The organism is Actinomyces sp. HPA0247 (assembly GCA_000411415.1).
Taxonomy (GTDB): Bacteria; Actinomycetota; Actinomycetes; order Actinomycetales; family Actinomycetaceae; genus Pauljensenia.
In genome coordinates, this window is the sequence record KE150451.1 from 57,672 (window position 1) to 138,667 (window position 80,996).

An 80,996-nucleotide genomic window follows, 5' to 3' on the forward strand; every position below is an offset into this window, starting at 1 on the left:
CTACGCTGCGATGCTTGCCGGTCGCCCAGTCGCGAAGGTCGTGCGCGTGAAGGTCCACAAGGCCCGTCTCCTCCGCCTTGCCCATCAGGGACAGACGCAGGGACGCGAAGTAGTCGGGGAAGATAGAGATCAGATCGAAACGCACGAGCTTAGTGACCCTCGCGCTCCGAGACCGCATCGTCGTCAAACAAGCCCGGAGGCGCATCGATGACGACAACGCCTCCCTCGACGTCGACGGTCGGGACCAGCGCCGTCACGAAAGGCACCATAACCGTGCCACGATCGGTGGCCACGAGGAGCAGATCCTGAGCGGCACCGGGCCTCAACCCACTGACGGTACCGAGGAGATCACCTGACGGAGTGCGCGCCTGGAGCCCCTTGAGTTCGTGCGGATACCAGGCATCCTCCTCCGGATGTGCATCGACGAGCAGGCGCGCGCCACGCAGGGCCTCGGCCTCCTCACGGGAATTGCATTCCTCAAACGAGGTAAGCACGCGTTCCTTATGGACACGAACGCTCCTTACCGTGAGGTGGCGCTTCTGCCCCGCAACATCCAACCGGGCACCGGGTGCCAGGACCTCGGGGTCATCACTGCGCACGTCCACGATAACCTCTCCGCGCAGGCCGTGGGCGGGGCCGACAATAGCGGCTGTGAGCTGCATGTGTTCTCCTCACGATGTACGGGGGGCTCCCCCGAAGGATACAACGAAGGGGCCCGGCAGTGCCGGACCCCTTCGCGACGTGTGCGAGTCTTACTCGCGATCCGTGTCGACGACGTCAACGCGGACAGTGCCACGCGTGGACAGCGCACCCATGACGGTGCGCAGCGCGCGAGCCGTCCGACCGCCGCGTCCGATGACGCGACCCAGATCCTCAGGGTTCACGCGAACCTCGAGAAGCTGGCCACGTCGCATGGAACGAGGCGTCACCTCGACATCTTCGGGGTGGTCAACGATGCCGCTGACCAGGTGCTCCAACGCGTCGGCGAGCATGCTCAGGCATCCTCTCCGGCGGCCTCTTCGGAAGCCTGCTCGCCAGCCTCAGCCTCAGCAGCGGCTGCGGCAGCGGCGGCCTCTTCCTCGGCCTTCTTGGCGGAAGCAGCGGCCTTGGACTTCTCGGCAGCAGCCTCGGCGTCCTTGATGGCCTGCTCGGCCTGGGCGGCCTTGTCGTTCTCGGAAACCTGCACGCGGGAAACCGCGTCGGCCTTGCCGTTGAACTTGGCGATGTCACCAGTCAGGACCAGCAGGTTGCGGACCTGGTCGGAGGGCTGAGCGCCAACACCGAGCCAGTACTGGGCGCGCTCAGAGTCGATGCGGATGATCGACGGGTTGGGCTGAGGATCGTAGTAGCCGACCTCTTCGATGACGCGGCCGTCACGCTTCTTGCGCGAATCGACAACGACAACACGGTACTGGGCAGCGTGGATCTTACCCACGCGCTTCAGGCGAATTCGAACTGCCACTTGAGTGGTCTCTCCATTTCAGATTGGTGTGGACCTTTGCGTCCCAAGGTGGGAAACACAGGGGTCGCATTGGACCGGGACACGACGGCACGCAGTGAGAGGGTCTACGAACCGCCGGGTACAGCTAGCGATTATGCCATATTTCGCACCGATATCCCAAGCCGGAGACGTGCGCCGCGTCGCACGAGTCGGTTAATTCCATCACGCCGGGCGCTCAGGCGGAGGTTCGCTCCCACACAGTGCTTCCTCCCAGCGTGACGCGAGAGGGCCTCGACAATGCAAGGGGATCGATTCTCGGGTCCTCATTCAGGAGGAGAAAATCGGCCGGGCCGCCTTCGACGAGGCCGGGGTATCCCAGATAGCGCTGGCTCACCCATGTGGCTGCATCGATGGTGAACTGAGCGGGCGCTCCCCACTGAAGCCACAGTGCAAGTTCGCCAGCGATAGTTCCGTGATCCTGGTAGCCGCCCGAATCCGTTCCCATCAGCACCAGAACTCCCGCGTCCACGAGCATCTCAAAGTGCTCACGGCGCGTCTCGTACATGCCCCGCATCGTCGCGGCGTAGACGGGATACTTCTGCCCCGCCTGCGCGGCAAAGTCTTGGAAAAGCTCTACCTGTCGGAGGGTGGGCGTCACCGCGATGCCACATGCGGCAATCTCGGCTGCCTGATCCGCATCGATTCCGCTTCCGTGCTCGATGTCGTCGACCCCGGCCTCGATGAGCGAATCGATGACGCGATGAGAAAACGCGTGCACTGCGATCCGAGCCCTGGCCTCGTGCACGGCGCAGACCGCGTCGCTCAGGACCGCGGGATCCCACAGGGGCATGAGGTCCGAATCTGCCCCGGCGCTGCGATCGATCCAGTCACCGACGATCTTCACCCAGCCATCCGATACGGATGCCATCGACGCGAGAACGTCGGGAAGCTCGCGCTGGTCGGTGACGTCGAGCGGCAGATCGCGCATGTAGCGCTTGGGGCGCGCAACGTGGCGACCACAGCGGATCAGGTGGAGGCCGGTGGCACGAGCCGCGGGCGAGTTATCGAGCGGTACGCCGCAATCACGCACGAGCGTGACGCCGCTCGCAAGCGTTGCTCGGGCTTGCTCCACCATCTCGGATTCGGACACCGAACCCGTTGCCGAGTATCCGATATGACAGTGGGTATCTACCATGCCGGGGACGATAAAACCGACCGAGGGCGCGGTTTCCTCGTCGCTCACACGGCGGATCACTCCGCCATCCACGCGCCACGTTCCGCTCACCCACTGCGGGCGCTCGGACTCAGTCTCCGCCCACAGGGCGAGCCCGGAGAACTCCATGGCTCAGAGCTGGCCGAGCATCCGCTTGACGTCGTCCGGCAGGTCGTCGATCGTCGGACGCGGAGCGGGAGCCTCCTGCGCAACGCCGAAGGACGAGCCCTTGGGAGCGCTACGCTCCGACGGCGGCAGCATGGCCTCAAGCTCCTGCTGGCGACGCTTCGCGGGATTACCAGAACGCGCGCTCTTCTTCATGCGTGCACGCTGAGCCTGCGCCTTACGAGCGTTAGCCTTCTGCTTGGCCTTGCCGCCGCGTCCGGGAAGCGCGCCCATGCCGGGCACGCCGCCGCCCATCTGCCCCATCTGCGCCATCATCTCGCGCGCCGCCTCGAAGCGCTGCACAAGCTGATTGACCTCGGTGACGGTCGTGCCAGAACCGCGGGCGATACGCGCGCGACGCGACCCGTTGAGGATCGAGACATCCTCACGCTCGGCGGGGGTCATCGAGCGGACGATGGCCTCAACGCGGTCCACCTCGCGCTCGTCAAAGTTTTCGATCTGTTCGCGCATCTGCGCGGCACCAGGGATCATGCCGAGCATCTTCTTCATCGAGCCCAGCTTCTTAATCTGCTGCAGCTGGCTCAGGAAGTCTGCGAGGGTCAGCTGGCCGGCCATCGCCTTGGCCGCGACCTTCTCCGCCTCCTCGGCGTCCATCTTCTTTTCGGCCTGCTCGATGAGGGTGAGAATGTCACCCATGTCGAGGATGCGTCCCGCCATACGATCGGCGTGGAAGCGCTCGAAGTCGTCGAGCCCCTCACCCGTGGACGCAAAGAGGATCGGCGCGCCCGTCACGCCACGCACGGACAGCGCGGCGCCACCGCGCGCGTCGCCATCCAGCTTCGACAGGACAACGCCCGTAAAGCCGACGCCGTCACGGAAAGCCGTGGAGGTGGAGACCGCGTCCTGACCGACCATGGCGTCGAGGACGAACATGATCTCGTGCGGGTTGACAGCATCGCGGATAGCGATCGCCTGGTCCATCATCTCCTGGTCAACACCGAGGCGACCGGCCGTATCGACGATGACCACGTTAATGCCGCTCTGGCGCGCGAACTCGACACCGCTTCGCGCGACCTCAACCGGGTCACCGACACCGTTGCCGGGTTCGGGCGCCCACACCTTGACGCCTGCGCGCTCACCAACGACCTGCAGCTGCTGGACGGCGTTGGGACGCTGGAGGTCCGAGGCAACGAGGAGGACGGTCTTACCTTCCTCGCGCAGCCACTTGCCCAGCTTTCCCGCCAGCGTGGTCTTACCGGCACCCTGAAGACCCGCGAGCATGAAGACCGTGGGACCAGACTCGGCGAAGGTCAGCTCACGCGTCGCGCCACCAAGGATCTCGACGAGTTCCTCGTGAACGATGGAGACGACCTGCTGGCCGGGGTTGAGAGCCTTGGAGCGGGCCGCGCCGTAGGCCTTTTCACGGACCTGTGTGGTGAACTGACGAACGACGGGGAGCGCGACGTCGGCGTCGATCAGGGCGCGCCGAATGTCGGAAACCGCGTGATCAACGTCCGACTCGGTCAGGACGCCGCGGCTGCGCAGGCTGCGGAAGGACTGGGTCAGGCGATCTGACAGGTTTCCAAACACGTGTTTACTCCCAAGATGGCGGCTGTACTAGGCACAGGTTAGCGCACCTCGGCCCCGGGAGTCTCCTCACCGGGGCCGAGGCGCGTCATGAGTGAAGGGTTCAGCCCTGCGCGGAACCCACGATCGCGTCAACGAAGCCCTGCGGATCGAAGGGCGCAAGATCATCGGCGCCCTCGCCGAGGCCGACAAACTTGACGGGTACACCCAGCGCACGCTGCACGGACACGACGATGCCACCCTTCGCAGAGCCATCAAGCTTCGTCAGAACGATACCCGTCACGCCGGTAGCCTCAGCAAACACTTCGGCCTGCTTCATGCCGTTCTGGCCGGTGGTGGCGTCCAGGACGAGGAGGACCTCGGAAACCGGAGCCTGCTTCGTCATCACGCGCTTGATCTTGCCGAGCTCGTCCATCAGCGTGGACTTGTTCTGCAGGCGTCCCGCCGTATCGACGAGGACCACATCGACGTCACGCTCCACGCCCTCGCGCACGGCCTCGAAGGCGACGGAAGCCGGGTCGGCACCCTCGCGATCGCTACGGACGACATCCACGCCCACGCGCTCGCCCCACGTAGCGAGCTGGTCGGCGGCGGCCGCGCGGAAGGTATCGGCGGCACCGAGGATCACAGACTTATCTTCTGCCACGAGGATACGCGCCAGCTTGCCGACGGTCGTGGTCTTACCGGTACCGTTGACGCCCACCATGAGGACAACGGCAGGCTTCGTGACGCCGTCGACCTCCGGGCGCTCAAGGTTGAGGGAGCGATCCATGTCGGGGCCGACGAGCGCGAGCAACTCCTCGCGCAGGATCTCGCGGATGCGCGCCTCATCCGTGACGGACTCGACGGCGACGCGGCGCTTGAGCGCCTCCATCAGCGTGTCGGTAGCCTCAAGGCCGAGGTCGGCGATAAGGAGCGATTCCTCGATCTCCTCCCAGTCAGCAGCGCTGAGCTGGCCTCGGCTCAGAACACCGAGAATGGCGCGCCCCAGTGAACCGGAGGATGCGAGGCGTTCGCGCAGACGCTCCATGCGACCGCGCACAGGTTCTGGGCGCTCGATGGACGAGGCCGGGGTGGCGGGTACCTCAGAAGGCTCCTCGGAGGCCGACACAGGTGTATCAGACGGGCCAGCGCGAGGCTCATCACCACCTTCTTGCGGGGCAGAAGCGGGCACGTCACCGGGTGCTTCGGCAGACACCTGCGGCTGAACGGGGATACTGACGTCGTCCGTGGAGCGGCGCTTGGAACTGACGGCGATGCGGATGAGCACACCGATCAGCACAGCAACCACCAGGCCGATAACGACCGCCCACGGCGACTGGAGAGTGGAGATAAAAGCGTCCATAGGGTCATTATCCCCTATGGACGCTCTTCACAGAAAACCTGAGCGCAGCATCACTGCCTGAGGCCTGCGTCTACTCCTGGGCTGACGTGTTCGCCCCGTCGGAGCCCCGACGACCGCGATCAAAGCGTTCACTCACGCGGCCGGTGACCGTCTCCAGCCGATCAATGCCCGGCAAGCGGTCAGCGTCGAAGTATGCGCTCCGCGACTCAGCATTTTGAAGGAGAGACTGCAGGGAAGCTGTCCGCGGCACCACGGGACCATCGGGGGACGTCGAGGCGCGCTTGGGAAGCGAATGATGAGTCTTCACCTCGTCCGCGATTTCTTCGCTCTCTCGCTTGATGACACCCTTCCACTCGTCCGCGCTACGACGAGACAGAGCCAGCACCGCCACGACACCACCGGCGACGACGAGGACAAGAACGACAGTCACAACAAGAATCAACGCACCCTCAAGCATGTCATCATCCTGCCCTATCGGACCCCGCTGTGCGATGGAGGCACCCGAACAAACGAGCTTTGTGACGATATTGTCATGGGGGCCAGGAACGTTCGTTCCCAGCCCCCCATGAATGACGGTTGCGCGTCAGTCGAGGTAGTCGCGCAGCACCTGCGAACGCGACGGGTGGCGCAGCTTCGACATCGTCTTGGACTCGATCTGGCGGATACGCTCACGCGTCACGCCGTAAACCTTGCCGATCTCGTCGAGGGTCTTCGGCTGCCCATCGCCCAGACCAAAGCGCATCGACACGACGCCCGCCTCACGCTCGGAGAGCGTATCCAGCACGTGGTGGAGCTGCTCCTGCAGCAGGGTGAAGGACACCGCATCCGCCGGGACGATAGCCTCGGAGTCTTCAATGAGATCACCAAACTCAGAATCGCCGTCCTCGCCCAGAGGCGTGTGCAGCGAAATCGGCTCGCGGCCGTACTTCTGAACCTCAACGACCTTCTCGGCGGTCATGTCGAGTTCCTTCGCCAGTTCCTCCGGCGTGGGTTCACGACCCAGGTCCTGCAGCATCTGACGCTGCACGCGAGCCAGCTTGTTGATGACCTCCACCATGTGGACGGGAATACGAATCGTGCGGGCCTGGTCCGCCATCGCACGGGTGATCGCCTGACGGATCCACCAGGTGGCGTAGGTCGAGAACTTGTAGCCCTTGGTGTAGTCAAACTTTTCCACGGCGCGAATGAGGCCGAGATTGCCCTCCTGAATGAGATCCAGGAACTGCATGCCGCGACCGGTGTATCGCTTGGCCAGCGACACAACCAGACGAAGGTTCGCCTCGAGCAGGTGGTTCTTTGCCTGCTGACCATCCTGCGCGAGGAAGTGCAGCTCACGACGCTCGCGACTGGTCATCTCATCGGCCTGGTTCTTCAGCTTGTACTCGGCGTACAGGCCAGCCTCGATACGGCGAGCAAGGTCAACTTCCTGCTCCGCGTTCAGCAGGGAAACCTTACCGATCTGCTTGAGGTAGTCCTTCACCGGGTCGGCGGTCGCACCGGCGACAGTCACCTGCTGAACAGGCTCGTCGGTCTCGTCGGAATCCGAGACAACGAATCCACCCTTGACATGAATGCCGGCGTTGGTGCGTTCACGCAGCGCAGCACCCTCAGCGACCTTCGGATCCTCTTCCTCGGACTCTTCCTCGGCGTCGGTCACTTCCTCATCGTCGGCGTCTGCCTCGAGATCGGGATCCTCAAGATCTGCGCCCGTGGGCTCGAAGTCTTCCTCGACGGTGTCATCGAGTTCCTCGACGGCAACCTCTTCGACGATTTCCTCGTCCTTCTTCTTGCGACCGCGCGGCTTCTTGGCCGCAGGCTTCTTCGCGGCCTTCTCCACGTCAGCGTCGGCTTTCTTCGCGGTCTTCTTGGCAGGGGCCTTCTTCGCCACGGGCTTATCAGCCTCGGCGGCGTCGGCCTTCTTCGTCGTCTTCTTCGCGGGAGCCTTCTTCGCCGGCGCCTTCTTCGCGGCCGACTTCTTTTCCTCGGCTGGTGCGCTAGCCGCGGGGGCCGTGGCCTTCTTGGCGCGCGTCGTCTTCTTCGCGGGGGTCGTCACCTCCGTGGTTTCCTCAGTCGTCGCGGAGTCCTTTGCCGAAGCGCGAGATGCACTCACACGGGTCCCTTTCATTGATGGGCATGCACAACAGAGCCGATTGCAAATCGGCATACCGTTGCCAGTCTAGTGCTTTGCTTCGTAGTTTTCCTGACGGTAGGTGTGAGGATGCCCCGCATTGGCCTCCGCTTCGAGCGCAACCTCAGTTAGAGTTACCTCATGACTCTGAGCGACAGTTTCGCGACGCTGCGTCCGCACATTGACGAGGCAACGGCCTCGAGCCTCGCCCACCTTCTGACACGCGCCGGCACATCGTGCCGATCCGAGGAGTTTTCCGAGGCCGTGCTCGCGTCCGTTGCCGGAGGGAAGCGGTTCCGGGCTCTCATGGCGCATATCGGCTACTCGCTCGGAGCAGCAATTCCAGTCGAAGACGTTGCCCTGCCCCACCTCAGCGCAGCGCTCGAGCTCTACCAGGCCAGCGCCCTCGTTCACGATGACATCATCGACAAGGCAGATGAGCGTCGCGGCATGCCGACCCCTCATCGCAGCCTCGCCACCCATCACGCATCGCACTCGTGGATCGGCTCGTCCTCAGATTTCGGAACACACGCCGCGATCCTCGTTGGAGACTTTTTGTTTTCCGCAGCGACCGCCGCCGCAGACGAGCAGGCGCTCACACTCGACGACAAACGCGCACAGACGTTCGCGCGCCGCTTTGCCGACATGCACGCAGAGGTCGCACTCGGCCAATACCTCGATATCGCCGCCGAGCAGAGCCCGCTGGACCCCGAACGCACGGACGCACTGAACGTCAGTGACGCGCTGGAGGTCGCACTCCATAAGTCGGCTCACTACTCGGTCGTTCACCCCGCTGTCCTGGGAGCCATCTGCGGCGCCCCCACGCTCGACGACGGGGACGCGCTCAGCCGCAGCCTCGAAGAGATCCTGACGCCCTGGGGACTGGCGTTCCAGCTACGCGACGACGACCTCGGCGTTTTCGGAGACCCCGCGGTGACCGGAAAACCCGCGGGCGATGATCTGCGCGAAGGAAAGCGCACCGTCCTCCTGGCTCTCACCTGGGAGGTCTCCTCCCCCGCCGAGCGGTCCGCCCTCACCGACGTCCTCGGGGTGGCCGAAGCCTCGGCGACGCAGATCAGCGCGGCGACCCGCATCGTTGCATCCAACGGTCGCGGCCCCCACGAGGCTGAGATCGCGCGCCTGGTCGCCGACGGTCACGCGGCGCTCGAGGCCTCGACCTTCGACGACGATTCCCGCGCGATGCTGCGCGAGCTGTGCTCGATACTCACCGCTCGGCGAGCCTGAGCCCGAGGCGGTGGGTTAGAAGGCCAGCGTCGAGGCGATACGATTGACCCGGTGATGGCGACCCGACGTCAGTGCATCGATCGGGCGCTCGCCGAGCTCGTCCTGAACGGCGTACAGCCACGCCAACGATTCCTCGGCCGTGAAGCCATCATCCGCCAGGAGCGTGAGCGTTCCCTGCAGGAATGGGAGCGGCTCCCAGCCGTTGTCGCCCTTGACGATCACGTCCTGAGGGATGCCACGCGCCCCGTTACCGTCGCGCGCCTCGATGAGGACACGATCGCGGATCAGCTGCTTGAGGCGACGTTCTTCGATGCCGAGGAGACGACACACCTCGTCGGTGGAGAGCACGGTGATATCAACACTGGTCATGAGCGCAAGACTACCCCATTCATGCGCCGCACCGAGGTGGGCACTTCCGATAATTTCGCGAAAACTCCCATAGAATCGAGCAAGTGAGCGATGAACAGACATTCGACCAGACGGACCCGTTGATCGGCCTCCTCGTCGACGAACGGTACCGAGTGACGCGCAGGCTCGCGCGTGGCGGCATGGCCACCGTGTACATCGCACAGGACGAACGCCTTGATCGACCCGTCGCCCTCAAGGTCATGCATCCTCACCTGGCGGACTCCCAGGACTTCGTCGCACGCTTCCGCCGCGAGGCACGATCCGCAGCACGCATCGTTCACCCCGGTGTCGTCTCCGTCTTCGACCAGGGTGTCATCACCGGTCAGGGCTTCCTCGTCATGGAGCTCATCGACGGAACGAACCTGCGCCAGCTGCTGCGCGCGCAGGGCGCCTTTACTATTCCCCAGGCCCTGCGCTACACGACCGATACCCTTGAGGCTCTGCGTGCCGCTCACCGCGTCGGCGTGATCCATCGCGACATTAAGCCAGAGAACATCCTCGTTCCAACCGACGGCCCCGCGAAGGTCACTGACTTCGGTTTGGCACGCGCGGCCTCCGAGGTCTCCATGTCCTCGACGGGCAACATGCTCGGAACCGTGGCGTACATCGCGCCGGAAATAGCCACCACAGCGCAAGCCGACGCACGCTCGGATATCTACTCCGTGGGCATCATGCTGTACGAGATGCTGACTGGCACTGTGCCGTGGGCAGGCGAATCACCGCTGCAGATCGCCACCCATCACGTCGCCGATGACGTCCCTAAGCCTTCGGCTTCCCAGCCCTGGATCCCCCGCGAAATCGACGATCTCGTCGCGGCGTTGACCGCCCGCGACCCCGCCTCTCGCCCGGCCGACGCCTCCGAAGCCATCGACCTGGTGACGCGAGCAGCCGCCGCCATTCCGGCCGAGCTGGCGAGTCGGCGCGCAGATGTCGCCCCCGCCGACCGCAGCGGCGCCTCTGAAACTACAGCGCTGAACACGGAGGTGATGTCCGCACAGTTCACGAGGCCGCTTCCTGCCCCTTCAACCGTCACAACGGTCCACACCTCTGCGCCGATCCCAACGCCCGAGGAGGCGGGCACGACGACAACATACAAGCGTGCAGCCCTGTGGGTGAGCCTGGTCGTCCTCCTGCTCGCGGTAGCGGGAATTGGAGGCACCTGGTGGTGGACCGAATACGGCCCCGGCTCCTACCTGACGATGCCCGCCACCGATGGGCGCCCCCTCGCAGACGTTGAGACCGATCTGGGCGCGATGGGGCTGGCCTTCTCCGTCGAGGAGGAGTTTTCGGACGACGTCGCAACCGGTTCCGTCACTCGCTCCGACCCTGAGGGTGGAACCCCGGTCCATAAGCGAGCCGACGTGCAGCTCTACGTGTCGAAGGGTGTCGACATGAAAACCGTACCCGACGTGGGCGGCAAGACCCAGGATGATGCGAAGAAGACGCTCTCCGACGCAGGCCTGGCCCTCGGCGCGATAACAGATGCCTACTCCGAGGATGTCCCGCAGGGACAGGTCATCTCCCAGTCCGCGCCGTCGGGCACCTCGGTGCCACACGACACGGCCATCGACGTCGTCTTGTCCAAGGGACGCGAACCTCTCACTGTGCCCTCCCTTAACGGGATGAGTGCGGACGCCGCGAAGAAGGCCATTGAAGGGCTCGGCCTTGTCGCCGCACCCACCGAGGCGTTCTCCGACACGGTCGCACAAGGCCAGGTCATCTCTCAGCAGACCGCAGAGGGCTCCATCTTGCACCGGGGCGACACCGTCGCCTACACGGTATCGAAGGGCCCCGAAAAGGTCGCGGTGCCCGACGTCGTTGGCCGCCAGCGCGACGATGCCAGGAGCGTGCTCGAAGCAGCCGGCTTTACCGTCCAAGAGGAAGCGATTCTCGGCGGCTTCTTCGGCACCGTCCGCCAGAGTGATCCCGCCGCTGGCACAATGCTCAAGAAGGGTAGCGTCGTCACGATCACCATCGTCTGACGCGACGCCGCGTCCGACGCCCACGCATCCAACGAAAGATCCCCGGCCTCGTCCAATTCGACGAGGCCGGGGATCTACTCGTTCGAGGGATCACTCCTCGTGTGAGGAACCCTGCGCCAGGTACTGAGCAACCTGGAAGGCCATCTCCAGGCTCTGCTGATGGTTCAGACGCGGGTCTACGAGCGTCTCGTAACGGTCCCGCAAGGCCTCGTCATCGATATGCTCACTGCCGCCGATCACCTCGGTGACATCATCACCCGTGAGTTCGACGTGCAGGCCACCAGGCACAGTGCCCGCAGCCTCGTGAGCCTCAAAGAAGCCACGGACCTCATCCATGACCGTCTCAAAACGACGCGTCTTGTATCCGGTCGACGACGTGATCGTATTGCCGTGCATCGGATCGGTCATCCACGTGACGGGGCGACCATCCTTACGGGCGGCTTCCAGCAGCAGCGGAAGAGCCTCGCGGATACGGCCGGCGCCCATACGTGTAATGAACGACAGACGCCCCTCCTCACCATCCGGATTCAAACGATCGATCAGCGACAGCATCTGGTCCGGCGTGGTCGACGGACCAAGCTTGACCCCAATCGGGTTACGAACGCGCGATAGCAGCTCAATGTGAGCGCCCTCCTCGTCACGGGTCCGCTCCCCCGCCCACAGGAAGTGGGCAGACGTGTTGTACGGTTCGCCGGTGCGCGAATCGATCCGGGTCATCGCCGACTCGTACTCGAGCAGCAACGCCTCGTGCGACGAGTACAGGTCAACATCGCGCAGTGTCTCAAAATCGACGCCGGCGGCACCCATAAACTTGATCGCGCGGTGGATGTCCTCCGCGAGCGACTCATAGCGCGCATAGGCCGGATTCGACATGAAGCCCTGATTCCAGCGATGCACCTGACGCAGGTCCGCGTAGCCGCCCTTCGTGAACGCACGAATCAGGTTCAGCGTCGACGCGGCGTGGTTGTACAGCGACAGAAGGCGCTGCGGATCGGGCTCGCGCGCCTCGGGGGTGAACTCGAAGGAGTTCACCGCATCGCCGCGGTAGCTCGGCAGCGTCACACCGTCACGCGTCTCCATGTCGGACGAGCGCGGCTTGGCGTACTGACCCGCAATACGGCCGACCTTAATGACCGGCAAAGACGCGCCGTAGGTCAGCACGACCGCCATCTGCAGCAGGGTCTGAATCTTCAAGCGCACATGATCCGCCGTCGCCTCAGCGAAGGTCTCAGCGCAGTCCCCGCCCATCAGGACGAAGGCCTCGCCGCGGGCAGCCGCACCCATCCACGTGCGCAGATCGTCAACCTCCCCGGCGAACACGAGCGGCGGCTGGCGGCGCAGCTGCGCCGTCACATCACTGAGATGTTCCGCGTCCGCGTAGGTAGGCTGCTGGGCTGCGTCCAGGCCACGCCACGTGTCCCAGGGAGCACGCTCCCCGGACTCGGGTGACCACAGACGCTCGGGGACGCGGCGGGAGCGAGGCTTACGCACAGGCTCACCGCCGCGTCCGGGAGTGATCGAAGGAATCACGCGCAGCGACTCACTCGCCAGCGGGCTCGACGGTCTGGCCGATCTCAGCCATCATCTCGACGAACCAGGGCGCGGTAATGTCGAAGGGCTTGCCGCCCGCGATGCGCGGGAACGGAATGGCCTTCAGGCGGTCACCGTCCTCCTCGTCGTGGCCGATAACGCCGGACTCGCCCTTGAAGGCGCACTCGACTGCGAGGTCGGTCATCGACTTGATGAGGCGCAGGTCATCGGCGTTGGCACGCGAAGAACGCGAGAAGTAGCCGGACTTCTGGACCATGACCTTCTCAGCGTCGATCTTCTCGGCGAACTGCTTGGCGAACCACTGGCCGGGGTTAATCGTGTCGAGCTTGACGTGGCCGAAGGGATCACGCTGGACCTCGCCGCCGGCAGCCTCGATCTCCGCGATGATCTCGGGGACGCCAGCGCCCTCGGACAGGAAGATGTTGACGTTGCCCTGCTCGTCCATGATGGCCTTGAGGCGCTTGGCCTCGGCATCCAGGTCGATCTTCATCTCGGGCAGGAAGATGGCGTGGATGTCCCAACGCTCCTTCGACAGACCGATCGAGGGCACCCACTCCTGGGTCTTGAGCCACTCGTGGTAGCGCTGCGAACCGGCGGCCGTCAGCCAACCGCAGTGGCGGCCCATGATCTCGTGGATGATGAGCATGCGGGGGTTGGAGCGGTGCTCGCCGATGATGTTCTGGGAGTACTCGGAGACCTCTTCAGCCGCGGTCCAGGCGCCCAGGGACTGGCGGATCGGCACAACGTCGTTGTCGATCGTCTTCGGCAGGCCCACGACGGTCAGGTGGTAGTCGTGCTCCTCCAGGTAGGCGGCCAGGTCGGCGGCCGTCGTGTTGGTGTCGTCGCCACCGATGGTGTGCAGGACGTCAACGCCGTCAGCGCGCAGCTGCTCGGCAGCCTTCTGCAGCGGGTCCTCATCCTCGGAGACGAGGCCGCGCTCGACCAGGTTCTTCTTGTTGGTCAGCTTGACACGGGAGTTACCGATCGGGGAGCCGCCGAAACGGTGCAGGACGGCAGCGTGCTTGCGAGCTTCCTCGTCGACCAGCACGTAGTTGCCGGTGAGCAGGCCGTGGTAGCCGTTCTGGTAAGCGATGATCTCAACCGTGGGATCAATTTCGTTGTAGCGCTCGATGAGTCCACCGACGGCGGAGGACAGGCACGGGGCGAAGCCACCTGCGGTCAGCAGGGCAACACGACGGACCGACATGAATGTCACCTTTCTCAGGTTGGTTAGGTACGGCCCCGCGCGTGCATGCACGCTCCGCGTCACCCCGGCTGCCCGATGGGGCTGCCTAGTGCGCGAAGGCGCGCGTGTGCAGGGCACAGTTCATTCTACCCGGCCCACATCGCCTTTCGCCAAGGACACCCGTCCCACGAAACGCGAATGCGTGCCCCAATCGTGAGATGACGGCGAACAGCCATTACTCCTTGTCCGAGGCCTCCTGCTCCTCGCCGCTCTCTTCCTCGGGGGCGGTGGGCACGGGGACGTCGGGGGCGGTGCGCCCACCGGGTGCGGGGCGACCGTTGGAGGGAACGGGCCCCTCGAAAGCGCCCTCTGCTGCCAGCTGCGCCTTGACGTCAGCGGCATACAGGTCCACGTACTCCTGCCCAGACAGGAGCATGAGGTTGTACATGATTTCGTCGGTGATGGCCCGCAGCACGTAGCGGTCCTTGTCGAGGCCGCGGTAACGCGAGAAGTCCAGGGGCTCGCCGATCACCATGCCGATATTCGTACGGGACGGGATCTTTTGGCCGATCGGCTGCGCGGCATGGGTGCCGATCATCGCCACGGGGATAACGGGTGCGCCGGAGAGGAGGGCAAGGCGCGCGACGCCGGTCTTGCCGCGGTAGAGGCGCCCATCGGGGCTGCGTGTTCCTTCGGGGTAGATGCCGAAGAGTTCACCGTCGCGCAGGCGCTTGAGTCCGGCGTTCAGCGCCGCCTCGGACGCGCGGCCACCGGTACGGTCGACGGGGATGGTGCCCACGGCACGCATAAACTCCTTCGTCATCCACCCTTTGAGACCGGTGCCCGTGAAGTAGTCGGCCTTTCCCATGAAGACGACCTCACGGTCGAGCATCATCGGCAGGAAGACGGAGTCCCACACAGCGTTGTGGTTGGACGCGAGAATGGCGGGTCCTTCGGCGGGAATGTTCTCCTTGCCGCGGATCCACGGGTGATAGGCCGCCTTCAGAACGGGGCTGCCGGTCGCCTTGAGAGCCTGATAGAACGCCACTGTCACTCCTGAAGTCTCGACGGGCGCGCGAGCGCGCGAACGAATTAGTATCAACTGTATGACGAAACAGACTCCCGTGCGCGATTGTGGGGAAACCATAGCGCCCGGCGAGTCGGCCCGTCCTTTCGCCCGATCGGTGGTGTCGCAAGCCCTGTCCCGGGCCTCATCCGTCGAGCTACAGCCCAGCCTGGATGCCGTTGGGACCCCGGCCTCGGGCGGACGCTGGGTGATTGTCGACCTGGAAACGACGGGACTCGGAGCTGGCGCGGAAATCACTGAGATCGGCGCAGTGAGCGTGCAAGACGGTGCCATCATGGACGAGTTTTCTTCGCTCGTGAAGCCCTCGCGCCCCATTCCGCCATTCATCACGTCGCTCACGGGGATTACGCCGGCGATGGTCGCGAACGCCGAGCCGATCGCCTCGGTGCTGGAGCGGTTCATGGACTGGTCTGGCCTCGGGACGAAGGGAGGCCCGGTCCTCGTCGCTCACAATGCCTCCTTCGACGTGGGGTTCTTGCGCCGAGCAGCCCGCGCATCCTCCCTCCCGTGGCCTCGCATCCGCGTTGTTGACACGCTGGCTCTCGCGCGCCTCGCGTTGCCCCGCCCGCTCGTGCGTAATCACAAGCTCGGCACGATCGCGTCGTACTTCGGTACCGCCACCGTCCCCGAGCACCGCGCGCTCGGAGATGCACGCGCAACCGCTGAAATCCTCCTGGGGTTCATCGACTTGCTCGCAGGGGCAGGCGCCACCGACGTCGAGGACCTCGTTGCTCTCACCGAACAAGCACCCGCGCGTCGCCCCTCCGCTCCGTCCTTCGTCGCGGACTTACCCACCTCCCCGGGGGTGTATCACTTCATCGATACGGCTGGGGACACGCTCTACGTCGGGTCGGCCTCGTCCCTGCGCTCGCGCGTGAGCAGCTACTACACGAAGGCGGAGAAGCGCTCGAAAGTCCAGCGCATGGTCTCCATCGCCGCGGGCGTGCGCCCCTATCCCACCGCTTCCATTCTCGAGGCGAGAATCCGGGAACTGCGCGATATCAGAGAACTGGCACCGCCCTACAATTCAGCATCGACGCGTCAGGGATCCCAGCACTGGGTCATCGCCGAGGCGGGCCAACCTCGCGTGGTACAGTCCGTCACGCTCGATGAGCTACCGCGCGCGCTCGGCCCCTTCGGCACGCGCGCGCACGCCCTGCGGGCAGCGGGAGCGATCGAGCGCGTCTTAGCCCAGGCCGATCCCGCCCACAGGCCGGAGCTCCTTCACGAGGCCGTGGCCGCATCGACGCTGGCCGTTCCACACACGCTCACCGCACTCATGGAGAGGCTATCCGCCCAGGGACTCTTTGAGCCCGCTGCGGCCGCTCGCGATGACCTGAGCGCCTACATGACGGGCGTCGAACGCGCGACAATGCGACCGATCCTGGCAGCACCGCGCATCGTGTGGGGATCACGCAGAGACGGGGGCGAGAAAGGTTGGATCATGCACGTCGCCTCCCACGGCCGCTATCTCAGTTCCGTCGTCATTCCGCCGCACACCGACCCATCCCCATGGATCGACGTTCTGACGTCCACGACACCCATCGAGACCGACGGCGTCGCAGCAAGCTGCGCGTCGTGGGCAGAAACAGCGCTTCTGTGCGCCGAGCTGGCCCGCGAGGGAACGCGCCTCGTCGAATGGAACGGACCTCTCCCCTGGGCCCAGCCGACGGCCAGCCCGCTATGCGACGGGCGGCTGCGCGAGCTCCTGGCCCACGCAACCGCCCATCGACGTACAGACCCGCGCACCTGATGCAGGTTTTTCCTTATGCGTTCGACGCTTCTACCCAACGCTCGATGAGTCGCGCACCCGAGCCATCGGCCAGCGCACCCAGGGCGCGCTCGACGGCACCGCGCATGCGCTCGGCAAAGTCGGCCTGGGTCACCGGGTTCTCCAGGCCCTCCCAGGCCAGGATGCCGGCACCGACATTGAGCGCGACGGCGTCACGAACGGCATCCGCGCCGCCGCCCGACAGCACATCGCGGGCAACGGCCGCGTTCTCGGCTGCCTCACCGCCGGCGAGATCCTCAATGGAGGACGAGGCCATACCCAGGGACTCACGGGCGTCGAACTCGGTCGGAGTCACCGATCCGCCCGAGACGATCCACACCTGATTCTTGTCGGTGGTGGTCAGCTCATCGAGGCCCGTGTTCGCGCCCCGGAAGACGAGCGCGCTCAGGCCGCGCGAGGCGTAGACGCCCGCCATGAGTCGCGCGTTCTCTTCACGCGACGCGCCGATCGCGCACGCCTGCACGCGCGCCGGATTCGTCAGCGGCCCCAGGACGTTGAAGGCCGTGGGGAAACCGAGCGCGCGGCGCACGGGGGCGGCAAAACGCATCGAGGGGTGCATCTTATTGGCGAACAGGAACGCGATGCCCACCTCATCGAAGACGCGGCGCAGGGCGTCGGCGTCAAGGTCGAGGTTGACACCGAGCGCTTCAATAACGTCCGCGGATCCCGACTTCGAGGTCGACGCACGGTTGCCGTGCTTGACGAGCGGGATGCCCATCGCTGCGAGCACGATGGCGGACATTGTCGAAATGTTCACGGTCTTGTACCCGTCGCCGCCTGTCCCCACGATATCGAGGGCGCGGCTGGGCAGATCGACGTGTGCGGCGTGATCCTGCATGCCATCGGCGAGGCCGTGGATCTCGTCAACCGTGGCGCCCTTCATGGCCATGGCGGTCAGGAAGGAGGCAAGACGCGCCTCACCCAGTTCACCGCTCATCACCTGATCCATCAGCCAGTACGACTGACCGTAATCGAGGCTCTCCCCCGCGGTCAGCGCCTGAATGATCGGCGCCCACTCCTGAGCAGCCATCACTTGGCTCCACGCAGCACGTCGGCGACGGTCTCCTGCAGGATGATCGGGTCGATCGGATCGGCCACAACCGCCGCTGCACCGGCCCACGTGGCCAGCCACTCGTCCTGCGGGCGCGCGGTCAGGAACACGATCGGGGGAACGCCGTCACGGGTCTCACGCAGATCCTGGGCGACAGACATGCCGCCCTCTTTCTTCGTCTCAGCATCGAGGATCAGCATCGCGAAATCCTGCTGATCGAAGGCGTCACGAACGCCGAAAGCCGTGGCGGCCTCCACCCATTCGATGCGGGGCGTGTCCTTGGAAGCACGCAGTCCGACGCCGTTGATGACAGCTTGACGCCTGTCCTTATCGTCGCTGAAAACCAGGATTTGAACGGTTTCTTCACTCATGGAAGCTCTCCTTGCGTATGTCGGCCAATTCGACGCGATGGCCCCATTCTAACGGGTAGCGGGCGGCTCCCACACTGGGAGCCGCCCGCTCATGGTCACCTGAGTCGGCGTATCGTCACTGCATCGAGGACGTGCCAACGATGTCGACGACAAAGACAGTCGCTCGGTTGGGCGTCGCCGCCTGGCCGGACTGCGCTTCCTGGCCCTGGATCGGGGCGACGATCAGCAGACGAGAACCAATGGTCACACCCGTCAGATCGGCGTCCTTCACGGGCGCCTGGAGGGGAGCCTGGCTCCACGAGGACTGCGTCTGTCCGCTCGCACCGAAGCCTCCGACAACCTGCTTGTACAGGACGGTCTGGTCATCTGTGAGTGCCTCGCCCGAGCCCTTGTAGATCGTGTAGATCTTCTGCTCGGTGGGCGCGGCGACGCTCTCGTCGATTGTCAGAGTCGGCTCGACACCGGGATCACCGGTCACAGTCACACCGGCGGGAAGCTCCTCGCCGGTCGCCGTCGCACCGCTGAGAACCGACTCGTCGGCCAGGTTCTCGGTGGCGACACCCACGATGTCCACGACGAACACGAGGGTCGAGTTCGCGGGGATGTTACCGCGAGCCTGGCCACCGTAGCCAAGGGATGCCGGGATGACCAGCTCGACGCGATCGCCGACATGGGTGTGCGCCAGACCGTAGGTCCACCCCTTCACGACCTGTTCGAGAGAAAACTCGACAGGCTCGCCCTTCTTGTAGGACGAATCGAAGACGGTGCCGTTCCACAGGGCGCCCACGTAGTTCGCCTTGATCGTGGCACCCGGGCACACAAGCGCGCCATCGCCCTGCTTGAGGGTCTTGACGAGGACCTTGTCGGTCGGCTCGCTACCCTTGCCAGCGGCGATCACGGGGGTGTCGTCGCCGGAGATCGACGGGAAATTTCCCTTGCCGCTGCGGTCAACGTTCGCATTCTGGTCAGCGGAATCGTCCGTCGAGCAGGCGGAGTAGTCGATCTCCGCGGGAGCGGAAGACGAAGACGACGAAGCATCGGAGCAGGCCGCGAGCCCGACAACGAGGGCGGCTGCGCCGACGATGGCGCCGAAGCGGCGCAGGGAGGACATCATGGAAAAGTGTTCTTTCGACTCAGTGGAAGGATTCGCCGCAGGCGCAGGTGTTCTGGGCGTTCGGGTTATCGATGGTGAAGCCCTGACGCTCAATGGTGTCGGCGAAGTCGATCGTGGCACCGCTCAGGTAGGGAACGCTCATACGATCGACGACAACCTCAACGCCGTCGAAGGAGCGAATCGCGTCGCCGTCGAGGGTGCGGTCATCGAAGTACAGCTGGTAGATGAGGCCGGAGCAGCCACCGGGCTGAACGGCGATGCGCAGGCGCAGGTCGTCGCGACCCTCCTGCTCAAGGAGGCTCTTCACCTTCGCAGCTGCGACGTCGGTGAGGATGACCTCGTGGGTGGGAGCCTGAGTTGCGGACTCGGACATGATGCTCCTTTTCGTAACGGATAGACGTATTCGCTTGACACACTACTCCCCCGCCGGGACCACGCGCCACGGCTGGGGTGCGCGCTCAGCGTAACCAGGTGCGAGCGATGCGCCGTCCGGCGTCTTCGAGCATGACGGATCCCTCCGTCTCGAACACTCCGTGAAGCCCCCATTCGGCCTTCTCAAAATGCGAGAGGCTGGACCTGCGAGTGATGGCAACGACGGGCAGGGCATGCGCCGCAGCGGCACTCGTCACGCGCTCGAGCGTGGACTCGGCGAGCAGCGGTGAGGACAGCTCGGGCTCGGCGACGATCACGAGGTCGCAGCCCTCCATGATGTCGTCCAGATCAAGCAACTGGGACAGGAGATCACCGGTGGAGACGATGCGCCCACCAATCGCAGCAATGACGGCTCCCACGCCGCCACCGGCACCAGAGCCACGCAGGCGCGCCGGGTGAACATCCTGGCCCTCTAAAAGCTGGCGTCGCCCCAGCGGACGATGCGCAAACGCCTGCGTGAGGGCAGCAGTGAGGGCGGTGTCTTGGTTCTCGACAGGCTCCAGGTCAGGCGCAACCGCAAGGACCGAGTCGAGGCCCAGCAGTGGACGCGCGGTGGACGCTGCGCACACAAGATCGACGCCCGCATCAGCGACGAGGCCCTGGGCGCGCGTCAGCGCATCGGCAAGCACCTCGGGCCGCCTCGGATCAATACAGCTATCGCCGAGAAGTCCTTCGAGAAAGCCGATGCCGCAGTCCGGGGAAGCGTTGTGTCCCCCCTCAACGATGACCGTCCGCTGCATCCCGAGCGTTTCCGCCACGCACACGCCCGCCTCACGCGACGACGAGGCATCCGTCGGCACGCGCACGAACGAGGCCTGGGAGCGCAACGCAGCCACGGCCTCATCGAAGGTTGGTCCAGTCCCGACGGGAAGCGTCGCCACCGTCGAACTGGGGGCGCCGGTAAGAACGCCCCGAGCGATTGCAGCAAGTGCGTCGCCGGTCGGCGAGGCGGGAATACCCCCGTCCCACCGACCGGCGATAACAACACGACTCACAGGGCCGCCACGCGCGTCAGCAGAAGCGCTTCGGCGAGGATCGCGGCCTTCAGGTCGGAAATCGACTGCGACTCATCCTCCGAGTGAGCGTTCGTCAGCGGGTCCTCAACGCCGGTGACGACGACCTGCGCGCTCGGGAAGATGCGCTGGAAGTCAGAAATGAACGGAATCGAGCCGCCCACGCCGATATTGACCGAGGGAACGCCCCAGGCATCGGTAAGGGACTCGTGCAGCGCCTTCGTCACGGGGGAGGTCATGTCCGCCTGGTAGCCAGCACCAGCATCCTCGGCCGTCACCTCGACGCGCGCACCGAAGGGCGCGTGAGCGAGCAGGTAGTCGACGAGCTTGGTCTGAGCCTCGACGGGATCAACGCCGGGCACCGTGCGCATCGACAGGCGGAAACGCGTGTGCGGGGCAATCGTATTCGAGGCGTTAGAAACGGGACGCGCGTCGAAACCGATCACCGAGATCGAGGGCTTGGTCCACATGCGGGCGGCGATGTCGCCCGAACCCGCCAACTGCAGGCCCTCGACCATACCGGCCGCAGCGCGCAGCTCCTCCTCCGGCCAATCCACGTCCGCGTGATCCGAACCGCCCAGGCCCGGGACCGCGACATCACCCTTCTCATCGAAGAGCGAGGCGATCAGCATCGAGGAGACAGCCACCGAATCGAGCAGCGGGCCGCCGAAGGCGCCCGAGTGCACCGCATGGTCCGCGACGGTCACGTCGACGGTCACGATCGCGTTGCCGCGCAGCGTCGAGGTGACGGCGGGCTCGCCCACCTTCCAGTTCGACGAATCCGTCACGACGATGACGTCGGCGGCAAGCTCATCCTTGTGCGCGTCGAGGAACGCGGTAAACGAGGGAGAACCGATCTCTTCCTCACCCTCGATGAACACGACGACGTTGACCGGCAGATCCTCGCCGAGGATCGACAGGGACCCCAGGTGCACCGTAATGCCGGCGCCGTCATCGGAAGAACCGCGACCGTAAATGCGGTCTCCACGAACCTCCGCCTTGTAGGGATCCAAGCTCCAACGGCTCAGCTCACCCACCGGCTGGACGTCGTGATGGGCGTAGAGCAGAACGGTCGGCGCACCCTCGATGCGAGGCGAGTGAGCGACGAGCGCAGGCTTACCCTCAGTGCCATCCGCGGCGGTCTCGCGCAGGACCTTGGCATCCAGACCAAGGGCCGCGAAACGCTCGCGGATATGCTCGGCGCTGCGCTCCACGTCGGCGGCGTGCGCGGGATCCGACGACACCGACGGAATCGCGACGAGCTGCGTGAGTTCCTCCAGCAGGGACGGGAAAGCAGCCTCCAGGCGCTCCCTCAAAACGGACGACGACAATGCGTGTGAAGTATCAGCCATACGACCAGGGTAGACCATGGGAGTGCGAGGCGGGCAGGCTATCCGCTAGCCTTGAAGCGTGTTTGGACGAAGCAAGAACAACAACGACGAGACCTCGATGCACGTTGAGCCAGTCTCAACGACGCCCGGCGGCAAAAAAGGCCGCCCCACGCCCAAGCGTAAGGACGCTGAGGCCGCCCGTATTCACCCTCTGGTTCCCAAGGACCGCAAGGAAGCCAAGCGTGCCGCACGCGCCGCCCGCAACGCGCGCTTCGACGCTGAACAGCGCGCGCTGGTGACCGGCGAAGAGAGGTACCTGCCTGCCCGCGATAAGGGCGCCGCCCGTCGCTTCGTGCGCGACTACGTGGACGCACGACACTCCTTCTCCGAGTGGATCCTCGCCGTCATGATGGTCTCCATCATCCTCATCATGTTGCTCTCGATGCTCGGCAACAAGATCCCGCTGCAGTACCAGGCCTACCTGCTCTACGGATCGTCGATCCTCATGTACGGCTCCTTCATCATCACCGCAGTCGAGTCCTTCCTCGTGTGGCGCAAGGTCAAGCGCACGTTTGCGCAAGCACACCCACGCGACGACATCCCCTCCGGCACCGGGTACTACACCTTCTCCCGCATGATCATGCCGCGTCGCTGGCGCTCGCCGCGCCCCCAGGTTGACCGCGGACAGTTCCCGAAGTAATCCACAAACCCCGTCGGCCCCGCCCCATCCACATGGTGGCGGGGCCGACGCGTTTTATCCACAGGGTCCGTCGCGGCCGAACCTGCATCCACAGGGGTCACCGTCGCGCTAGATTCCACCTCCTCTCGCGGGTCATCCTGGTCGTGTCGGAGCATCGGCGCCCCGACAACGACGAGAAGGATGCATCATGCACACGACGACCACACTGCTGCCCGCCTGCACTATCGGATGTGAGGATGACGAGCCGACCCCGGAAGGCCTGTACGGCCCCGCCCACTGGCTCGACGACCGAGGAATTGCCACTCTCCTTACCCCCTACCTGTGCGACGGGTGGGACCTGGGAGATTACGCGCGTTTCGCTGACCTCACAGGCACGGATGCGCGGCGCCTCGCCTCGCTCCTGCCGAAGGATGCACGCGACGATAGACAGAACAACGCGCCTCGGATCATTGACCTGCTGCGCGCCGCCTCGCGCATCGACGGACTGAGCCTCGAGGGATACGTCATCCGTGCCCCTCGCCGAGACGAACGCGTCAGCATCGACACCGTGCTCGTCCCCGAGTCAGCGATCATCGCACACACCGGTGCCCCCATCGACGAGGAGCGGTATCCGAGCTACCAGCACTGGCTGACGCTTGCCACGGTCCTTGGGCTTGGCGAGGAGGCGATCCCGCCCGACGAGATGCGCCTGCTCGTTCGAGACGGATCATCCATGCGGTGGTGGTGGGCATGGTGGGACTGATCAACTATCCTAGGGAGCATGATCCGACGCGCGTACAACTGGGCTTTCACACACTTCATCTCACGTTCCGACCCGGAAGATGCACACCACCTGGGCCTGGGAGCAATTTCTCTGGCCGGCCGATTCGCCCCGACGCGCGGACTCATGCGCGCCACACTGGGCTACCTCGATCCCCACCACAGCCCCACCCGGATGGTGAACGGAGTCGAGGTCCCCCTGACGCTGGGACAGCGCCGTCTGCCCTCGCGTCTGGGCCTCGCGGCCGGGATGGACAAAGATGCGCAGGCCGTGCTCGGCATGTGTGCCCTCGGCTACGCCTTCGTCGAAATCGGAACCGTCACCCCGCGCCCCCAACCCGGCAACGACGCCCCGCGTCTGTGGCGCCTCATGGAAGAGCGCGGCCTGCGCAACCGTATGGGCTTCAACAACGCTGGCGCGGACGCAGCCGCCGAAAAGCTGCGCGAGCTTCGCTCGACGTCCGCGGGCCGCGCCGCCATCGTGGGCGCCAACATCGGCAAGAACAAAGTGACCTCCGAAGAGGACGCCCCGGCCGACTACGAGTACTGCGCGAAGACGCTGGCCCACTGGGTCGACTTCGTCGTCGTCAACGTCTCCTCCCCCAACACGCCCGGACTGCGTGACCTGCAGTCGGTCGATCACCTGCGCCCGATCCTGCAGGCAGCCCGCCGCGGCTGCGAGGCAGGGGCACCCGACCGCGTCATGCCCCTCTTCGTCAAGATTGCCCCCGACCTCGCCGATGAGGACATCGTCGCCGTCGTCGAGCTGACGAAGGAGCTCGGCCTGGCGGGTGTCGTCGCCACGAACACGACGATCAACCACGACCTGGGCGAGGGCGGCGTCTCCGGCGCTCCGCTGCTGCCCCGCGCGCTCGAGGTCGTCTCCCTGGTGGCTCGCCACCTCGACGAGGAACAGATCCTCATCGGAACCGGCGGCATCTCCTCGCCCGAGGACGCGCTGCGCATGATCGGAGCGGGCGCCGACCTGGTCGAGGCCTTCTCCGCCTTCATCTTCGAGGGCCCGTCCTGGCCGGGCGAGGTCTCTCGCGCCCTCCAGCGCGCCTGAGGACACCATGATCATCGAACTGACCAGCGCGGATCTGGCCGCAGACTCGCGCCTGGACGACTACACGCGCCTCAAAGACGTCAAGCTTCGTTCCAAGATCGAGCCGGAACGCGGCCTGTACATGGCCGAATCCGCGAACGTCATCGAACGCGCCATCCGCGCGGGCCACCACCCGCGCTCCTTCCTCATGTCCAAGCGCTGGCTGCCCACGCTCGAAGCGCTCATCTCAGAAGCGACGGGCGCTCCCGATGGCGCGCAGGTTCCAGTCTTCGTCGCTGATGAGGACGTCCTGGAACAGATGACGGGCTTCCACCTGCACCGCGGCGCCCTGGCCGCCATGCAGCGCCCGATCCTACCCTCGTTGGACGAGCTACTCGCCACCGCGCGCGGCGGCCAGCCCGCTCGCCGCGTCGTCGTCCTCGAAAACCTCGTCGACCACACGAACGTGGGCGCAGCTTTCCGCTCCGCCGCCGCGCTCGGCGTGGACGCCGTCCTGGTCACCCCGCAGTGCGCCGACCCCCTCTACCGGCGATCCGTGCGCGTTTCCATGGGAACCGTCTTCCAGGTCCCATGGACCAGACTCGAATCGTGGCCCGGGGACATCACGATCCTCCAGAAGGCCGGCTTCACCGTGGCCTCCCTGGCTCTCTCCGACGATTCCGTGTCCCTCGACGACTTTGCCTCGCTACCCGCGCTCCAAGGCCCCGACGCACGCCTCGCGATGGTCATGGGCACTGAAGGTGACGGACTCGGGCGTCGCACCATCGCAGCCTCCGACTACACCGTCAAAATCCCCATGGACCACGGTGTCGACTCACTCAACGTCGCGGCCGCATCAGCCGTCGTCTTCTGGGCCACCAGGGGCATCGGCACGCAGCAGCACTGAGGTTATCAGCAAGCGGCGCCGCGACCGCCGCTGGACAACGAAACGAGGCCGGAGCTGGTTGCCCAGCCCCGGCCTCGTCGTATGTCCGACGGTTCAGCTCATGGATGCGACGATCTCGTCGATGACATCCACGCACTCTTCCCAGCCGCTCACGGCCCGCGTCGCGTAGCCGGCGGCCTTGACCGGATAGTCGTTGCCTTCCGGATCGAGGCGATCGCCGATGAAGAGCATCTCGGAGGCGGGAATTCCCGTCTCCTCGACGAGCTTGCCCATGCCGAACGCCTTGTCGATACCGCGCGTCGTGATGTCGACCGAGGTCGAGCCACCTCCGCGCACATCGAGCTCAGGGACGTCGGGCTGAACTGCGTCGCGCAGAGCCGCCTTCTTGGTGCCATCGGGATCCCAGGCGCGCTTCGCATCGAGCGGCGCTTCCTGGCCCAGGGCAGAGAAGGTGATCTGCGAGCCACGGTCTTCGATGATGTTGCCCCACGGATTGGACTCCCACAGGCCGAGCTCACGCGCGTGGCGCTCAAGCGAGGCAATCGCGCGGGCGGCGACCTCGGGATCCAGGTCGTGGGCGTAACGCTCAACCCACGCGCCATCCTCGTAGCGGTAGTAGCGAGTGCCGCACGTGGGCATCAGGTGCAGGCGCGCGAGCTCCTCGTCCGTGGCGTTCAGGTTGTCCAGCACCTGGGTGCGGAACTGCCCCATCTGACCACCGGAGATGATGCACACCTCCACGTGGTCGAGCAGGGAACGCAGCGCGACGTCCATGCGGGCGGGCAACGGCGACTTCGAGGGCGCCAGGGTGTCATCGAGATCAAAGGCAACGAGCTTCACGATGCCACCCTACTGCTTCGCAGCTTCGGCGGCTTCGATAGCGCGCTGTGCTGCCTCGGTCTCCTCGTCCGACGGGACAGAGAGAACCTGCAGCATGACGACGGAAGCGACGAGGCCACCCCAGACGAGCAGAATCGTCAGGATCATGAGAGCGATAGCGGGAGCGGTCACTTGGCGCCTCCTTCGATCGAAGCGGTTTCGTCAGTGTCATCAGCGAGGATCTGAGCGACCGTCGCGTGAGTGTCCACCGGGCGATGCTTCCACGGAATGAACGTGAGGATCAGGGCGGCGACCACTGCAACCGCAACGGAGCCCCAGCCGAAGATCAGCACGTAACTCGTCGGGTACTTGCCGTATCCGTGCGTCAGCAGATCGACGATGGACATTGCCATCATGACGAACAGAACGACCGGGATGACGATGCCGACGAGGGGCTCCCAGAGCTTGGGGACCTTCACGCTGGACACCGAGTTGAGGTGGGCACGCAGCACCCCGAGGCGGGGGCCGGCGACCGCGCACAGGACGGCGAACATGATCGCCGAGGACACGACACCGATCGAGTTGATGAAGTTGTCAACGATGTCGAGGTTGTTCAGGCCCGAGCGGGTGCCGAAGAGCACCAGGGAGATGACGGTGGCCGGAACACCGAGGACCAGCGCCGAGCGGGCGGGCGACCAGCCGAACTTGTCCTGCAGGCCGCCCGAGACGACCTGGAGGAGAGAAAGCAGCGAGGTCACGCCGGCCAGAACCAGCGACGAGAAGAAGAGGACGCCGAAAATCGGGCCGCCGGGCATCATCGAGATGATCTTCGGGAAGGTCACGAAGGAGAGGATCGGGCCAGTCAGGCCCTCAACCTCGGAGACGCTCACGCCGCCCTGGTGCGCCATGAAGCCAACGGCGCTGAAGACGCCAATGCCCGCGAGGATCTCGAAGGACGAGTTCGCGAAGCCAGCCACGAGCGCGGTGCCGGTCAGGTTCGACTTGCGCTGGAGGTAGGAGGCGTAGGTCAGCATGATACCGAAGCCCACGGACAGCGAGTAGAAGATCTGCGCGAAGGCAGCCAGCCAGACCTTGGGATCGGCGAGCGCGCCCCAGTTCGGGGTGAAGAAGGCGTTGAGGCCCTCAACGGCGCCGGGCAGGAAGAGCGCGCGAACGACGAGCGCGAGGAAGAGGATGACGAGCAGCGGGAGGAAGACCTTGTTGGCCGCCTCGACACCCTTGGACAGGCCACGTCCGATCACGAAGAGGACGAGGACCCACACGAGCGCGAGGGGAATCATCACCGACCAGGCGGGCGCCCAGGAGAACGTATCACCGGGGACAACCTGCAGGAACGTGTCAGTGAAGAACGTCGTCGGGTCGTCGCCCCAAGCCGCATTCACCGAGTAGATCGTGTACTGCACGCCCCACGCGAGGACCGCGCCGTAGTAGACCATGATGACGAAGCACACGAAGGTCTGGAACCAGCCGATGAACTCGCCGCCTCCGATAATCTTGCGCAGAGCCCACGGCGGTGAACCGCGGAACTTGTGGCCGACCGCGTAGTCAAGCCACAGCATGGGGATGCCAACGAAAATCAGTGCGACGAGATACGGGACCAGGAAGGCGCCGCCGCCGTTGGAGTAGGAGACGCCGGGGAAACGCCAGATGTTGCCCAGGCCGATGGCCGAGCCGATGGCTGCCAGGAGGAAGCCTGTCTGGCCGCTCCACGAGTCGCGCGCGCGTGGCGCGGATTTGGATGCGGAGGATGACATGGAGTGAGTTCCTTGCATTCGTGTCTATACGGGATAATTCCCAGCCAGACTAGGGCTGATATACCCAGAAGTCAGCCAGAGTCCACGATACAGAACGTGTTTTTGCACTCTTTTTTACGTAGTCTTGACACTCTGAATCTGCGCCGGGGGGTGGACGCAAAGCGTCAAACGATGGACGAAACCGTTAGCCCACGAGCCCCAAGGCGTGGAAAAGCGCTGCAATACCAACGACGACGGGCAGCGATGCGAAGGTCGTCACGAGGACCGTTCCCTGCGCGATCCGCTCCCCCGCCTTGGCACGCGTCGCAGCGATGTAGGCGTTCTGCGCGGAAGGCAGCGCCGCCATAATGGTCACCGACATGAGCGCAGGACCGGTCAAACCGAGCAGCATTCCGACGCCGCACGCGATCGCGGGCTGAAGCGCAAGCTTGCCGACGATGGCACAGGCGGTCGCAGCAATACCGGAATCCCCGGACGCCGAACGTCGATCCACGAGCGAGGCACCGAAGGACAGAAGAATCATCGGGGGCGCGGCAGCCCCCAACATGGACGTCGACACGTCGAGGAGGGTCGGCATCGGCCACCCCACAGCGGAAAACAGGAAACCGCACACCGCTGCGATGACCATCGGGTTGCGAGCGACCACCCTCGCAATACCGACAATCGATGGCCGCTGCCCGGAACCCACCAGGTCGGCCAGAACAAAGAACATCGGCGTAAAGAAACCCAGCTGGAACACCAGGATGGGAACGACCGCGGACGCGTCATTCAGGACATAGACGGCGATCGGGATACCGATGTACGCGCCGTTATTGAGGGACGAGGCCATGGCCCCCAAGGCGATTTCGCCGCGAGTCAGGCGCAGGAAGAACCTGCCAACGAGCGCGAACAGCAGCGCGGTGCCCACACCCGATGCGGCGGCCACGGCGAGCGGAACACCGAAGACTCCCGAGGTCCCAGTCGAGACGATGGCGTGGAAGAGCATCGCGGGGCTAGCCACCCAATACGTTGCCGAGGCAAGCGTGCCTGCGGCCTCGGGGCCGAGTGCACCGCCAAGACGAGCAACCCAGCCAACACCGATGATGAGGGCGATCGACAGGACCGACCAGACGATCGACGCCACGGCAGCAGGAAACCCGTCAGCGCCAGGAGGCCACGGCCTCGTCGACCTTGGTGAGGGCCGACGCAATCGCCATGTGCATATCCAGGTACTGGTAGGAGCCCAGGCGCCCGCCGAAGAGGACGTCCTGCTCCCCCGCCGCCATGTCGCGGTATGCCGCGAGCGTCGAGCGGTCCGACGGCGAGGCGATCGGATAGTAGGGTTCGTCGCCGGGGCGCGCGAATCGCGAGTATTCGCGCTGGATGATCGTGTTGGTCGCGCCGCTTCGATCCCGCTCGGGGTGCAGGTGCGCGAACTCGTGGATACGCGTGAAAGGCACGTCGCGATCCGAGTAGTTCATGACGGAGCAGCCCTGGTAATCAGGCACGTCCACGACCTCGGTCTCGAAGTCGAGGGTGCGCCAGCCGAGCTCGCCGGCCTCGTAGTCGAAGTAGCGGTCGATAGCGCCCGTGTAGACGACCGGGACCTGGCCGACGGTCGCGCCCTTCGAGAACGGCGAGGAGGCATCGAAAAAGTCCACGCCCGTGTGCACGGTAATGCGCGGGTGATCAACCATGTTCGCGATCCACGCGCCGTAGCCGTTGAGAGGCAGGCCCTCGTAGCGGTCCTGGAAGTAGCGGTTCTCGTAGGTGAAGCGCACGGGCAGTCGCGTGATGATGGACGCGGCAAGCTCGCGCGGATCCGTCTGCCACTGCTTGGCCGTGTACCCCGCGATGAAGGCGTCGTAGAGCGGGCGGCCGATCAGGCTAATCGCCTTCTCCTCGAGGTTACCGGGTTCGCCCGTGATCTCGGCGGCCTGGCGCTCGATGAGCGCGCGGGCCTCGGCCGGCGAGTAGGCTGCGCAGAAGAACTGGTTGATGGTGCCCAGGTTGATAGGCAGCGGGTAGACGACGCCCCGGTAGTTGGCGTAGACGCGGTGGCGGTACTCGTTGAAGGCCGTGAATCGGTTGACGTACGACCACACGCGCTCGTTCGACGTGTGGAACAGGTGCGTGCCGTAGCGGTGCACTTCGACGCCGGTGGCCTCGTCGATCGACGAATAGGCGTTGCCTCCGATGTGATCGCGACGCTCAATGACGGTCACGTCCATACCGAAACGCTCCGCGGCCTCGCGGGCGAACGTCAGGCCAAAAAAGCCCGATCCAACAACGAGCAGATCCACGCCACTCCCCTTTCACGGCAGTCAGGACAATGGTAGCGGCCCCCACCTGCGGGTGCGCCGACATGTGATCGACGAGGCCGGAGCGTGGACTCGCTCAAACACGAAGGAACAGCTCATTTATCCTTGGACGTATCAGCTGATTGATAAGGGAGGGTCGGATCATGGTGCGCATCGCCGTCGTCGAGGACGAGGCGCTCTCACGTCAGCTCCTCGCCGACTACCTTGCCCGCTACAGCGACGAAAACGGCGTCACCTTTGACATCATCTACTTCGAGGACGGCGGAGCCATCATCGGTGACTACAAGCCGGTCTACGACATCATCCTCATGGACATCCAGATGACGAACGTGGACGGCATGACCGCGGCACGTGCGATCCGCGAGGTCGACCAGGAGGTCATCCTCGTGTTCATCACATCAGCCGCACAGTTCGCGATTCATGGCTATCAGGTGGGGGCACTGTCCTACCTCATGAAACCCCTGCCCTGGTTCGCGTTCTCGCAGGAGCTGTCGCGCTGCCTCGAGGCCGTCGCCAAGCGGCGCGGAGCGTCCGTCCTCCTCCAATCGGGAGCATCAACGCACCGCATCGACGTCGCCGACATCATCTACGTCGAATCGATCAAGCACCGCCTCGACGTCCACACGACCTCGGGCACCTACTCCATCACCTCCTCGCTCAAAGCGATGGAAGACCAACTGGACGGGCACGATTTCTTCCGATCAAACTCCTGCTACCTCGTCAATCTTGCCCATGTGCACGGCGTGGCCGACCAAGAGTGCCTGATGACGGGCGGGGACAGCTTGCGCATCTCCCGGCCTCGTAAAAAGGCGTTCATGACGGCTCTGGCGAGCTTCGCGGGCGGGATCCACTGACGTGTTCGAGTCCCTGCCTGACATTCCACGCCTGTTCACCGCCCTGGCCGAATGGGGCGCCGCCCTCGTGTATGTGTTCGTCGTCGCGCGCTCCGCGTCGTCCAATGCCCTGAACCCGAACGCCGCTATCCCCCGCTGGCGCCTCACCGTTGCGGCCGTCGGTGGCCTCGCAGTACTCGTCGGTGCTCAGGAGGTACTCGGCCGCGCTCCCCTGTCTCTGTGGGTGCCCGGTATGATGACGGCTTACGGTCTCATGTGGAGTGTCATACGCCTGGGAACTGCACTGGACTGGCGCTGGGTGACCCACATGAGCGCACGCGCCTTCATCGTGGCCGAACTCGCTGCATCCCTGGCCTGGCAGGTCGTCGTCTACTCCCACGCTGACAAACCCTTCTGGCACCCGGTCTCCGTCGCCGAATATGCAGCTATTTCTGGGACGTGTCTGGCCGTCGTCTACTTCTTCGAGCGACGCGTCGTTCGCCAGGGCGCGCTTCCCCTTTTACGCCTCGCTGACCTTGCCTCGGCGGTATTCATCGGCATCTCTATCTTCGCCCTGTCCAACCTCAGCTTCGTCTCGACGGCCACCCCGTTTTCCGGGCGCGCGGGGTGGGAGGTCTTCTACATCCGCACCCTCGTCGACCTGGCCGGATACGCGATCCTCTTCGCGCAATTCGAGCGCATCCAACAGAGCGCCACCGAGCGCGAACTCGCGTCCATCCAGGCCTCCCTGGACGCCCAACACCACCAGTACCTCGCCGCGAAACAAGACATGGAGCAGGTAGCCCGCGCCCACCACGACCTCAAGCACCAGGTGGAGGCGATTCGCGCGGAGCTAGACCCGGGACGCGCCGCCGCATCGTTTGCCGAGCTCGAGTCTTCGATCGAGCAGATCGGACAGCAGTACCACAGTGGCAATGCGGTCCTCGACGTCATTCTGACGACGAAAGGCCGCGCCTGCGCGGCTGCCGGTATCAACTTCACGGCGGTTGCCGACGGCGCCCTGCTGGGATCCATGTCGTCAATGGACATCGCCACCCTCTTCGGCAACGCCCTCGATAACGCGATCGAGGCCTCGCGGCGCGTCGACGACCCCGCCAAGCGCCTCATCAAACTGGCGCTATTCCGTCAGGGACAGATGGTGGTCATCCGTGTCGACAACTGGTTCGACGGTCGCCTCAACACGGACGCCGGTGGGCGCCTCACGACGATCAAGCCCGACACCGTCCGACACGGCTGGGGGGTAAAATCCATCCAGTGGACGGCCCGCAAGTACGGCGGGCAAGCGGTCACGGACGTGGCAGACCACTGGTTCACGCTGACAGTGCTTCTCCCGTCCACGAATGCCCAGGAGGACTCTTGACTTTCATCTTCACCCCCCGCCTGCGCCTACGGCCCTGGAACGATATGGATGCACCGGAGCTCTACGAGCTGGCCCGCGATCCCCGCATCGGGATGCTGTGCGGATGGAGGCCCTACGAGAGCATCGACGATGCCCACGAGGCACTGTCGACCTTCCTGGCGGCACCCGACAGCTACGCGGTGACGCTTGCATCGACCGGTGAAATCGTGGGCTCGATTGCGCTGCGCATTGACAGGGACTCTCCCGAGGCACGCGTCGCCGACATCGGCTACTGGATCGGCGCGTCCTACTGGGGCAATGGTTATGCGACGGAAGCGGGACGTGCCATCATCGAGCGCGCGCGTGAGCTGGGCGTGTCGACGATCATCCTGAAGTACTTCGACGGAAACGATGCGTCGCGCCGGGTCTCCGAAAAGCTCGGCTTTACGTGGCAAAGCCGCGAAGAAGACGTGGACTACCCGCTCATCGGCAAGCGCCTCACCGTCCACCGAACGGAGCTGGCGCTCGCCGCGCGCTGAGGGTGTGTCTCAGTTGAAGCCGAGGACAGCCGCCGCGACCTTGTAGCCGCCGCGAACGACCTTCGGGGACGCGTGGCGCACGAGGCCAGCGAGCAGGTCCTGGCGCAGGCGATCCGTGGCCTCGGGGTTGATCTGGTCCATCGTCTCCCAGATCTGCTCCTTCAAGGCCAGGTGCTCGGGCGTGCCCGACAGCTGGGCCATGACCGAGCAGACAACGGCGTTAATACGCAGGTAGTGGACCATGTACCGCCAGAGCTTGTCCTCGACCTCGGCACGCGGGGGCAGCGCACGGGTCATCGCCTCGTTGACGCGGGCGAGCTGGTCCAGGCGCGTGATCATGACCTTCTCGTTGACGGACTGGTCGTCACGCCCAATGAAGTAGTGGTACAGGTCCACGTCCAGGTAGCGGATCGTGGAAATGTAGGGCAGCGGCACGAACGAGTAGAGGTAGTCCACGTAGAACGTGTGTTCGGGCATCACCAGGCCGGACGCGCGCACGACCTCCGTGCGCATCGTCAGGGCGTGCATCATGAGGTACTGGTCGTAGCGGCACCGACGCAGGTCCGCCCAACCGAAGGTACGGCCTCGAGGTAGAACGTTGCGGTATCGGATGACAGCCTTGACAGATTTTCCCTGCTTGTCGTAGACGTAGTTGGTGACGAGCAGGTCCAGGTCGCGCCCGGCCTCGCGTTCCTCACGCAACACGTCGAGGACGGCGTTCGTGGCGCGACGGTCCAGCCAGTCGTCGGAGTCGACGACGCGCACGTGCGTGCCAGTGGCGGCGGCGAGACCGGCGTTCACGGCGCCACCGTGCCCCTTGTTTTCCTGGTGGATGACCTTGACAGAGGGGTAACGAGCGGCCCACTCGTCGGCAATTTCTGCGGTGCGGTCCTTCGAGCCGTCGTTGACGATGATCGCCTCGAGTTCGTCGCCGTATCCGACGAGCGTCGTGAGCACCCGATCAAGGTAGTCTTCGGAATTGTAGGCGGGCACAATAACCGTTAGCAGCGGCGCGCTCATGGCGTCTCCTCTCGTGAAGTCTGCCAGTAGTCTACTGTGCGTCGCTGGCCTGCGCGTCCTCCTCCGAGGGTTCCTGTTTAAAGATCACCTTAAAGATGGGGAAGAACACCCAGAAGGAGATCGCCGCGTTGATGATCATCGTGACGACGTCTGCGAATGTTTCGCCACCCGCGCCCATCGTCGAAATCGCCCACGCGTAGATCGGATCCTTGTAGAGGACCTGGAGGGCTGCCGCCGCGATCGTGATGACGACGTAGGCGACCGCGTACCAGAAGGCCGCCTTCCCAAGCGAGGAATTGGACTTGAAGGTGACGTTGCGCTGGGCGAAGAAGTTGATGACCTGGGCGATCAGCAAGGTGATCTCGACGGCCAGGAAGTACGCGAGGCCGCCGCCCCCGCCCACCGACATCGAACCGGCCGGGTAGTCGAAGAGGAAGACCGTGTGCCCGTGCGAGGCGCCGACGGGCAGGAACTGGAATGCCGTGTCGACGAGGCTCGTGTGCGCGAATGCCGCCTTGAATGCCGGCATGAGGACCAGCTGCAGCACCGTAATGCCGTTGGAGAGGATGAAGAAGACGATGAACTGGGCGGCCGTGGTGTGCTTGTCTTCGAAGGCGGTCCACCAGCGCTTGAGAGCCTGCATGAATTGTCCTTTGGTCAGTGTGAAACGAGGCCGGGGCCGCGTCATCGGGTCTGGTCGAGTTCGCGCTGGGTAGCCTTGTTGGCGCGCGCGTTGGAGAAGTATCCGAGGGCGGCGCGGGTCAGGCCTCGCAGCGGCCGTCCGTTCACGGCCAGAAGGATCGCATCCACCATGTCGGGGCTGGCCGCACCATTCGTCATCTTGGCGAAGGCACGGAAGGGCATGTTCAGGATGAAGAGAATGTTGAGATCCGGGGTGCCCTTGGCATCGGCCTTGGCTTTCATGGCGTGGAGCTTGCGTCCGGCGACTCGGGCGAGCCAGGTCTTGGCGCGTGTCAGTTCGGACAGCGGATCGGCTGCTCCCAGGTCGTCCGCAGGGTGGGCGGTCGGTATCGTCCGTCCCAGCAGGACGGCGAACTCGCCGTTGGTGATGCCCGCAACGTCGGCGTTCAGGTAGTGACCGAGGGCAGGGTCGATCGGCGAGGGCGTGGTCCCTTCGACCTCGAGGGTGGCGCTCAGCGGCGTGTCGGAGACGTTGCGTCCCACGTGGATCGTCCAGGTTCCTGCCTCGGTTTCCCACGCTGCGCGCGACGTCTCCCAGTGACGGAACGTGTAGCGGTCGAAGGGAATCGTCACGCTCACCGATTCTCCGGCGCTGACCTCGACCTTGGTAAAGCCCTTGAGTTCGCGGGCGGGACCGAACACGCCGCCGGGGGCGCTCACGTAGAGCTGGACGACCTCGGCACCGTCACGCTCGGACGTATTGGTGAGCGTGAGGGTCGCCCCATCCTCGTTCACGACGAGGTCGGAGTACTCGAAGCGCGAGTAAGACAGCCCATAGCCAAAGGGGAAGGCAACGTCGATGCCCGCGGTCGTGAAGTATCGGTAGCCGACGAAGGGGCCTTCGCGGTAGTACGACAGCGGGCCGGTCGCCGGGTACCAGGCGGCGGTCGGATGATCCTCGTGCGAGCGCGCATAGGTTTCTGCCAGGCGCCCCGAGGGATTGACAGTGCCGGTGAGGACGTCAAGCATCGCGCCGGCCCCTCCCTGACCACCCAGGTAGCCGTTGACGAGGGCGGGCACGGAATCAGCCCACGGCATCTCGACGCTGGCCCCGCCGGTCAGGACGACCACGGTGCGCGGATTGGCTGCAACGACGGCCTCGATGAGACGATCCTGTCCCTCGGGCAGGCGCATGTGGGGGCGGTCCAGCCCCTCGGATTCGGCGAGTTCGTCCAGACCGACGTAGACGAGCGCGACGTCAGCGCTCGCGGCGAGGGCCACGGCCTCGGAAATGAGGGCGTCGTTCGTTCCCCCATGACGGTCATAACCGCGGGCGTACCCGGTGAGAACGAGGCCTCGGGCATCCTCTCCCCCAGCCTCGAGCAGCTCGCGCGGAGCCTCGGTACGCGTCGGATTGACCTGGGAGGAACCCGATCCCTGGAAGCGCGGTGTATCCGCAAGATCGCCGATGAGGGCGACATTCGTACCGGCGCTCAGAGGGAGAAGATCGTCCTCATTGCGCAGAAGCGTGATCGCCTCGGAGGCGATGCGCGCGGCCAGCTGGTGATGCTCGTCCAGGTCGTAGGGAGTGGGAGCGGGCAGGCCGGCGCTCGCGCTCGCGACGTTGAGGACCTCCTGGGCACGCGCGTAGACGTCGGCCGCATCCAATTCTCCAGCCTCGACCGCCGCGACGATCTGACGCACACCAGCAAGGCCGGGGGCAGGCATCTCGAGGCTACCGCCGGCGCGCACCGCTGCGACGGCACTGTTTGAACCACCCCAGTCGGAGACGACCATGCCGTCGAAACCCCACTCGGTGCGCAGGATGTCGGTCAGCAGGTGCTTGTTCTCGTGTGCGTAGGTACCGTTGACGAGGTTGTAGGAGCTCATGATCGCTCGCGGCTGAGCGGTGCGGCACACGATCTCGAATCCGGTCAGGTAGATCTCACGCATCGTGCGCTCGTCCACGATGGAATCCGAGGCCATGCGGCGCAGTTCCTGAGAGTTGACGGCGAAGTGCTTGGGGCAGGCTGCGGTACCCGTGGATTGGATTCCTTCGACGAGGCCGACGGCCATGCGTCCGGAAAGGATCGGGTCCTCGGAAAAGTACTCAAAGTTGCGTCCGCACAGCGGCGAGCGCTTGATGTTGAGGCCGGGACCGAGCAGAACGTCGACGCCGAGGCCACGGGCCTCGACACCCAGCGCCTCGCCCATCTCACGCGCCAGGTCGGGGTTCCAGGTGGCTGCGACGGCGGACGCCGTCGGGAAGCAGGTCGCTTTCTCGGACTCCGCGATGCCCAGGTGGTCGGCGTCGCCAAGCTGGCGGCGCACGCCGTGCGGGCCATCGCTCATGACAAAGGAGGGGACATTCGCAGCGGGGATCGCGCGCGAGTCCCAGGCGCTGGCTCCCGACAGAAGAGCTGCCGCCTGCAGCAGCGTCAGGTCATTGGCGTCGCTCAGTGCTTGGTGTTCCATCGTCGTGAACTGCCTTTCATGCTCCATCGCGGGTATCGTCGATGATTCTAGTGTGGCCCACCGCCGCCTCGGTCAACCGACCATGCGCATGATTTGTCGTTTGCGGGCCGTGTTCTGCGCATCCGAGGGCTTGTCGTCCCTGAGATAAGATTGCTCTATGACGAACACCGATGGTTCTGCGCAGGCACGCAGCGAGGCTGAATCTCCCCATGCGGTTTTTGTCGACATCGACGGAACGCTGTGCGATTCACGCCAGCGCATCCCGCGCTCAGCGATCGAGGCTCTGCACGAGGTCCGGAGCAACGGACACCGCCTCTTTGCCTGCACGGGGCGCTCGGCACCCGAGGTCTACCCACGCTTCTGGGACGTCGGTTTCGAAGGACTTGTCGGAGGTGCCGGCGGATACGCCCGCGTCGGCAACCGGATACTGGTCGATGAGCGCATGCCCCGCGAGCACGTCGAGGTCTTGACTGCCCTGTGGGAGGAGCTCGACGCCTTCTACATCTGGCAGGGTCCGGACCAGATGGGCCCGTCGGAGGGGTATCTCGACTTTTTCGTCCCCAGGGCAGGGTCGCACCCCGAAGACTGGATCGAATATGCCCAGTCGATCACGCCCTTCATCGTCGACATCGGCAGCGGTACCTTCACGAAGGTCACGGCGTACGTGCCGCCCGAGAAAGCATCGTTGGAGCGGGTGACGGCCGCGCTTCCCGCCGGATACCGTGCGATTATCGGCTCGGTGGGAGCAGCAGGATACGTACCTTTCGAGGTCGTCCCCGCCCACTTGTCGAAGGCCGTCGGAATCAGCGCGGTCTGCGAATATGTCGGCATTCCCCGCTCCCGCACCGTTGCACTCGGCGACTCCAACAACGACGTCGAGGCCGTGCAAACCGCCGCGCTCGGCATCAGTATTGGGAACGGATGCGAGGCCCTCGTGAAGGTCGCGGACATCGTCGCCCCCAGCGTCTCCGAAGATGGACTCGCGTGGGCTTTGAGTGCCGCCGGGCTGACTGGACATAACCACACGAGGGGCTCTGGCCTCGGCGATACGCAGTGAGCGGATCGCTGCAGCGCTGGCTGCACCATCCCCTCACCCGCAACTCCGCTTTCATGCACCTGTGGGCGGGCCAAACTGCGGCGCAAGTGGGCTTCCAGGTCGGTACTCTGGCAACGTCTGCGATCGCGATTACCGTCCTACATGCGAGCGAGACGCAGATCGGCATTCTGTCGGGCCTGCAGACGCTGGCCTTCCTCATCGTCGGTCTCCCTGCAGGCGCATGGGTGGACGGCTGGCGTAAGCGCCACGTCATGATCGCGGCGAACCTTGCGCGCATCGCAGCGCTCGTCTCCATCCCGATTGCCTACGCCTTTTTCTCTCTCACCATCTCCCACCTCATGGTCGTCGCCGCGCTCCTCGGCCTGTCCACCGTCTTCTTCGACGTCGCCTATCAGTCCTACGTGCCCATGATCGCCTCAAAACGCTACATCGGAGCCGCGAACGGACGCCTTGAGGCCTCCTACCAGGTGGGGCGCGCGGGCGGACCGGGCCTGGGCGGCTGGCTCCTCGGAGTGGTCGCCCCTCCCCTGGCATACCTGCTGACGGCATCGACCTACGTGTGCTCGACGTGGGCGATCTGGCGCATCCGCACCCCTGAGCCACTTCCCGCCCACTCCGACGCATCACTGCGTTCTCAGATCGTCGAAGGCCTCTCCTTCGTGCGCGGACAGCGCCTGCTCTTTCCGCTCTTCTCGTGCATCGCATGCGCAGCCTTCGCGGGGGCGGGCATTCAGGTCCTCCTGCCCATCCTGGTCCTGCGAACCCTCGGCATGAGCGCCACGCAGCTCGGCCTGCTGCTCAGCGCGGGCGCGCTCGGCGGTATCCTCGGCGCTCTGACGAGGCCGGCGTGGATCACGCGCCTGGGAATCGGACGCTGCATCACCATCACGAACATTATTGGCGTCTCGGCGCTCCTCGCCCAGCCCGCATCCGTCCACGTCCCGGTCGCCGCCGCGTGGGTCATCGCCTGCTCCGGCGTCGTCTCATCGTATTTCATCACAATCTACAACGTCACCCAGATGAGCTTGCGCCAGGAAATCTGCCCGCCCGACATGCTCGGACGAATGAACGCGATCTTCCGCTTCGCGGTCTGGGGAGTCATGCCCCTTGGATCCTTCGTCGCGGGCATCGTCGCGTCATGGGTGGGCGTCGAGGCAACCATGTACATCTTCACCGCAGCGTCGATTGCGGCGGGCATCGCCATGGGCTTCACACCTGCAGCGCGCATTCGAGGAACGAGCGCCGCCGACGTCTCATAATGTGACGCGCTCGGTAGGTACAAGAGTGTCTATTCACGCACCGTCGCGATACCATAAGTGTGAGGCAAACCGCAGCGGTTTGGGTCATTGAGCCAAGGAGGACACCATGGACACCGCGACGACTATCATCGAAGCCCTGGGCGGCTGGGACAACATCTCCAACCTGGAAGCGTGCATCACGCGCATCCGTCTCGACGCGGCCAACACCGACCTCATCGACGAGGCGAAGCTGCGCGAGGCCGGAGCCTTCGACGTCGTCATCGTCGGCGACGCGGTTCAGGTCGTCATGGGTCCCGACTCTGAGGACCTTGTCGAGCAGATGAAAGCGAGCCGGTGAGCTTCCTCGTCCGTGCACCTTTCGCTGCACAGATCCTGCCACTCAGCGACGTACCTGACCCCGTCTTCGCCAGTGGCGTCGTTGGAGATGGCCGCGCACTTCTTCCCAATGCCGCCGCATCGTGTGTCACGGTACGCTCCCCCATCGCCGGCGTCGTCACGAAGCTCAAGTCACACGCTGCGATCGTCACCTCGACGCGCGGGGTATCCATCCTCATCCACCTGGGGATCGATACCGTGGGACTGCGAGGAAAGGGTTTCGCACCCCTCATCGATGAGGGAGACATCGTCGACGTCGGCAGGCCCCTCATCCACTGGGACCTGGCGCCAGTACAGGAAGCACACCTCTCCCCCTGCGTGCCCGTCATCGTTGTGAACCCATCGGGCCTGCAGGTATGCCCAGAATATGACGAGGACGCCGCCTCGGTGGACGCACTCGCTCCCCTGTTCTCCACTCCGGACGGTGAGTAATCACTACTCCGACCAATGAGCCCCGCGACTCTCTCGAGTCGCGGGGCTCATTCGCAGGAACGTTGGGCCTCGTCAGTTGACACTGCCGCGCAGCAGCGCGAACAACGAGGTGAGGCGCTCATCCGTGGGCAGCTCCTCAATCGGCACCTCGTCCCCGTTGGAATCACACAGCGGCACGCACCAGTTCGGATACAGATCCGCACCCGTACCCGGCATGTTCTGCGGACGCACATCCCCAACCGCATCCACGAGCGACGCGACGACAAGCTTCGACGGTGTCTGCGCGACGTATCGGTACAGGCCCTCAACAGTCTCGCGCTCGCTGGGCTGGGCACCGTCAACGCAACCGTACTCAAGCAGGCGCGCATTCATTTGCTCCAGCTCGAGGCGATCACCGGCACGCACCGTCTCAATATCATCCGTCAGCAGACCGAGCTCGGAACGCAGGGTCGTCTGAATGCCACGAATGTAGCCGAGGGTGGGCGGCAGGTCATGGATATTGACGGCTGCCAGCGCGCGGTCACGGTAGTGCTCGGGACGCAGCGGCCAGCCGCCACCCTCCTTCTCGAACCACACGACGGACGTGCCCAGGACTCCGCGCTCACGCAGGTAGTCACGCACCCACGGCTCGACCACGCCGAGATCCTCGCCAATAACGACGGCACCCGCGCGCTGAGCCTCCAGCAGGATGACGCCCATCATGGCCTCGTGATCGTAGTACACGTAGGTCCCCTCGGTGGCGGAGCACCCGTCCGGGATCCACCACAGGCGGAACATACCCAAGATATGGTCGATACGCACGGCGCCAGCGTTAGCCAAGGCGGCACGGACCATATCGCGCAGTGGCAGATAGCCCGACTCCGCGAGACTACGCGGCGACCACGGCGGCTGCGACCAGTTCTGCCCCTGCTGAGAGTAGACGTCCGGCGGAGCACCCACACACATACCGTTGGCGAAGAGCTCGGGACGGCTCCACTTTTCGGAACCGTAGCCGTGCACGCCGACGGCCAGGTCGGCCATGATGCCGATCTCCATACCGACCTCGCGCGCCACGTGCTGCGCGTGCTCGAGCTGCTCGGCGGCAACCCACTGGCACCACTGGTAGAAGTCAACACGGTCGGCCAGCTCGAGACGTTCCATCTCGACGCGAGGCGCGGAGGAACGCGCCAGGTCCTCGGGCAACTCGATCGTGCCCTCGCGCTCAACGAGAGCGCACCAGAGCGCGTAGTTGGACAATTCCGAACCGCCACGTTCGATGAAGTGATCCAGCTGGCTCTGGCGATGATACGAGCGAGGAGCCGCAAAGATCAGTTCGAGAGCCTTACGCTTGGCCTCCCAGGAACAATCACGATCGATCAGGTCCTCACGACTGTCGAACTGGCGGGTTCCGTCACGCAACTGCACGATAGCCTCGCGAGAGGCCTGCGACAGGGATGCGAACTCTTCGATGTTTTCAGGGCGAATGTAGATCGGGTTGAGCCAGCGACGCGACACCGGCAGATACGGCGAGGTCTCCAGCGGAGAAACCGGCTGGGATGCGTGCACCGGGTTAATGAGCAGGAAGTCTGCACCCTTGTCAGCACAGATGGCTGCAAGATCCGCGAGATCGGCCGCGTCTCCAATACCCCACGAAGAAGCCGAACGCGTCGAGTACAGCTGAGCGTTGACACCCCACACACGACGCGAGGACTCCAGGAGCGGCAGCGAGAGCGTGTTGGGAACAATGATCAGGGTTGCAGACTCTACGTGGCCGCCCTCAACCGTGGCCACGAGACGATGCCAGCCGAGAGGCAGCCAGTGCGGCACATCAAAGGTCGCACGGCCGACGAGCTCGCCATCGATCATACGGGGCGGAACGTAGCGATCCACCTGGTCACACGCACCTTTGCGACCATCTTCGAGCACCCACTGGACGTTGACCCACGAGCCGTCTGGCACATGCACCGGGAAGAGGTACCCGCCGCCCTGGCGGGCGACAATCGTCGGAGGGAGGGTACGACGCCATTCGCGCTCGTCGGTGATGCGCAGCGCCTCATGAACATCCCCCACCGTGGAGGATTCATCAAGGGGCAGGCCGAGAGCACCCAGGACCTTGAGAAGGGTGGAGGCGCTGACGCCCACCCAATTCCCGTACCAATCCCAGAATCCGGTAGCAACGCCATTAGCATCGGCGATACGGCGCAGCTCATCGATGTTGTCAGATGCGGGAGCGTGAATATCCACAGAAAAGCCTTCTACGTTGCGGGCTGATGACACCATTAATACTAGGCGTGGACGCGTTGCGACAAAGACTCGATGGACGTGTCATGGGCCACGCGTGAAAGAATTGAGATCATTGCCGCAGCTACATCATCCGACTGGGCGCCACACACGATCTGGACAACGTCACCGGAACGTACGACGGCCAGCACGCCATCGACGCGCAGCGCTGCCTCGTCAACGTCTCTCTGAGACTTCACCTGAATTCGGATGCGCATCGTGCAGGGTTCAACCTCGACGATATTGAGGTGTCCACCCAGCGCGTCGATGAGCGTTTGTTCAATCGCCATCGGAGCCCCTTTCGCGCGGTCGGATACTTGCGATACGTGTCACATAGTAGATGTGACCTGCGCAAAAGGCAAGTGGCATCCGCTACATGAGCAAATGTCCGCCGATCACACATGACAGAAGCGAAAGTTTCCGCGAGCAGCTACAATCCCCCAGCCTGTCAAGCACAGACTTCTTCCAGATTGGCACAACGGCCAGATATTACGCTTGCCCACCAACACACAACTGGGGGGAGGACCTTTCGACCCTCCCCCCACAGCCAATGACGCGATTCAGTCGCGCGTCAGCTTACGGTGCGTCACGCGATGCGGGTTCGCGGCCGCCTCACCAAGGCGGGCAACCTTGTTCTTCTCATACGCCTCGAAGTTGCCCTCGAACCAGTACCAGCTATCCGGATGCTCCTCGGTTCCCTCCCACGCAAGGATGTGGGTGGCAACACGGTCGAGGAACCAGCGGTCGTGGGTAATAACAACGGCACAGCCAGGGAATGCAAGGAGTGCATTTTCCAGCGAGCTGAGGGTCTCAACGTCAAGGTCGTTCGTCGGCTCGTCAAGCAGGAGGAGGTTACCGCCCTGCTTGAGGGTAAGTGCCAGGTTCAGGCGGTTGCGCTCACCACCGGAGAGCACACCGGAAGGCTTCTGCTGATCCGGCCCCTTGAAGCCAAAAGCAGAGACGTAGGCACGCGAGGGCATTTCCACGTTACCCACCTGAATGAAATCCAGTCCGTCGGAGACAACCTCCCACACAGTCTTGTCCGGATCAATACCGGCGCGCGTCTGATCAACATAGCTGATCTTGACAGTCTCACCGATCGTCAGTTCGCCGCCATCGAGGGGCTCGAGACCGACAATCGTCTTGAACAGCGTGGTCTTACCAACACCGTTGGGGCCGATGATGCCGACGATACCGTTGCGCGGCAGCGAGAAGGACAGACCGCTAATGAGGGAACGGTCACCGAAGCCCTTCTGGAGATCCTTCGCCTCGATAACGACGCTACCCAGGCGCGGGCCCGGCGGGATCTGGATTTCCTCGAAGTCGAGCTTGCGGGTGCGCTCGGCCTCGGCCGCCATCTCCTCGTATCGAGCCAGACGGGCCTTCGACTTGGCCTGGCGCCCCTTTGCGTTCGAGCGAACCCACTCGAGTTCTTCCTTCAGACGCTTGGCCAGCTTGGCGTCCTTCTGTCCCTGAACCTCGAGGCGCTTCTCCTTCGTCTCCAGATACGTGGAGTAGTTGCCCTCGTACGGGTACAGATGACCGCGGTCGACCTCGGCAATCCAGCCGGCGACATGGTCGAGGAAGTAACGATCGTGGGTCACCGCAATGACCGCGCCCGGGTAGGACGCGAGGTGCTTTTCGAGCCAGAGCACACTCTCGGCGTCGAGGTGGTTGGTGGGCTCGTCGAGCAGGAGCAGGTCGGGGGCCTCAATGAGGAGTTTGCACAGCGCCACGCGGCGACGCTCACCACCAGAAAGGACAGAGACAGGCTGGTCCGGGGGCGGGCAGCGCAGCGCATCCATGGCCTGGTCGAGCTGAGAATCGATATCCCACGCATTGGCAGCATCGATCTCGGTCTGCAGCTTGCCCATTTCCTCCATGAGCGCATCGAAGTCCGCGTCGGGATTCGCCATCTCTTCGGAAATCTCATTGAAGCGCGCAAGCTTGCCGAAGATGTCGGCGGCGCCCATACGAACGTTCTCGATGACGGTCTTCGTGTCGTCGAGGATGGGCTCCTGCATCAGAATGCCGACCGTGTAGCCGGGGGTCAGACGGGCCTCACCATTGCTGGGCTCATCCAGACCAGCCATGATCTTCAGGATCGAGGACTTACCGGCACCGTTGGGGCCGACCATACCGATCTTGGCGCCCGGGAAAAAGCTCATGGTGACATCGTCGAGGATGACCTTGTCACCGATGGCCTTGCGAGCCTTGATCATCTGATAAATAAACTCCGCCACGTTACTCCGTTCGAGTGGTTCGGGCGCGCCTATGCGCGCGTGTTCACCCCTATGGTACCGACCCGATACGGGCCGATGAGCCGCACAGCGGGATGCAGGGGTCGGTGATCCTCATCTCAGCGCACTATTTCGCGGATTTCCCACCTTCCGCTTTCCGCAAGGCTTACGCGATGGTTACGGATGCGTAGTGATTTGTCGAAAACTATTCCAATTTTTTAAAAAACGCATGCGTAGGTTTGATTTTTAAGACAAACTTTTAAGTAACCGGGGACGAGTGTCCCCACTGTCAAACAGCATCACCCGGAGGGAGGAACGCCGTTGGATACGCCCGAACGCCTCACCATCGACGGCACCAGTGCGCTGATCTATCACGTCCACTCCACCCCCTCGACAAACGATCTGGCTACTACCCTCCTCGCCGACACAGCGACGCCCACCCCGCATCTCACAACAATCATCGCCGATTGCCAAAGCGCCGGGCGCGGCCGCCTCGGACGGACGTGGATAGCCCCCGAAGGCCAGGGGCTCCTCGCCTCCACCATCGTCTCTGTCCCCACCTCAGTTCCTACCGACCAACTCGGATGGCTCGTCTACGCCTGCGGCCTGTCTGTTCGCGACGCGCTCGCCCGGCGCCTCGAACCTCTCGGCCACAGTGCCTGCCTGAAATGGCCCAACGACGTCCTCGTCGACTCAGAACGCAAAATCTGCGGCATTCTCGCTCAGCTCGCCCCGGCCTCGTCCCCATTCACGACCGCAGTCATCCTCGGCTACGGCATCAACGTTGCCCAGCGCCCCGACAACCTTGCCACCGAGCAAGCGACCTCCCTGTACGCCGAGGGCGACGATGAGGCAGCCCAGGCAACCACCGCCGTCACGCGGGCCGTCCTCGCCGACGTGCTGTCCGGACTTGAGAAGCGAGTCCGCGCCCTCATCGCCCACGGCAACGCCCACGACAGTGGCCTCGCGAACGAAGCAGCGAGTGCCCTTGCCCTCCTCGGCCAGCGCATTGCCCTCGCCGAGCCGACAGACCCCAGCGGGCGTGTGGCACTGGAGGGCGAGGCTGTCGCACTCACGTCAAGTGGCTCACTGCTGGTGCGCACGGATGACGGTCGCACTCACGACATTAATGCCGGGGATGTCCTGGCTACTGGAATTCCTCTGACAACCGCTCACGACACCAAGGAGAAGCGTGCGAACAATTAATCGAATCCTCGTCGCTAACCGTGGAGAAATCGCTTTGCGCGTGTGCCGCACGGCCACCGATATGGGTATTTCCACGATCGCCGTCTACGCCGATCAGGATATGGCCGCACCGCACACGCGCGAGGCCGACGAGGCGCTGTCCCTGGGCGGTGACGATGCTGCGTCGACGTACCTGAATGGTGAGAAGATCCTGGCGATTGCGCTGGAGACCGGCGCGGACGCGATTCACCCAGGCTACGGATTCCTGTCGGAAAACTCCGATTTTGCGCGCGCCGTCGAGGACGCTGGTATCGCGTGGCTGGGTCCCGCCTCAGACGTGATCGATGCTCTCGGGGACAAGATCAAGGCTCGTCGCGTGGCCGAGGCCTGCGGTGTTTCGCCGGTCCCCGGCGTATCCGAGCCCGTCACCTCGCGCGAGGAGGTCGAGGCGTTCATCGCCTCCGCCGGTTACCCCGTGGTGCTCAAGCGCGCCGACGGCGGCGGTGGCCGAGGCATCAGCATCATCCGCTCGCAGGCTGACCTGGACCTGTTCTTTGCTCGTCACACGGACGCAGACGACCTGGGTGCTCACTTCGTCGAGCGCTTCGTCGAGGTCGCCCGTCACGTGGAGACGCAGTCGGCGCGTGACTCACTGGGTAACTTCCACGTCATCTCCACCCGCGACTGCTCCGTGCAGCGCCGCAACCAGAAGCTGGTCGAGGAGGCGCCCGCGCCGTTCCTGCCCGAGGGTGCACACGAAACGCTCGTGAACGCATCGCGCGCACTGTTCGAACACGTGAACTACGTTGGCGTGGGCACGGTCGAGTTCCTGCTGGAGCCCGATGGCAACATCTGGTTCCTCGAGGTCAACCCGCGCCTGCAGGTCGAGCACCCCGTCTCCGAGGAAGTCACGGGCATCGACCTGGTGCGCGAGCAGATCCGTATCGCGCAGGGACTGCCGCTCACCACTCCCCCGGAGCCTCGCGGCCACTCCTTCGAGTTCCGCGTGACCTCGGAGGATCCCTCGAAGGACCTGACCCCCACCGCTGGCCGCCTCGACGAGGTGCACTGGCCCCTGGGACCCGGCATCCGCCTCGAGCTCGGCATCGATGAGGGCGATTCCGTCCAGACTGCCTTCGACTCGATGATCGCCAAGATCATCGTCACGGGTGCCGACCGCGAGCAGGCTCTGGCTCGCTCACGCCGCGCGCTGGCCGAGTTCTCGGTGCAGGGCGTAGCCACCCCGGTCCCCGTCTACCAGGACATCATTAACGATCCTGACTTCTGCGGAGTAGGCGGATTCAACGTCTCGACGCGTTGGTTCGAGACGACGTTCATGCCCCAGCACGACTACTCGGATCTGGCTGTGCCGGCCGAGGCCTCGTCGACTGCTGATCTGCCGCGCCAGACGTACATCATCGAACTGGACGGACGCCGCGTGTCCCTGACTCTGCCGGCGGGCATGTTCAACGCGCCGGCGGCTCGTGCCCCGCGCCCGCCTCAGCCGCTGCGCTCCGCGCCGCGCCGCGCAAGCGCATCCGCCGTGCAGGCTGGGCCCCACCAGGGCGCCCCCGGCGACATCGTTGCCCCCATGCAGGCCATCGTCGTTGCCCTGGCTGTCTCCGAGGGCGACCAGGTCGAGGAAGGCCAGCTCGTGGCCGTCCTCGAGGCCATGAAGATGGAAAAGCCGCTGCTCGCTCCCCGCGCCGGAACCGTGACCTCCCTGTCGATCAAGCAGGGTGACACCGTGACCGCGGGTACTCGCATCGCCCATATCGCCACTGAAGAGGAGGCACGATGAGTACACCCAGTCCGCTCACGCGTGACGGCTTCATTCAGGCCCAGGACGCAATCGCTCAGGCCGCCGAAGAGAAGGCCGCGCAGCGCCAGCACGCCAAGAGGAAGCTGACGGCCCGCGAGCGCCTGTCTCTCTTCTTTGATGATGGCGTCTGGCACGAGGTCGGTCAGTTCATCGGCGGGTCGGTGCGTGAGGGCCGTATCGGTTCGGCCGTCGCGGCTGGTTACGGTCGCGTGCAGGGGCGCATGGTCGCTGCCTACGCTCAGGATTTCTCGGTTCTCGGCGGCACGCTGGGCAAGGTTGAGGGCGACAAGATCGTCGATCTGATTGACCGTGGTATTCGGATGCGCATTCCGATCGTCGGCATTCAGGATTCGGGCGGCGCCCGCATCCAGGAGGGCGTCGTCGCCCTGGCCCAGTACGGCCGCATCTTTAAGAAGACGTGCGAGGCCTCGGGTCTGGTTCCCCAGATTTCGATCATCCTGGGGCCGTGCGCCGGTGGTGCCGTCTATCAGCCTGCCCTTACCGACTTCATCGTGATGACGCGCGAGAACTCGCACATGTTCGTCACGGGTCCGGATGTCGTCGCGGCGACGACCGGCGAGAAGGTGACGCTTGATGAGCTGGGTGGCGCGGCGATCCACAACTTCCAGTCGGGTGTCGCCCACCACATGGCCGATACGGAGGAAGAGGCGATCGACTACGTGCGCTCGCTCCTCGACTACCTGCCGTCCTCGTGCGAGGTCGCGCCTCCCAAGTACGAATACATTCCCAACCCCGAGGACGAGGCGGCGGCCCGCGCGGTTGCTGATCTGGTTCCGACGTCGGCGCGCCAGCCCTACGACGTGCGCGACGTGGTGCGTTCCCTCGTGGATCACGGCGAGTACGTGGAGATTCAGGACCTGTTCGCTCCCAACGTGACGATCGGTTTCGCGTGCGTCGATGGCCAGTCGGTGGGTATCGTCGCGAACCAGCCGATCAGCGATGCGGGCACGCTCGACGTGGATGCCTCGGAGAAGGCCGCTCGTTTTGTTCGCTTCTGTGACGCCTTCGGGCTGCCGATCGTGACCTTCGTGGATGTTCCCGGCTACCGCCCGGGCACCGAGCAGGAGCAGGCGGGCATCATTCGCCGCGGCGCGAAGGTGATTGTCGCCTACGCGAACGCGACCGTCCCCATGGTCACCGTCATCCTACGTAAGGCCTACGGCGGCGCCTACATCGTCATGGGTTCGAAGTCGATCGGTGCGGACCTTGCGTTCGCGTGGCCCGACGCGCAGATCGCGGTCATGGGTGCCGAGGGCGCGGCGTCGATCATGTACCGCCGCGAACTGGCTGCCGCCCGTGAGAACGGAACCTTCGAAGAGACGAAGGCCGAGCTTGTTGCCCGATACGAGGAGGAAACCGTCAACCCCGAGGTGTCCGTCTCCTCCGGGCAGCTCGACGCCATCATCGCCCCCGCGGATACCCGACAGACCATTATCGATTCCCTGCACCTGCTGGCCTCCAAGGACCAGCGTGCGCCCCACGTCAAGCGTCACGACAACGGTCCCCTGTGACCCGCGTCGTTTGAGAAGAATTGTCCCCGAAGGAAAGTAAGAACATGTCGTTTGTGACCTCCCTGAATGAGACCCCCTACGCGCTGACCTTTGCCGGTCAGGCCACGCCGTGGCGATCCGCGCTCGACGAGATCGCCCATGATCCCGAGATCGCTGCGATCGTTGACGGAGTTATCAAGGCCTCGGACCAGGTCCTCTCCCCGGTGCGCCGTTCGCTGGCCACCCAGTCGGTTGCGTCCCTGCCCTTCGCCATCCCGGCCGAGGCTGGCGAGGCGGCTGTGACCCGCGACGTTGCTGGCCCGGACGAGGCCGCTCTGTCGGTTCCCGGTATCGTTGCTGCCCAGCTGGGTGCACTCATCGACCTGACGCGCGCAGGCCTGAATATCGTTGCCAATCAGCCCACCGCGTTTGAGGGACACTCGCAGGGCGTGCTCGGCGTGGAGATTGCGCGTGCGTGGATCGCCGGGGACGAGGCCCGCGCCGCTTCCGTGTTCGCGCTCGCCCGCCTGATCGGCGCGGCTGCTGCCCGTATCACGCGTCGTGCCCGTGCCCCGCACGCGGGCGATGCGACCTACATGGTGTCCGTCCGAGGCGTGTCCGACGCACTCCTCGAGCGCATCATCTCCTCCCTGCCCTCGACCTCGCACCCGCTGTCGATCGCACTGCGTAACGACACCGACACCCACGTCGTCTCGGGAGCGCCCAACGACCTGGCGTCCCTGGTCGCCGCCATCGAGCGCGCCGCTGCCAAGGACAAGGCCGCGCACGATGCGCACGAGCGCGGCGGTCGTCCGCTGACCCCCGTATGCGAATACCTGCCGGTCTACGTGCCCTTCCACTCCCCCATGCTCGCCGACGCCCTCGCCCTCGTGGACGAGTGGGCCGCCCAGTGCGGTATTGACGCCGAGCTCGCCCACTCCCTCGCCGCCGCTGTTCTCACGACCCCCGTGGACTGGCCGGCTCAGATCCGCACTGCCACCGAATCGGGTGCCACGTGGATCGTCGACATGGGCCCCGGCGCCACGACCGTGCGCATGACCCGCGCCCTCGTCGAAGGCACCGGCGTCGGCGTCGTCGCCGCCGGAACCGCCTCCGACCGCGACAAGGCCGCGACCCCCGGCTGGGCCCCCGAGCCCGGCACCGACTGGTCGCACCTGCGCCCCGGCCTCGTGACCCTCCCCGACGGCAAGACCGTCGTCGACACCGCTTTCTCGCGCCTCACCGGCCGCTCCCCCGTCCTCCTGGCCGGCATGACCCCCACGACCGTTGACCCCGAGATCGTCGCCGCTGCCGCGAACGCCGGTTTCTGGGCCGAAATGGCCGGCGGCGGCCAGGTCACCGAAGAGGTCTACAACGAGAACCTGGCGGGCCTGCGCGCCCAGCTGCGCCCCGGCCACACCGCCGAGTTCAACTCCATGTTCCTGGACCGCTACCTGTGGAACCTGCAGTTCGGCCAGGCCCGCATCGTGTCGCGTTCGCGCGCGTCCGGCGCCCCCATTGACGGCGTCGTTGTCTCCGCGGGTATTCCCGAGCAGGACGAGGCCCTCGCCCTCATCGAGCAGCTGCGCGCTGACGGCTTCCCCTACGTGGCTTTCAAGCCCGGCACGGTCGACCAGATCCGCAAGGTCATCGCGATCGCCCGCGAGGCCGACCCGATCAAGGTCATCGTCCAGGTCGAAGACGGCCACTCCGGCGGCCACCACTCCTGGGAGGACCTCTCCGACCTGCTGCTGGCCACCTACGCCCAGCTGCGCGCCCAGTCCAACATCGTCCTGACCGTGGGTGGCGGCATCGGCACCCCCGAGCGCGCCGCTGACTTCCTCACCGGCGAATGGTCGGCCCGCTACGGCCGCCCGCCCATGCCCGTCGACGGCGTCCTCGTGGGTACCGCCGCGATGACCACGAAGGAAGCACACACCACCAAGGCCGTCAAGGAACTCCTCGTCGCCACGCCGGGCGTGCCCGACAACGACGAGCTCGGCGGCTGGGTCGGCGAGGGCGTGACCCGCGGCGGCATGACATCAGGCCTGTCCCACCTGCGCGCCGACATGCACGAGGTCTCCAACGCAGCCGCCGCTGCCGCTCGCATCATCGCCGAGATCGGCTCCGACGGCGTCCAGGTGCGCGCCCGCAAGGACGAGATCGTCGAGATCCTCTCCCACACGGCCAAGCCCTACTTCGGTGACCTCGAAGAAATGACCTACGAGGCCTGGGTACGCCGCTTCGCCGACCTGTCCTACCCGTGGGTCGATCCCACCTGGCAGATCCGCTACCACGACCTGCTCCAGCGCGTCGAGGCTCGTCTGGCACCGGTGGACCACGGCGAGGTGGAGACCCTCTTCCCGACCGTCGAGGATGTCGCCGACGCGCACGCCGCCGCCGACCGCCTGATGGCCGCCTACCCGAACGCCGCGACCACGCACGTCACCCCCATCGACGCCGCTTGGTTCCCGGCCCTGTGCCGCTCCTACCCCAAGCCGATGCCCTTCGTCCCGATCCTGGACGACGACCTCATCCGTTGGTGGGGCCAGGACTGCCTGTGGCAGGCGCAGGACGAGCGCTACACCGCCGACCAGGTCCGCATCATCCCCGGTCCCGTCTCCGTGGCCGGCATCGACCGCGTCGACGAGCCCGTCGCTTCCCTGCTGGGCCGCTTCGAGGCCGCCGCGGCTTCGCGTCTGGCCGATTCCGGCGTGGTCGCGACGCCCGTCGCTTCACGCCTGGGCAACGGCAAGCCCGCCGCTACCCGCGAGGAATGGCTGCGTAAGGTCCCCTTCATCTCGTGGACCGGCCACCTCATGACCAACCCGGCCTCCATCCTCGACGAGGAGCGCGTCTCCCTGAAGGCGACCGACACCGGAGTGGACATGGTCATCCACCTGGACACGGCGTGGGACAACGATCCGCGCGGCGCCGAGAAGCACGCGGTGCGCGAGCTGGTCTTCCCGCTGGTCATCTCCGGTGAAGACGGCGCGGTCCCCGTCATCGATGAGGCCAAGCTGCCCCAGCACATGTACGCGATGCTCGCGGCCACCGCTGGCGTGACCTCCGTGTCCGTCGCCGGTGACACCGTGGACGCTCTGCCGGTCATGGTGCCCTCCTCCAAGTCGGTCTTCGGCGAGGCCCACTACTCCTTCACGCTGGCCCCCACCCTGGGCTTCGATCACGCCGAGGCCACGGGCGCTGCCCTGCCCGCCGACTACGAGTTGGCGGCCTGGGCTCCCGACGCCCTGCTCGGTCCCGCCTGGCCCGCGATCTACGCGGCCCTTGGTTCGGCCATCCACAACGACTACCCGGTCATTGAGGGCCTGCTCAACGCCGTCCACCTCGATCACTCGATCACCCTGGAATACACGCCCGAGCAGATGCTTCAGCGCGGTATCACCACGATCGACGTGACCAGCCACGTGGCCGCCGTCGACGAGTCCTCCTCCGGTCGCATCGTCACGGTCGCCCTCGAGTTGACCGCCAACGGTGAGCACGTGGGTTCCACGCAGGAGCGCTTCGCGATCCGTGGCCGCGCCACCGGCAACCGCGCGCCCTCCGAGGCCGCGCCCTTCGGTGGCGCGACCATCGAGGTCGTGGACACGCCCCGCTCGGTCCTGCGTCGCGTGAGCGTCAAGGCCCCCGACGACATGACGCCGTTTGCGATCGTGTCGGGTGACTACAACCCGATCCACACCTCCTACGCGGCCGCCAAGGTCGCAGGCATGGACGCGCCCCTCGTGCACGGCATGTGGCTGTCGGCCACCGCTCAGCACGCGGCCGAGGCTGTCGTCGCCGGTCAGGGCGGCGCTCAGATCGCCGGCTGGACGTACTACATGTACGGCACCGTCGACCTGAACGACGAGGTTGAGATCACCGTCGAGCGCGTGGGTCGCGTCGTCGGCGGCGGCCTGTCCCTCGAGGTCACCTGCCGTATCAACAAGCAGGTCGTGTCTCGCGCCTCCGCCTACACCTTCGCCCCGAAGGTCGCCTACGTTTACCCCGGCCAGGGCATCCAGAGCGCCGGCATGGGCCTCGACGAGCGCACCAAGTCCAAGGCGGTCGACGAGGTCTGGCGCCGCGCGGATGCGCACACCCGCTCGGCGATGGGCTTCTCCATCCTGTCGATCGTGCGCGATAACCCGACCGAGATCGTGGCGCGCGGCGTGACCTACCGTCACCCCGAGGGCGTTCTGAACCTCACCCAGTTCACCCAGGTTGCGCTCGCGACGCTGGCGATCGGCCAGACGGCCCGCATGCGCGAAGAGGGTGTCCTGGTTCCGGGCGCTGCCTTCGCGGGTCACTCGCTGGGCGAGTACGACGCGTTGGCAGCCTACGCGGAAGTGTTCCCCCTCGAAACCGTCCTCGACCTGGTCTTCCAGCGCGGTTCCACGATGCACTCGCTCGTGCCCCGCGATGAGAACGGCCGTTCGAACTACCGTATGGGCGCCCTGCGTCCGAACCAGTTCGGCGTCGATGATGCGCACGTCGTGGAGTACGTCGACTCGATCGCTCAGGCCTCGGGTGAGTTCCTCCAGATCGTGAACTTCAACCTGGCTGACCAGCAGTACGCGGTCGCCGGCACGGTCGCGGGCCTGAAGGCCCTCGAGGAAGACGCCACCAAGCGCGCCGCCGAGCGCGGCGGCAAGCGTCCCTTCATGTACGTTCCCGGCATCGACGTGCCCTTCCACTCCACCGTCCTGCGCAGCGGTGTGGCGGACTTCCGTACGAAGCTCGACGAACGCATCCCTGCCGAGATTGATCCCGCTAAGCTCGTGGGCCGCTACATCCCGAACCTGGTGGCGCGTCCCTTCGAGCTGACCCGCGAGTTCGCCCAGTCCATCCTCGACGTGGTTCCCTCCGACACGGTGCGCAACCTGCTCGAGACGGAAGGCGCGTGGGACGCGGCTCTGGCCAACCCGGGTGTCCTGACCCGCACACTGCTCATCGAGCTGCTGTGCTGGCAGTTCGCCTCCCCGGTGCGCTGGATCGAGACACAGCGCGTGCTGCTCTCGACCGAAGAAGCCGCCCCCGGCGTTGCTGGCCTGGGCGTCGATCAGGTTATCGAGGTCGGCCTGGGTGCCGCCCCGACCCTGGCTAACCTGGCATCCCGCACCCTGCTCGCCCCCGAGTTCGCGCTCTCGCGCGTGGATGTCTTCAACGTCCAGCGCGACGAGTCTCGCGTCTACGCGACCGATGTCGCCGTGATCGAGGACGATGAGGACGAGGAGATCACCCCGGAGGCTCCCGCCGCCGAGGCCGCTCCCTCGCCCGCTCCGGCCGCCGCCGTGGCCGAGGCTGCTCCGGCCCCCGCCCCCGCCGCTCCGACCGGCGGCCCCTCGGGTGCCGACGTCGCAGATTTGCCCTTCACGGCGTCCTCCGCGATTCACGCCCTGCTGGCGCTGTCCGCGAAGATCCGCATCGACGAGGTCGGCGCCACCGACACCACCGAGTCGCTCACCAACGGCGTCTCCTCGCGTCGCAACCAGCTGCTCATGGACATGTCCTCCGAGCTGGGCCTGAACTCGATCGACGGCGCCGGCGAGGCCGATGTGGCCACGCTGTCTGCGACGGTCGACAAGGCTGCCAAGGGTTACAAGCCCTTCGGCCCGGTTCTGGCCGAAGCCGTCAAGGAGCGCACGCGCAAGCTGTTCGGTGCCGCTGGCGTCAAGGCGGGCCGTATCACGGAGCGTGTCACCGGAACGTGGCAGCTGGGCACCGGTTGGGCCCAGCATGTGACCGCCGAAATCGTCCTGGGCACCCGTGAGGGCGTCTCGACCCGCGACGGTGACCTGGCGACCCTGCCGCTGGATGCTCCGACGAACGCCGCCGGCGTCGATGCCCTCATCGATGCTGCCGTGGCTGCCGTCGCGGCCCGCGAAGGTATTGCCGTGTCCCTGCCCAGCGCAGGCGGTTCCGCCGGTGGCGGTGTCGTCGACTCCGCCGCTCTCGACGCCTACGCCGCGTCTGTGACCGGTGAGGACGGCGTCCTGGCCAAGACCGCTCGCACGATCCTGTCCGAGCTGGGCCTAAACGCTCCTGCCCCCACCGGCGAGGATTCCTCCGATGACGCGCGCGTCATCGACGCAGTTGCGGCCGAGCTCGGTTCGGGCTGGGTCGACCTCGTTGAGCCTCGCTTCGACGCCGCGCGCGCCGTCCTGCTGGACGACCGTTGGGCATCCGCTCGTGAGGACGTCGCCCGCTTTGTCACCGAAGGCACCCTCGCCGAGGGCGCGTCCTTCGTGGGCACCGGCCGCGCCGTGGCTGATCAGGCCTCGTACTGGGCGAACCGCCTGCGCGCCGAGGGCGATCACGAGCGCGCGGCTCTCCTGGAACAGATCGCGGCCGACGCGCTCTCCTCCTCGGACGAGCTGCCCTACGCGAACGACGTCGCGGTGGTCACCGGCATGACCCCCGCGTCCATCGGCGGCGCGGTCGTGGGTGGCCTACTTGCCGGGGGCGCCACCGTCATCGCGACCTCCTCGTCGATCTCCGCTGCGCGCCTGGCCTTCGCCAAGGAGCTCTACCGCACGCACGCCGCCGGCGGCGCGAAGCTGTGGCTGGTTCCCGCAAACCTGGCCTCCTACCGCGACGTGGATGCGCTCGTGGAGTGGATCGGTACCGAGCAGACCAAGTCCGTGGGCGCCGACATCAAGGTGACCAAGGAAGCCCTGGTCCCGACACTGTTCTACCCCTTCGCCGCTCCGCGCGTCTCCGGCACGCTGGCCGACGCGGGCGCTGCCTCCGAGAACCAGATGCGCCTGCTGCTGTGGAGCGTCGAGCGCTCCATCGCCGGCCTGTGCGCGATCGGCTCCGACACGCACGCCGACCACCGCCTGCACGTCGTGCTGCCCGGTTCTCCGAACCGCGGCATCTTCGGCGGCGACGGCGCGTACGCCGAGGCGAAGGCTTCCTTCGACGCGATCGCGACCCGCTGGGCAGCCGAGCCGATCTGGGGTTCGCGCGTGTCGATTGCTCACCCGCGTATCGGTTGGGTGCGTGGCACCGGCCTCATGGGCGGCAACGACCCGATGGTCGCCGCCGTCGAGGCTGCGGGCGTTCGTACCTGGTCGACCGAGGAAATGGCCGAGCAGCTGCTCGCGCTCTCGAGCGCCGAGGTTCGCGCCCAGGCCGCCAACGCCCCGGTGGACGCCGACCTGACCGGCGGCCTGGACTCCTCCATCGACCTGCGCGCCCTGCGCGCCCAGGCCGAGGCCGCCGCTCCCGAGGCACCCGCATCTGAGCCGGTCGCGACCGTCTCCGCGCTGCCCTCGCCTTCGCAGGTCACCGTGCCGCACGTCGAGCCGTCGCAGTGGGGTCACACCACGGCGTCGCTGGCCGACACGGTCGTCATCGTCGGTCACGGCGAGGTCGGCCCGTGGGGCAGCGCTCGTACCCGCGTGCAGGCCGAGCTCGGTATCCACACCGACGGCACCGTCGAGCTCACCCCTGCGGGCGTGCTCGAGCTGGCCTGGATGACCGGCCTGCTGACCTGGTCGGACACCCCCGTGGGCGGCTGGTACGACAAGGACGACCAGCTCGTCCCCGAGTCGGAGATCTTCGATCGCTACCGCGACGAGGTCGTGGCCCGCTCCGGCGTGCGCTTCTTCCACGACGACGGACCGCTGCACGACGGCTACACGCCCGAGTCGGCGATGGTCTTCCTGGACCGCGACATCACGTTCACGGTTGAGGACGAGGCCGAGGCACGTTCCTACGCCGAGGCCGACCCGCAGTTCACCGTGGTCGAGCAGACCGCGTTCGGTGAGTGGCAGGTGACCCGCAAGTCCGGCGCCCAGGTGCGCGTGCCTCGTCGCGCGACGCTCAACCGCCGCATCGGTGGCCTGTTCCCCACCGACTTCGATCCGGCTCGCTGGGGTATCCCGGCCTCGATGCTGGACTCGATCGACCCGATCGCCGTGTGGAACCTGGTCTCCGCCGTCGACGCGTTCGTGTCCGCTGGCTTCAGCCCCGCCGAACTGCTGCGCGTCGTCCACCCGGCGACCGTTGCTTCCACGCAGGGCACCGGCTTCGGTGGCATGCGTTCGATGCACAAGCTGTTCGTTGACCGCTTCCTGGGCGAGGAATACCCGCAGGACATCCTGCAGGAGACCCTGCCCAACGTCGTGGCTGCACACACGATGCAGTCCTACGTGGGCGGCTACGGCTCGATGATCAACCCGGTCGGCGCCTGCGCGACCGCCGCGGTGTCCATCGAGGAGGGCGTCGACAAGATCAAGGCTGGCAAGGCTGACTTCGTCGTGGCCGGCGCGATCGACGACATCCAGGTCGAGTCGATCGTGGGCTTCGGCGCGATGAACGCGACGGCGAACTCGAACGAGCTGCTCGCTCGCGGCATTTCCTCGCGCTTCGTCTCGCGCGCCAACGACCGCCGCCGCGGTGGCTTCGTCGAGGCGCAGGGTGGCGGCACCGTGCTGCTGACCCGCGCGTCGGTGGCGCTCGACATGAACCTGCCGGTCCTGGCAGTCGTGGGACACGCACAGACCTTCAGCGACGGCGCCCACACCTCGATTCCGGCGCCCGGCCTGGGCGCCCTCGCGGTGGCGCGCGGCGGACGCGACTCGGTCATCGCCCGCAACCTCGCTGAGCTCGGCGTGGGTATCGACGACGTGGCCTTCGTGTCCAAGCACGACACGTCCACGAACGCCAACGACCCCAACGAGTCGGATCTGCACACCCGCGTCGGCATGGCGCTGGGCCGCACCCCCGGTAACCCACTGCTGGTCATCTCGCAGAAGACCCTCACGGGTCACGCGAAGGGCGGCGCCTGCGTGTTCCAGGTGGGCGGCATCATCGATGTGTTCCGCACGGGTCTGATCCCCGCGAACGTCGCGCTGGATTGCGTCGACGACGCGATGGAGCAGTACAGCCCGCTCGTGTGGCTGCGTTCCCCGCTCAACCTGTCCTCTCGCGGACCGGTGCGTGCGGCGTTCGCGACCTCGCTTGGCTTCGGTCACGTCTCCGGCTTCCTGGCGCTGATTAACCCGGCCGCCTTCGAGGCCATCGTGGAGCGCGAGGCCGGACGCGAGCGCCTCGAGGCGTGGCGCGCAGCATCGGATCGCCGACTGCGCAACGGCCAGCGTCACATCGAGATGGGCATGCTGGGCCACGCTCCGCTGTTCACCTCGGTGGAGGGTCGCCGCCTGCCCGACGATCCGGCTGCCGGCATCGCGGGTGACGCGCACGAGGTCGAGGCCGCGATCCTGCTGGATCCGAACGCACGCCTCGGTGAGGACGGCTTCTACCACCTGCCGGAAGGCAAGTGAGCGATGCGCGGGCTCGGCGTTGACCTGGTTTCCCTCCCTGAGTTTGCGGCTCAGGTGAGGGAGCCGGGGTCGGCCTTCCTGGACGGCGTTCTGACGCCCAGGGAGGCCCGCCGGGTCCGCGCCCGCGCCGCCGCTACCTCGGGCGCGCAGCCCGGTTCCACCCGCTATGACGAGGCCGTGGCCCGTCACGCGGGCGGCCTATGGGCCGCGAAGGAGGCCTTTATCAAGGCCTGGTCGTGTGCCCTCTTCGGTACTCCACCCCGCATTGGAGCCGACGACGTGGACTGGCGCGAGATTGAGGTGATCCACGACGAGTGGAACCGTCCCGCACTCGCGCTGCACGGCCAAGTCGCGGCTGCCTGCGAGGAATCGCTCGGGGTTCCTTCCTCATGGAGTGTGCTCGTCTCCATCAGCCACGACGGGACGTACGCCATCGCGCAGGTCGCGATCGTGGACGCGCCCGCCTAGGCGGCGTCGGACGGTTCGACTGCATCAGCGTCAAGAGGATCGAACGACGCGTTTTTCGTCGCATCGATACCGCCGTGGTCCACCGCCGAATAGTCAAAGCACGAGACAGCGTTTGCGCCCGGGTCCGAGGATTCATCCTCGGACCCAACGTCTCCCTCCGGTGCAGCCACAGGCGTCAGGTCGCCTCCCGCCCCAGCAATCGGAGCGTGAAGCGCCAACTCTTCGTGCTGTGTGCCTGCTCCATCAGGCACGCTATCCGTTGCGCCGTCCCGAACAAGCGCGTTCGTGTGCGTCTCGTTCGTGAGCTCGGGCTCCGCTCCCGACCCCTGCGGCATCACCGCGGAACCCGGCGCCGACCTCGTCGAATAGGGATCACCCTCCGTACCCCCCGCGGCTTCGTCGGTCGAATGCGATCCATTCTTTCTGAACTGGGAGGTTCCCCGCGCCAGGTCATGGCCGACCGAGGAGGCCCGGTAGACGATCGATGATCTGATCTGTCCCGCCCCGTCGACCCACCCGTTGGGAACGGGCCGGGCAACCACGACAACGGGATCGCCCTTACGGCAGCTGCGGAACACGTTAGAGGCAAGCGTGTCCCAGGTTTCCACGGTGTACCAGTAGGCACCGTCCTCCACGTAGGAAGCGTTGCCTGTGCGCGCATCCGTCGTGAAGCGCCATCGCGTGATCGCGAGCCGGAAGGTCGTCACGCAGATGTCACCCTTGACGTGCTTCATCGAGGGTTCTGACCCGATGCGACCCCTCAGGGTCGTCGAAATATCCTGCATCGTTGCATCCTTTGTCTGGTCTGGCCGGCGCTGGCCGGATACGTCCAGGAAAGCCCCGCGTGGCATGTCCTTTCAAGCGCTCGCACTCCCCCTGTGGATAACGCACGTGCCGCTCGGGCCCCTGTGGATAACCGGACGGTGCCGACAGCGCCTGTGCACAGCGCTCCTCGCAGCAGCCGACACCAGACACAGCAAAGCGGCGGCACCCCGCAGGGATACCGCCGCTCAGCGTTCAGATCAGGCCTCGGTGCCCTCGCCCATGGAGGGGATGCCCAGGGCAACGACCTCGCGCGCCACCTCGCGGGCACGCTCAGTCGTCACCGGCTCGGCCGGGAACAGTACGCGGCGATAGTACTCGAGCTCCTGGATGGACTCCAGGATGTCGGCCAGCGCGCGGTGGCCGCCGTGCTTGTCGGGCGACTCCGCGAAAGCGGCACGGTACCAACGCTTGGCCAGTTCCTTGATGGAGGACACGTCCACCAGGCGGTAGTGCAGGTGGTCGATAACGGAGGGCATGTTGGCTTCGAGGAACATCTTGTCGGTGCCCACCGAGTTACCCGCCAGGAGAGCCTTCCCCTGCTGGGGCACGAAGCGCTTGATGTAGGACAGGACCTGCTCGGTCGCCTCCTCCATCGACACGGCGCTCGTCTTCAGGTCATCGAGCAGCCCGGAGGACGTGTGCATGTTGCGCACGAAGTCGTTCATGTTGTCGAGGGCTTCGGCGGGCGGCGTGATGAGCACGTCCATGCCGGGGTCGACAATCGTGAGGTCGCCGTCGGTGATGACGACCGCCACCTCGATGAGGGCGTCACGCTGGACGTCCAGGCCGGTCATTTCGCAGTCAATCCAGACCAAGGGGTCTTTCAGAGTTTTCACGCCTTCTATGGTAGTGCGCTCTGGGTCATACGGTTGGGTGGGTCGCACTCACGGTGGCCACTACTACACTAGGAGGGTATTGGAAGGAGTTCTCATGACCGCTAGTTCTCACGTGACGACACCGAAGGACATCCGTCAGGCTGCGACCGCCCTGGAGGGGGTGGCCGTCCGCACGAACCTGGATCGTTCGGAGCGCCTGTCTACCGAGGCCGGCGTCGATATTTTGCTCAAGCGTGAGGACCAGCAAAAGTGCCGTTCCTTCAAGGTGCGCGGTGCGTACGCGCGGATGTCGCTGCTGTCCCCCGCCGAGCGCGAGCGCGGCGTCGTGTGCGCGTCGGCGGGCAACCACGCGCAGGGTCTGGCCTATGCCTGCGCTCACCTGGGCGTGCGCGGCACCATCTACCTGCCGTCGAATACTCCCCGCCAGAAGCGCCGCCGTATCGCGACGATTGGTGGGCAGTGGGTCGAGCAGGTCATCGTGGATGGCACGTTCGACCGTGCCAATGCCCTGGCTCAGGAGGCAGCTCGCGCGACGGGCCGCACCTACGTCCATCCTTACGACGATCCGTTCACGATCGCCGGTCAGGGCACTATCGGCGTCGAGCTTGAGGAGCAGATGCCCGAGGACACGGCGGCGGTCCTCGTTCCTGTGGGCGGTGGCGGCCTCATCGCGGGTATCGCGACGTGGCTGCGCGCGAACCGCCCAGAGGTGAAGATCATCGGCGTGGAGCCTGCGGGCGCTGCGTCGATGCACGCGGCTCTTGAGGCGGATCAGCCGATGTCTCTGGCGAAGGTTGATCCCTTCGTGGATGGTACGGCGGTGGGTCGCGCGGGCTCGCTCCCCTTCCACATCGCGTCGCAGTTCGTTGACTCCGTGCTGGTCGTCCCCGAGGGCGCGGTGTGCACGGAGATGCTCGAGCTCTACCAGTCCGACGGCGTCATCGCCGAGCCCGCGGGCGCGCTCGCATCCACGGCCGCGCACGTATATTTGACCGATCCCGCGGATCGCAAGGCCCTGCTCGGTCGCTCCGACGGTGCGATCGTCTGCGTCGTGTCGGGCGGTAACAACGACCTGACGCGCTATGCGGAGGTCATGGAGCGTTCGCTGCGCCACGAGGGTCTGCGTCATTACTTCCTCGTCACCTTCCCGCAGCAGCCGGGCATGCTGCGTGTCTTCCTCTCGGATGTGCTGGGTCCCGCAGACGATATCGTGCACTTCGAGTACACGAAGAAGAACAACCGCGAGCTCGGCCCCGCGCTGGTGGGCATTGACTTGTCGAACCCGGATGACATCGACGGGCTTCGACACCGCATGGAGGCTTCTCCCCTGCATGTCGAGGAGCTACCGCTGGATTCGGAGATCACGCGACTCGTGATCTGAGCGCGTCACGCATAGCGTCGGAAAGGGGCGCGGTTTCGGGGACGAGGCCGTGGCCCCTCTCCCCTTTTGTCTGTCCCTGGGCGCGTGGCTGGCTTGGGAGCCGCCTGGGTGGCCGCTGCGTACATGCGCGCGGAGACGCGGCGTGTGGTGACTGCGGGGTCCGTTGGTGATGGGAAATCAGGCGGCGAGGGTGACGGGGCGGGTGACGCGCACGCGCACGGAGGGGGTGGAGTTGAAGCGGTAGCCTTCGCCGCGGACCGTGGAGATGAGGTCGGGCAGGATGGAGAGCTTCTTGCGCAGGCGGCGGATGTGGGCGTCGACGGTGCGGGAGTCGGAGCCGAGGTCGGCATCTGCCCAGACGGAGGCGAAGAGTTCGTCGCGGGTGACGGAGCGGTCGGCGTTCGCGGCGAGGTGGGCCAGGAGGTCGTGTTCCTTGGCGCTCAGGCCGGCGTCGCGTCCATCGAGGGTGACCTGTCCGCGGTCGATGTCAATGTCGATGCGGGAGGAGCTCAGTCGCAGGCCGGCGAGAACATCGAGGAACTCCTCGTAGGAGGTGGGGGTATCGTTGTCGGCGCGAACGGAGGCGGCAGGGGTGTTGACGAGGGTCATGGGTGTATCCGATTCTTCGGGGCCGCACTCCCACTATCGGCGTGGGTATATCACTGCGGCGGTGATTGACAGGGGTATCTGGGGCGTCAATCACATACACATTCGCGACATCATGCCACCGCAGGGGCAGCACATGGGGTTCGCGAAGGTCGTCATGCCTCTAGTCTGTCGGACGAATTCGCTCCGGGCAACATGATGCTCACAGAGTGAGATTGTGTAACAGCAGGTGTTCACGGGACAGACGGAAAGGGGCGGGCCCGTTGGGCCCGCCCCTCACCTATCGCCTAGGAGAACGCTCAGCCCTCCAGGCCGCGCTGGGCACGCACTTGCCGAGTAGCGGAGACAAGGTTGTCCAGCGACGCCTTCGTTTCCTCGTAGCCGCGGGTCTTGAGGCCGCAGTCGGGGTTGACCCACAGGCGCGAGACCGGCACGGCGTCGGCGGCCAGGCCGATGAGCTCGGCGAGCTCCTCGGTGCTGGGGACGCGGGGGGCGTGGATGTCCCACACGCCGGGGCCGATGCCGTGGTCGAATCCGGCCTCGGCGAGCTCGGGGACGACCTCCATCTTGGAGCGCGCGGCCTCGATAGACGTCACGTCGGCGTCCAGGCCCTTGATGGCGTCGATGATCTGGCCGAACTCGGAGTAGCACAGGTGCGTGTGGATCTGGGTGTCGGGGCGCACCGAGGAGGTGGCCAGGCGGAAGGATCCCACGGACCAGTTCAGGTAGTCGGCGTGGCGGTCGGCGTCCAGGGGCAGGAGCTCTCGCAGGGCGGGCTCGTCGACCTGGATGGCGGCGATGCCGGCGGCCTCGAGATCGGAGACCTCGTCGCGCAGGGCCAGGCCGATCTGGTCGGCGATCTCGCCGAGCGGCAGGTCGTTGCGGGGGAAGGACCACGCGATGATCGTGACGGGACCGGTGAGCATGCCCTTGACGGGCTTGTCGGTGAGCGACTGAGCGTAGCTGGTCCACCCCACGGTCATGGGCGCGGGACGCGAGACATCGCCCCACAGGATCGACGGGCGCGTGCAGCGCGAACCGTAGGACTGCACCCAGCCGTTGCGGGTGGCCGCGAAGCCGTCGAGCAGCTCGGCGAAGTACTGGACCATGTCGTTGCGCTCGGCCTCGCCGTGGACGAGGACGTCCAGACCCAGCTCCTCCTGGAGAGCGATGACCGAAGCGATCTCCTCGCGCATGCGAGCCTCGTAGTCCGCGTCGGAGAGATCGCCGCGGGCGTTGGCCGCACGGGCCTTGCGAATCTCGGTGGTCTGCGGGAACGATCCGATGGTCGTCGTGGGCAGCGGGGGCAGGTGGAGACGCTCGGTCTGGGCGGCCTCGCGCTCGAGGTAGGGCTCGCGGGCGCGATCGGCGTCGGTCAGAGCGGCCGTGCGGGCACGGACCTCGGGGCGCACGACGCCGGGGGCGGCGGCGCGCTGCTCGAGGACGCGGGTGGCTTCGGCGACCTCGGCGTCAATGGCGTCCCATCCTTCGTCGAGGCCGCGAGCCAGAGTAACGACCTCGAGAACCTTCTGGTCGGCGAAGGCGAGCCAAGCATGCAGGTTTGCGTTGAGGGTCTCGTCGTCCCAGGTCTCCAGCGCGGTGTCGTGGGGCACGTGCTGGAGCGAGTTGGAGGTGGCGACGGTGACGCGCGTGGCTCCCAGGGCCTGTGCGGCCTTCAGGGTCTCGCGCAGCTGGGCCAGGTCGGCGCGCCAGATGTAGCGGCCATCAACGGCACCAACGACGAGGGTGACGCCCGACAGGTCCGCGTCCTTCGGCAGCGAGCCGCGCAGCGTATCAACGTGGAGGGCCTCGACGCCGGTTTTGGCCAGGGCAGCCACCGCGTGGGAGGCGTCGCCGTAGGGGGTGGTGAGCAGGATCTGCGGACGGTTCTGCGAGGCCGCCAGGCGCTCGTAGACGCGCACTGCCAGCTCACCCAGTTCGGTGCGGCTGCGCGAGAGGTTGTCGGAAGTGAGGGCCGGCTCGTCGAGCTGGACCCACGGGGCGCCCGCCGCGTGCAGCGAGGCCAGCGCCTCCTCGTACGCAGCCACGGCCTCGTCGATGCGGGTGAGCGGGTCGAAGTCCGGGGTAGCCGGGTCGGCCTTAGCCAGGGCCAGATAGGTGACCGGACCAACCAGGACGGGACGGGTCACGTAGCCCCACTCGCGTGCGTCGGTGAAGCGGCGGGTGATCGTGTCATCAGCGAAGCGCAGGGGCGTATCGGGGCCGATCTCGGGAACCAGGTAGTGGTAGTTCGTGTCGAACCACTTCGTCATCTCTTCGGGGCCGACCTTGTCGTCACCGCGGGCGAGCGCGAAGTAGAGGTCGAGGCCCTCGCGGCCGGCAAAGCGCGGCGGGATTGCACCCAGGAGGATGGTCGCGTCCAGGACGTGGTCGTACAGGGAGGGCGCGTCGGCCAGGGAGGCGTCGGAAGGGTTCAGGCCGAGCTCGACGAGGCGCGCGAGGTTCTCCTTGCGCAGATCATTGGCGGCCTGGATTAGCTCGGCGTCGGTGATGCGCCCTGCCCAGCGGGCCTCGAGGGCGCGCTTGAGCTCACGGCCGCGGCCGATACGCGGATAGGCCAGGATCGTGGCGGTGGGGAACTGCGTGGTCGCAGCGGACATGGTTTTCTCCTTGGGTGTGCTACTCGTTCGGCGTGCGCGGGTGTGGCCCGCACCCTGCCGCAGGGTGGATGGTGGTGCGCCTAGGCGCGGGTATCGGGGGTCGAGGCGCCGGGGCGCAGCGAGTCGGGTGTGACTCCCAGCAGGGCCAGGATGTCCAGGACGGGCTTGGCCTTGTTGAAGGTGTAGAGGTGGACGCCGGGCGCGCCAGCATCGAGGACGGAGTGGAAGAGGCGCGAGCCGAAGACCGCGCCGAACTCGTCGCGCGCCTCCTGGTGGGGATAGTCGGCGAGCGTCGTCAGCAGGTATTCGGGGACCTCGATGCCGGTGAGGTCCTGGACGCGGCGCAGGCGCGCCGGGTCTGTGGCCGGCAGCAGACCGGGCACGATCGGGATGGTGACGCCAGCGCGGCGGGCGCGTTCGACGAAGGAAGCGTAGACCTCGGCGTCCCAGAAGAGCTGGGTGATCGCGAAGGAAGCACCTGCAGCCTGCTTGACGAGGAGGCGCTCGACTTCCTGCGCGGGCGTAGTTCCGGCGGCGGGATTACCCGCCGGGAAGGTGGCCACCGCGATCGTCAGTGGCTTGAACGCGGAGCGCAGGGCCTCGCCCGGATGGGCATCGCAGCGGCGCTTTTCGACGGTGCGGATGAGGTGGATGAGCTCGGTGGCGCTGCCAACGCCACCTGGCTCGGGCTCCCAGTCCTCCTGTCCCACCGGCGGGTCACCGCGCAGAGCCAGGAAGGTACGAACGCCGGAATCAAGGTAGTCGTAGACGGTGGAGACGACCTCTTCGGTCGAGTTACCCACGCAGGTCAGGTGCGCGATCGGCTGAATCGGGGTGTCACGCACGAGGCGGTGGACCGTCGAGCGGGCGTTGGAACGGTCCTTGCCGCCGGCACCATAGGTAACGGACATGAAGTCGGGGCGCACGCGCAGCAGCTGATCAACCGTGTTCCAGAAGGGCTCCTCCAGCGAGGGCTTGCGCGGGGGCATGACCTCGAAAGACAGGAGCGTGGGCTCGTGGTCGTGGGTGCAGGGACAGGCGTATTCGTCGTCGGAGAAGGGCACGATGTAACTCTCGTGTTGCGGCTAGCCCTCACATGGGTGCGCATCGGCGCGGGTTTTGGCAGTGGGGTCGAGCCTAAGGAATGGCGGACGTCGGCGTCAGCTGCACATTCGGGCACGAATGGACCCGCACATGCGACGGGTGATGTTCGTTCGTGCGTTCATGCCCCCAGTATGTCCGCCTTCGCGTGGGTGATGCACAAGGGGTCCACGGAACGGGAGTTTGTGACAGCGTCCATCTCACGTCGACAGTGAGGATGATGGTCATTCGTATTAGCTTTGCCCCACGAGGCTTCACATCGTCGCACGGCCTGCGAGCTTGCTGGACACACGCGCGGCGAGCTGCACTCGGAGACGCAGGCCAGCCCCACCCACATCCCACGGGCCGGACTGCACTCCCCAGCCGCAGTGCTGCACGGGATCACACCCAAAGTTCCGCTTGGGTCCCACGGCGCACTTCATCGGGCGCGTTCGCGGATAGGTTATGCACATACGGATAGGTTATGCGCATACGGATAGCTTATTAACCTATCCGCATCGCCGTAACCTATCCACATCGTCGTAACCTATCCACATGCGCGAGGCAGCCCCGCCGCGCACACCCGGCATCACGACGACTCACCGGCGTTATCGGCACCCCGGCTGGTCAGCTCTTGAACTGCACCCCTGAACCTGAGCGCCCATACAGGGCGACGCGTTCGCCCACGCGTTCGCCCACGCGTTCGACCACACGCTGGGAATCTGGGGGTATTCATAACCCCACGATGAAACAGCCACCTTCAATGTTGATTTTTCCGCAGCAGCAAGCTGAAAAGTTACCACAAAACCAACACGTTCTGTCTTTTAACCCTAACCCGAGATGACTGTACGCAGTGGGACGATAGAGCTGCCTCCACGGCACCGCCCCGGGACCCCTGTATTCCTGCCGGGGAGCGGTTCCGATGAGAGGGGGTGACTGGGCAATGGCTAAAGATCATCGCCAGCCTCGACGGCGGCGAGGTTGCGACAGGAAGCAGAAAGCCCAGATCGCTGTAGCAGTGATCACGACACTGCCGCAGCTGATCTGGGCGATTGCATTCCTGCTTAGCGCCCTGATAGGGAGCTAAGACCATCCCGGAAACCGGGGAGTCGAACAGCGGCAACTGTTCGGCTCCCCTCATTATGCCACGCTGCCCCGGTTCGGGCGGCCACATAGCGACCAACAAGATGCTTCGTTGCGAGCACCCGCATCACAAGCTGGCGCCTCCGACAGGACTCGAACCTGCAACCTCGGGATTAGAAGGCCCTTGCTCTATCCATTGAGCTACGGAGGCGTGGCGCGGTGCGCCGCCTGCAAGACTAGCGGAGGTTAGCGCGCCTTTCCACTGCCGCGCCCAAGCAGGAACGCGAGGAGCGGGAACAGGAGCACGGACATCGCGCCAGCAACAACCAGCAGGGAGGCGAGCCACGAGGGCACGACGCCCGTCGAGACGCCCAGCTCGGTAACGGCAACGATGATGGGCAGGCCGGTCGCACCGTACAGGCCAACGCGCGTCGCGTCCATCCACCCGACGCGCTCGATCGATCCGTAGAAGCGTTCCATCAGGACGATGGGGACGCCGCGCACCACGAGAATCGCGCCAACGAAGGCGACGAGCAGGGACGGGTAGCCCGCGACGGCGCTCAGCGAAATGTTCATGCCCGAGGTGACAAAGAACAGCGGGATCAGGAACGAGAAGCCAAGCGTACGCAGCTCCCCCTCGACCATCGTGAAGTTGCCGGGTGCCAGCGCACGTACGATGATGCCGGCAGCAAACGCGCCGAGCACCATATCCAGTTCCATGACCGCAGACAGGGCCATAAGGCCGGTGAGGACAACCATGACGACGCGCATGAGCGTCTTTTGCGAGGTCTGCGCCCCATGCAGGATCGTCCGCCCGAACGCGGGGTGCTTGAGGATGAAACGCGTCGGAAGGGCGACGGCAACGACCGATGCTACCGCAAACACGAGAAGAATGATCGCCGATGCCCAGGGGCTACGGGCGGAGAGGAGCAGCGACATGGCAATAATGGGGGCGAGCTCGCCGACGGCGCCGTGGACGAGGACGGCCTTGCCGATCGTGGTCCCCATGACGCCGGCCTCCATGAGGATGGGCAGGAGGGTGCCCAGGGCCGTTGAGGTCAGCGCGATCGCCAGCGCGATGTACGTCGCAGTGGCGACCCCCGTCGTCCCCGATGCGGCGACCGCAACCCACGACACGGCCAAGCCGATGCCGAAGCACGCCAGCCAGGTGAGCAGCGAGCGCCGACCTGCACGTCCGTGCACCTCTTGCACGTCGATTTCTGTGCCCGCGATGAGGAAGAGCATGCCCATGCCGACCTCGCGGAACAGGGAGATCGGCTCGGTAACGGATGCCAGTCCGAGAACATGTGGTCCAATAATCACACCGAGGATGAGCAGCCAGACGACGTCCGGCACACGCTTGTGGGTGAGCGACGAGAGCAGGGGTGCGACGGCTGCCGCAGCGGCAATCAGGAAGAGGGAGACGATGGCGTCCTCGGTACCTCCGGTGGCGGATGCAGCGACGAGGCCGTGGCCCACTCCCCCGCTCATAGTAAGGATGGTCGTCGGTAGGCTCATGTGCGTTCCTTCTCGGGTTCTCTCATGGGGCGTGCGCCGACGATCGCAGGGGCCGACGACTCACACTCGGGGATTGCGGGCATGACAAAGGCCCGGGACGACAAGTCCCGGGCCCGTGTGTGGAAGCGAGGTCAGCCCTCGACGTCCAGGAGGCCGTTCTTGTAGGCCTTGGCCAGGCGGCGGGGCACGCGGATCTCACGGCCGGCAACCTTGACGGTGTTCAGCTCGGTAAGATCAGCCTTCCAGGTAGACCGGCGGGTGCGGGTGTTCGCACGGGACATCTTGCGCTTGGGAACTGCCATGTCTTACCGCTCCTCTTCTTTCTCGACGACTATTCTGATCGGTGCGCCACGCGGGCGCACGGCGACAACCCGACAAGACTACCACGAACAGCGCGCTGAAGCACATTGCGTTGCCTTCCGCGCCTGCGATCCTGGTTACAGACGGACGGGTGCGAGCTCTCGGTAGACTGGGCGCATGCCCGTTCTTCGCACGCTCGCCTCCGGTACGCTCCTCACCCACGAGATTGAGATTAAGCGTTCCCGGTTTATCACGACGCTCGCCAGGACGGATACTCCCGAGGAGGCGCGCGAGCTCATCGACGCGGTCAAGTCCGAGCATCCTCAGGCGCGTCACAACTGCTCCGCATACCTCATCGACCCGCCGGATGCCGCCCCTTTGCAGCATTCATCGGACGACGGTGAGCCCTCGGGCACGGCGGGCACACCCATGTTGGAGGCCCTACGCGCCTCCGATACCTGGAACGCCACGGCAGTCGTCACGCGTTACTTCGGCGGCATCCTCCTGGGCGGAGGAGGCCTCGTACGTGCTTACTCCACGTCCGTGTCCGAAGCCGTTGCACAAGCTCCCATCGCCTACCTGGTCGGGCGCGACGTCCTCGAAACGCAGCTCAGCCCTGGGGACGCAGGCCGCATCGAAGCCGAGCTGCGCGCGCGAGGATCCGCGATCGTCGACACGATCTGGGGCGCGGACGTCACGCTACGCATTGCGATCGATCCGAGCGACCGAGACGCAATTGACGCGTGCCTGGCCCAGGCCTCGTCCGGTGTTGCAAAGTTTCGCTACGTGGAAACACGTCGGGTTGAACTAGACGAGGATCCGATCAGGGTATGACAATTCAGGGGTACACCTGCCTATGGAAGGACCCCTCATGGCTCGCATTGCCTCCACCGTTGCCGATCTGATCGGCGGCACCCCCCTCGTCCGCATTAACCACGTGGCCGGCGACGGCGTCGACGTGGTCGCCAAGGTCGAGGCCTTCAACCCTGCGTCCTCCGTGAAGGACCGCATCGCCCGCTCGATCATCGACGCAGCCGAGGCTGCGGGCGCCCTCGCTCCCGGCGGCACCATTGTCGAGGCCACCTCCGGCAACACGGGTATCGCCCTGTCGATGGTGGGTGCTGCTCGCGGCTACAAGGTCGTCATCGTCATGCCTGCCTCGATGTCCGTCGAGCGCCGCGCGATCGTGCGCGCCTTCGGCGCCGAGCTGGTCCTCACCGACCCGAAGGGTGGCGTCTCCGCCGCCGTCGCCGAGGCCGAGCGCATCGCATCCGAGCGTCCCGGCGCCATCATCGCCTCCCAGTTCACCAACCCTGCGAACCCGGCTGCCCACGTGGCGCACACCGGCGAGGAGATCTGGGCCGACACCGACGGCCAGGTCGATGTGTTCGTCGCCGGCGTCGGCACGGGCGGCACGATCTCGGGCGTCGCGAAGGTCCTCAAGGAGAAGAACCCGAACGTGCGCGTCATCGCCGTCCAGCCCGCTGAGTCTCCCCTGCTGACCGGCGGCACCCCCGGCCCGCACGGCATCCAGGGCCTCATGCCCAACTTCGTGCCCGAGACCTACGACGCCTCCCTGGTGGACGAGGTCATCTCGGTCGAGACCGCCAAGGCACTCGAGTTCGCACGCCGCGCGGCCGCTGAAGAGGGCCTGCTCGTGGGCATTTCCTCGGGCGCTGCCCTGGCTGGTACGGCGGCCGTCGCCGCCCGTCCCGAGCTGGCCGGCAAGAAGATCGTCACGCTCCTGCCCGACACGGGTGAGCGTTACCTCTCGACCGCGCTGTTCGCCGGCCTCGAGGACTGATCTGCCGCAGTTCACGCGCTAAGGTGGCCTCGGATGGAATATCCGGGGCCACCTGTGCGTTCCCGACCCAGACGACCATCCAGGAGGACCGAAGTGAAGCTCACCGTACGCGCCCTGTCGAAGACCCTGTCAAGCGCCCTGCCCACCAAGGCGCTTGGGCTCTTCCGTGAGGACCTCGTCACGGCTCAGCGCCGCGACCCCGCGGCCACGTCCGCCCTGGAGATCGCCCTGACGTACCCGGGCGTCCATGCCCTCTGGACCCACCGCGTCTCCCACGCCCTGTGGGCACACGGCGCCCGCACCCCCGCACGCGTCCTGTCTTCCATGGCCCGCGCCGTCACCGGCGTGGACATCCACCCCGAGGCCACCATCGGGCGACGCGTCTTCATCGACCACGCGACGGGGGTCGTCATCGGACAGACGGCCGAGGTCGGCAACGACGTCGTCATCTTCCACGGAGTCACTCTGGGCGGCGTCGCCATGACTCCGGGTAAGCGTCACCCCACCGTCGGCGATCACGTGATGATCGGCGCCGGCGCGAAGGTCCTTGGCCCCATCACCGTGGGCACCGGCGTCAAGATCGGCGCGAACGCCGTCGTCGTCAAGGACGTACCCTGCGGAAACGTCGCGATTGGCGTGCCCGCGCGCCTGCTCCCCAAGCCCGAGAAGGACACGCGCGACCGCGACCTGATCGTCGATCCCAACTACTTCTTCGAGGAGCCCGCCCTCTACATCTGAGAGGCATTCGCCCTCGTCACCGGTGGTCTGTGAGAATCCGTTCAAGAACCGTGACAAAGTGAGCGCCCTCACCTATAGTTGGTTTATGGAAGCTCGAACTCTACATGCCCCACTGGACGCGTTGTCAGCGGCGAATCGCCCCCAGGGTATTGAGATCGCCACGCTCACGACATTCGACATCCCCGCGCTCGCGGTGCTCACCCTCGAGGCGTACGACGACGACGTCACGCCTGAGGCGCTCATGGAAACCTCCGAGGAACTACGCCTGACATTCGAGGGCGCATTCGGAGCGACCACCGAAGACTCGTTCATCGGCGCATGGGACGGGGGGACGCTCGTCGGGGCAATCCTCGTCGTGCGTGAATCCCCCTGGGATGATGCTCCCGACGGGCCTTTCGTGGTCGACCTGATCGTCGCCCCCGATTACCGCAGGCGCGGCATCGCGACAGCCCTCGTCTCCGAGGTCGCCACGCGCTGCTCGCAGTGGGGATTCGACTCTCTCGCCCTGCGCCTCGACAGGCGTCACGGCGGAGCCCGCGAACTCTACTCGGTGCTCGGATTCGAAGAGATCGCCTGACAAAGGGCGAGGAGTGCGAGCCTGTCGGCCCGCACTCCCCTGACGCGTGTTCGCGCGCTCAGCGCTGGCAGGACGGACACCAGAACAGACGCCGGTTCTGCATGAGCGCCTCGCGGATCGGCGTCCCGCAACGCAGGCACGGCCGGTCCGTACGGTGATACACGTACCAGCGCGAGGCCTCCTCGTCCCCCTCGATCGGCGGATTGGGGGCCTCCTCGGGATCCATCGTGTCCAGGCGACCGGCGGCCAGGCCGCGGTTCATGAGGTCACAGATGAGGACCCAGAGCTCACGCAGGCGCTTGATCGAAATATTCGCGCCCTTGCGGTGCGGCGAGATACCCGCAAGGAAGAGAGCATCGGCGCGGTAGATGTTGCCGACACCCGCGATGATCGACTGATCCATGACGATCTCGCCAATCGCGCGCTTCTTGGAGTGGGCGACCTGGGCGAAACGCTCCATGGCCTCGGCGTCCGAGCGCGCCCCGGCATCCAGGGGATCCGGGCCCAGCTTCGACTCCGCCTTGATGCGTTCCTCATCCGTGATGAGATCGCAGCGGTTCGGTCCGATCAGGTCGGCGACCGCATGGTCGTTATACACGCGTAGGCGCACGGCACCGACCGGCTCGGGCGGCTCCCACTCCCCTGCCTTGACCTCACCGAAGCCCTCGCCCCAGCGGGTCTCAGAGTGGCCGTTCCACTCCCCCTTCGCGACGTTGGGGATACGGTGAGCGACACCGTGGCCCTCGTCGACGACGGTCTCGTCGCCGTTGAAGCGCCACCAGCCGTACAGCCCCAAGTGGATGTGCACCCAGCGGTCCGGCCAGGGGGCGTCCTCGCCGAGGATCGGTTCCCCGCTGCCGGCCGCGGCACCCTCCAGGAGGGACACGCCGGCCTCGTAGCTCTCGCCCGGGATAGGTGGGACAAACCCAATGAACATGTGCTTGCCGTGCACTCGCACCCGCTGCATGACCCACCCGTCCAGGAGGGCTGCGGAGGACGCAAAGCGCCCCTGCGGGGACGAGGCCGAGACGATACCCCCGACGAAAAGCTCGTCGAGGGTACCGGCTAGGCGACGGACTGCATCGCCTTCAGGCATGCGACCTCACTTCTTGACGACGACGTTAACCAGCTTCGGTGCGCGGGCGATCACCTTGAGAGGCTCCGCGCCGCCGAGGGCCTTGACGATCGGGGCCTCAGCCAGGGCAGCCGCGACGAGGTCCTCTTCGGAGATCGAGGGGGCAACCTCGATACGGGCCTTCACCTTGCCGTTGACCTGAACGACGGCCGTGACCGTGTCCTCGACCAGCAAAGACGCGTCCTCGACGACCGGGAAGGGCTCGCGAGCCAGCGAGGCGTCGTGACCCAGTCGGCTCCACAGCTCCTCGCACAGGTGCGGGGCGACCGGGGCGAGCATGAGGATCAGGGGCTCGATCGCGTCACGCGGGACGGCGTCCAGGCTGGTCAGGTGGTTGTTGAGGACGATGAGCTTGGAGATCGCGGTGTTGATGCGCAGGTTCTCATACTCTTCGGTCACCTCGGCGATCGTGCGGGCCACGAGGCGACGCGTCTTGTCGTCCGAGGGCGCCTCGGACACGGTGACCTCGCCGGTCTCCTCGTCGACGGCGTTACGCCACAGGCGCTGGAGGAAACGCTGAGAACCGACGACCGCGCGGGTCTCCCACGGACGCGAGAGGTCGAGGGGACCCATGCTCATCTCGTACACGCGGAAGACGTCGGCACCGTAGGCGTCGTACATCTCATCGGGCGTGACGATGTTCTTCAGGGACTTGCCCATCTTGCCGTACTCGCGGCCCACGGGCTCGCCCTTGTAGGTGAAGCCGGTCGTCTCGTCGCCCTCGACCTCATCGGCGGGCACGTACTGGCCGCGCGAGTCCGTGTAGGCGTAGGCCTGCACGTAGCCCTGGTTGAAGAGCGTGTGGTAGGGCTCGGAGTCCGGCACGTGGCCCAGGTCGAAGAGGACCTTCTGCCAGAAGCGCGAGTAGAGCAGGTGCAGAACAGCGTGCTCGACGCCGCCGACGTACATGTCGGTGCCGCCGCTGACCTTACCCTCGCGCGGACCCATCCAGTACGCGAGGTTCTCCTCGCCGGCGAAACGCTCGGAGTTCGTCGGGTCGGTGTAGCGCATCTCGTACCAACACGAACCCGCCCACTGCGGCATCGTGTTCGTCTCGCGGCGGTAGCGCTTGGGACCATCACCCAGGTCGAGGGTGACGTTCACCCATTCCTCGGCGCGACCCAGCGGAGCCTCGGGAGACGAATCGGCGTCGTCCGGATCGAAGGTGCGCGGGCTGTAGTCGCTGACCTCGGGCAGCTCGACCGGGAGCATCTCCTCGGGCAGGGCGTGCGCCACACCGTCCTCGTCCCACACGATCGGGAAAGGCTCGCCCCAGTAGCGCTGACGGCTGAACAGCCAGTCACGCAGACGGTAGGTGACGGTGCCGTGGCCCAGGCCCTTGGCAACCAGCCACTCGATCATGGCGGCCTTCGCCTCGTCCTTGGCCAGGCCGTTGAGGTCAATCTCGTCGTTCGCGGAGTCCACGGCCACGCCATCACCCGTGTACGCGCCGGCCTCAAGGTCGGGACCGTAGGGGTCGTCCGCGGGGCCGATCGTGCGCACGATGTCGAGGTCGTAGGCGCGGGCGAACGCCCAGTCGCGGTCGTCGTGGGCGGGCACGGCCATGATGGCACCGGTGCCGTAACCCCACAGGACGTAGTCGGCGACGAAGATCGGGACCTCGCGGCCGTTGACGGGGTCGATGCCGAACAGGCCGGTGAACACGCCGGTCTTGGTACGCTCCTCGTCGGCGCGCTCAGCCTCGGACTTGGCTGCGGCCTGGGCGCGGTAGGCGCTCACGGCCTCCTTCGGGGAGGCGGCACCACCCGTCCACGCGTCCTTCGTGCCCTCGGGCCAGGAGGCGGGCAGGGTGAGGGCGGCCTCGTCGCCGGCGTCACCGCCGACGGTTCCACCGAGGATCGGGTGCTCGGGGGCGACGACCATGAAGGTCGCACCGAACAGCGTGTCGGGGCGCGTCGTGTAGACGTCCAGGGAGTCGAGGGAGGCGCCGGCCTCGCGCGCGCCGGGCACGTCGAAGCGCACGGTCGCACCCTCCGAGCGGCCGATCCAGTTGCGCTGCATCGTACGCACCTTTTCGGGCCAGTTAATCGTGTCGAGGTCGTCGGCGAGGCGCTTACCGTAGGCGGTAATACGCATCATCCACTGACGCAGATTGCGCTTGAAGACCGGGTAGTTGCCGCGCTCGGAACGTCCGTCAGCGGTGACCTCTTCGTTGGCCAGGACGGTTCCCAGGCCGGGGCACCAGTTGACGGGAGCCTCGGAGACGTAGGCGAGGCGGTAGGAGTCGACGACCTTCGCCTGGGCTGCGCGGTCCAGGGAGTTGTAGTCGGAGCCATCCTCCGGGCGGATCTCGCCGGACTCAAGCTTGGCGATCAGCTCCGAAATCGGGCGAGCAGCGCCCTGGGAGCCGTCGGGTGCCGTGGCCTGCGGATCGAACCACGAGTTGAAGACCTGCAGGAAGATCCACTGCGTCCAGTGCACGTACTCGATGTCGGTCGTCGCAAACGAACGGCGCGAGTCGTGGGACAGGCCCATGCGGCGCAGCTGGCGGCGCATGTTCGCGATGTTCTGATTCGTCGTGATAGCCGGGTGCTGGCCGGTCTGGACGGCGTACTGCTCGGCGGGCAGGCCGAAGGCGTCGTAGCCCATCGTGTACAGGACGTTGTCGCCCTTCATACGGCGGTAGCGCGCGAGCGTATCCGTCGCGATGTATCCGAGCGGGTGCCCCACGTGCAGGCCCTTACCCGAGGGGTAGGGGAACATGTCGAGGATGAAGTAGGGCTTGCGGGAGGCCAGGGGGCCAGCCAGGTCGCCCGTGGGGTTGTCCGCGTAGAACGTGCCCAGCTCCTCCCAGCGGTCCTGCCACTTCGTCTCGATCTGGCCTGCGAGCTCAGCGGTGTAGCGCTGGGCCGGGGCACTCTGCGGATTTTCGCTCATCTGTGCGTTCCTCGCTTAACGATGGGTCGCGTAACAATACTCCCCACCAGGGTAGTTCACGCCCGCGCGCCCCGCCGGATGCGATGACCGTACGAAACGGACGCAAATAGGTGACAATAGTCGCATGAGCACTGTCTTCGACAACATCATCACGGGCGTCTGGCCCGGACGCTTCGTGTGGGCAGACGACCTGTGCGTCGCCTTCGCAACGATCGAACCCACCTCCCCCGGGCACGTTCTCGTCGTTCCGCGCACCTCCTACGAGGCGTGGACCGACGCCCCTTCCGACGTGGCTGCGCACCTGATGAAGGTGGCGCGCGCGATCGGCCTCGCCCAGAAGGCGGCCTTTGACGTCCCGCGCGCCGGCCTCGTCATCGCCGGCTTCGAGGTCCCCCACACGCACCTGCACGTGATTCCCCTGCGCGACGAGTCCGACGTGTCACTCTCGAAGGCGGCACCGGCCACCGACGAGGAGCTCGATAGCGCGATGACGGCGCTGCGTCAGGCTCTCCTGTCGGCAGGCCACGGCGCACATGTGCCCCCGTCGATGGGATCCGCTGCGCTCGCCTGAGTGCCATCGCTCCCCATCTGTGCGCCCCACGAGGGCGCTCCCAGCCCACCCGGCCCCATCGGTCAGGTGGGCTGCGTCGTTTCCCGTCCTCGTCAATGAGGATGCGTCAGGCGCAAACGAACCCGCTACAGGAGGTTCGCCCCGACGTCTTCAGTCCCGGACGATAATGCCCGAGGCCTGGGAGGGATCCAGGAGAAGCATCTGCCCATCGTCGAGGAGGACCGTCACTCCGTCAGCTCCGGTAGCGACGACAGCGATGCGAGCGCCGGGAACGAGGCCAATCTCCTCCCAGGCGCGAAGTGCCTCGGGGTCACGGTCGGGCAGCCGGTCGACGATTCCCCCAGCCGCAGCGTCGAGCTCATCGAGAGGGCTACCAGCGAGGCCATCACTGGAGCCATCGGCACGCGGGATCGGATCCCCGTGGGGATCACGGGTCGGGTAGCCCAGCACGCGGTCGAGGCGATCGAGGAGCCGATCTGAGACCGCATGCTCAAGGATCTCCGCCTCTTCATGCACTTCGTCCCACGAGAACCCCAGGGCCTCGTGCAGGTACGTTTCGAGGAGTCGGTGACGGCGCACCATACCCAGGGCGATCGCACGCCCCTGCGGGGTCAGACGCACCCTGCCATAGCGCTCGTGCGTCACGAGGCCTTGGCGGGCCAGGCGCTGGATATTCTCCGTCGCAGTCGAGGGAACGACGCCCATGTGTTCGGAGACATCCTTGGGCTTGACGCCGTCGCGACCGGCTTCCTCGGCGCTCCACACGAGCTTGAGAATGTCCTCCACGACGGTGGAATACGCGCTCGACGCGTCCGACATGACGTTCCCCTTTCATCCGCGATCCCATTGTAAGTGCCCGAGTCTGCCCGCTCACTGCCCGCCCTAAACGAGACTCGTTAACGTCAGTCCACAAGATTCACGCCACGCGTGCGACATAGGCCACGACACCCCTGGATAACTTGCGCGCAGCATGCCACGCCTGTATATTTATCTCTCGGTTGCAAAACCCCCGCGTCATTAGCTCAATTGGCAGAGCAGCTGACTCTTAATCAGCGGGTTGAGGGTTCAAGTCCCCCATGACGCACAGATAACCGGTGGCCTTCGGGCCGCCGGTTTTTCGCATCTACGGTGCCACTACCCTGCCCACATCTCCTTGTTTCCGAGTGAAAGGACAAAACGTGGGTTAAAGGACAAAACGTGTGGGTTAAAGGACAAAACGTGTTGGTTTTGTAGCGACTTTTCGGCTTGCTAGTGCGGGAAAGCCGCTATTTTAGTTGGTCGTGCACGCCTCGTTCCTGCGCATACTGCTTCGCGCCCAGTGCGCGGCCCCCTGAAAGCGCACGTGGGCCCAATAACTCGCACGTGGGCCCGACGATATGCGTGTGGGCATCGCCGCCTACACGCACATCTAGCGGTTGACGTGCGTATGAAGGGGTTGATGCGCGCTATGAAGGGCTAACGAGCGAGTGCGCAACGGAGCACATGGGGACCACCTGTACGCGAGGACCGCGCCCAAGTGAACACTCAGTCCAGGGCTGAGCTCGCAAAAGACGATGTACATCATTATCGACAATGAGTATACTGAACAATCATTAGTCATCGTGTTTCATACGCACACCCGCGATTGGGGGACATCATGAGGAATAGCCGGAGAGTTCTAGCCGCGGGTGCCGGTTTGGCTCTAGCCGCTGCAGGGACGGTCACAGTGTTTGCGCCTCGCAGCGCACAAGCCGATGCCCAGCCCTTCCCCCTCTCACAATACGTCTCATCAACAAGCACGACCGTGTGCAATGCCAACCCCGTGATCACGACCTATCACGGTACCGTCGTGCTGGACATCCCGGTCACGACGCTTCTGGCAGGCCACGAGGCCGAAATCCGTGCTGCGGCTGCTCAGGGACTCTCCCCTCATGACTCGGGCAGCAACACCAACTCCGATATCGCACTGACCGTGAGCGTCCCTAAGGCGGTCACGGTGGGGACGTCTCGCGCGAAATCTACCTCGTCCATGCTCGCATACACCTCGTTCTCCCCGGGCGATGACCGCACACAGGTCACTGCGAACATCCAGCTCAAGGATCTGACCTGGCAGCAGCTGCTCGATATCTACGATGCAGAGAAAGCTGACCCCGGCCAGCATACGATCAAGGTCCAGGTCCCCTATGCCGTTGGCACAACTGACCCCACGGAAGCGACTCGACTGGCCAGCGAACAGGTGACCGTGACGGGTCAGTTCAACTTCTTCGCATCAGCGACCACTCCCGCTCAGGTCTTTCACTTCGACACGAAGACCCTGGCGCTCGCGCAGTCGCCTACCGATTGCTTCGCGTCCGCACCGACCCGGACAACGCGTTGGGTTGATGAAGAGGACGGCCACGACTTGCAGCCCTCTAAGACCGGGCCGAACTTCTTCCAAGCCGCGGGAATTCCCGACTATGAATTCTCCACGTGGGAGTTGTCGTCGGATCGCTTGACCGGTATCTACAAGTACAAGAAGGTTTTCGGCGCCCTTCCGGTCAACGGTGACGACCCGGAAATCGACACCGATTTTAAGGTCGGCCTGGATGGAGGCGCTCCGGCGCAGACGGAAGAGATCCACGCCGAGAACAAAGATTCTCTTCTGACCATTGAGAACGTTGTTCACTTGGATGACCTTCGCGGTGGACGCATTGCAAAGCTCCTCGAGAAGTACGACGAGACCCCCAACGCTTTCGACGATATTGCACTGAAGAATGCTCACTTGGGCTTCACAACCCAGATCGATCTTCCTGCGCAGCTGAAGTTTTCTGATCCCTCAGCTATCTCGGTGACTGGGCTTCCCCATGGCTTCTCAGCGAAGACAGTGGCAGTTAGCGGACAGACCGCAACGATTACCGTGGACTTCGATAACCCCGATGAGATCACCACCATCGCAGCCCTCAAGGACGCGATGGGTGCGCTTCACGGTGATGCGGTGATCACTATTTCGAAGATTGCCTTCACCGATGCCGCAACTGCCGATACGGATTACCAGATCGATCACCTCACGCAGGGCGTCATCTCGGTTGATGTCGAGAAACAGCTCGGTGTCACGGTCAGGCCTGGACGGCCTTCACCCGCATGCCCTCCGACTATGAGCGACGACACCGTCGAACCGGCCGAGCCTCGGCCTGTTCTTGGAACAGTGTTTGATCCCCCATCGCCGGCATGCCCCCCTTCAGACATGGCTCTGAGTGCTGCGTGGATGGAGCCCATGACCGGTCCTTCTGCCGGATGGGATGAAGCTCCGCTCATGGTGCACCCCCTGAAGTACACGACCAGCGAGTCGCACCCATACGTGACACGACTGTCCTTCAAGCCCGGTCCGACGCCCACACCAACGACAGTGACGCCCTCGGCTCCTCCTACGCCTGCAACGCACCTTGCCAAGACCGGTGCTCTCACCGGCGATGTGCTGGTGCTCACTGCCGTGACGGGCACTATCGGTGCCGCGGCAATGCGGAGGAAGCGCTCTTAATTCGCGTTTCATAGTCAAAGGCGGGGTGCCGGTGATTCACCGGCACCCC

66 protein-coding genes and 2 tRNA genes (1 of these 68 only partly in view) are annotated in these 80,996 nt (G+C 65.5%); 27 read left to right on the forward strand and 41 right to left on the reverse strand.

Features of this window, described 5'->3' with window-relative positions; genetic code table 11:
• The 9 genes from trmD to HMPREF1478_RS05450 all read right to left on the reverse strand — a co-directional run.
• A protein-coding gene (trmD, locus tag HMPREF1478_RS05410; RefSeq protein ID WP_016461073.1) for a tRNA (guanosine(37)-N1)-methyltransferase TrmD crosses the window boundary here: on the reverse strand, positions 1 to 145 show its 5' end (the start). 1,208 nt of this gene lie to the left of the window's left edge; 145 of the gene's 1,353 nt are visible here — the first part of the coding sequence; it begins with the start codon at positions 143 to 145; the stop codon falls past the left edge of the window.
• Positions 146 to 149: 4 nt separating this feature from the next.
• On the reverse strand, positions 150 to 662 hold the full coding sequence (gene rimM, locus HMPREF1478_RS05415; RefSeq protein ID WP_016461074.1) for a ribosome maturation factor RimM: 513 nt from the start codon (positions 660 to 662) through the stop codon (positions 150 to 152).
• A gap of 90 nt (positions 663 to 752) precedes the next feature.
• Positions 753 to 992, reverse strand: a complete 240-nt coding sequence (locus HMPREF1478_RS05420) for an RNA-binding protein (RefSeq protein ID WP_003792828.1) — start codon at positions 990 to 992, stop codon at positions 753 to 755.
• A gap of 2 nt (positions 993 to 994) precedes the next feature.
• On the reverse strand, positions 995 to 1,462 hold the full coding sequence (rpsP, locus tag HMPREF1478_RS05425; RefSeq protein WP_016461075.1) for a 30S ribosomal protein S16: 468 nt from the start codon (positions 1,460 to 1,462) through the stop codon (positions 995 to 997).
• Positions 1,463 to 1,676: 214 nt separating this feature from the next.
• Positions 1,677 to 2,783, reverse strand: coding sequence for an amidohydrolase family protein (locus HMPREF1478_RS05430; RefSeq protein WP_016461076.1), 1,107 nt, complete (start codon positions 2,781 to 2,783; stop codon positions 1,677 to 1,679).
• 3 nt (positions 2,784 to 2,786) lie between these two features.
• Positions 2,787 to 4,370 (reverse strand): signal recognition particle protein, encoded by a 1,584-nt coding sequence (gene ffh, locus HMPREF1478_RS05435; protein ID WP_016461077.1) that lies wholly within the window; start codon positions 4,368 to 4,370, stop codon positions 2,787 to 2,789.
• A gap of 100 nt (positions 4,371 to 4,470) precedes the next feature.
• Entirely contained in the window at positions 4,471 to 5,712 is a 1,242-nt protein-coding gene (ftsY, locus tag HMPREF1478_RS05440; protein WP_016461078.1) for a signal recognition particle-docking protein FtsY, read from the reverse strand.
• 70 nt (positions 5,713 to 5,782) lie between these two features.
• On the reverse strand, positions 5,783 to 6,169 hold the full coding sequence (locus HMPREF1478_RS05445; RefSeq protein ID WP_016461079.1) for a hypothetical protein: 387 nt from the start codon (positions 6,167 to 6,169) through the stop codon (positions 5,783 to 5,785).
• A 126-nt stretch (positions 6,170 to 6,295) separates the two neighbouring features.
• On the reverse strand, positions 6,296 to 7,837 hold the full coding sequence (locus tag HMPREF1478_RS05450; RefSeq protein ID WP_034475240.1) for an RNA polymerase sigma factor: 1,542 nt from the start codon (positions 7,835 to 7,837) through the stop codon (positions 6,296 to 6,298).
• Between the two features lie 144 nt (positions 7,838 to 7,981).
• Between HMPREF1478_RS05450 and HMPREF1478_RS05455 the strand changes: the two genes are divergently transcribed.
• Positions 7,982 to 9,085, forward strand: coding sequence for a polyprenyl synthetase family protein (locus HMPREF1478_RS05455; RefSeq protein WP_016461081.1), 1,104 nt, complete (start codon positions 7,982 to 7,984; stop codon positions 9,083 to 9,085).
• Between the two features lie 15 nt (positions 9,086 to 9,100).
• Here HMPREF1478_RS05455 and HMPREF1478_RS05460 read toward each other — a convergent pair whose 3' ends face one another.
• On the reverse strand, positions 9,101 to 9,454 hold the full coding sequence (locus tag HMPREF1478_RS05460) for an Rv2175c family DNA-binding protein (RefSeq protein ID WP_016461082.1): 354 nt from the start codon (positions 9,452 to 9,454) through the stop codon (positions 9,101 to 9,103).
• 83 nt (positions 9,455 to 9,537) lie between these two features.
• Between HMPREF1478_RS05460 and pknB the strand changes: the two genes are divergently transcribed.
• Positions 9,538 to 11,475 (forward strand): Stk1 family PASTA domain-containing Ser/Thr kinase, encoded by a 1,938-nt coding sequence (gene pknB / locus HMPREF1478_RS05465; RefSeq protein WP_016461083.1) that lies wholly within the window; start codon positions 9,538 to 9,540, stop codon positions 11,473 to 11,475.
• A gap of 90 nt (positions 11,476 to 11,565) precedes the next feature.
• Here the strand turns inward: pknB and HMPREF1478_RS05470 are convergent, their stop codons facing one another.
• The 3 genes from HMPREF1478_RS05470 to HMPREF1478_RS05480 all read right to left on the reverse strand — a co-directional run bounded on the left by HMPREF1478_RS05470 (position 11,566) and on the right by HMPREF1478_RS05480 (position 15,260).
• On the reverse strand, positions 11,566 to 13,005 hold the full coding sequence (locus HMPREF1478_RS05470) for a class II 3-deoxy-7-phosphoheptulonate synthase (RefSeq protein WP_016461084.1): 1,440 nt from the start codon (positions 13,003 to 13,005) through the stop codon (positions 11,566 to 11,568).
• Between the two features lie 10 nt (positions 13,006 to 13,015).
• The gene (locus tag HMPREF1478_RS05475; RefSeq protein ID WP_016461085.1) at positions 13,016 to 14,233 is read right to left on the reverse strand and encodes a pyrophosphate--fructose-6-phosphate 1-phosphotransferase; all 1,218 of its coding nucleotides are present in this window, start codon (positions 14,231 to 14,233) and stop codon (positions 13,016 to 13,018) included.
• A 214-nt stretch (positions 14,234 to 14,447) separates the two neighbouring features.
• Positions 14,448 to 15,260 (reverse strand): lysophospholipid acyltransferase family protein, encoded by an 813-nt coding sequence (locus HMPREF1478_RS05480; RefSeq protein WP_016461086.1) that lies wholly within the window; start codon positions 15,258 to 15,260, stop codon positions 14,448 to 14,450.
• Between the two features lie 58 nt (positions 15,261 to 15,318).
• Between HMPREF1478_RS05480 and HMPREF1478_RS05485 the strand changes: the two genes are divergently transcribed.
• The gene (locus HMPREF1478_RS05485) at positions 15,319 to 17,052 is read left to right on the forward strand and encodes an exonuclease domain-containing protein (protein ID WP_016461087.1); all 1,734 of its coding nucleotides are present in this window, start codon (positions 15,319 to 15,321) and stop codon (positions 17,050 to 17,052) included.
• Positions 17,053 to 17,065: 13 nt separating this feature from the next.
• Here HMPREF1478_RS05485 and trpD read toward each other — a convergent pair whose 3' ends face one another.
• The 6 genes from trpD to HMPREF1478_RS05515 all read right to left on the reverse strand — a co-directional run bounded on the left by trpD (position 17,066) and on the right by HMPREF1478_RS05515 (position 22,424).
• Positions 17,066 to 18,121: an anthranilate phosphoribosyltransferase gene (gene trpD, locus HMPREF1478_RS05490; RefSeq protein ID WP_016461088.1), complete on the reverse strand. Its 1,056-nt coding sequence runs from the start codon at positions 18,119 to 18,121 to the stop codon at positions 17,066 to 17,068.
• Positions 18,121 to 18,513, reverse strand: a complete 393-nt coding sequence (locus HMPREF1478_RS05495) for a response regulator transcription factor (protein WP_016461089.1) — start codon at positions 18,511 to 18,513, stop codon at positions 18,121 to 18,123. The genes trpD and HMPREF1478_RS05495 overlap by 1 nt, the downstream gene beginning before the upstream one ends.
• A 115-nt stretch (positions 18,514 to 18,628) precedes the next feature.
• Positions 18,629 to 19,627, reverse strand: a complete 999-nt coding sequence (locus HMPREF1478_RS05500) for an FKBP-type peptidyl-prolyl cis-trans isomerase (RefSeq protein ID WP_016461090.1) — start codon at positions 19,625 to 19,627, stop codon at positions 18,629 to 18,631.
• A gap of 19 nt (positions 19,628 to 19,646) precedes the next feature.
• The gene (gene erpA, locus HMPREF1478_RS05505; RefSeq protein ID WP_003792846.1) at positions 19,647 to 20,000 is read right to left on the reverse strand and encodes an iron-sulfur cluster insertion protein ErpA; all 354 of its coding nucleotides are present in this window, start codon (positions 19,998 to 20,000) and stop codon (positions 19,647 to 19,649) included.
• An 85-nt stretch (positions 20,001 to 20,085) separates the two neighbouring features.
• Positions 20,086 to 21,054, reverse strand: a complete 969-nt coding sequence (locus tag HMPREF1478_RS05510; RefSeq protein WP_016461091.1) for a glycerate kinase — start codon at positions 21,052 to 21,054, stop codon at positions 20,086 to 20,088.
• On the reverse strand, positions 21,051 to 22,424 hold the full coding sequence (locus HMPREF1478_RS05515) for a M20/M25/M40 family metallo-hydrolase (protein ID WP_198008387.1): 1,374 nt from the start codon (positions 22,422 to 22,424) through the stop codon (positions 21,051 to 21,053). Before HMPREF1478_RS05515 ends, HMPREF1478_RS05510 begins: the two co-directional genes overlap by 4 nt.
• 97 nt (positions 22,425 to 22,521) lie before the next feature.
• Here HMPREF1478_RS05515 and HMPREF1478_RS05520 point away from each other — a divergent pair, with 97 nt between their 5' ends.
• From HMPREF1478_RS05520 to HMPREF1478_RS05535, 4 genes are all read left to right on the forward strand, one after another.
• Positions 22,522 to 23,103: a DUF3043 domain-containing protein gene (locus tag HMPREF1478_RS05520; protein ID WP_016461093.1), complete on the forward strand. Its 582-nt coding sequence runs from the start codon at positions 22,522 to 22,524 to the stop codon at positions 23,101 to 23,103.
• Between the two features lie 187 nt (positions 23,104 to 23,290).
• Positions 23,291 to 23,845 carry a hypothetical protein gene (locus tag HMPREF1478_RS05525; protein WP_016461094.1) on the forward strand — a complete coding sequence of 185 codons (555 nt, stop codon included), beginning with the start codon at positions 23,291 to 23,293 and terminating at the stop codon, positions 23,843 to 23,845.
• A gap of 18 nt (positions 23,846 to 23,863) precedes the next feature.
• On the forward strand, positions 23,864 to 24,928 hold the full coding sequence (locus HMPREF1478_RS05530; protein ID WP_016461095.1) for a quinone-dependent dihydroorotate dehydrogenase: 1,065 nt from the start codon (positions 23,864 to 23,866) through the stop codon (positions 24,926 to 24,928).
• A 7-nt stretch (positions 24,929 to 24,935) separates the two neighbouring features.
• Positions 24,936 to 25,814 (forward strand): TrmH family RNA methyltransferase, encoded by an 879-nt coding sequence (locus HMPREF1478_RS05535; protein WP_016461096.1) that lies wholly within the window; start codon positions 24,936 to 24,938, stop codon positions 25,812 to 25,814.
• A 93-nt stretch (positions 25,815 to 25,907) separates the two neighbouring features.
• Here HMPREF1478_RS05535 and HMPREF1478_RS05540 read toward each other — a convergent pair whose 3' ends face one another.
• The 5 genes from HMPREF1478_RS05540 to glf form a co-directional block, all read right to left on the reverse strand.
• Positions 25,908 to 26,654 (reverse strand): HAD-IIB family hydrolase, encoded by a 747-nt coding sequence (locus HMPREF1478_RS05540; RefSeq protein ID WP_016461097.1) that lies wholly within the window; start codon positions 26,652 to 26,654, stop codon positions 25,908 to 25,910.
• A 9-nt stretch (positions 26,655 to 26,663) separates the two neighbouring features.
• Positions 26,664 to 26,825, reverse strand: coding sequence for a methionine/alanine import family NSS transporter small subunit (locus HMPREF1478_RS10380; protein WP_016461098.1), 162 nt, complete (start codon positions 26,823 to 26,825; stop codon positions 26,664 to 26,666).
• Positions 26,822 to 28,408, reverse strand: a complete 1,587-nt coding sequence (locus tag HMPREF1478_RS05545; protein WP_016461099.1) for a sodium-dependent transporter — start codon at positions 28,406 to 28,408, stop codon at positions 26,822 to 26,824. Before HMPREF1478_RS05545 ends, HMPREF1478_RS10380 begins: the two co-directional genes overlap by 4 nt.
• 184 nt (positions 28,409 to 28,592) lie before the next feature.
• Positions 28,593 to 29,531: an AEC family transporter gene (locus HMPREF1478_RS05550; protein WP_016461100.1), complete on the reverse strand. Its 939-nt coding sequence runs from the start codon at positions 29,529 to 29,531 to the stop codon at positions 28,593 to 28,595.
• A 16-nt stretch (positions 29,532 to 29,547) separates the two neighbouring features.
• Positions 29,548 to 30,690 carry a UDP-galactopyranose mutase gene (glf, locus tag HMPREF1478_RS05555; RefSeq protein ID WP_016461101.1) on the reverse strand — a complete coding sequence of 381 codons (1,143 nt, stop codon included), beginning with the start codon at positions 30,688 to 30,690 and terminating at the stop codon, positions 29,548 to 29,550.
• 161 nt (positions 30,691 to 30,851) lie between these two features.
• Here glf and HMPREF1478_RS05560 point away from each other — a divergent pair, with 161 nt between their 5' ends.
• From HMPREF1478_RS05560 to HMPREF1478_RS05570, 3 genes are read left to right on the forward strand one after another with little or no spacing between them, the layout of a single operon-like run.
• The gene (locus tag HMPREF1478_RS05560) at positions 30,852 to 31,562 is read left to right on the forward strand and encodes a LytR/AlgR family response regulator transcription factor (RefSeq protein ID WP_016461102.1); all 711 of its coding nucleotides are present in this window, start codon (positions 30,852 to 30,854) and stop codon (positions 31,560 to 31,562) included.
• A 1-nt stretch (position 31,563) separates the two neighbouring features.
• Entirely contained in the window at positions 31,564 to 32,922 is a 1,359-nt protein-coding gene (locus HMPREF1478_RS05565; RefSeq protein ID WP_016461103.1) for an ATP-binding protein, read from the forward strand.
• On the forward strand, positions 32,919 to 33,440 hold the full coding sequence (locus tag HMPREF1478_RS05570) for a GNAT family N-acetyltransferase (protein WP_016461104.1): 522 nt from the start codon (positions 32,919 to 32,921) through the stop codon (positions 33,438 to 33,440). Before HMPREF1478_RS05565 ends, HMPREF1478_RS05570 begins: the two co-directional genes overlap by 4 nt.
• A 9-nt stretch (positions 33,441 to 33,449) precedes the next feature.
• Here the strand turns inward: HMPREF1478_RS05570 and HMPREF1478_RS05575 are convergent, their stop codons facing one another.
• The 3 genes from HMPREF1478_RS05575 to HMPREF1478_RS05585 are packed head-to-tail and all read right to left on the reverse strand — an operon-like array spanning position 33,450 to position 37,604.
• Positions 33,450 to 34,460: a glycosyltransferase family 2 protein gene (locus HMPREF1478_RS05575; RefSeq protein ID WP_016461105.1), complete on the reverse strand. Its 1,011-nt coding sequence runs from the start codon at positions 34,458 to 34,460 to the stop codon at positions 33,450 to 33,452.
• Positions 34,461 to 34,491: 31 nt separating this feature from the next.
• A complete protein-coding gene (locus HMPREF1478_RS05580; protein WP_016461106.1) occupies positions 34,492 to 35,103 on the reverse strand; it encodes a hypothetical protein in 612 nt (203 codons plus the stop codon).
• 41 nt (positions 35,104 to 35,144) lie between these two features.
• On the reverse strand, positions 35,145 to 37,604 hold the full coding sequence (locus HMPREF1478_RS05585) for a glycoside hydrolase family 3 C-terminal domain-containing protein (protein WP_016461107.1): 2,460 nt from the start codon (positions 37,602 to 37,604) through the stop codon (positions 35,145 to 35,147).
• Positions 37,605 to 37,734: 130 nt separating this feature from the next.
• Here HMPREF1478_RS05585 and HMPREF1478_RS05590 point away from each other — a divergent pair, with 130 nt between their 5' ends.
• The 4 genes from HMPREF1478_RS05590 (at position 37,735) to HMPREF1478_RS05605 (ending at position 40,700) form a co-directional block, all read left to right on the forward strand.
• Positions 37,735 to 38,634: an HAD hydrolase family protein gene (locus tag HMPREF1478_RS05590; RefSeq protein ID WP_016461108.1), complete on the forward strand. Its 900-nt coding sequence runs from the start codon at positions 37,735 to 37,737 to the stop codon at positions 38,632 to 38,634.
• Complete coding sequence (locus tag HMPREF1478_RS05595; RefSeq protein ID WP_016461109.1) at positions 38,631 to 39,893, forward strand: MFS transporter; 1,263 nt, start codon at positions 38,631 to 38,633, stop codon at positions 39,891 to 39,893. The genes HMPREF1478_RS05590 and HMPREF1478_RS05595 overlap by 4 nt, the downstream gene beginning before the upstream one ends.
• Before the next feature lie 106 nt (positions 39,894 to 39,999).
• Complete coding sequence (locus tag HMPREF1478_RS05600) at positions 40,000 to 40,230, forward strand: PTS sugar transporter subunit IIB (protein ID WP_016461110.1); 231 nt, start codon at positions 40,000 to 40,002, stop codon at positions 40,228 to 40,230.
• A complete protein-coding gene (locus HMPREF1478_RS05605; RefSeq protein ID WP_016461111.1) occupies positions 40,227 to 40,700 on the forward strand; it encodes a PTS sugar transporter subunit IIA in 474 nt (157 codons plus the stop codon). The genes HMPREF1478_RS05600 and HMPREF1478_RS05605 overlap by 4 nt, the downstream gene beginning before the upstream one ends.
• A gap of 72 nt (positions 40,701 to 40,772) precedes the next feature.
• Here HMPREF1478_RS05605 and malQ read toward each other — a convergent pair whose 3' ends face one another.
• The 3 genes from malQ to ettA form a co-directional block, all read right to left on the reverse strand.
• The gene (malQ, locus tag HMPREF1478_RS05610) at positions 40,773 to 42,923 is read right to left on the reverse strand and encodes a 4-alpha-glucanotransferase (RefSeq protein WP_016461112.1); all 2,151 of its coding nucleotides are present in this window, start codon (positions 42,921 to 42,923) and stop codon (positions 40,773 to 40,775) included.
• A gap of 41 nt (positions 42,924 to 42,964) precedes the next feature.
• The gene (locus HMPREF1478_RS05615; RefSeq protein ID WP_016461113.1) at positions 42,965 to 43,249 is read right to left on the reverse strand and encodes a PTS sugar transporter subunit IIB; all 285 of its coding nucleotides are present in this window, start codon (positions 43,247 to 43,249) and stop codon (positions 42,965 to 42,967) included.
• A gap of 270 nt (positions 43,250 to 43,519) precedes the next feature.
• Positions 43,520 to 45,202, reverse strand: a complete 1,683-nt coding sequence (gene ettA / locus HMPREF1478_RS05620) for an energy-dependent translational throttle protein EttA (protein WP_016461114.1) — start codon at positions 45,200 to 45,202, stop codon at positions 43,520 to 43,522.
• Positions 45,203 to 45,520: 318 nt separating this feature from the next.
• Between ettA and HMPREF1478_RS05625 the strand changes: the two genes are divergently transcribed.
• The 5 genes from HMPREF1478_RS05625 to HMPREF1478_RS05645 are packed head-to-tail and all read left to right on the forward strand — an operon-like array spanning position 45,521 to position 59,478.
• Complete coding sequence (locus HMPREF1478_RS05625) at positions 45,521 to 46,405, forward strand: biotin--[acetyl-CoA-carboxylase] ligase (RefSeq protein ID WP_016461115.1); 885 nt, start codon at positions 45,521 to 45,523, stop codon at positions 46,403 to 46,405.
• Positions 46,392 to 48,185, forward strand: a complete 1,794-nt coding sequence (locus HMPREF1478_RS05630; protein WP_016461116.1) for an acetyl/propionyl/methylcrotonyl-CoA carboxylase subunit alpha — start codon at positions 46,392 to 46,394, stop codon at positions 48,183 to 48,185. The genes HMPREF1478_RS05625 and HMPREF1478_RS05630 overlap by 14 nt, the downstream gene beginning before the upstream one ends.
• A complete protein-coding gene (locus HMPREF1478_RS05635) occupies positions 48,182 to 49,738 on the forward strand; it encodes an acyl-CoA carboxylase subunit beta (protein WP_016461117.1) in 1,557 nt (518 codons plus the stop codon). Before HMPREF1478_RS05630 ends, HMPREF1478_RS05635 begins: the two co-directional genes overlap by 4 nt.
• A gap of 44 nt (positions 49,739 to 49,782) precedes the next feature.
• Positions 49,783 to 59,010 (forward strand): type I polyketide synthase, encoded by a 9,228-nt coding sequence (locus HMPREF1478_RS05640; RefSeq protein ID WP_016461118.1) that lies wholly within the window; start codon positions 49,783 to 49,785, stop codon positions 59,008 to 59,010.
• A 3-nt stretch (positions 59,011 to 59,013) separates the two neighbouring features.
• A complete protein-coding gene (locus tag HMPREF1478_RS05645; RefSeq protein WP_016461119.1) occupies positions 59,014 to 59,478 on the forward strand; it encodes a holo-ACP synthase in 465 nt (154 codons plus the stop codon).
• Here HMPREF1478_RS05645 and HMPREF1478_RS05650 read toward each other — a convergent pair.
• Positions 59,475 to 60,263, reverse strand: a complete 789-nt coding sequence (locus HMPREF1478_RS05650; protein WP_016461120.1) for a single-stranded DNA-binding protein — start codon at positions 60,261 to 60,263, stop codon at positions 59,475 to 59,477. The genes HMPREF1478_RS05645 and HMPREF1478_RS05650 overlap by 4 nt on opposite strands.
• Before the next feature lie 237 nt (positions 60,264 to 60,500).
• Positions 60,501 to 61,148: an oligoribonuclease gene (gene orn / locus HMPREF1478_RS05655; protein ID WP_148332985.1), complete on the reverse strand. Its 648-nt coding sequence runs from the start codon at positions 61,146 to 61,148 to the stop codon at positions 60,501 to 60,503.
• An 85-nt stretch (positions 61,149 to 61,233) separates the two neighbouring features.
• On the opposite strand from orn, the gene ilvA reads away from it, so the two are divergent.
• Positions 61,234 to 62,520, forward strand: coding sequence for a threonine ammonia-lyase IlvA (gene ilvA, locus HMPREF1478_RS05660; protein ID WP_016461122.1), 1,287 nt, complete (start codon positions 61,234 to 61,236; stop codon positions 62,518 to 62,520).
• Between the two features lie 177 nt (positions 62,521 to 62,697).
• On the opposite strand, the gene HMPREF1478_RS05665 is transcribed toward ilvA, so the two are convergent.
• From HMPREF1478_RS05665 to rpmF, 6 genes are all read right to left on the reverse strand, one after another.
• A complete protein-coding gene (locus HMPREF1478_RS05665; RefSeq protein ID WP_016461123.1) occupies positions 62,698 to 63,129 on the reverse strand; it encodes a winged helix-turn-helix domain-containing protein in 432 nt (143 codons plus the stop codon).
• Positions 63,130 to 63,425: 296 nt separating this feature from the next.
• Complete coding sequence (gene metE / locus HMPREF1478_RS05670; protein ID WP_016461124.1) at positions 63,426 to 65,747, reverse strand: 5-methyltetrahydropteroyltriglutamate--homocysteine S-methyltransferase; 2,322 nt, start codon at positions 65,745 to 65,747, stop codon at positions 63,426 to 63,428.
• Between the two features lie 80 nt (positions 65,748 to 65,827).
• Positions 65,828 to 66,811: a methylenetetrahydrofolate reductase gene (locus HMPREF1478_RS05675; protein WP_016461125.1), complete on the reverse strand. Its 984-nt coding sequence runs from the start codon at positions 66,809 to 66,811 to the stop codon at positions 65,828 to 65,830.
• A gap of 1,234 nt (positions 66,812 to 68,045) precedes the next feature.
• Positions 68,046 to 68,121, reverse strand: a tRNA-Arg gene (locus HMPREF1478_RS05680).
• Positions 68,122 to 68,156: 35 nt separating this feature from the next.
• Positions 68,157 to 69,428 (reverse strand): cation:proton antiporter, encoded by a 1,272-nt coding sequence (locus HMPREF1478_RS05685; RefSeq protein ID WP_016461126.1) that lies wholly within the window; start codon positions 69,426 to 69,428, stop codon positions 68,157 to 68,159.
• Between the two features lie 131 nt (positions 69,429 to 69,559).
• The gene (gene rpmF / locus HMPREF1478_RS05690) at positions 69,560 to 69,730 is read right to left on the reverse strand and encodes a 50S ribosomal protein L32 (protein WP_003792889.1); all 171 of its coding nucleotides are present in this window, start codon (positions 69,728 to 69,730) and stop codon (positions 69,560 to 69,562) included.
• Between the two features lie 175 nt (positions 69,731 to 69,905).
• Here rpmF and HMPREF1478_RS05695 point away from each other — a divergent pair, with 175 nt between their 5' ends.
• The 4 genes from HMPREF1478_RS05695 (at position 69,906) to HMPREF1478_RS05710 (ending at position 72,847) form a co-directional block, all read left to right on the forward strand.
• Positions 69,906 to 70,562, forward strand: coding sequence for a YigZ family protein (locus HMPREF1478_RS05695; protein WP_016461127.1), 657 nt, complete (start codon positions 69,906 to 69,908; stop codon positions 70,560 to 70,562).
• A 37-nt stretch (positions 70,563 to 70,599) separates the two neighbouring features.
• On the forward strand, positions 70,600 to 71,532 hold the full coding sequence (gene cysK, locus HMPREF1478_RS05700; RefSeq protein ID WP_016461128.1) for a cysteine synthase A: 933 nt from the start codon (positions 70,600 to 70,602) through the stop codon (positions 71,530 to 71,532).
• Positions 71,533 to 71,625: 93 nt separating this feature from the next.
• Positions 71,626 to 72,270: a serine O-acetyltransferase EpsC gene (epsC, locus tag HMPREF1478_RS05705; RefSeq protein WP_016461129.1), complete on the forward strand. Its 645-nt coding sequence runs from the start codon at positions 71,626 to 71,628 to the stop codon at positions 72,268 to 72,270.
• 85 nt (positions 72,271 to 72,355) lie between these two features.
• Complete coding sequence (locus HMPREF1478_RS05710; protein WP_034475260.1) at positions 72,356 to 72,847, forward strand: GNAT family N-acetyltransferase; 492 nt, start codon at positions 72,356 to 72,358, stop codon at positions 72,845 to 72,847.
• Between the two features lie 58 nt (positions 72,848 to 72,905).
• On the opposite strand, the gene HMPREF1478_RS05715 is transcribed toward HMPREF1478_RS05710, so the two are convergent.
• Both HMPREF1478_RS05715 and HMPREF1478_RS05720 read right to left on the reverse strand, forming a co-directional pair.
• The gene (locus HMPREF1478_RS05715) at positions 72,906 to 73,943 is read right to left on the reverse strand and encodes an Fpg/Nei family DNA glycosylase (protein WP_016461131.1); all 1,038 of its coding nucleotides are present in this window, start codon (positions 73,941 to 73,943) and stop codon (positions 72,906 to 72,908) included.
• 6 nt (positions 73,944 to 73,949) lie between these two features.
• A complete protein-coding gene (locus tag HMPREF1478_RS05720) occupies positions 73,950 to 76,880 on the reverse strand; it encodes a leucine--tRNA ligase (RefSeq protein WP_016461132.1) in 2,931 nt (976 codons plus the stop codon).
• 124 nt (positions 76,881 to 77,004) lie between these two features.
• On the opposite strand from HMPREF1478_RS05720, the gene HMPREF1478_RS05725 reads away from it, so the two are divergent.
• Entirely contained in the window at positions 77,005 to 77,451 is a 447-nt protein-coding gene (locus tag HMPREF1478_RS05725; protein WP_016461133.1) for an HIT family protein, read from the forward strand.
• A 150-nt stretch (positions 77,452 to 77,601) separates the two neighbouring features.
• On the opposite strand, the gene HMPREF1478_RS05730 is transcribed toward HMPREF1478_RS05725, so the two are convergent.
• Entirely contained in the window at positions 77,602 to 78,270 is a 669-nt protein-coding gene (locus HMPREF1478_RS05730; protein WP_016461134.1) for a metal-dependent transcriptional regulator, read from the reverse strand.
• 192 nt (positions 78,271 to 78,462) lie between these two features.
• Between HMPREF1478_RS05730 and HMPREF1478_RS05735 the strand changes: the two genes are divergently transcribed.
• Both HMPREF1478_RS05735 and HMPREF1478_RS05740 read left to right on the forward strand, forming a co-directional pair.
• Positions 78,463 to 78,535: transfer RNA gene (locus tag HMPREF1478_RS05735), tRNA-Lys, on the forward strand.
• Positions 78,536 to 79,252: 717 nt separating this feature from the next.
• Positions 79,253 to 80,947: a cell wall protein gene (locus HMPREF1478_RS05740; RefSeq protein WP_232207435.1), complete on the forward strand. Its 1,695-nt coding sequence runs from the start codon at positions 79,253 to 79,255 to the stop codon at positions 80,945 to 80,947.
• The last annotated feature ends 49 nt before the right edge of the window (positions 80,948 to 80,996 follow it).

What these genes read in the sequence shown, in the direction of transcription:
- rimM (WP_016461074.1), bottom strand. Translation starts at nt 662, where the DNA reads ATGCAGCTCACAGCCGCTATTGTCGGCCCCGCCCACGGCCTGCGCGGA.
- HMPREF1478_RS05420 (WP_003792828.1), bottom strand. Translation starts at nt 992, where the DNA reads ATGCTCGCCGACGCGTTGGAGCACCTGGTCAGCGGCATCGTTGACCAC.
- HMPREF1478_RS05430 (WP_016461076.1), bottom strand. Translation starts at nt 2,783, where the DNA reads ATGGAGTTCTCCGGGCTCGCCCTGTGGGCGGAGACTGAGTCCGAGCGC.
- ftsY (WP_016461078.1), bottom strand. Translation starts at nt 5,712, where the DNA reads ATGGACGCTTTTATCTCCACTCTCCAGTCGCCGTGGGCGGTCGTTATC.
- HMPREF1478_RS05445 (WP_016461079.1), bottom strand. Translation starts at nt 6,169, where the DNA reads ATGCTTGAGGGTGCGTTGATTCTTGTTGTGACTGTCGTTCTTGTCCTC.
- HMPREF1478_RS05450 (WP_034475240.1), bottom strand. Translation starts at nt 7,837, where the DNA reads ATGAAAGGGACCCGTGTGAGTGCATCTCGCGCTTCGGCAAAGGACTCC.
- HMPREF1478_RS05455 (WP_016461081.1), top strand. Translation starts at nt 7,982, where the DNA reads ATGACTCTGAGCGACAGTTTCGCGACGCTGCGTCCGCACATTGACGAG.
- HMPREF1478_RS05460 (WP_016461082.1), bottom strand. Translation starts at nt 9,454, where the DNA reads ATGACCAGTGTTGATATCACCGTGCTCTCCACCGACGAGGTGTGTCGT.
- HMPREF1478_RS05475 (WP_016461085.1), bottom strand. Translation starts at nt 14,233, where the DNA reads ATGTCGGTCCGTCGTGTTGCCCTGCTGACCGCAGGTGGCTTCGCCCCG.
- HMPREF1478_RS05485 (WP_016461087.1), top strand. Translation starts at nt 15,319, where the DNA reads ATGACGAAACAGACTCCCGTGCGCGATTGTGGGGAAACCATAGCGCCC.
- trpD (WP_016461088.1), bottom strand. Translation starts at nt 18,121, where the DNA reads ATGGCTGCTCAGGAGTGGGCGCCGATCATTCAGGCGCTGACCGCGGGG.
- HMPREF1478_RS05495 (WP_016461089.1), bottom strand. Translation starts at nt 18,513, where the DNA reads ATGAGTGAAGAAACCGTTCAAATCCTGGTTTTCAGCGACGATAAGGAC.
- HMPREF1478_RS05500 (WP_016461090.1), bottom strand. Translation starts at nt 19,627, where the DNA reads ATGATGTCCTCCCTGCGCCGCTTCGGCGCCATCGTCGGCGCAGCCGCC.
- erpA (WP_003792846.1), bottom strand. Translation starts at nt 20,000, where the DNA reads ATGTCCGAGTCCGCAACTCAGGCTCCCACCCACGAGGTCATCCTCACC.
- HMPREF1478_RS05515 (WP_198008387.1), bottom strand. Translation starts at nt 22,424, where the DNA reads ATGGCTGATACTTCACACGCATTGTCGTCGTCCGTTTTGAGGGAGCGC.
- HMPREF1478_RS05520 (WP_016461093.1), top strand. Translation starts at nt 22,522, where the DNA reads ATGCACGTTGAGCCAGTCTCAACGACGCCCGGCGGCAAAAAAGGCCGC.
- HMPREF1478_RS05525 (WP_016461094.1), top strand. Translation starts at nt 23,291, where the DNA reads ATGCACACGACGACCACACTGCTGCCCGCCTGCACTATCGGATGTGAG.
- HMPREF1478_RS05530 (WP_016461095.1), top strand. Translation starts at nt 23,864, where the DNA reads ATGATCCGACGCGCGTACAACTGGGCTTTCACACACTTCATCTCACGT.
- HMPREF1478_RS05535 (WP_016461096.1), top strand. Translation starts at nt 24,936, where the DNA reads ATGATCATCGAACTGACCAGCGCGGATCTGGCCGCAGACTCGCGCCTG.
- HMPREF1478_RS05545 (WP_016461099.1), bottom strand. Translation starts at nt 28,408, where the DNA reads ATGTCATCCTCCGCATCCAAATCCGCGCCACGCGCGCGCGACTCGTGG.
- HMPREF1478_RS05560 (WP_016461102.1), top strand. Translation starts at nt 30,852, where the DNA reads ATGGTGCGCATCGCCGTCGTCGAGGACGAGGCGCTCTCACGTCAGCTC.
- HMPREF1478_RS05575 (WP_016461105.1), bottom strand. Translation starts at nt 34,460, where the DNA reads ATGAGCGCGCCGCTGCTAACGGTTATTGTGCCCGCCTACAATTCCGAA.
- HMPREF1478_RS05580 (WP_016461106.1), bottom strand. Translation starts at nt 35,103, where the DNA reads ATGCAGGCTCTCAAGCGCTGGTGGACCGCCTTCGAAGACAAGCACACC.
- HMPREF1478_RS05585 (WP_016461107.1), bottom strand. Translation starts at nt 37,604, where the DNA reads ATGGAGCATGAAAGGCAGTTCACGACGATGGAACACCAAGCACTGAGC.
- HMPREF1478_RS05590 (WP_016461108.1), top strand. Translation starts at nt 37,735, where the DNA reads ATGACGAACACCGATGGTTCTGCGCAGGCACGCAGCGAGGCTGAATCT.
- HMPREF1478_RS05600 (WP_016461110.1), top strand. Translation starts at nt 40,000, where the DNA reads ATGGACACCGCGACGACTATCATCGAAGCCCTGGGCGGCTGGGACAAC.
- HMPREF1478_RS05615 (WP_016461113.1), bottom strand. Translation starts at nt 43,249, where the DNA reads ATGGCGATTGAACAAACGCTCATCGACGCGCTGGGTGGACACCTCAAT.
- HMPREF1478_RS05635 (WP_016461117.1), top strand. Translation starts at nt 48,182, where the DNA reads ATGAGTACACCCAGTCCGCTCACGCGTGACGGCTTCATTCAGGCCCAG.
- HMPREF1478_RS05640 (WP_016461118.1), top strand. Translation starts at nt 49,783, where the DNA reads ATGTCGTTTGTGACCTCCCTGAATGAGACCCCCTACGCGCTGACCTTT.
- HMPREF1478_RS05645 (WP_016461119.1), top strand. Translation starts at nt 59,014, where the DNA reads ATGCGCGGGCTCGGCGTTGACCTGGTTTCCCTCCCTGAGTTTGCGGCT.
- HMPREF1478_RS05650 (WP_016461120.1), bottom strand. Translation starts at nt 60,263, where the DNA reads ATGCAGGATATTTCGACGACCCTGAGGGGTCGCATCGGGTCAGAACCC.
- ilvA (WP_016461122.1), top strand. Translation starts at nt 61,234, where the DNA reads ATGACCGCTAGTTCTCACGTGACGACACCGAAGGACATCCGTCAGGCT.
- HMPREF1478_RS05665 (WP_016461123.1), bottom strand. Translation starts at nt 63,129, where the DNA reads ATGACCCTCGTCAACACCCCTGCCGCCTCCGTTCGCGCCGACAACGAT.
- metE (WP_016461124.1), bottom strand. Translation starts at nt 65,747, where the DNA reads ATGTCCGCTGCGACCACGCAGTTCCCCACCGCCACGATCCTGGCCTAT.
- HMPREF1478_RS05685 (WP_016461126.1), bottom strand. Translation starts at nt 69,428, where the DNA reads ATGAGCCTACCGACGACCATCCTTACTATGAGCGGGGGAGTGGGCCAC.
- rpmF (WP_003792889.1), bottom strand. Translation starts at nt 69,730, where the DNA reads ATGGCAGTTCCCAAGCGCAAGATGTCCCGTGCGAACACCCGCACCCGC.
- HMPREF1478_RS05695 (WP_016461127.1), top strand. Translation starts at nt 69,906, where the DNA reads ATGCCCGTTCTTCGCACGCTCGCCTCCGGTACGCTCCTCACCCACGAG.
- cysK (WP_016461128.1), top strand. Translation starts at nt 70,600, where the DNA reads ATGGCTCGCATTGCCTCCACCGTTGCCGATCTGATCGGCGGCACCCCC.
- HMPREF1478_RS05710 (WP_034475260.1), top strand. Translation starts at nt 72,356, where the DNA reads ATGGAAGCTCGAACTCTACATGCCCCACTGGACGCGTTGTCAGCGGCG.
- HMPREF1478_RS05715 (WP_016461131.1), bottom strand. Translation starts at nt 73,943, where the DNA reads ATGCCTGAAGGCGATGCAGTCCGTCGCCTAGCCGGTACCCTCGACGAG.
- HMPREF1478_RS05720 (WP_016461132.1), bottom strand. Translation starts at nt 76,880, where the DNA reads ATGAGCGAAAATCCGCAGAGTGCCCCGGCCCAGCGCTACACCGCTGAG.
- HMPREF1478_RS05725 (WP_016461133.1), top strand. Translation starts at nt 77,005, where the DNA reads ATGAGCACTGTCTTCGACAACATCATCACGGGCGTCTGGCCCGGACGC.
- HMPREF1478_RS05730 (WP_016461134.1), bottom strand. Translation starts at nt 78,270, where the DNA reads ATGTCGGACGCGTCGAGCGCGTATTCCACCGTCGTGGAGGACATTCTC.